Source organism: Citrobacter sp. S55_ASV_140, from assembly GCF_018919505.1.
GTDB classification, from domain to species: domain Bacteria; phylum Pseudomonadota; class Gammaproteobacteria; order Enterobacterales; family Enterobacteriaceae; genus Citrobacter; species Citrobacter werkmanii.
This window is the reverse complement of sequence record NZ_JAHLQZ010000002.1, coordinates 1-88205: the sequence shown is the minus strand read 5'-3', so window position 1 is coordinate 88205 and position 88205 is coordinate 1. Positions and strand designations below refer to the sequence as shown.

Below are 88205 nucleotides of genomic sequence, written 5' to 3'. Positions count from 1 at the left end.
ATTTCCTGTCTGAGGAAGCGCAAAGCGTAATTGGTCAGGTACATCCGCAAACCGCTCCGGCGCGGGCGGTGCTGGAGAAAGAAGGATTTCGCTACCGTAACTATGTCGACATTTTCGATGGCGGGCCGACGCTGGAATGCGATATCGACCGCGTTCGCGCTATCCGTAAAAGCAGGCTGGTGGAAGTGGCGGAAGGTCAGCCAGCGATCGGCGATTACCCGGCCTGTCTGGTCGCTAATGAAAACTATCAAAACTTCCGCGTCATGTTGGTTCGCGCTGACCCGGATACCCAACGTCTGGTACTGACGGCGGCGCAACTGGACGCCCTGAAATGCCACGCGGGCGACCATGTACGTTTTGTGCGTCTTTGTGCAGAGGAGAAAACAGCATGACATTATGGATAAACGGCGACTGGGTGACGGGGCTTGGCGAGCGTCGGGTGAAAACGAATCCGGTAAGCGGTGATGTGCTGTGGCAAGGTAATGATGCCGACGCGACTCAGGTGATGCAGGCGTGCCGTGCTGCGCGCACCGCCTTTGCCGGTTGGGCTAAACACCCCTTTAGCACGCGTCAGGCTATTGTCGAAAAATTTGCTTCATTGCTGGAAAGCAATAAAGCCGAGCTAACGCAGATTATCGCCCGGGAAACCGGCAAGCCGCGCTGGGAAGCCGCCACTGAACTGACGGCGATGATCAATAAAATTGCTATTTCCGTGAAAGCTTACCATGCCCGTACCGGGGAGCAGCACAGTGAACTACCGGATGGCGCGGCGACGTTGCGCCATCGGCCGCACGGCGTGCTGGCGGTATTTGGCCCGTATAACTTCCCTGGCCATTTGCCCAATGGCCATATTGTTCCGGCTCTGCTGGCGGGCAACACGTTGATTTTCAAGCCCAGCGAGCTGACGCCGTGGACCGGTGAAGCCGTGACAAAGCTGTGGGAACAGGCGGGATTGCCGCCGGGCGTGCTGAATCTGGTGCAGGGCGGACGCGAAACGGGGCAGGCGCTGAGCGCGCTGGAAGACCTCGACGGTCTGCTGTTTACCGGCAGTGCCAATACCGGTTATCAGCTGCATCGACAGTTATCCGGCCAGCCGGAAAAAATCCTTGCGCTGGAGATGGGCGGCAACAACCCTCTGATCATTGAGAACCCGGAAGATATTGATGCGGCAGTACATCTGACCATTCAATCCGCATTTGTTACCGCCGGGCAGCGTTGTACCTGCGCCCGTCGCCTGTTGGTTAAAAACGGCGCGCAGGGGGATGCGTTCCTCGCGCGTCTGGTGGAAGTCAGCCAACGACTAATGCCAGGTCACTGGGATGCGGAACCGCAGCCGTTTTTAGGCGGGCTGATTTCTGAACAGGCCGCACAGCACGTTTGTGATGCCTGGCAACGTCTGGCGTCGTTGGGGGGGCGCACGCTGCTGGCGCCACGCATGGTGAAAGCCGGAACGTCGCTGCTGACCCCCGGTATTATTGAACTGACCGACGTGGCAAACGTACCCGATGAAGAGGTTTTTGGTCCACTGCTCGGCATCTGGCGCTATGACAGCTTTGATGACGCGATTCGTATGGCGAACAACACCCGCTTTGGGTTGTCATGCGGGCTGGTTTCACCCGATCGCAGCCAGTTTGATCAACTCCTGCTGGAGGCGCGGGCCGGGATTGTTAACTGGAATAAACCGTTAACCGGCGCGGCAAGCACCGCACCGTTTGGTGGTGTGGGCGCGTCCGGTAACCATCGCGCCAGCGCGTGGTATGCCGCAGATTATTGCGCCTGGCCGATGGCGAGCCTGGAATCTCCGGCCTTAACCCTGCCGTCGGCGCTCAGCCCCGGTCTGGATTTCTCTTGCGGGGATAAACGATGAAAGCGCGTGAGGTCAATTTCGATGGTCTGGTGGGACTCACCCACCACTATGCGGGACTGTCATTTGGTAATGAGGCTTCGACCAGCCACCGTTTTCAGGTGTCGAACCCTCGTCTGGCGGCAAAGCAGGGTTTGTTAAAAATGAAAGCGCTGGCTGATGCGGGATTCCCTCAGGCGGTGATCCCGCCTCATGAACGTCCCTATATCCCGGCGCTGCGTCAGTTGGGCTTTTGCGGCAGTGATGAGCAGATTCTGGACAAGGTGGCGCGTCAGGCGCCGCACTGGCTCTCCAGCGCCAGCTCCGCATCACCTATGTGGGTGGCGAATGCGGCAACGGTCTGTCCTTCGGCAGATTCACTGGACGGGAAAGTGCATTTAACGGTGGCGAATCTGAATAATAAGTTCCACCGTTCGCTGGAAGCGCCGACGACCGAAGCGTTGTTACGCTCGATTTTTCGTGATGAAAATACCTTTGCGATTCACGGCGCATTGCCTCAGGTTGCGTTATTCGGTGATGAAGGGGCGGCAAACCATAACCGCCTTGGTGGGGATTATGGCGATCCCGGCGTACAACTGTTTATTTACGGTCGTGAAGAGGGGAATGCGTCACAGCCGAGGCGCTATCCGGCGAGACAATCTCGTGAAGCCAGCGAGGCTGTAGCCCGGCTGAATCAGGTCAATCCACATCAGCTTGTTTTTGCTCAGCAAAACCCGGACGTTATCGATCTTGGCGTGTTTCATAACGATGTGATTGCGGTGTCGAATCGTCAGGTGCTGTTTTGTCATCAGCAGGCGTTTGTCAGACAGCAAACGTTGTTAGAGCAACTACGCCGTCAGGTGGACGGTTTTACCGCGCTGGAAGTCCCGGCCGCGGAGGTGTCGGTGCAGGATGCGGTAACGACCTATCTGTTTAACAGCCAATTACTGAGTCGTGACGACGGTTCGATGATGCTGGTTTTACCGCAGGAATGTCGGGAGCATGCTGGCGTGTGGCGATATCTGAGCCGCTTGCTTGCAGATGACAATCCGATCGATGACCTGCGGGTCTTTGATTTGCGCGAAAGCATGTCCAACGGCGGCGGCCCGGCCTGTTTACGCCTGCGAGTGGTGCTTACCCCACAGGAGCTGCAGGCCGTGAATCCGGCGGTTATCATGAACGACACGCTGTTCAATATGCTGAATAACTGGGTTGACCGCTACTATCGCGATCGCCTTGTCGCAACGGACCTCGCGGATCCGCAGTTGTTGCGCGAAGGGCGTGAAGCGTTGGATACGCTGACGCAATTGCTCAATCTCGGCTCTGTTTATCCCTTCCAGCAGGAGAGAACGAGCCATGGATAATTTTCTGGCCCTGACGCTCGCAGGTAGCGCACCTGCGAAAACGCAGGGCACAATTCACGGTTTTGTCTGGCAATGGCTTGGTCACGGGGTACTGGAACTGACACCAACTGCGCCGGTTGAACAGTCGCTGGTGCTTTCTGCGGGAATTCATGGCAATGAAACCGCGCCGGTAGAAATACTTGATTCATTGCTGACCAGGCTATTTAACGGTGAGCTGGCGCTAACATGGCGGCTGCTGGTCATTCTCGGTAACCCGCAGGCGCTGGCCGCGGGAAAACGTTATTGTCATAGCGATCTGAACCGGATGTTTGGTGGCCGGTGGCAGAGTTTTGCCGAGAGTGAAGAAACGCACAGAGCCCATGAGCTTGAACTGTGTCTGGCAGATTTTTACTCGCGCGCGAAAGAGCCTGTGCGCTGGCATCTGGATCTTCACACCGCCATTCGCGGCTCACAGCATTTGCGCTTTGGCGTGTTGCCACAACGCAATGTTGCCTGGGACGAAAATTTTCTGGGTTGGCTGGGGGATGCGGGGCTGGAGGCATTGGTTTTCCATCAGACCCCAGGTGGTACGTTCACCCATTTTAGCGCTGAACATTTTGGCGCGCTGGCCTGTACGCTGGAACTGGGTAAAGCGCTGCCGTTCGGGCAAAACGATCTGACCCAGTTTGCGCGCACAGCAGATGCGATGGCGCAGCTGCTGCGGGGCGAGCGAGTGTCTACGGCAGAAACATCTCCGTTGCGCTACCGCGTGGTCTCGCAGATTACGCGGCGTAGCGACGATTTTATTCTCCACATGGATAACCAGACGCTCAATTTTACCCCCTTTACCGAGGGAACGTTACTGGCGCAGGACGGAAATGAACGTTTTATCGTCACCCATGACGTTGAATACGTTCTTTTTCCGAACCCAAATGTGGCCTGTGGTTTACGTGCCGGATTGATGCTAGAAAGACTTTGATAAATATAATCGCCCTCAGATTTATTTCTGAGGGCTTATTTTTACGTGCGCTTTAGATTTATTACAGATTATTCCTGGTAAGTTGCTTTCTTAATAATCACAGTTCAGGTATAGTTCTTCATAATCCATTCAAAATCATCTGGTTGTAATTTTTCATTTCAACTCTGCGCAATTTATTCTTTTTTTCTCCATAATTGATGAATGTTTGTTTTTTACACTTTCATTGTTTTACCGTTGCTCTGATTAATTGACGCTTAAGCCGGTAAAGTTAATCTCGTCAACACGACATCACATTGCATAAGAATCGCATGAATGTCGTAAAAATAACTGAAAGAAAGGATAGAAATTATGCGTAAACTGACTGCTCTGTTTGTTGCCTCTACCCTGGCGCTGGGCGCTGCAAACCTGGCCCATGCTGCTGACACCACAACAACTGCGCCAGCGGATGCCAAACCAATGATGCATCACAACGGGAAGTTCGCCCCGCATCACGACATGATGTTCAAAGACCTGAACCTGACCGACGCGCAGAAACAGCAGATTCGCGAAATTATGAAAGGCCAGCGCGATCAGATGAAACGTCCGCCGCTGGAAGAACGCCGCGCCATGCACGATATCATCGCCAGCGATAGCTTCGATAAAGCGAAAGCCGAAGCGCAAATTGCGAAGATGGAAGAACAGCGTAAAGCCAACATGCTGGCGCACATGGAAACGCAGAACAAGATTTACAACATTCTGACGCCGGAACAGAAAAAGCAGTTTAATGCCAATTTTGAGAAGCGTCTGACAGAACGTCCGGCGCAGAAAGGTAAAATGCCAGAAGCTGCCGAGTAATCGCCAGTCGTCTACACTAAATCAGTCATGCTGTGTCGGCGTTCAGCGCCGCACAGTGTGCAACAAACTCAAGACCGCCGCTCTTGTCCACAACACGTTTAACGATGTGGGCAGGATCGGCGGTTTTTTCTTTCCCGCCAGGAGAAGCGTTAATTTTTTTGCAAAATACCCTATTCAGCACTAAGGCAAATCAACCCTGTTGCCGATAACGATACTCTGCAGGGTAAATATCACAATGATGATTTATGGCTGGCTGTTCACGGCAGGTTGCCGTGCTACGCCTTTCTGGAGGGGTGATGGAATATTTCGATATCCGCAAAATGCCGGTCAGTCTGTGGCGCAATGGGGCGGGAGAAACGCGAGAGATTTGCTGTTTTCCGCCAGCAACACGCGATTTTCACTGGCGGGCGAGTATCGCCTCTCTTGCTGCGAACGGAGAGTTTTCTCTTTTCCCGGGCGTAGAACGCGTGATTACCTTGCTGGAAGGAGGTGAAGTGACCCTGGAAGAGGCGAACATCTTCACTCACACCCTGAAGCAGCATCAACCTTTTACTTTTGCTGGTGACAAGGTTGTAAAAGCAAAGCTGACGGAAGGGCGGATGTCGATGGATTTTAATATCATGACCCGACGAGATGTTTGCCAGGCGAAAGTCAGAGTTGCCGATCGCACTTTTACGACCTTTGGTTCTCGTGGCGGCGTCGTGTTTGTTATCAGTGGCGCCTGGCAATTGGGTGAGAAGCTGCTGACGGCCGATCAGGGCGCGAGCTGGCACGACGGTAAACACACCCTGCGCCTGTTGGAGCGCGAGGGAAAACTGCTGTTCAGCGAGATTAACTGGATGCCGGGATACTCTCCGGATTCAGTTCAATAATGTCATATTTGCCAGACAGAACAGGCCTACAGAGAATTTTGTAGCCATCATGGTCAAAGCCAGCCGGCATTCTCGCCAGGGTTGTCGCCTCATCCAGCGTTGCAACGGCGCCCAGCCAAAACCAGTTATTGATGATATGGTACTGAGTCATTTCAGCGCGGGTTTCTTGCAGCGCAATGGCATTGTTCCACGGCCAGCAGATGACGCGCACTCTTTCCAGCGCTTCCAGCAGGCGCGAATGATGCGCCTGCGGGCTCTCTTTCCCACAGCACGCTCCGGCGCAGCGCTTTAGCGCTGAGCGAAAGCAGGCGCGCCCGCGACTCAAGGGTTCCAGCCCCAACAGGCCGTAGCACAGTTGCTGTTCATCGGCAATGCTTTGCAATGTTTGTAGCGCGGCACGGCGATTGGCAAACAAACCAAACAGATTGGGGGCATGGGAGAAATCAATATCTCGTGCGTAAACAACCTGAACAGTTTGGTCGGTAAGCTGCAGGGCGCAAAGCTGACGATTGCGTCGCAACCGTTTATTAAACAGAGGCTGCTGCTCTTTGATAAGCCGCGCTTCTAACAGTAGGGCGCCAATTTCTCCAGCCGTACAAATCCAGCTAATGCGTTTGGACTGGCGCAGCATTGCCGCTTCGTCCGTGGTACGCAGGTGTGACAACACGCGGCTGCGAATATTGACGCTTTTGCCTATATAAAGCGGCAGGGTGTCGCTTTCGCTATGAAACAGATAGACGCCGGGCACCGCGGGAAGCGCACTCAAAAATGGGCGCAGATGCTCGGGGTATTCATAAATTGCTGCTGCCTCTAATGTCAGGCGAGGGGCTGATTGACGCCGTACCACTTTTCACTCCGCTGCTGGTTATCCATCCAGTATAACAGCTGAGGAGCGATTAAAAAAGCGGCATGATCAGGCTGCTAAGGCCGGAGAGCAGCAATAGGGGCGCTACCCGGCCTTAGGCAGAAAAAATTATGCTTTTTTCCAGAAATCATCAAACACGGTGATGGGTGGGCGACGTTTGTGCTCAGTCTTCAGATACCAACCTTCGATTTTTTTAGCTATTTCAGCATCCAGCGTTTTTCCTTCCAGATAATCGTCGATGTTGTCATAGCTCACGCCCAATGCGGCTTCATCCGGCAGAGAAGGGCGATCGTCTTCAAGGTCGGCGGTGGGAGCTTTCTTATATAAATGCTCCGGGCAACCCAGCGCAGCAAGCAGCTGTTTACCCTGGCGCTTGTTCAGACGGAATATTGGGTTGATGTCAGTACCGCCATCGCCATATTTAGTGAAGAAACCGGTGATCGCTTCTGCTGCATGATCGGTACCCACGACAACGCCGCTGGTCATGCCCGCGATACTGTATTGCGCCTTCATACGTTCACGGGCTTTTTCGTTGCCGCGCACAAAATCACTCAGCTCAATTCCCGCCTCACGCAAAGCCTGCTCGCTGGCCAGCACTGCGCCTTTAATATTGACGGTGAGTACGCGGTCCGGTTGTATAAAGGCGATGGCATCCTGGCAGTCCTGCTCGTCAGCCTGAACGCCATACGGTAAACGCACCGCAATAAATTGTAGGGCGTCATTCCCCGTTTCCTGGCGGAGCTCGGAAACGGCCATTTGGCAGAGTTTTCCGGCGAGGGTGGAGTCTTGTCCGCCGCTAATGCCCAACACCAGTGATTTCAGAAAGGGGTAGGTTTGCAGGTATGATTTCAGGAAATCTACGCTGCGACGAATTTCCTCTTCTGCATTAATGTGCGGTTTTGCGCCAAGCGCTTTGATTATCTCTTGCTGCAGAGTCATGCAACCCCCTGTGAAAAATAAAATGATATGTTAAAGCTAACGCGTTGAGGCCCAAACGACAAGGGATGCAGGCCTGATATAACATCATTTTGTTTTAATAGAATTTTCCGAAACGGCCTAAGTATCATCTGATTGCTTGAAAAATGCGTTGTTGTGCTCCAGGCTTACATAACACGCTGAAAAAAAAGAGGACGAAAAAATGAACAAGAATCTAACAGGAATTCTGGGTGCAGCGGCTGTTTTGACTATGCTGGCGGGGTGTACGGCCTATGATCGTACCAAAGACCAATTTGTTCAGCCCGTAGTGAAAGATGTGAAGAAAGGGATGAGCAGGGCGCAGGTCGCGCAGATTGCCGGTAAGCCTTCTTCAGAAGTGAGCATGATCCATGCGCGCGGGACCTGTCAGACCTATATCCTGGGTCAACGAGATGGTAAAGCTGAAACCTATTTCGTTGCTTTAGACGATACCGGTCATGTGATTAACTCTGGCTACCAGACCTGCGCAGAGTACGACACCGACCCGCAGGCAGCGAAGTAGTAACAACTGTTTATTGCCTGAGCACTCTGAACAACCGGCCATCGCGCCGGTTTTTTTGTGCCGCACGATCTTATTTATTGCCGCGAATTATTTGCATAAAATGTGAGGGGGGTCATAACGACAGGTCAAGGAGAGACAATTTAGTTGGTCAAGGAAATACCATCCATCGGTACAATCCCGTATACTCGTTTCAGCCACCTAAAAAAGTAATTTAGCTGACGCAGGTTACCCAGAGCATGGATGCAGGTTATGGCTTGCGGAGTGTCTGGTTGACAGATAATCGCACATGAGGATCGTTTTAATGGAAAAGAAACACATTTATCTGTTTTGTTCTGCGGGCATGTCGACTTCATTGTTGGTATCGAAGATGCGTGCTCAGGCCGAAAAATACGAAGTGCCGGTTATTATTGAAGCGTTTCCTGAAACGCTGGCCGGAGAAAAAGGTCCAGCGGCCGATGTTGTGTTATTAGGTCCGCAAATTGCTTATATGTTGCCCGAAATTCAGCGTTTGTTACCCAACAAGCCTGTGGAAGTGATTGACTCGCTGCTGTATGGCAAAGTCGATGGTTTAGGCGTGCTTAAGGCTGCTGTTGCAGCAATTAAAAAAGCCGCAGCAAATTAATTATTTTATTTTAATTTTTCCCGTCAAAGAGTTATTTCATTAACATTCACCGCAATTATTAATTGCGGTATTTAAGGGTATTTTTCTATGAGTAACGCTATTGCTTCACTTGAAAAGGTACTCCTTCCTTTTGCTGTAAAAATTGGAAAGCAGCCGCACGTTAATGCAATCAAAAACGGTTTTATTCGTTTAATGCCGTTAACCCTCGCAGGGGCAATGTTTGTATTAATTAATAACGTTTTCCTGAGCTTTGGGGAGGGGTCGTTTTTTTATTCGATGGGCATTCGACTTGATGCTTCAACTATTGAAACGCTGAATAGCTTGAAAGGCATTGGTGGAAACGTCTATAACGGTACGCTGGGTATCATGTCATTGATGGCGCCGTTCTTTATCGGCATGGCGCTGGCAGAAGAACGCAAGGTCGACTCACTGGCTGCCGGGTTGTTATCTGTCGCCGCATTTATGACCGTCACACCGTACAGCGTGGGTGAAGCCTATGCGGTTGGCGCTAACTGGCTGGGCGGCGCGAATATTATTTCCGGTATTATTATCGGCCTGGTGGTCGCGGAAATGTTCACTTTTGTGGTCCATCGTAATTGGGTGATCAAATTACCTGATAGCGTACCGACATCCGTATCGCGTTCCTTCTCTGCGCTGATTCCTGGCTTTCTTATTCTCTCCATTATGGGGATCATCGCCTGGGCGCTGAACACCTGGGGTACCAACTTCCATCAGATCATTATGGATTCCATTTCAACGCCACTGGCATCGCTGGGTAGCGTAGTGGGTTGGGCCTATGTGATTTTTGTTCCGCTGCTGTGGTTCTTTGGTATTCACGGTTCTTTGGCGCTGACCGCGCTGGACAGCGGAATCATGACGCCATGGGCGCTGGAAAACATCTCTATCTACCAACAGTTTGGTTCCGTAGACGCTGCGCTGGAAGCCGGTAAGACGTTCCACGTCTGGGCGAAACCGATGCTCGACTCCTATATTTTCCTTGGGGGTAGCGGGGCAACGCTGGGTCTGATTATCGCTATCTTCCTGGCATCGCGTCGTCCTGACTATCGTCAGGTTGCTAAGCTGGCACTGCCGTCAGGTCTCTTCCAGATTAACGAACCTATCCTGTTCGGTCTGCCGATCATCATGAACCCGGTTATGTTTATTCCGTTCATTCTGGTTCAGCCGATTCTGGCGGCGATTACGCTGGCAGCTTACTACTCAGGCATTATTCCACCGATTACCAACATCGCGCCGTGGACTATGCCAACCGGTTTGGGCGCGTTCTTTAACACCAACGGTAGCGTCGCCGCTCTGCTGGTCGCGCTGTTCAACCTCGGTATTGCAACGCTGGTTTACCTGCCGTTCGTGGTAGTAGCCAACAAAGCTCAGAACGTTATTGATCAAGAAGAAAGCGAAGAAGATATCGCTAACGCATTGAAATTCTAAATTTAATCCGGCGTGGCTTCGCGGTCATGCCGGACTTAACCAGAGGAAAAAAGTATGTTGGATATCGAGAATATCGTCGACACGCAGTCAGAAGCAGAAGAACTTGAAGAAGTGGTGATGGGGCTCATCATTAATTCTGGTCAGGCGCGTAGCCTGGCATACGGCGCACTCAAAATGGCCAAGCAGGGGGATTTTGAAGCAGCGAAGACCATGATGGACCAGTCTCGCCTGGCGCTGAACGAAGCGCACCTCGTGCAAACAAAACTGATTGAAGGCGATCAGGGCGAAGGTAAAATGAAAGTCAGCCTGGTGCTGGTCCACGCACAGGATCATCTGATGACCTCGATGCTGGCGCGCGAGCTGGTCACTGAACTGATTGAACTTCACGAGAAGCTGAAATAGCGAGGAGTGCAAAATGCAGCTACAGATTAACGCACCGGAAATCAAAACCGTCTATGAACAGCAGCTGTTTAATGGCAAAAATTTCCATGTGTTCATCTATAACAAAACTGAGAGCATCAGTGGGCTGCATCAACATGACTACTATGAATTTACGCTGGTTTTAACCGGACGCTATTATCAGGAAATCAACGGTAAACGCGTATTGCTTGAGCGCGGGGACTTTGTTTTTATCCCGTTGGGATCGCATCACCAGAGTTTCTATGATTTCGGTGCGACAAGGATCCTCAACGTCGGTATCAGTAAACGTTTTTTTGAACAGCACTACCACCCGCTGCTGCCGTTTTGTTTCGTTGCATCGCAGGTCTATCGGGCGAATAACTCGTTTCTTACCTACATTGAAACGGTTATTGCATCACTGAACTTTCGTGAGAGCGGACTCGATGAATTTGTAGAAGTGGTCACCTTCTATATTATTAATCGGCTGCGCCATCATCGCGAAGAGCAGGTGCTGGATGATATTCCTCAGTGGCTCAAAACCACCGTCGAGACCATGCATGATAAACGGCAGTTTAGCGAGAATGCGCTGGAAAATATGGTACACCTGTCCGCGAAATCCCAGGAGTATCTGACCCGCGCAACCCAGCGTTATTACAGCAAAACGCCGATGCAGATCATTAATGAAATTCGCATTAATTTTGCTAAAAAACAGCTGGAAATGACTAACTATTCTGTAACGGATATTGCTTATGAGTCTGGTTACAGTAGTCCAAGCCTGTTTATTAAAACATTTAAAAAGCTGACGTCGTTTACGCCAAATAGCTATCGTAAGAAATTAACTGAATTTAATCAGTAGATATTATTTTCCAATAACTCATTTTTTATAGCTTGCCCTAAATAGCGTCGGGACAGCCACGCTATACCTGACAAACGGGTTGAGCATAATACATGTCAGTGTTTTGACACTGAAGGGAGAACGTATGAGCCAGAAATTAAAAATCGTCACTATCGGTGGCGGGAGCAGCTACACCCCTGAGTTACTTGAAGGCTTTATTAAGCGCTATCACGAATTACCGGTTTCTGAATTGTGGCTGGTTGATGTAGAGGGTGGTAAAGAGAAGCTGGACATTATTTTTGACCTTTGCCAGCGGATGATCGACAAAGCTGGCGTTCCGATGAAGTTGTATAAAACGCTGGATCGCCGCGAAGCGTTGAAAGATGCTGATTTCGTTACCACCCAACTGCGTGTAGGACAACTTAAAGCCCGTGAGAAGGATGAGCGTATCCCGCTGAGCCACGGTTATCTGGGACAGGAAACGAACGGTGCGGGCGGTCTGTTCAAAGGTTTGCGTACCATTCCGGTTATTTTTGACATTGTAAAAGATGTGGAAGAACTGTGCCCGAATGCGTGGGTGATTAACTTTACTAACCCGGCCGGGATGGTGACTGAAGCGGTCTATCGCCATACGAATTTTAAGAAATTCATCGGCGTGTGTAATATTCCCGTCGGCATGAAAATGTTCATTAGCGATGTGCTGGCGCTGAAAGAGAGCGATGATTTATCTATCGATCTGTTCGGTCTGAACCATATGGTCTTTATCAAAGATGTGCTGGTGAACGGCGTGTCACGTTTTGATGAACTGCTGGACGGCGTCGCATCGGGCGAGTTGAAAGCGTCTACCGTGAAGAACATCTTTGACCTGCCGTTTAGTGAAGGACTGATTCGTTCGCTGAAACTACTGCCGTGCTCTTACTTGCTCTACTACTTCAAGCCAAAAGAGATGCTGGCGATTGAGATGGGTGAATACTATAAGGGCGGGGCACGCGCTCAGGTGGTACAGAAAGTTGAGAAACAACTTTTTGATCTCTATAAAAATCCTGAGCTGAACGTTAAGCCGAAGGAGCTGGAGCAGCGCGGTGGCGCTTATTACTCCGACGCGGCCTGTGAAGTGATCAACGCTATCTACAACGATAAGCAGACCGAACATTATGTCAACATTCCGCACCATGGGCATGTCGATAACATTCCTGCGGACTGGGCGGTAGAAATGACCTGCACGTTGGGACGCAACGGCGCCACGCCACACCCACGTATTACTCATTTTGATGAGAAAGTCCTCGGTCTTATCTATACCATTAAAGGCTTTGAAGTGGCGGCGAGCAATGCGGCATTGAGCGGAGAGCTAAATGATGTGCTGCTGGCGCTGAACCTTAGCCCGCTGGTGCATTCTGACCGCGACGCTGAAGTCCTGGCGCGTGAATTGATTCTGGCGCATGAACAATGGCTGCCAAATTTCGCCGGGTGCATCGAGAAACTGAAAAGCGAACAACACTAACTGAGGTCGGCTATGGAACGCGTACTGATTGTGAATGCGGATGATTTTGGCCTGAGTAAAGGCCAAAACTACGGCATTGTTGAAGCCTGCCGCAATGGCGTGGTCACCTCGACGACGGCGTTGGTAAATGGCGCGGCGATTGACCATGCGGTACAACTGAGTCGTGACATACCTGCACTTGCCGTCGGGATGCACTTTGTTCTGACGCTGGGCAGACCGTTGACGCCAATGCCAGGCCTTACGCGTGACGGATTGCTGGGGAAATGGATCTGGCAAATGGCAGAAGAAGATGCTTTGCCGCTGGATGAAATTTCGCAAGAGCTGGCCGCGCAGTATCAGCGTTTTATAGACCTGTTTGGGCGGAAACCGACGCATCTGGATAGCCATCACCATGTGCATATGTTCCCGCAGATTTTCCCCATTGTCGCGAGCTTTGCAGCCGAACGAGGGATTGCGTTACGTATCGATCGTCAGGCGGTGTGCCAGTCGTCTGATTTACCCGACACGTTGCGTTCTTCCCAGGGATTCAGCAGCGAGTTTTATGGCGAAGCGATTTCTGAGGCGCTGTTTTTACAAACGCTGGATGCCTCAGCAGACCGGGGAGAGTCCTCACTGGAAGTCATGTGCCATCCAGCCTTTATCGATGACACTATTCGTCAAAGTGCCTACTGTTACCCCCGCTTAACTGAGCTTGACGTTCTGACGTCTTCGTCACTGAAATATGCTATTGCGGAGCGCGGTTATCGTCTTGGCAGTTTTCTGAACGTGTAATTCCTGAGTTTGCGGCGCAATTATGCGCCGCATTTTTTTAGGCAGGGATCGCGTCGATTTTTCCGGCTCGCGACCAGACACGATGCGCAGTCATCAGTGTCAGTAAGGTATCCATAAACTGTGCGTCTGCACTGTCCGCTTCTACCACGCCTTCCTCACTCTGATTTGTGATATTCAATGCAGCTTTAAGCTGGCGAGCATCTCCAGCCAGGGCGATAGGTTTCAGGTGCTTATACGCTTCCAGTAAGTAATATTTCGCATCGCCATTCATGGCGATATCCGCGATATTCCCACCCGGAACGATAACCGCATCGACCGTCAGCGACGGCGAGCCGGCAAAGGTACCCGCGATCGTCAGGACGGAGCCATCGTCGGCAACCACATTACCCATTCTGGAATAGAGCAACCTGGCATGAACGCCTTTCGACTGCAGGGCCTGCATAATGGTGAGCAGATCGTCTGCCTTTACCTGATCATTGAGCAGAATGGCGACCACGCGGCCTTTGATATCACCTTTTGATCCCGCATATAAACTAAGCGAAGGCGCATTGGTTAACCCGTTGACGTCCGGTGGAGGGGAGATCTGGGTTTGCTCTTCGGTCAGTTCAAAACCGAGGTTGCTGGCCACGGACTGCGCCAGAGTGGTATCAATATGCGCCAGATGATCGACCACTCTTTCGCGAATATAAGGCCGGGTCACTTTGCTGAGTTCGAAACTGAATCCGCCAATAATATGCTGTTGCTCTATTGGCGTCTGGCTTAGCCAGAACAGGCGAGGGTGGGCATAGTATTCGCCGAAAGAGGGGCTACGCTCACGAATTTTATTCCCGTCAATGCGCTCCTGATACGACTCAAATCCACCACGTTTTGGCCCGGGCGGCGTTTCTCGTGGCCAGTTGTCATTGATGGAGTTAGGTTCATAGTTGGCGGGATTGGTATCAATATCCATGCGATGCATACCGTCGCGTTGGAAGTTATGGTACGGGCAGGTAGGGCGATTGATCGGGATTTCATGGAAGTTGGGCCCACCCAGGCGACTGATCTGTGTGTCCGTATAGGAGAACAGTCTGCCCTGTAACAGAGGGTCATTGGTAAAATCGATGCCCGGAACGATGTGACCGGGATGAAATGCCGCCTGTTCGTTTTCCGCGAAGAAATTGTCCGGGTTGCGGTTTAGTACCATTTTACCGACGCGCTGAACCGGAACCAGCTCTTCCGGGATGAGTTTTGTCGGGTCGAGCAGGTCAAAATCGAATTTAAACTCATCTTCCTCCGGAATTAACTGCAGGCCAAGTTCGTATTCTGGGTAATCGCCGGCTTCAATTGCCTCCCACAGATCGCGGCGATGGAAATCAGGATCGCGACCCGTCAGTTTCTGTGCTTCATCCCATACCAAAGAAGCTTTGCCAGCCAGCGGTTTCCAGTGGAAGCGGACGAAAGTGGCTTTCCCCTGCGCATTAATCAGCCGAAAAGTATGGATGCCAAAACCTTCCATCGTGCGATAACTGCGCGGGATCCCCCGGTCAGACATCGCCCACATCACGTTGTGCAGGGTTTCAGGTTGCAATGAGACATAATCCCAGAAGGTATCATGCGCGCTTTGGCCCTGTGGGATGGCCCAATGTGGCTCCGGTTTTACGGCGTGGACGAAATCCGGGAATTTATGTGCATCCTGAATAAAAAAGATCGGCGTGTTATTTCCTACCAGATCAAAGATGCCCTCTTCAGTATAAAATTTTGTCGCAAATCCCCGAATATCCCTGACCGTATCCGCTGAGCCTGCGCCGCCCTGTACTGTTGAGAAACGGACAAAAACGGGTGTTATCTTGTTTTCTTCGGACAAGAAATCGGCTTTTGTCGTTGCGCTTAAATCGGTATAGGACTGAAAGTAACCGTGCGCGGCTGACCCTCGAGCGTGAACGATACGTTCTGGTATACGTTCGTGATCAAAATGGGTGATTTTTTCTCGCAGGATAAAATCTTCCAGTAATGTTGGCCCGCGATTTCCGGCGCGCAGCGAGTTTTGATCGTCTGCAATGCGTACGCCCTGATTGGTGGTCAGGGCAAATTCTTCGCTTCCTTTGCGAAAACTGTCCAGCGCGTTGAGTTTGTCACTTCTGATGTCAGGCGCTTTTAAGCTGCCGGACGTGGTGGGTTGCATGCCCGGAGGCGTGGGTTCAGGCGTTGGACGATGTGAACCGTCTGCTGGCGCCAGGGAATCAAGACCGGGTTTGGACTCGCTGGCATCATGAACCGGCGCAGTGTGATGGAGCGGATGCTTATCTTTCTGTGACATTAAACTCGTCTCCTGTATTCATCGCTGAAAGGGTCGTTGTTGCTGTCAAAAGCTTTAACTATAGACCACTCACTCAGCCCTGCAGGAATATACCGGGGAAGTAAAGCGCGATGAGACAGGCAAACCGCGCACGCAAGGCAGGACGCGGGAGGGGAAAATCGGCTAAGATAGCGGTTTTCTGATTTTTAGAATTTGTCTTTAGTGAAACAACTGATTATGAAACCTCTTCGCCAACAAAATCGTCCGGTTATTAGCTACGTGCCCCGTGTGGAGCCTGCTCCGCCAGAGCATGCGGTTAAAATGGATGCGTTTCGTGACGTATGGATACTGCGCGGTAAATATGTCGCTTTTGTCTTAATGGGGGAGTCGTTTCAGCGTTCGCCTGCATTTACGGTTCCGGAATCAGCGCAACGCTGGGCTAATCAGATTCGCCAGGAAAATGAACTGAGCGATTAACTGGATATAAAAAAACCGCCGGAGCATGACACGCCGGCGGTTTTTTGTTTATCAGCAAACAGGCTTAGCGATGCGCCAGTTCGGCGTTATCGTCGCTGTCCAGAATCGTTTTGTCGGTCTGCTTCAGCCACTGGCTGGTCAGCGTACCGGCAGTCATGGAGCCGCTGACATTCAGCGCCGTACGACCCATATCAATCAGCGGTTCAACGGAGATCAGCAGCGCGACCAGCGTTACCGGCAGACCCATGGCAGGCAGAACGATCAGCGCGGCAAAGGTCGCGCCGCCGCCCACACCCGCAACGCCTGCGGAACTCACGGTCACGATACCTACCAGCGTGGCAATCCACATGGGATCCAGCGGGTTAATACCGACAGTTGGGGCGACCATCACCGCCAGCATGGCCGGGTACAGGCCGGCACAGCCGTTCTGACCAATCGTGGCGCCAAAAGAGGCGGCAAAACTGGCAATGGATTCAGGTACGCCCAGACGACGGGTTTGTGCTTCAACATTTAGCGGGATGGACGCGGCGCTGGAACGGCTGGTGAAAGCGAAAGTCAGGACAGGCCAGACTTTGCGGAAGTATTTCAGCGGGCTAACGCCGTTAACTCCCAGCAGGATCCCGTGTACCACAAACATAATGCCCAGACCGAGATACGAAGCGACGACGAAGCTGCCAAGCTTGATGATGTCCTGCAGGTTGGAGCCTGCAACCACTTTAGTCATCAGCGCCAGAACACCGTACGGCGTTAACTGCATAACCAGACGAACCAGCTTCATCACCCAGCTTTGCAGGGTATCGATAGCGACCAGAACACGCTCGCCTTTTGGGGCGTCATCTTTCAGCAGTTTCAGTGCGGCTACACCGAGGAATGCTGCGAAGATAACCACGCTGATAATTGACGTCGGGTTCGCTCCGGTAAGATCGGCAAACGGGTTTTTCGGGATGAACGACAGCACCAGTTGCGGAACGCTGAGGTCGGCTACTTTGCCAACATAATTGGTTTCAATGGCATTCAGGCGCGCGGTTTCAGCCCCGCCTTGTACCAGACCTTCGGCGGTCAGGCCGAACAGGTTGGTCACCAGAACACCTACCAGCGCGGCAATCAGCGTGGTAAACAGCAGCGTGCCGATGGTCAGGAAGCTAATTTTACCTAACTGAGAGGCGTTGTGCAGACGCGCAACGGCACTGAGAATAGAGGCAAAGACCAGCGGCATAACAATCATTTGCAGCAACTGGACGTAACCGTTGCCGACAATGTTGAACCACTGTACGGAATCTTTAAGAACCTGGCTGTCGGAGCCATAAATGGTGTGCAGCGCGAGGCCGAACACCACACCCATGACCAGACCGACCAGTACTTTTTTTGCCAGACTCCACTGTTTGTGACGGGCTTGCGCCAGCACGAACAGCAGCACTACGAACACGATAATGTTCGCGATTAATGGAAAGTTCATCCCCGTTCTCCTGATCTTATTATGCGGATCACCGTACGATGGTGATTCAGTTGGCGCAAGATTAGCAGAACTGTGACATGCCTCTTATATTCAAATGGAATTGTTTATGCCAAAAATGACATTTCGGCTGATTTATTAGTCAACCTGGTGCGTTATGAAACGATTAAACTGCATTTGTAGCGTATTTATCATTTGCGATGACCAGCGTACTGCACTGTTTTCTTGTACGGTCTGTGGCATCCAGATGGCCCAGGCAAACAGCGCCATACACAGGAATCGCTCCAGTTGATTCCCTTTTTGCGGCACAAGGATCGGCAGGCGAAAGCGCCAGCGACAGGGCCAAAGCAGGGGGACGCCTGCCGGGGTCAGCATGTCGGCCAGAATGTGGCTGAGATAACCGAGAACCATGCCCTGTAAGGCATCAGCTGGAATTATCCAGGTATCAGGGACTTTCAGGTAAAACGTGGCCAGCAGGGCAAAGACTGCCAGCAGGCTATGCGTAAACCCGCGATGGCCAAATGCGCGGGCAATGGGTTTCGATATCCACTTCAGACGCTGTCCGAGCAGAGATTTTGGATGATCGATATCCGGTAGCAGACATGTCAAAATGGCTGAAGGAACAATATGCCACCAGTCACCCTGCGCAAGAACGGGCGTTAGCTCGGCATTTTTGGCAAATACCGCACAGGCAATAGAAAAAAGAAGGTGGCCTTCCGCCGTCATGATAAAACCCAATAAACTGTCGATTCATACAGTATAGGGGTTTTATACAGTAGGCGGAAGAGGTGACGTTGTAACCCTTTGTCACAAGTGCGACATTACCGCGCCAGCCAACCACCATCCACGGCCAGCGTATAACCATGAATATAGTCAGAGGCTGAACTTGCGAGGAAAACGACCGGGCCTTTCAGATCGTCTGGCTTTCCCCAGCGTCCGGCTGGAATACGATCGATAATCTCCTGATTGCGCTCGCTGTCTTCACGTAGTTGCTGCGTGTTATTGGTCGCCATATAGCCTGGCGCAATAGCGTTGACATTAATACCTTGTGCAGCCCATTCATTAGCCAGCAGGCGGGTGATACCCAGTACACCGCTTTTCGATGCGGTATAGGAAGGAACGCGGATCCCGCCCTGAAATGAGAGCATTGAGGCAATATTAATTATTTTCCCACCGTTACCCTGCGCCACAAACTGGCGCGCCACGGCCTGCGACAGAAAGAACACGGATTTGAGATTCAGGTTCATCACGTCATCCCAGTCTTTTTCGCTGAAGTCCAGCGCATCCTGGCGACGTATGGTGCCCGCATTATTGACCAGAATATCGATCCGACCAAATGCCTCCACCGTTTGTGTCACAATGCTGGCGAGTACGTCCTGTTGGCTGAGATCGGCCTGAATCGCCATAAAACGTCGACCGAGCGCGTTAATTTTCTCTGCGGTTTCATGCGGGGTTTTACGATTCACTCCGACCACATCACAGCCAGCTTCAGCCAGCGCCAGTGCCATACCTTGTCCAAGGCCGGTATCACATCCGGTGACGATGGCAACTTTACCTGCGAGACGAAAAGCGTCCTGAATCATATTCACCTCAATTATTCATTCCATTCACACTTTACCATGCGGAAAGAATAGGAGAGGCTGAGCAGAAATACAATGAAAATGAAACGCCGTTTTAAAAAACAATCTCACGGGCAATGATTCGCATTGCCCGTGAGAGGATTAGCCGCGCAGATGAACGGCTGTAAGTTCGGTGAGCGAGGACAGTTTTACGTCGGCCAGTACATAGCGAGGATCGTCCTGATTTTCATGTGCAGGCACCACGATAGAGCGCATGCGAGCCGCTTTCGAGGCGATCATGCCGTTGACTGAATCTTCCAGGGCAACGCAACTCAAAGGATCAATGCCCAGTTTCGCTGCGCAATCGAGATACACCTGCGGGTGCGGTTTGCTGTAGGGAAGTTTCTCTGCGGAGGCCAGTGCATCGAAGCTGTCGCGTAAACCAAACATGGTCAGCACTTTTTCCAGCATATGCAACGGTGATGCGGATGCCAGCCCGACCAAAAGTCCCTGCGATTTGCACAACGCCACGGCTTCACGTACGCCAGGCAGCAGCGGTCTTGTTTCTTCAACTAACGCAATAGCCCGCGTGATGATACGTTCAGTCACTTCCTGACGTGTGGGGCCATTCCACGGTTGCTGCGCAAACCACAAATCAACCACCATGTCGATGCGTAAGCCAAGGGTATCGGGAAGCTCATGGCGGCGAGTGATATCAACGCCTAAACTTGCCATCACATCCAGTTCGGCCTGATCCCAGAGCGGTTCTGAATCGACCAGTAATCCATCCATATCGAAAATTGCAGCAAGAATTTGACGCGGGGTTGACATCACAACCTCTCCTTTAGGGTGATAAAAGGGATTTCGAGCCAGTCATAACAGGCTCTGAGCGTTCATTATGGCTAATTCTCTATTATACCGCCTTTAAAGATCAGGCGAAAACGGTTATCAACGGGTAAACTTAGGCCAAAATGACACGTCTTTATCAAGGGGAACTCATGACGTATCAACAAGCTGGACGCATTGCCGTCTTGAAAAGGCTGGTGGGATGGGTGATTTTCATTCCCGCGCTGATTTCAACACTGGTTTCTGTACTGAAGTTTATGTATGCGCACAGCGAAAAGCAGGAGGGGATTAATGCGGTGATGCTCGATTTTGCCCATGTAATGATCGACATGATGCGGGTGAACACCCCCTTTCTTAACGTATTTTGGTATAACTCGCCGACACCCGATTTTCAAAGTGGACTCAATCTCGTTTTTTGGCTGATTTTCATCCTGATTTTTGTCGGCTTAGCGTTGCAGGATTCAGGTGCAAGAATGAGCCGTCAGGCGCGTTTTTTACGCGAAGGTGTTGAGGATCAACTGATTCTGGAACAGGCCAAAGGCAGTGAAGGGTTATCACGCGCACAAATTGAATCACGTATCGTGGTACCGCACCATACGATCTTTTTACAAATTTTTCCGCTGTATATATTGCCGGTGATCGTTATCGTCATCGGCTACTTCTTCTTCTCATTACTGGGCTTTTTGTAAGCGTTGAAACATCAGGCCTGCCGCATTGTGTAACGTCAGGTCTGATAAGCGCGTTGTTAAGCCGCCAGTAACCTATCCATCGCTTTCTGCGCCACAACCAGATGCTGCCCTCCGAACAGAATAGCCCGATTCAGCAGCGTATAGAGCTGGTAGACAGGCTGTCTGTCAAGAAAATCCAGGGGGAGCGGCGAGACGGACTGATAACCATCATAAATTTGCGGCGGCTGCTCGGTATGTAACGGCAGCATTGCCAGATCGCACTCTCTGTCTCCCCAGTAGCAGGCAGGGTCGAAGATGTAAGGACCGTTCGGGCCGAGCGCGCAGTTTCCCGACCACAAATCCCCATGCAGGAGAGACGGCTGCGGCTGATGGGACGAGAGGCGTTGCTGAACATGCTCGACAATGGCGTCAATATTGCCAAACGCAATACCTTTTTCAGCGGCGAGTTCCAGTTGCCAGCCAATGCGCTGCTCGGCAAAAAAAGTTGACCAGCGACGTTGCCAGGCATTGGGTTGTGGCGTGGTCGAGAGCGCATTGTCGAAGTCGAGTCCGAACTGCGGCTGATCGCTCCATTCATGCAAATGCGCAAGCTGTTGGCCGAGGATAAATGCATTGTGCGCGTCAAGCGGACGGGGAGGGAGGAAGTCCATCACCAGGAAACTGTAATCTCTGTCTGCGCCTACCGCCCAAACTTTCGGTACAGATACGGTTTGACTGCGGGAAAGTAGCTCCAGTTGATCGGCTTCCGCCGTAAAGCCGGTCAACAGCTCTCTTTCATCGCATTTGACGAAAAAATCGCGCCCCGCATAGCGTAAATGCCATGCGGCGTGGATCTCTCCGCCGGGCAGTTCATTACGCAGTTCGATTTCGCCTTCACCTAATTGCTCGCTTAAAAGACGACTGATAGCCTGCCACATGATGTCTCTCCCCATGTTGTCTGCCAGATCATAAGGTTAGCGCAAGAATGCGGTTAAAAAACACGAACTGACGCACACCACGGACGCGTCATCGCTGGAAAGGCACTTAATGTTTGTCGTTCTTCTTCATCTCGCACAGTTGTGGAGACGTCTGTTTGCACATGATTCACTTCTTTGTAATCACGTGATTTTTTATCATAGACGTATAACAACCATGCCGACAGTTTTACCGGAAAATCCCCCTTCATATTAAGAAGGGGGACGGTGGTATTACTGCGCAAGGTATGCATATATTTTTTGCGTATCGTCCAAAGCGCACAGACGCGTCCCCTGATTCAGGGTTGCTGCGCTACCGGCGGCAACCCCGAAACGAACAATATCGTCAAAAGGTGCGTTCTCAGCCAGTTTAAGCGTCATGGCGCCGACCATGCTGTCGCCTGCGCCTACGGTACTTTGACTTTTCACCGGTGGTGGAACCACCTGGACGCAGGTGTCGCGATCAACGCCCAGCGCCCCTTGTGGCCCAAGAGAGACCACGACGCGGTGTGCTTTACCCGATTGCACAATCTCCTGCGCGGCTTTACGCACGTCATCAGGTTGGGTGAGTTCGCGGTTCACCAGCGCGCTCAGTTCTTTGAGGTTGGGTTTGACCAGTTCGATATTGCCGATGGCTAACGCCGCCGTTAGCGCCTCGCCTGAGCTATCGACGATGCAGCGAATACCCTGTTTTTGTGCTGAGGTAACGAGTCGGGTCAGCTTCTCAAGTTGTACGCCAGGCGGCAAACTGCCGCTAATCACCAGCAGCGCGCCGGACTCAATTTCCAGCACCTGATCCTGAAGTTGATAGAACTCATCATCGGTCAGCGCAGCCCCGGGCATAACGAAGCGATACTGCTCACCGCTGGACTCAACGTGGACGTGCAGATTTTGGCGGGTCCAGTCTTTGGCTTCGACTGTAGAGACGGGAACATTTTCGTCGGCGAGCAATGCAACAAGATGCTCACCCGTGGCCCCGCCCGCGGGGAAGATAGCCGTCGCAGTACCGCCAAGATGCGCTATTGCACGAGCGACGTTAATGCCGCCGCCACCGGGTTCAAAAACCGGCGAGGTACAGCGAAGTTTACCCTCAGGGTAGATTTGCGGAGTAATTGTTGCGCTATCGAGAGAGGGCGCAAGTGTTAACGTATAGATACGTACCATCTTTACCTCCTGTTAGGCTGCCTTCAGTCTGGCACTTAACATCCCGAAAGTGAAGTAATTAACAACATGATTTTTCATATCTTTATTTAAAATTATCGGGTCAAAGTTATATAAATAAAATATCGATTTAAGAACGCTCTTATTCAAAAAATGAAATAAGAATTTATTGCTATGTTATTCGAGTCTTTTTATAATTTGTTACCTTTCAAGGGTCTTTTGTCATTGATCCATATGAAAGTTTCCGAGACCGTTATGGTCTCTTTTTTTGTTGTACGGACTCTTAATAAATGAAGCTTTTGAAGACAGTGCCCACAGCATTCATGCTGATGGGAGGCCTGCTTGCGTCAATGCATGCTGCCGCCGATGATTCCGTTTTTACTGTCATGGATGATCCTTCCAGCGCGAAAAAACCCTTTGAAGGTAACCTGAACGCGGGATATCTCGCCCAGTCAGGCAACACAAAAAGTTCTTCTTTAACTGCAGACACCAACATGACCTGGTATGGTCAAACTACGGCGTGGTCTCTGTGGGGAAATGCCAGCAACACCTCCTCAAATGATGAGCGTTCATCAGAGAAATATGCCGTAGGGGGCCGTAGTCGTTACAACATGACCGACTATGACTATCTCTTTGGGCAGGCAAGCTGGTTGACCGACCGCTACAACGGTTACCGCGAGCGTGACGTACTGACCGCAGGTTACGGCCGTCAGTTCCTTAATGGGCCGGTGCACAGCTTCCGTTTTGAATTCGGTCCTGGTGTTCGTTATGACGAGCACACTGATGGCACCACCGAAACGCAGCCGTTGGGCTATGCGTCCGGGGCGTATGCGTGGCAGATGACGGATAACACCAAATTTACTCAGGGTGTATCGGTATTCGGTGCTGACGATACGACACTCAACTCTGAAACGGCTTTGAACGTTGCCATCAATGAACACTTCGGGTTAAAGGTGGCTTACAACGTGACCTGGAACTCTGAACCGCCGGCAACGGCGCCGGAGCATACCGATCGTCGAACGACTGTTTCGCTCGGTTATCGTATGTAATGACAAGCCGGGTCAAATAATTGGCCCGGTTTTCCCAATTAAAGTTAAGTTTATTTAATATTTACTCTACGTTTTATTTTTACCACGTACCAATAACGCGCTATTTTTCAGGTAAATTCTATTTAATAGATAAATAAACGGAACCGTACTGCCGGTGCCAATAATTTAACCCCAGATCATTGCGGCCCAACGCAGCATCAGCATGGCCGCACAAATAACAAGCAGAATCACAACTATTTTCCAGTGTTTCTTCGCAAAGCGATTTGTTGGCATAGTTCTTTCCCGCTCATATTCGATGACTTTCGGCAAGTGTAACAAAGACGTCAGGGTGTCAGTGAATTGATTTACATCATACAGTGCGCGTTGATTGCTGCTTTGATCGGCTCGTAACACCGTGTACACTGTCAACGGTGTTATCAAAAAAAGGGCGTAGGTCCAGCGTCGCCACCAAGGCGACCCGTGACATATTTCGCAGAGTGAAGCGGGAATCAGCCCATACCTTTTTGATAATTTTAAATATTGAATCTTTGTATGTGCTCTTACGTGTGGGGCACCACTGCAAATAAGGATATAACATGCCTGTTATTACTCTTCCTGATGGCAGCCAACGCCATTACGACCACGCTGTAAGCCCCATGGATGTTGCGCTGGACATCGGTCCAGGTCTGGCGAAAGCCACGATTGCTGGCCGTGTTAACGGTGAGCTGGTAGATGCTTCCGATCTGATTGAACATGATGCGAAGCTCTCCATCATCACCGCGAAGGATGAAGAAGGTCTGGAGATCATTCGTCACTCCTGTGCGCACCTGTTAGGGCACGCGATCAAACAACTCTGGCCGCACACCAAAATGGCGATCGGACCGGTTGTTGACAACGGTTTTTACTACGATATCGATCTTGACCGTACGTTAACCCAGGAAGACGTCGACGCGCTCGAGAAGCGGATGCACGAGCTCGCTGAGAAAAACTACGATGTCATTAAGAAGAAAGTCAGCTGGTACGAAGCGCGTGAAACCTTCGTGAAGCGTGGCGAGACCTATAAAGTCTCTATTCTTGATGAAAACATTGCCCATGATGACAAGCCTGGCTTGTACCATCATGAAGAATATGTCGATATGTGCCGTGGCCCGCACGTGCCGAACATGCGTTTCTGCCATCACTTCAAACTGATGAAGACCGCTGGGGCATACTGGCGTGGCGACAGCAATAATAAGATGCTGCAGCGTATTTATGGTACTGCATGGGCAGATAAAAAAGCCCTCAACGCCTACCTGCAACGTCTGGAAGAAGCCGCCAAACGCGATCACCGTAAAATCGGTAAACAGCTTGACCTGTATCATATGCAGGAAGAAGCGCCGGGTATGGTGTTCTGGCACAATGATGGCTGGACTATCTTCCGTGAACTGGAAGTCTTCGTTCGTTCGAAACTGAAAGAATATCAGTATCAGGAAGTTAAAGGTCCGTTCATGATGGACCGCGTGCTGTGGGAAAAAACAGGTCACTGGGATAACTACAAAGATGCGATGTTCACGACGTCTTCAGAGAACCGTGAATACTGCATTAAGCCCATGAACTGCCCGGGCCACGTACAGATCTTTAATCAGGGTCTGAAATCTTATCGCGATCTGCCGCTGCGTATGGCTGAGTTTGGTAGCTGCCACCGTAACGAGCCGTCAGGCGCGCTGCACGGTCTGATGCGTGTTCGTGGCTTCACTCAGGATGATGCGCATATCTTCTGTACTGAAGAACAGATCCGTGATGAAGTTAACGCTTGTATTCGTATGGTCTACGATATGTACAGCACCTTTGGCTTCGAGAAGATCGTCGTCAAACTGTCCACTCGCCCCGAAAAACGTATCGGTAGCGATGAAATGTGGGACCGTGCTGAAGCTGACCTGGCCGTTGCGTTGGAAGAAAACAACATCCCGTTTGAGTTCCAACTGGGTGAGGGCGCATTCTACGGTCCGAAAATTGAATTTACCCTGTATGACTGCCTCGATCGTGCATGGCAGTGCGGTACTGTACAGCTGGACTTCTCTCTGCCGTCCCGTTTAAGCGCCTCTTATGTTGGCGAAAACAACGAGCGTCAGGTGCCGGTTATGATTCACCGCGCAATTCTTGGGTCGATGGAACGTTTCATCGGTATTCTGACCGAAGAGTTTGCTGGCTTCTTCCCGACCTGGCTTGCGCCGGTTCAGGTTGTGGTCATGAACATTACCGATTCTCAGTCTGAATACGTTAACGAATTAACGCAGAAACTACAAAATGCGGGCATTCGTGTAAAAGCAGACTTGAGAAATGAGAAGATTGGCTTTAAAATCCGCGAGCACACTTTACGTCGTGTCCCTTACATGTTGGTCTGTGGCGACAAAGAGGTTGAAGCAGGCAAAGTTGCCGTGCGCACCCGTCGTGGCAAAGACTTGGGCAGCCTGGACGTAAATGAAGTGATTGAGAAGCTGCAACAAGAGATTCGCAGCCGCAGTCTTCAACAACTGGAGGAATAAGGTATTAAAGGCGGAAAACGAGTTCAAACGGCACGTCCGAATCGTATTAATGGCGAGATTCGCGCCCTGGAAGTTCGCTTAACAGGTCTGGAAGGCGAAGCTTTGGGTATTGTGAGTCTGAGAGAAGCAATCGAAAAAGCTGAAGAAGCTGGAGTAGATTTAGTTGAAATCAGCCCTAACGCCGAACCGCCAGTTTGTCGTATTATGGACTACGGCAAGTTCCTTTATGAAAAGAGTAAGTCTTCTAAGGAACAGAAGAAAAAGCAAAAAGTTATCCAGGTTAAGGAAATTAAATTCCGTCCTGGCACCGACGATGGCGATTACCAGGTAAAACTCCGCAGCCTGGTACGCTTTCTGGAAGATGGCGATAAGGCTAAGATCACGCTGCGTTTTCGCGGCCGCGAGATGGCCCACCAACAGATCGGTATGGAAGTGCTCAACCGCGTCCGTGACGATCTGAGTGAACTGGCAGTAGTCGAATCCTTCCCTACGAAGATCGAAGGCCGTCAGATGATCATGGTGCTCGCTCCTAAGAAGAAACAGTAAGGCCTTCAAGTAGCAATGTCTGTGGAGCCTGCGGGTTCCACAGCCGTTGTTCGCCTACGTTTCGTTTATTAACAATGCGAAGTGGAAGTTATTAAAATGCCAAAAATTAAGACCGTACGCGGTGCTGCTAAGCGCTTCAAAAAAACCGGTGGTGGTGGATTTAAGCGTAAGCACGCAAACCTGCGTCATATTCTGACCAAAAAATCTACTAAGCGTAAACGTCACCTGCGTCCAAAAGGCCTGGTTTCTAAAGGCGATCTGGGTCTGGTTATCGCGTGCCTGCCGTACGCATAAGCCGTTAACGTTTAATTAATTTTTTACTAAGAATATAGATACAGGAGAGCACATATGGCTCGCGTAAAACGTGGTGTAGTTGCCCGTGCACGTCACAAGAAAATTTTGAAACAAGCTAAAGGCTACTACGGTGCGCGTTCTCGCGTATACCGCGTTGCCTTCCAGGCTGTTATCAAAGCTGGTCAGTACGCTTATCGTGACCGTCGTCAGAAAAAGCGTCAGTTCCGTCAACTGTGGATTGCGCGTATCAACGCAGCAGCACGTCAGAACGGTATTTCTTACAGCAAATTCATCAACGGCCTGAAAAAAGCCTCTGTTGAAATCGACCGTAAGATCCTGGCTGACATCGCAGTATTCGACAAAGTAGCGTTCACCGCTCTGGTCGAAAAAGCGAAAGCAGCTCTGGCATAAGCCGGTGAAAAGAGGGAGCCTGGCTCCCTCTCTTTTATTGTAGCGCAATCAATTAGTTGACATTTTACCCGTAAGCCTTTTCAATAAAGGTTGTCCGGTTTTTACCACATAAGGTAATGCAAGCATGAATGCTGCTATTTTCCGCTTCTTCTTTTACTTTAGCACCTGAATCCAGGAGGCTTGCGCGTGAAAGAAGAAACGGAAAACAGCGCCTAAAAGCCTCCCTGGTGGAGGCTTTTTTTATACGCGTCATCCTTCAAGTTGTCTCTGTGTTGGCTGCATTCGCTCACCCCAGTCACGTACTGATGTACGCTCCTGAGGATTTGCTCTTTTGCCGCCTTGATACAACTTGAATGATTTTGCGTATAGACGAGCGACTAGTGAATATCGCCACATAACGAGGAAAACCATGTCACATCTCGCAGAGCTGGTTGCCAGTGCAACGGCCGCCATTAACCAGGCTTCAGATGTTGCCGCGTTAGACAATGTCCGCGTCGAATATTTGGGCAAGAAAGGGCACTTGACCCTTCAAATGACAACCCTGCGCGAGCTGCCGCCAGAAGAGCGTCCGGCAGCAGGTGCGGTGATAAACGAAGCCAAAGAGCAAGTACAGCAAGCGCTGAACGCACGTAAAGCCGAATTAGAAAGTGCTGCGCTGAATGCCCGTCTGGCTGAAGAAACGATCGATATCTCTCTGCCGGGACGTCGTATCGAAAATGGCGGTCTGCATCCGGTAACACGTACTATCGATCGTATTGAAAGCTTCTTCGGTGAGTTGGGCTTTACCGTGGCGACCGGTCCGGAAATCGAAGATGACTATCATAACTTCGACGCACTGAATATTCCTGGCCATCACCCGGCGCGTGCTGATCACGACACTTTCTGGTTTGACGCGACCCGTCTGCTGCGTACGCAGACTTCCGGCGTGCAGATCCGCACCATGAAAGAAAAACAGCCGCCGATCCGTATCATCGCCCCTGGGCGCGTATACCGTAACGATTACGATCAGACGCACACCCCAATGTTCCATCAGATGGAAGGGCTGATTGTTGATACCAACATCAACTTCACCAACCTGAAAGGTACGCTGCACGATTTCCTGCGCAACTTCTTTGAAGAAGACCTGCAGGTTCGCTTCCGTCCTTCTTACTTCCCGTTCACCGAACCTTCTGCGGAAGTTGATGTGATGGGCAAAAATGGCAAATGGCTGGAAGTGCTGGGCTGCGGGATGGTTCACCCGAACGTGCTGCGCAACGTGGGTATCGATCCGGAAATCTACTCCGGCTTTGCATTCGGTATGGGTATGGAGCGTCTGACCATGCTGCGTTATGGCGTGACCGATCTGCGTTCTTTCTTCGAAAACGATCTGCGTTTCCTCAAACAGTTTAAATAAAGGCAGGATAAAACAATGAAATTCAGTGAACTGTGGTTACGCGAATGGGTAAACCCGGCGATTGATAGCGATGCGCTGTCAAACCAAATCACGATGGCGGGTCTGGAAGTTGACGGTGTGGAACCTGTTTCGGGCGCGTTCAACGGCGTTGTGGTGGGTGAAGTGGTTGAGTGCGCTCAGCACCCGAACGCTGACAAACTGCGCGTTACCAAAGTGAATGTAGGCGGTGACCGCCTGTTGGATATCGTCTGTGGCGCGCCGAACTGCCGTCAGGGCCTGAAAGTGGCGGTGGCAACCGTGGGCGCCGTACTGCCAGGCGACTTTAAAATTAAAGCAGCGAAACTGCGCGGTGAACCGTCTGAAGGCATGCTGTGCTCGTTCTCCGAGCTGGGTATTTCCGACGACCATAGCGGCATTATCGAACTGCCCGCCGATGCGCCAATTGGCACCGATATCCGCGAATACCTGAAGCTTGACGACAACACTATCGAAATCAGCGTTACGCCGAACCGCGCCGACTGCCTGGGTATCATCGGCGTGGCACGTGATGTTGCCGTACTGAACCAGGCTCCGCTGGTTGAACCGGAAATGGCGCCAGTAGCCGCAACCATTAGCGATGTCCTGCCGATTCAGGTCGACGCGGTGGAAGCCTGCCCACGCTATCTGGGGCGCGTGGTGAAAGGCATCAACGTTAAAGCGCCAACCCCGCTGTGGATGAAAGAAAAACTGCGTCGCTGCGGCATCCGCTCTATCGATGCCGTGGTTGACGTAACGAACTATGTGCTGCTCGAACTGGGTCAGCCGATGCACGCGTTCGACAAAGACCGCATTGAAGGCGGGATTGTTGTCCGGATGGCAAAAGAGGGGGAAACCCTGGTTCTGCTGGACGGCAGCGAAGCTAAACTAAATGCGGATACGCTGGTGATTGCCGACCATAACAAAGCGCTGGCCATGGGCGGCATCTTTGGTGGCGAACATTCCGGCGTGAATGATGAAACGCAAAACGTCCTGCTGGAATGCGCGTTCTTCAGTCCGCTGTCTATTACCGGTCGCGCGCGTCGTCATGGCCTGCACACCGATGCCTCTCACCGCTATGAGCGTGGTGTCGATCCTGCGCTGCAGTACAAAGCGATGGAGCGTGCTACCCGTTTGCTGATTGATATCTGCGGCGGTGAAGCCGGTCCAATTATTGATGTAACCAACGAAGCGACGCTGCCAAAACGCGCGACCATTACGCTGCGCCGCAGCAAACTGGATCGTCTGATCGGACACCATATTGCTGATGACCAGGTGAGTGATATTCTGCGTCGTCTGGGTTGTGACGTCACGGAAGGTCAGGATGAGTGGAAAGCGGTAGCGCCGAGCTGGCGTTTCGATATGGAAATCGAAGAAGACCTGGTCGAAGAAGTTGCCCGCGTTTACGGTTATGACAATATCCCGAATACGCCAATTCAGGCAGGTCTGATCATGGGTACGCATCGTGAAGCGGATTTATCGCTGAAACGTGTAAAAACCATGCTGAATGACAAAGGCTACCAGGAAGTTATCACCTACAGCTTTGTCGACCCGAAAATTCAGGCATTGCTGCATCCGGGTGAAGAATCGCTGCTGCTGCCAAGCCCAATTTCTGTTGATATGTCGGCAATGCGCTTGTCGCTGTGGACCGGTTTGCTGTCAACGGTGGTGTATAACCAGAACCGTCAGCAGAACCGTGTGCGTATTTTTGAAACGGGTTTACGTTTCGTACCGGATACGCAGGCCAACCTCGGGATCCGTCAGGATCTGATGCTGGCAGGCGTGATCTGCGGTAATCGTCATGATGAACACTGGAATCTGGCAAAAGAGACCGTTGATTTCTATGATTTGAAAGGCGATCTGGAAGCGGTTCTCGACTTGACCGGCAAACTGGCGGACATTCAGTTCAAAGCTGAAGCGAATCCAGCACTGCATCCGGGTCAGTCTGCGGCGATTTATCTGAAAGGTGAACGTATTGGTTTCATTGGGGTTGTTCATCCTGAGCTGGAACGTAAACTGGATCTGAACGGTCGCACTCTGGTGTTTGAACTGGAGTGGAACAAGCTCGCAGACCGCGTGGTGCCTCAGGCGCGTGAAGTTTCTCGCTTCCCAGCGAACCGTCGCGACATCGCAGTCGTTGTGGCAGAAAACGTTCCCGCTGCGGATATTTTATCCGAGTGTAAGAAAGTTGGCGTAAATCAGGTAGTTGGCGTAAACTTATTTGACGTGTACCGCGGTAAGGGTGTTGCGGAGGGCTATAAGAGCCTCGCTATCAGCCTGATCCTTCAGGATACCAGCCGTACACTTGAAGAAGAGGAGATTGCCGCTACCGTCGCCAAATGTGTAGAGGCATTAAAAGAGCGATTCCAGGCATCATTGAGGGATTGAACCTATGGCGCTTACAAAAGCTGAAATGTCAGAATATCTGTTTGATAAGCTTGGGCTTAGCAAGCGGGATGCCAAAGAACTGGTCGAGCTGTTTTTCGAAGAGATTCGTCGTGCTCTGGAAAATGGTGAGCAGGTAAAACTCTCTGGTTTTGGTAACTTCGATCTGCGTGATAAGAATCAACGTCCGGGACGTAACCCGAAAACGGGCGAAGATATTCCCATTACAGCACGGCGCGTGGTGACCTTCAGACCCGGACAGAAGTTAAAAAGTCGGGTTGAAAACGCAACGCCCAAAGAAGAGTGATTTAACGATTCGTTAAACCACTTGCGTTGCCATCAAAGCGGCAGCGTAAAGCATGACGTATATAACTAAAAAGGCCGCTCTGCGGCCTTTTTCCTTTTCACTACCGAAACAGCACCGTAGAATCACCCCCATCTCTTTTCAGCAGAATGGAAAACATGCTGACTTTCGCCCATCAACAGCAGCGACGAAACGTGCGCTGGATACTGTCACTGTCAGTGCTGATGTTACTGGCAACGATTTTAAGCCTGTGCGCAGGAGAACAGTGGATCGCTCCTGGCGACTGGTTCAGCGCCCGCGGCGATCTGTTCGTCTGGCAAATCCGCTTTCCTCGTACCCTCGCCGTTTTGCTGGTAGGCGCTGCGTTGGCTTTATCCGGTGCGGTAATGCAGGCCCTCTTTGAAAATCCACTCGCGGAACCGGGTCTACTGGGCGTGTCTAACGGCGCAGGTGTAGGACTTATTGCTGCTGTGCTGCTCGGCCAGGGGCAGCTTCCCGGCTGGGCGTTGGGCTTATGTGCCATCGCCGGGGCGCTGATTATTACTCTCATTCTGTTACGCTTTGCCCGTCGTCATTTGTCTACCAGTCGCTTGCTGCTGGCGGGAGTGGCGCTGGGCATTATCTGTAGCGCGTTGATGACGTGGGCCATCTATTTTTCCACCTCTTTTGACTTACGACAACTGATGTACTGGATGATGGGGGGCTTTGGCGGCGTCGACTGGCATCAGGCCTGGCTGATGGTGGCGTTGATCCCCGTACTGATATGGATCTGCTGTCAGTCTCAGCCGATGAATATGCTGGCGCTGGGGGAAACTTCTGCGCGCCAACTGGGGTTACCATTATGGTTCTGGCGCAATCTGCTGGTGGTCGCCACAGGATGGATGGTCGGCGTAAGCGTGGCTCTGGCGGGTGCGATTGGTTTTATTGGATTGGTTATCCCCCACATTTTGCGGTTGTGTGGTTTAACCGATCACCGTGTTCTCCTGCCTGGCTGCGCGTTGGCTGGCGCAATCGCATTATTGTTTGCTGATGTTGTCGCGCGTTTGGTGTTGGCTTCGGCTGAACTACCCATCGGCGTGGTGACGGCTACCATGGGAGCACCGGTATTTATCTGGCTATTGTTGAAAGCCGCGCGCTAGAAAGCGTTGGTTCGGTCTATGATTAAAAACTGAAAATCAACCTGTTGTTCTGGAGATGCTATGCAAGACACTATCCTCAATACCGAAGTGACGACCATTGACGGCGAGGCGACTACGCTGCAACCGTATTCCGGCAATGTACTGTTAATCGTCAACGTTGCTTCAAAATGTGGACTGACGCCGCAATACGAACAACTGGAGAACCTGCAGAAAGCCTGGCATCAGCAGGGCTTCAATGTGCTTGGTTTTCCCTGCAATCAGTTTCTGGGCCAGGAACCGGACAGCGAAGATGAAATCAAAACGTACTGCAGTATGACCTGGGGCGTTACCTTCCCGATGTTCAGCAAGATTGACGTCAACGGCGAGGGGCGTCATCCGCTGTATCAGAAGCTGATTGATGCCGCGCCAACGGCTGTGGCGCCAGCAGACAGTGGATTCTATGAACGTATGGCCAGTAAAGGCCGGGCGCCGCTCTACCCGGACGATATCCTGTGGAACTTTGAGAAGTTTTTAGTGGGACGGGATGGGCAAGTACTGCAACGATTCTCTCCGGATATGACGCCTGAGGATCCGATGCTGGTGCAAAGCATCAAGAAGGCGCTGGCAAACTAATGTCACGATTGATGCAGCTACAGGATGTAGCGGAATCGACCCGGCTCGGCCCGCTTTCTGGTGAAATAAAAGCAGGGGAAATCCTGCATTTGGTGGGGCCTAACGGTGCTGGGAAAAGTACGCTGTTGGCGCGTATGGCGGGTTTGACGACCGGGGAGGGCAGCATCACCTTCGGCGACATGCCGCTTGAAGAGTGGCCGGCAGCAAAGCTGGCGCAATATCGTGCTTATCTTGCGCAACAGCAAAACCCGCCTTTTGCCATGCCGGTCTGGCATTTTCTGACGCTGCATCAACCCGACAAAGCGCGTGCCGATCTGTTACAGGAGGTCGCCGATGCGCTTGGTCTGGGGGATAAGCTGGGGCGTGGCGTCAATCAACTCTCCGGCGGTGAGTGGCAGCGTGTGCGCCTGGCGGCCGTTATTTTGCAAATTTGCCCGCAAGCTAATCCATTCGGTCAGCTTTTACTGTTGGATGAGCCGATGAACAGCCTGGACGTCGCGCAACAAAACGCCCTGGACAGGTTGTTGGGCCAGCTGTGTTTGCAGGGAATAGCGATTGTGATGAGCAGCCATGACCTCAATCATACCTTGCGCCATGCGCATAAGGCCTGGTTGCTCAAACGTGGGAAGCTGCTTGCCAGTGGCTCACGTGATACGGTCCTGACACCAGCTAATCTGTCTGCGGCTTACGGCGTGAACTTCCGTCGTTTGGATATCGAAGGCCACAGAATGCTCATATCAACCACTTAAGTTAAATGGGTTCTTGAAAATCCTGTAATTTCCACGCTAAATTGGCATAAAAATAAAATCCAGAGGATTCGTCCTGAATGCGCTTTTGGCTCCTTTTCATCACAGCATTGTTTTTGGCGGGCTGCAGCAGCCATCGTGCTCCTGCGCCAAATGCCCATTTGTCGGATTCTATCGCCGTTATCGCCGGTCTTAATGACCAGCTACAAACCTGGCATGGTACACCTTATCGTTATGGTGGTATGAGCCGTAGCGGGGTGGATTGCTCAGGGTTTGTTTTGATGACGATGCGGGATAAATTCGATCTACAGCTCCCGCGCGACACGCGCATGCAATCAAAGATTGGTACCGAAATCGATAAAGATGATTTGTTGCCAGGCGATCTGGTTTTCTTTAAAACCGGATCCGGAGAAAGTGGTCTGCATGTCGGCATTTACGACACCAATAATCAATTTATTCATGCCTCAACCAGCCGCGGAGTGATGCGCTCGTCACTGGATAATGTCTACTGGCGTAAAAACTTCTGGCAGGCTCGACGTATTTAATCCTCACAACTGACGAGGCTGCCAACGACTGTGCAGCCTCGACATTTTCATTTGAATGCTAACTGTTATTACTGCTTCCAGCCGATCAATAACCCTGTGTGTTAAGAGTGTATCTTGCTAAAAATATGATTTATGCCGGGATATTAAAAAGTGCAAAGCTGGATATTCGCTTATAATCACGATAAGCTAAAAAAAAGGATTCGATTTACTGGCTATAAAGGGACAAATGAAAGAGCCTCTACTTGCATCAGCAGTAACGTATTTCTCCATCCTTTGCTACAGGATGCCGGATAACACCTATGCAGAGGGGCTGGTACGATGATTGTTTCACTGGATAATCTTTATCAATCGGAGTTGTCTTTTCTTCCTGCGAGAAGTGAAAAAGGCGATCTTGAATTCGTAGATATCATCACCAGTTTTGCCAGCCTGCAGGGGGATGTGCGCATACCAACCGAGCTGGTCTTACCTCGGATGTCGGACGATGAACAATGTCGTTTATTTACAGAGAAACTAGAATTAATCGAAACGTGCCAACATTTTTTTATTCAGCGAAAAGTCTCAGTCTGGATTAATTTAACCCCGGCAGTTGCTCATACTTTATTATCAGACGCTGAATATGCTTCACAAATTGAACGATTTTCATTTCTGGAACTGGTTATTAATGAAAGCTATCCAGAGTTAAACAAGGGTAAAGACAATCCAACGCTGGCTGCACTTGCGGCAAGATTTCCATTAATTCTGCAAAATTATGGCGCTGGCGGCATATCAACGCGGGCAATTTTTGATGGCCTGTTCAAACGTGTGGTGTTGGATAAAAACTTTGTTCAACAAAGGATTGCACATATTTCATTTGAACCATTTATGCGCGCTATCCAGGCGCAAATATCACCCTGCTGTGAGTCAATCATCATTAGCGGTATTGATACGCAAGAAATGTTGGCACGAGTACTTCCCCTCGGTTTCAGCGCCATGCAGGGAGGACTGTGGCCTGCGGTACCGCCCTCGCAGATAATTTCGTTATCGAGGATATAACCCTTTTATTTGCTGGTGTTTAACAGGCTATTAACAGTCTACACTAGAGACAGGAGGCCCTATGACCCTGTCTTTTACCACCCGCTGGCGTGATGAATTACCAGCAACCTATACCGCACTCTCGCCTACGCCCCTGAAAAACGCGCATCTTATCTGGCATAACGATGCTCTGGCTGAGCAATTGGCTATTCCTGCGGCGCTGTTTACTATTCCAGAGGGTTCAGGCGTTTGGGGAGGTGAATCCTTGCTTCCCGGGATGTCGCCTTTAGCGCAAGTTTATAGCGGACATCAGTTCGGCGTTTGGGCCGGGCAGCTTGGTGACGGACGCGGGATCCTGCTGGGCGAACAACAGCTTGCTGATGGCTCGACGCTTGACTGGCACCTGAAGGGTGCCGGACTGACGCCTTATTCCCGCATGGGGGATGGGCGCGCCGTGCTGCGTTCAACCATTCGCGAAAGCCTGGCCAGCGAGGCGATGCACTATCTGGGAATACCCACCACGCGGGCATTGTCGATTGTCACCAGCGACACGCCGGTATATCGCGAAACGGTAGAGCATGGGGCGATGCTCATTCGCGTGGCGCAAAGCCATATGCGCTTTGGCCATTTTGAACACTTTTACTATCGTCGCGAGCCGGAGAAAGTCCGTCAACTTGCAGACTTCGCGATTCGTCATTACTGGCCGCATTGGCAGGAAGAAGCCGATAAATATCAGCTGTGGTTTAGCGATATTGTCACGCGTACCGCAAGCTTAATCGCCGACTGGCAGGCGGTAGGGTTTGCGCATGGCGTTATGAATACGGACAACATGTCTATTCTGGGGCTGACGATGGATTACGGTCCGTATGGTTTTCTTGATGACTACGTGCCGGATTTTATCTGTAACCACTCCGATCATCAGGGACGATACAGTTTCGATAATCAACCTGCAGCCGCGCTGTGGAACCTGCAACGTCTGGCACAAACCCTGTCGCCATTTATCCCGGTCGAGGCGCTCAATGATGCGCTGGACAATTACCAACTGGCGCTGTTAACGCGTTACGGTCAACGGATGCGGCAAAAGCTCGGCTTCTTTAGCGAGCAGAAAAACGATAACGAGCTGCTGAGTGAACTGTTTAGCCTGATGGCGCGAGAAAGAAGCGACTATACGCGAACGTTTCGCATGCTCAGTCTGACGGAACAACACAGTGCGCTATCTCCGCTACGCGATGAGTTTGTGGATCGTGCGGCGTTTGACGACTGGTTCACACGGTATCGCTCGCGCCTGGAACAGGACAGCGTTGCTGACGATGTCAGACAAACGCAGATGAAAGCGGCAAACCCGGCGATGGTTTTACGCAACTGGCTGGCGCAACGGGCGATTAGTCAGGCGGAGCAGGGAGATTACGCCGAGCTACATCGGCTGCACCAGGCGTTGCGTACTCCGTTTGTCGATCGCGATGATGACTATGTCAGTCGGCCGCCTGACTGGGGCAAACGGCTGGAAGTGAGCTGTTCAAGCTAAGGCGCCAGAAACACCTGGGGGGACACGTTGGCCGGATGATGGCCAACGTGAACCTCAGCACCGTACCAGCGCATCAGATCATCGGCCCGTAACACGGTCTCCGGCGTCCCTTGCGACGCCAGCCTGCCATTATGCAGTAACACTATTCTGTCAGCCCATAAAGCTGCCAGATTCAAATCGTGAAGCACAATACACACATGCAGCTCTCCTGAAGCGACAAGCGTTTTCAGTAACCGCAGCAGATGTTGCTGGTGGTAAAGATCCAGCGCCGAGGTGGGTTCATCAAGAAATAACCAGCCGCGAGGCGCTCCGTCGCACCAGAGTTGCGCCAGGGCGCGGGCTAACTGCACGCGCTGTTGCTCGCCGCCGGAAAGCGTGGCGTATTGCCGACCTGCCAACGGCGCGCATCCGGTCATCTCCATCACCTGCGCGATAAGGCGAGGTTCCGAACGCTGGGTCCAGGGCGCACGGCCCATCGCGATAACGGCCTCTACCGGCCAGTCAAATCCCAGTTGCGTTTGCTGACGCATCACCGCCCGATGGCGCGACAGCGTCTGCATATGCCACTCATCCAGCGCTTTGCCCGCCAGCATGCAGCGCCCGGCAACCGGTTTGAGAAAACCGGTCAACAGGCGCAGCAGGGTAGATTTCCCCGCACCATTTGGACCGATGAGCGCCACCAGTTCACCTTTTGCGAGGGCAAGCGATACATCAGCAATCACCGACCTGCCCGCCACGCGATAGTGAAGTCCTTCAGCAACGAAATGTTCAGCCATGCGATCCTCGCTGACGAAAAATAAGCCATAAAAACCACGGGGCGCCGAGCAGACTGGTTAACAGACCGACCGGCATTTCCGCTGGCGCAACTGAAGTGCGGGCCAGCGTGTCGGCAATCAGTAATAAAAACGCGCCCGCCAGCACAGAACCGGGGATAACGGCCCGATGGTCTGCGCCGAGCCACATACGCATTAAATGCGGGATAACCAGCCCGATAAAGCCAATTACGCCGCTTACTGCCACCGCTGCGGCTACCAGCAAGGCGCTGCAAAGCAGCAAAATACGCTGGATTGTACGCACATTCACGCCAAGATAATGCGCCTCTTCCTCGCCCAGTTGCAGCAGGTTCAGGGCCGAAGCCAGACGCCAGACGATCAGCACCGTCGGGATAGCCAGCGAGGTAACTGCCAGTAGTGTGGACCATTGCGCAGCGCCCAGACTTCCCATCCCCCACAGCGACAGCTGGCGCAGTTGCGCATCATTACTGACCCACGACAGAACGCCAACAGCCGCCCCGCAGAGCGCGTTGATCGCAATACCGACCAGCAGTAGCCGCGAGAGTGAACCGTCGCGCTGTTGGCTGAGGATAAAAATCACCACGGTTGCCGCCAGTGCACCGACAAATGCAGCCAACATTGGCGCATACAGCATCAGTAGCGCGGGCAAAGAGACAGGCAGTACCACCCACAGGGCGACGGCGCAGGCCGCACCGCTGCTAATTCCGAGTAATCCCGGGTCGGCAAGTGGGTTGCGAAACAGTCCCTGCATCACACAACCGGATAGCGCCAGAGAACCGCCAATCACCAGCGCCAGCAGAACACGGGGCAGGCGAATAGTGAGCCAGATTTGACGCAGAGTTTCATTGTCATCACGCCAGAGCAGACTTACCGGCAGGCGCAACGCGCCAAAACCGGTAGCCAAAATTGTCATTACGACCAGCATTAGCGCCATGACCCACAAAGAACAAGTGATTCGTCGGGACATCAGGGCAATTGCTCTGCTTTCGCGCGTAGTTGCAAAATGGCCTGCGGCGTGCGGATACTGAAGCCAAGCAGTGCCATATCATCAACCTGCAATACCTGTTTATTCCGTCCCGCAGGTGTTTGCGCCAGCCCCGGCAGCGCCCACAGGCTCGCCTCGCCACCCATTGCCTTAACACCTTCCCGTGAAATCACCACCAGGTCCGGCTGGCTGGCAATCACACCTTCTTGTGAAAGAGGTTGATAACGGTTAACCCCCTGCATCGCGTTGCGCAAACCGGCGGCGCGAATAGCGGCATCGGCTCCGGTTTGCTGGCCTGCGGCCATGGCGGTCATCCCACCATGATTAAGAATAAACAGGACGCGTTTGTTAAGTTCAGATGACGGGAGCGCCGCCAGCTCCTGACGTAAGGTTGCACGCAACGTTTCGCCGTCGGCCTCCCGGTGAGTCGCCTCGGCAATGACGCGAATTTTTCCATCAATCGCGTTAAGGTCGTTGTTTGCCGGGATCGTAACAACCCTGACGTTGCTCTGCTCGACCTGTTTTAGCGCCAGAGAAGGCTGCGCCTGCGCACTGGCAAGGACCAGCGTCGGACGGGTGGCAAGGATCCCTTCGGCGTTAAGCTGGCGTAAATAGCCGACGTCAGCCAGGGCGTTTGCGGCTTCAGGCCACTGGCTGGTACTGTCTCGCGCCACAAGCGTTGACTGGGCCCCCAGCGCGTACACAATTTCGGTGACGTCGCCCCCCAGAGTAACGACTCTTTCCTCGGGGACCGCCAGCGCAGTAACGGGCAGCAACGCAATCAGGAGCAGCAATTTGTTCATGCGGCCAGCCCTTTCGGCGTCAGTGCGTCAATTTGCGCGCGCCATTGCGTTTGCTCCGGTTCGCCTTCCGTACGTTGACCATACAGTTGGGCAATCTGTGTGCCATCGGCCGCAAACAGTTCCAGACTGGTAACGTGCCCATCGGCGGTTGGTTTGCGCGTTACCCACGTTTCAGCCACGCTTTCTTCCAGCAGATGTAATGTAAATGCTGGATTGAATATATTCAGCCAGCCTTTCATCGGTACCAGTTTTTCTATCACGCCGGTAAAAATTTGTACGCAGCCGCGATTACCCACAAACACCATAATTTCATTACCATCCTGACGCGCGGTATTGAGTAACTGCGCCAGTGCGCCATTGGTCACTTTACAGGCCAGATCATCGCCCACCAGATTAAACGCCTGTTGGCGAGTGAGATCGTGGCGTTTCAGCAGACCGAAGAACTGGTGGACATCGGTCATGGCTCGCCACTCTTGATCTACGGTCTGTGCATCAACGGTGACGGTAGCAGGAGCAGGGTTTTTAGCGGATTGCAGCGCCAGTGGCGGGTTTTCAGTGAAGATGAAACGGCTCAGTAACGCTGCCCATTCTTCAACGAGGGTATTTTGTGTGGCATAGACCTTCAGTAATGCATCACCCTGATGGTCGAAAAACTGAATGCTCTGACGCTCGCCGTGAGCGGTTGTTTCTCTGATATGAAAGGCGCTTGCCCACTGATTCAGGAACAGACGCAGATCGAGGGCGCGTGGATTGAGTACCAGCCCGGCATGCCCGCTCAGGTGCTGGTTGGTAAAGGTGCCGACCTGCTCATGCACCGCATATTCGTTGCGGCAAATACATTTGGTTTCGCCTACGGCTTCCAGCGCGCCGAGGATTTCGCGGACTTCGCCACGTAAACGCCAGGCGTCATGACCGACGCGCGCGAAGGTCAGTTCTGCCTCGCTGATGTGCATCATAGCCGCGATGTCACGTGCGTATTTGCCAGGGTTTTCTTTTTTCAGTTCCAGCCAGCGTGTGTGGTGATTCATTGTCTCTTCCTTCCAGATTGCTGCCCCGGCGAACCGGGGAAAAGTGATTACCACTGATAACTCACGAAAATTTTGCCATTGCGGCCATCCTGCGGAATGCCCTGCGGCGACCAGTACTCTTTGTCGAAGGCGTTGCCCAGGACCAGTGTGGTGGTCATGCCTTTTAGCGCCTGTTGCCCCTGATAGCTCACGTAGAAGTCGTTTACCGCATAGCCGGGTTGTTTGGCGTAGCTGCTGCTGATGTGCGTTGAGCGGTCAGCAAATGTACCTATCCAGCCAACGGAGAAACCGCTGTGTGCAACCGGCACGTTCAGTTTGCTGGTGACGGTGTCCGGGTTAATGCTGGAAATGTACTCGCCCGTGTCAGTATCTTTACCCCGCGTGCGGTTATAGGCCATATCGAGGCTGAACAGATCGGCGGTGTATTTCGCCATCACGTCCCAGCCCCAGATTTTGGCGTTGGGTACGTTATAGGACATGGTCGTCGCAGCGGCAAAATCGACGCTGGTGGAGATGTAATCTTTGGCTTTGGTGTCGAAATAGCTGGCTTTAAATTCGAGCGCATCGCTCGCCATCAACAGATCGTCAAAGCGCAGGCCAAATCCGTATTCCTGTGTTTCGTTGGTTTCCGGACGCAGGTTCGGGTTTGGCACCCAGTAATTGGTGTAAAAACGGCCAATCGAGAAGTGTTTCGCGTCGTTATACATCTCGCCCATGGTTGGAGCACGGAAGGCCTGAGCGTATGAACCGAAAAGCATCAGCCAGTCGGCAGGCGCAACGGTGAGTCCAGCGCGGGACGACCATTTATCGGCATCGACATCTTCATAACCGTCGCTGCTACCGCGATAAGAGTCATACCGTGTCCCCCCCAGCAGCGTAACCGGCAGGTCGCGCAGGGTGATTTCATCCTGTAGCCAGCCGGAGCTAAAATCGATTTTTGCCTCCGGGAAACCGGTGGTTGCGCCGCCCGGTTGTTGTTCCTGACGATAGTATTCACCGCCGTAGGTCAGTAAGTGAGAAGCAAATGAATCGGTAAACAGGCGGCTACGGTTGTCGACTTTCCCGCCTTTGGTGGTCTGCTTGCGAAATTCGCCGGTGCTGTCCGTGTTTTGTGCATTAATGCGCGCTTCGGACCAGTAGATGTGGGCATCCGCGTTCAGCCAGTCATTATCCGCCGGGGCGAGGGAGTAGGTCAGTTGCGCATCGCGCTGGATGGTTGAGCGATCGGTCATCGGGTTGCTGGTGGTATCCGCCGCGCTGGTTTGTGGGTTTTTAGGTTCCCGGGCATCATTGTTGTAATAACGCAGCGAGCCGGCCAGCGTCTGGGCGCTGTCAATTTTCCAACTGCCTTTCGCCAGCATATTGTTAATTGCTTCATCGTTCGGGGCGGTAGTGCCGTCGCTCTGGCGCAAATTACCGCGATCGCGACTGGACCAGGCCAGCAGCCCGTCGAGGGTATCGGTGCGGCCAAATGCGCTGGCGCCCATACCGAGGCTGTGATCGCCGGTAGCCGCGGTACCGAACACGCGATAACCGCTATTCTGACCCGCCTCCAGTAAGTCTTTAGCATCCGCAGTGTCATAGGCGATTACGCCGCCCAGCGCGCCGCTGCCATACAACAGTGCGGAAGGGCCGCGCACCACTTCAATCCGCTTGATTAGCGCCGGATCGAGGAAGGTACTGTTCAGGTGCCCGGTATCGGTTCCCTGGCGAACGCCATCCACCAGCACCAGAACACCGCGACGGTCATAGCCGCGCAGATTGACGTCCTGACCATTTGTCCGCCCCGTACCGTCAAGGCTCAGGCCCGGAACCTTCCGTAACAGGTCGGCTGTCGAGCTGGCTGTCTGGTTTTCAGGTGCAGTAGCGTCGATAACGCTGACCATCATCGGCGCTTCAAAGGCGCTACGGGGATTACCGGTGGCGGTGACGGTCATATCCTCTACTGCCGCCCAGGCAACGACGGGAAGATTACTGACAATCGCCAACGCCAGGAGCGACGGGCGCAAGGATGCGGTGTGCAGGTGGGGCATAGCAACTCTCCATTAGAAAATCGAAAAGCGCTGGCTGCCTGGGTATCACCTGGGTGGCTGGCGAAAAGTGTCGTTTATTTAGTCAGAATGAGTTTTCCAGCATGGGTCTGGCGCAGCAGGTAGTGCTGGCCATCGTGCTCTATAATCACGCGTCCTTCTTTGCCCAGCAAACTTTTACTGTCAATGCGACGCTCGGTTGCGGCGACGGCAGGCGGTGTTTTTTCTTTTGCAGGCGTTGCTGTTGTGTTATCCATACGTGACATAGAGTTTAAAAATAGCAATCAATGTAACAATGATAATCATTATCATCAAACTGCAAATGTGCGGCAAGCGTTTTTGTGAAATAATTGTGACGGGAACAGTTTTTGCACAACAATGAAGGGAAAAACAAAGAATTACCACCGGGCAACGTGGTGTTACCCGGTATACAGCGTTAAAAACGGCTATCAACCGCCGAGGCGAGTTTGTCCACCAGTAGTTCAGTATCTTCCCAGTTCAGGCACGGGTCGGTAATCGACTGACCGTAAACCAGCGGCTGACCGCTGACGATTTTTTGCGTGCCTTCACGCAGGAAACTTTCCGCCATGATCCCGGCAATCGCCGTCGAACCGTTGCGAATTTGCTGGCATACGTCATCACACACTTCCAACTGACGGCGATGCTGCTTCTGGCAATTACCATGGCTGAAATCGACGACCAGATGCTCAGGCAGGGAAAATTCGTGCAAGGTATCGCAGGCGGCGGCAATATCTTCAGCAAAATAATTCGGCTTTTTACCGCCGCGCATAATGATATGCCCATATGGATTACCGCTGGTCTGATAAATGGTCATCTGGCCGGTTTTATCCGGGGAGAGGAACATATGGCTGGCGCGGGAGGCGCGAATCGCATCGACGGCGATACGGGTATTACCATCCGTCCCGTTCTTAAACCCAACCGGGCAGGAAAGAGCAGACGCCATTTCGCGGTGGATCTGGCTTTCGGTGGTGCGCGCGCCAATGGCGCCCCAACTGATTAAATCAGCAATAAACTGGCCGGTCACCATATCGAGAAATTCAGTGGCCGTGGGGACGCCCAGTTCGTTGACCTGCAGCAGCAGTTTACGCGCCAGCTCAATGCCGTGGTTCACACGGTAGCTGCCGTTCAGGTCCGGGTCGGAAATTAAGCCTTTCCAGCCCACGACGGTGCGTGGCTTTTCAAAATAGGTACGCATCACGATTTCCAGACGCGTCTGGTGCTTTTCGCGCAGCGCCTGCAGGCGCGTCGCGTATTCCACGGCGGCATCGAGATCGTGAATTGAGCAAGGGCCTACGATCACCAGCAAACGGGGATCTTCGCCATTCAATATTTTTTCTATCCGGCGTCGGGAGTCCGTAACATGACGGGCGACGGAGGACGAAACAGGATGCCGCTGCGCAAGCTCTGCTGGAGTGACCAGGTTGTCAATACGCGCAGTACGGAGTTCATCGGTTCTGTTCATTACTTGTCTCAGAAATTTGTTGCTTCAACGGCAGGACTACCGGGAAGTGATGTGCATCACAATATCACACTCATCCGGCCTGGTGGCGAGCATAATAACAAAAAATCGAACCAATGCACTAGCATTCTAGTACATGCGGCGATTCAGCCCCATAATGTCGAGGATCTTGGTAGCAATCTCTTCTACCGAATAATTGGTACTGTTTAACCATGGGATCTGATTTTTCCGGTACAGCGCTTCCACTTCGGCAACTTCCATCCGACACTGGCGTAGCGAGGCGTAACGGCTGTTCTCTCGTCGCTCTTCGCGGATCGCCGCCAGGCGTTCGGGGTCGATGGTCAGACCGAACAGTTTATGCTGCAGCGGCTTCAGGGATGTGGGCAGCACCAGATTATCCATATCATCGGCAATAAAGGGGTAGTTGGCCGCGCGGATACCAAACTGCATGGCCAGATACAAACTGGTCGGGGTTTTGCCGCAACGGGAAACACCGAGCAGGATCACCTGCGCCTGATCGAGGTTGCGCAACGAAATACCATCGTCATGGGCAAGGGTGTAATCAATAGCGGCAATACGCGCATCGTACTTGTTGAGGTTGCCGGGATTCAGGCCGTGGGTACGATGGGCAATCGGCGTTGGGTCGAGCTTCATCTCTTGCTGCAATGGAGCGACCAGCGCCTGTACGATATCCTGACAAAACCCCTCGCTTTGCAGAATGATTGAGCGGATTTCCGGCAAGACGATGGAGTAAAACACCAGAGGACGCACGCCGGTTTGTTGGTAAATGGCGTCAATCTGGTCTTTAACCGCGCGCGCGCGGCTCTCGTTTTCAACAAACGGCAGCGTAATGCTGTTGATAGTGACCGGAAATTGCGACATTACCGCGTGGCCCAATACCTCGGCGGTGATGGCCGTACCATCAGAAATATAAAAAACGTGACGATCAACAGCATTATCCATTTTGCGCATCCTGGGGCAGACATAATTCTCTGAAAGCATAAATTAAAATTCGCCAGAAGCGAATATTGCGCCATCACTTTTATAAAGTGAAACGCTATTTTTATATTTAATGAAAAGTGCATTTCATTTTTCGGAACAAATGTTTATACCGGTAGTTTTTGTGGTGATCCCGTGTCGCTCGCGGGTTTGCGCAAATGCGGAAACAATCTTAAAAAATAAAAAATAAAGTTGCTTGAACGATTCACCGTTTTTTTCGCCGCGGTAAATATGCAAAGATAAATACGCAAAATTGAGTTTCCTAACCTCGTTCATATATAAGGATTGTTCGATGTCCAACAATGGCTCGTCACCGCTGGTGCTTTGGTATAACCAACTCGGCATGAATGATGTAGACAGAGTTGGGGGCAAAAATGCCTCCCTGGGTGAAATGATTACTAACCTTTCCGGTATGGGAGTTTCCGTACCGAATGGTTTTGCAACAACCGCCGATGCGTTTAACCAGTTTCTGGACCAAAGCGGTGTAAACCAGCGCATTTATGAGCTGCTGGATAAAACGGATATTGATGATGTTACCGAGCTTGCGAAAGCCGGGGCACAAATCCGCCAGTGGATTATCGACACTCCTTTCCAGCCGGAGCTGGAAAATGCCGTCCGCGATGCCTACGCGCAGCTGTCAGCAGACGATGCCCATGCTTCTTTTGCCGTGCGTTCTTCCGCCACCGCAGAAGATATGCCAGATGCGTCATTTGCTGGTCAGCAGGAAACCTTCCTTAACGTCCAGGGCTTCGATGCTGTCCTGGTCGCTATCAAACACGTATTTGCTTCGCTGTTTAACGACCGCGCGATTTCTTATCGTGTTCACCAGGGCTATGACCACCGCGGCGTGGCGCTTTCTGCTGGTGTCCAGCGAATGGTGCGCTCTGACCTTGCGTCCTCAGGCGTTATGTTCTCCATCGACACCGAATCCGGTTTCGACCAGGTGGTGTTTATCACTTCCGCATGGGGTCTGGGCGAGATGGTGGTGCAGGGTGCCGTTAACCCGGATGAGTTCTACGTGCACAAACCGACTCTGGCGGCTAACCGTCCGGCGATCGTTCGCCGCACCATGGGATCGAAAAAAATCCGTATGGTCTACGCGCCAACCCAGGAACACGGTAAGCAGGTGACCATTGAGGATGTGCCGCAGGAACAACGCGATATTTTCTCTCTGACCAATGATGAAGTGCAGGAACTGGCGAAGCAGGCGGTACAGATCGAGAAGCACTACGGTCGTCCGATGGACATCGAATGGGCGAAAGACGGTCATACCGGCAAGCTGTTCATTGTTCAGGCTCGCCCGGAAACCGTGCGTTCTCGCGGGCAGGTGATGGAGCGGTATACGCTGCACGCCCAGGGTAAAATTATTGCTGAAGGTCGCGCCATCGGTCACCGCATTGGCGCCGGCCCGGTCAAAGTTATTCACGACATCAGCGAAATGAACCGTATTGAACCCGGCGACGTACTGGTGACTGATATGACCGACCCGGACTGGGAACCGATCATGAAGAAAGCGGCGGCGATTGTGACCAACCGTGGCGGCCGTACCTGTCACGCGGCGATCATTGCCCGTGAACTGGGGATCCCTGCCGTGGTTGGCTGCGGCGATGCCACCGAGCGCATGAAGGATGGTGAGAAGGTCACTGTCTCCTGTGCCGAAGGCGACACCGGTTATGTTTACGCTGAAATGCTTGATTTCAGCGTGAAGAGCTCCAGCGTGGAGACCATGCCGGATCTGCCGTTGAAGGTGATGATGAACGTCGGCAACCCGGACCGGGCTTTTGACTTTGCCTGCCTGCCAAACGAAGGTGTCGGCCTTGCGCGTCTGGAATTCATTATCAACCGCATGATCGGCGTGCACCCTCGTGCGCTGCTGGAGTTTGATGACCAGACGCCTGAGCTACAAAATGAAATCCGCGGCATGATGAAAGGTTTCGACTCTCCGCGTGAATTCTACGTTGGTCGTCTGACGGAAGGGATCGCGACGCTGGGTGCGGCGTTTTATCCGAAACGCGTCATCGTGCGTATGTCGGACTTTAAGTCCAACGAATATGCTAACCTGGTCGGCGGTGAGCGTTATGAGCCGCACGAAGAGAACCCGATGCTGGGCTTCCGCGGGGCGGGCCGTTACGTTTCAGACAGCTTCCGCGACTGTTTCGCACTGGAATGTGACGCGGTGAAACGTGTCCGTAACGACATGGGTCTGACTAACGTTGAAGTGATGGTACCGTTTGTACGTACCGTTGCCCAGGCGAAAGCGGTGGTTGAAGAGCTGGCGCGCCAGGGGCTGAAACGCGGCGAGAATGGCCTGAAGATCATCATGATGTGCGAGATCCCGTCTAACGCCCTGTTGGCAGAACAGTTCCTTGAGTACTTCGATGGCTTCTCCATCGGCTCAAACGACATGACGCAGCTGGCGCTGGGCCTGGACCGTGACTCGGGTGTGGTTTCTGAACTGTTTGATGAGCGTAACGACGCGGTGAAAGCGCTGCTGTCGATGGCGATTCGCGCTGCTAAGAAACAGGGCAAATACGTGGGTATTTGCGGTCAGGGACCTTCTGACCACGAAGACTTCGCGGCCTGGCTGATGGAAGAGGGGATCGACAGTCTGTCGCTGAACCCGGACACCGTCGTACAGACCTGGCTGAGCCTGGCTGAACTGAACAAGTAACATTATGCCTTATCCGGTCTATTCAACGTAGGCCGGATAAGATGCGTTAGCATCGCCATCCGGCACTTTATCCTGCAATACTCTCCATGCTCAAACGTTTAATAATATCCTGACGCAACTGGTATTTTTGTACCTTACCGGACGCTGTGCGAGGTAACTTCTCGACAACCACGATATGCTCCGGGTATTTATACTTTGCCACCCGTTTGCGGCTAAAAAAGGCGACGACAGATTCCAGCGACAGCGAATGATGCGGGGCTTTTAGTACCACATAAGCGCACGACCGTTCACCTAACCGTTCGTCCGGCATCGCGACAACGCAGGCATCATGAATGCGTGGATGTTGCAATAAAATATCCTCTACCTCGCGGCTGCTGATATTTTCCCCTCCCCGCACAATAATATCTTTTTTACGCCCGGTTATTTTGATGTATCCCGCGTCGTCCATCCGGCATAAGTCGCCACTGTAATACCACCCCTCTTTATCCAGCGCGCGGGCGGTCAGTTCGGGTTCATCGAGGTAGCCCATAAAAACATTGGGGCCACGCGAGGCTTCTTCACCTTCTACTCCTGCGGGCAGGGCATTGCGCGCTTCATCGACGACTTTAATTTCGACGCCTGCGGCAGCATAGCCGTCGGTGGTCATCATGCGGGAAGGTGAATCATCGAGATTGACCAGCGCATGCGGCGAGCTCTCCGTTGAACCATAAATGCTTAACAATTTAATGCCGAGCCGTTGGCAGTCACGGGCAATCTTTTGCGGAATGGTGGTGCCTCCGCATAAAAAAAAGCGTAGCGATGAGAGATCGCAGGCGCGTTTTTCCATGCGACACAACATGTCATAGACAAACGGCGTTGCGCCGAGTACGCAGGTGCAGTGCTGTTGCTCCAGCAGATCGAGACAGGCGTCTGGGGTAAAAATATCCAACAACACGCTGCGGGCGCCGATTAAAAACGGTGCGGTAACGCCATGCAGAAAACCGGTAGCATGTCCAAGCGGCGCGGGCATTAAAAACACATCTTGCCAGGTGAGATTGAGACGGGCGCAGTAGGCGCGTTCGCTGGCAAGGATATTGTTGTGGGTTAACATTACGCCTTTCGGCATTCCCTCGGTTCCGGAGGTAAACAGTACCGCTGCCAGTTCATCCGCGTGAACGTTAATCGTTTGATTTAACGGCGGTGCTAAAAGCAGTTGGCTGAGTGCCTGCGAGGTGGTTGCCGGCGCCAGTTTATCCACGGCGACAATCTGTTGCAGATGCGGTAACTGGTTTTGTAAGGGGAGGATCAAATCAACCGGCCGGGTTTGTTTAAACAGGGTAGGTGCGAAAAAAATCTTCGCTTTACATTTATTTAATACCCATACTAACTCCGCTTCGCGCCAGGCGGGTAGTAACGGGACGGAAACGGCTCCGGTTTTCAGGCAGGCCAGATAAATAATGGTAAATTCGCACCAGCCCGGCAACTGGAAAGCGACGCGATCGCCGGGTTGAATACCGCAGGCTAAAAACCAGCTCGCCAGACTGCTGGCGGCACCGTCGAGTGCGGCGTAGGTATATGAAGCGCCATGATTATCAACCACGGCGATTTTATCCGGCATGGCTCTGGCTGTTTGGTTCCAGTAATCGCCAAGCGAAGCATCTCCCCATAAACCTTGTTGTCGCCAGGCATCGCGACGTTCGGCGTTAAACGTTAGTGTGATACTCATTCGTTATTCCCTGGATAATATCGGCATACGTCTGACCGGATTGGCCGTGGAAGCCGATCCGGGGTACAACGGCTCAATCCGTTAGCCGTAGCGAAAATCAATGCCAAATGTTCCTGCCGGATACTCCCATTGTTCGAGGATCGTATCGCCGCACAGCACCCGACAGGTGCCACACTCCAGGCAGCCAGCAGAATCAAAATGAATATTCCCACTCTCGTCCTGCTTATACAGTCCGGCGGGACAGGCCTTCAGCAGTTTGCGAAATTCATTCAGATCGGGATGTTCGGCCAGAATAATGTGCGGGTGACCTTCATCGACATTGAATTTATTGACGCCCAGCTTGACGTCGACGTTAACGGTATTGTCCTGACTCATAGCGCAGTTGCCCCCTTGATGCCGTCTTTCAGTAAGTTCATCAACCCAATTTTCTTCGCATGGGACATCATCATCTTACGAATCGGTTGGTTCGGGCGTCCGTCAACGGTGAACATATCGTTCATGATATCTGCGACCATGCGAGGGTATTGGGTGAACAGGCGCGGGTTTTCCATCAGCGCCGGGATCTTGCGAAAATGCTGTAAATCACGCATCACACAGCCCTGTTCGAGGGCGCGTTTGTAGTCCATCAGGCTGCTGGCGGAGAAGTCCTGGCGTTCTTTGGCTGCAATGGCGGTTTGGGCAGCGGCTTCTGCGGAGGCTATTGCTAAATCCATACCACGCACCGTGTAACCCAGATTCAGACAGAAACCCGCGGCATCGCCGACGATCATTACGCCGTCATCAACCAGTTTGGGTACCATTGCCAGCCCGCCTTCCGGCACCATATGTGCGGAATACTCCAGCAGTTCTCCTCCCGCAATCAGTGGACGAATAGTCGGGTGTTGCTTAAAGTCTTCCAGCATTTGTGGAATACTTTTCGTTGCGTGAGCAATATCCCCCAGCCCGCATACCAGCCCCAGAGAGACCGAGTCCTGGTTGGTATACAGAAAGCCTCCCCCCATCAGTCCATCCGACGGTGAACCGGCAAACAGCCAGGCTGCGCCTTCATCGCCTGAGAGGTTGAATCGATCCGCAATCACAGCCGGAGGTAAGCCGATCAACTCCTTTACGCCAACGGCATAGTGGTGAGCAGAAGAGGGAGGGACCATCCCCAGCGACCGCCCTAATATTGAGTTGACGCCATCGGCCAGGATGACAATATTGGCTTCCAGGATATCGTCACCAGCTTGCACGCCGGTGACCTTATTACCTTCGCGGATCAGCGCATCAACGCGGACGCCGGGGATGAACTGCGCGCCGGCCTGTTCTGCTTTTTCCATCAGCCAGGGATCAAGTCGGTTGCGCAACACGGTGTAAGAATCCTGCGCTGGCGCGTTGTCTTTATCCCGATGAAAGTCGAGCGTTACGGCGCTCTCTTCGGTCAGGAAGGATATTTTTTCGCGGGTCACTTTACGTTCGAGTGGTGCTTCCTGCGCGAATCCCGGCATGATGCGTTCCAGACTATGCGCATAGAGTCGCCCACCGGTCATATTTTTACTGCCCGCACTGTTTCCGCGTTCGATGACCAGCACGTCCAGTCCGGCCTGCGCCATAACGTAGCCTGCAACTGTACCCGCCACGCCAGCACCGACCACAATGGCATCGAATTTTTCATCTGACATGCTTTATGCTCCTTTCCCGCCGCGAAGCAGCGGGAGATGTGCGTTAAATGGGGGGTTAGCGGCTGAGATGTTCGATAAGGGCCGGAACAACTTTGTAGATATCGCCTACCAGGCCGTAATCGGCGTAATTGAAAATAGGGGCTTTTTTGTCTTTATTGATAGCGACAATGACTTTCGCGCCGTTACCGCCGACCATGTGTTGAATTTGTCCTGAGATGCCTAACGTGAGGTAAAGGTCTGATTTCAGTAACACACCAGAAACGCCAATGTAGCGTTCGCGCTCCATCCAGTTTTCGCCTTCGGCAATCGGGCGTGAACAGCCCACTTCTGCACCCAGTACCGATGCCAACTGGTGCACCATCTCCAGATCGTGTTGCGCAACCAGGCCGCGCCCCACGCCAACCACACGTTTGGCTTTACTGAGGTCCACGCTGCTCACGGATTTGGCGCGACGTTCCTGGCACATAATTTCATGAAGCGGTGCGATGTAAGCTGCCGAGACAACAGGACAGGTGTGCGATGCGTTTTCCGCTACAGGTTCAAGCACCCCTGGGGCTAGCGTGATAATTGCCAGCGCGCTTTTGATTTTTTCTTTGCCGAATGCCAGACCACCATACATGCGGTGCTCTGCGAACACGGTGTCATCCTCAAGCGTCACCGATATTGCGTCGTTCACCATCGCGGCATTGAGTTGGATGCTTAACCGTGCCCCAAGTGATTTCGCGCGCTTTGTAGCGGGCATCAACAGCATTCCGGCGTGTTCTTGCATCTGCGCTGCAATGGTTTCGGCGTAATTTTCAACACGCTGTAAACCGGAGGGGGCTTCGAGCACGATTATCTCATCGGCACCCAGAGGTTTAACCTGATTAGCTTGTTCGCTGCCTTGTACAATAAGATGGACGTGTTCACCCCACTGACGCGCGCCGGCCATTAATTCTGCGTAGCGTTCTACGTTATCGCTGAACACCCATACGTTAGCTAATTTACTCATGATAATTTCTCTCCGTTGAGCTTAGTTCAGGGCTTTTTTCAGGTGTTCCGCCAGTTCGGCAATGGCTTCAGCCGAGTCATTTTCCAGAATGATGTGCTTACGTTCTGTTTGTGGCGGTACCGTAAGGCTTACCAGTTCCGCTAACGGTGACGCCGGCGTCCAGCCAATATCGCTGGCTTGCCATGTTGTGACGGGCTTTTTACCCGCGCCGAGAATGGCTTTCATTGAGGGAATACGCGGCGTGTTGATATCCGAGGTTACGCAGAGTACAGCGGGGAGCGGCAGGTCAATCACTTCGACTTCATCTTCCAGCGTACGCTCAACCACAATGCGGTCGCCATTACGTTGGATGTTGCTGACGGCGCTAATCACCGGGAGTTGCAACAGTTCGCCAACCAGTAAGCCAACCTGTTGGGCGTAGATATCCCCCGATCCTTCTCCGAACAGCATCAGGTCGAAATTCATATTTTTGGCCGCGCAGACCAGCGCCTGAGCGGTGTCGCGGGGCAATGAATGCTCCAGCTGTGGATCCTGCACCATGAACAAACTGTCCGGTCCACGAGACAGCACGTCTTTACGCACTTTGGAATTTTGCAGTAGCGAGCCGCCCACGGTTAAAGCGACGATTTCATCACCCTCCGTACTCAGTTGCGCCGCGGCCTCAATCGCATTCAGATCAAACTGGCTGATTTTGGCGTCGGCCCGGTCAAAGTTAAGCGAACGCTGTGGGGTAACAACAATGTCCTGTTCTTCAGGCACCAACTTAAAGCAGGTTATTATTTTCATGGCATCTCCAGTCATCCACAGTAGGGAAAATTAACTGAAAATAGTGTGCGGCAGAGAGGGGACTGTTTTCGACGGGGCAATCTGTTTTCATTCCCAACAATCTTGCAAAAAAAAGTGCGGCGGGAATGCTTGTTTCATAAACGAGAGCCCGGGGTTGTGTACTGAAGAAAAAAAATAGCAAACACACCAGGGAAGGATAATTGCGAAATGCATCCTGTTTTTTATCGTTTCTACGCTTAATTTGTTTCTGATATGTAAATTGTTAATGTTGAATTAATAACATTTACTCTTATCAGTTTTTATAAAACGGGAATAATCGTAGAGAGCAGCGAGATAGCGCCGGAGGTATCATCTTGCAGTCGACGCAAATAATTTTGTTTCGCCAGCAAGGAATAACGTTGTATAACATCATTATTGTTTTCGCTTTCTGATATTAATTATTCGCAAAATTACTGCCTTTAGGTGGAGGTTGTCATGTATCAACGCTGCTTTGATAATGCCATGGAGACCCTTTTTGAGCAGGGGAAAACGCCGAGACTTTCCCGATTCGTCATTAGCGATGATCCTAACTGGGAATCCGGTCATCATGTTCATGATAATGAAACGGAGCTTATCTATGTTAAAAAGGGGGTTGCAAGATTAATCATCGACTCTTCGCTGTATGTCGCGCATGCCGGGGACATTGTGGTGATTGAACAAGGGCGATTGCATGCGGTTGCATCTGATACCAGCGCACCGGCTACCACTTACACCTGCGCGCTCTACGGTTTCCGGTTTAACGGCTGGCAGGATAATCAGCTATTGCAGACGCACTCGTGTCCGGTCATTAGCGTCAGTCAGGGTAAAGAGGTTATTAAGAGTATTTTTAATGAACTGGGGGTGATGCTCCCGCAGAGCAAGAACAACCTGACTTCTTCCGCTTATGACGCATTCGCGTATGCATTAACCGTGTTATATTACGAAAACTTTAAAAATGCTTACCGCTCTGAACAAGGATATATTAAAAAGGATGTCTTAATTAAAGATGTACTGGTCTATTTAAATAACAATTTCCGCGAAAAAATCACTCTCGAACAGTTATCTAAAAAATTCCGCGCCAGCGTGAGCTATATCTGCCATGAATTTACCAAGGAGTATCGTATTTCACCCATCAATTATGTTATTCAGCGACGAATGACGGAGGCGAAATTTTCCCTGACTAATACCGAGGCCTCGTTGGCGGAAATTTCGTGGCGGGTAGGGTATGAAAACGTCGATCATTTTGCCAAACTTTTTCAGCGGCATGTGGGATGTACTCCCAGCGATTATCGTAGGCAGTTTAAAAATAACCTTGCTGAGCAAGAATGCCTGATGCCTGAAGTCTGATTCCCCCGCACCGTCCCGGATAGCGCATCCGCGCTATCCGGTCAGTTATACCGCTTACTTATTTTGATAATCTTTCAGGATTTGGCGACCCGCGACGTAAATCATGATTTCATCGGTACCACCGCCAATGCGCTCACAGCGGACATCGCGCCAGAATCGGGATACGCGTGCTTCATCGGTGTAACCCAGCCCGCCCATAATCTGAATCGCGTCGTCAATCACTTCCATTGCCGTACGGGCGCAATACAGTTTTGCCAGCGCCGCACTGGTGCGCAGCGACTGTTCCTGATCGGCCTGCCAGGCGACCTTCAGCACCATATTACGCATGTTTTCGATTTTTATTGCCATCAGAGCCAGTTTTTCCTGGATCATCTGGTTATGACCAATTGGCTTACCAAATGCGATGCGTTGGTTAGCGTAACGAGCGGCATCTTCGAAGGCGCATTCGGCAAAACCCGTGCTGCGCGCGGCGTTGATCAAGCGTTCCATTTCAAAGTTGTACATTACATTAAGGAAGCCCATGCCTTCTTCGCCGACCATATCGCTTTCGTCCACTTCAACGTTATCAAGATAGACTTCGCAGGTGCTTAACATGTGCCAGCCGATTTTATGCAATGGGTTAACCTTAATGCCAGGTTTCTTTGAATCCACCCACCATAGCGTAAAGGCTTTCTTCGGATCTTTCGGCTCCGGGTCGCGAGCCAGTACCAGCATGTACGGATACTCTTTAGCGCCGGTGATAAATGTTTTTTGCCCGTTGAGATACACCTTGCCGTTTTTGCGGGTATAGCTGGTGGTGGCGCTGTTATTATCGGAGCCTGCTCCCGGTTCGGTTAATGCCAGTGCATACGCTGGATCGCCCGTTTCCATGGTGCTTTCTGCCGTTTTACGCAGTTGCTCGGCGGAGCCAAAACGTCGCATGCTGTGGATGCACTGACCATTGGTGATCAAAAATGCGGGCGCGCCACATTTTGACACTTCCATCAGCGCCAGCATCTGGGTGACGTAATCAGCCGGGATGCCGCCAAACTCTTCCGGAACACCCAGCATCGAAATACCGTTGTCCGCAAGAGCTCGCATAAATTCCTTCGGGTAAGTCGCCGTCTGATCGCAGGTGCGGAAATACTCTTCCGGGAAATTGCTGGTAATCAGTTCGCGAATGCTGGAAAGCAACAGTTCTTGTTCTTCAGTTAATGAAAAGTCCATCAGGGTACTCCTTTTAATTGGCTGCGTCGGGTAATACAAAGCCCATCGAGGCATCGATAAATAATCTTTCGTCCATCAGTTTCAGGTCTGGGGAAATAATCGGAGTGAAGTCCATTTTGTCGAGAATGTCTTCCTGCAAAGAGACCCCTGGCGCAATTTCAACTAAATGGAGGCCATCTTCTTTTAACGTAAATACAGCGCGTTCGGTGATGTAACGCACATCGAGACCACGCTCAAGGGCAATTTTTCCACTGAACGTGACTTCAGGTAATTCGTTAACGAATTTTTTCACCCGACCTTCCTGCACGATATTTAACTTGCCGTCGGCAACTTCCGTTTTCAAACTTCCGGCAGTTAACGTGCCGCAAAAAATAATTTTCTTGGAGGTGGCGCTAATATCGATAAAACCGCCGGTGCCCATGATTTTGCCATTGAATTTATGTACGCCGACATTGCCGTGCCGATCCACTTCAGCAAAACTTAAATAACACACATCCAGCCCGCCGCCGTGGTAGAAGTCAAACTGGGAGGTCATATCCAGAATGGCGCGGGTGTTGACGTTGGCGCCAAACGCGATGCCCTGAGACGTAATGCCGCCAATCGGGCCGGTTTCGACCGTCAGAATAAAATCGTCGGCACAACCTTCTTCGCGTGCGACAAGGCCAATCCCGTCGGCGATGCCCACGCCAACGTTGCCGACCGCGCCTTTACGCATTTCGAACAGCGCGCGTCTGGCCACCAGTTTACGCTGGTTAAGCGGCAGGGCTGTTTGCTGGCTGTCATCGAGGACAAAATCGCCGGAAATAAAACGGTTAACCGGCGCGCCACCGTACAGTTGGGTTTGGTCGGGGTCGATGACCACAATATCGACCAGATAGCCCGGAATACGCACCGCTTTCGGATGCAACGTGGCTTTCTTCACCATTTTTTGCACCTGCATCATGACGATGCCGCCGTTGTTGTGTACGGCCTGAGCAATCACCAGCGCATCGAGATACATCACTTCATCTTCAAAGGTGGCGTAGCCTTCGCTATCGCAGGTCGTGGCGCGAATAAAAGCGATGTTTGGCGCAATGGCTTTGTAATAGAGATACTCTTTGTTATCGATTTCCACCAGTTTGATCAGATCTTCGGTCGTCACCTCATTCAGTTTGCCGCCCTGTTGGCGAGGATCGACAAACGTACCGATGCCGATATCACTCAGAATGCCAGGCTGGTGGGCTGCTGATGCTCGCAGGGCTTGGGTTAATACGCCCTGGGGATAGTTATAGGCAGCGATTTTATTCTGCTCAGCCAGGTCGGAGATTCGTGGCGATTGTCCCCAGTGGCCGCAGAGCGCCCATTTGACTAAACCTTCCTGCGCCAGCGGGCTGATTCCGCGGTCGGCGCGGTCACCTAAACCCGTTGGGCTAATTAATGATAAATTACGTGGTGACTGCGTGTTTTTGTATTTTTCTGCCAATGCATTAATTAATGTGGTTGCTTCAAGAATACCGCCGCCTGCGCCTAATACGCAGAGGGTTGCTTCATCAGGAATATAATTAATGGCTTCTGCTGCGGATAATACAGGTACCCGACCATCGATACGGTTTGGTCTTGGATATTTCATATAAACTCCAGATTATATGCGTGCGACTACCTGTCGCTATAGTCGACAATAATATTGTGAGTTAATTTAATCAGGCTTAGCTGCCAGCCAGATATTCGTGGTTAAGCGAATATCTGGGGCAGGGCATTGCTAATAGTGATGTGGATATATTCTGCTATTAAGCCTGATGCAATATTGTTAATACAGTACGCAGATCGGCGACCGAAATTTGTCCCGGGGCCGACGCTTTTTTCACGGCGCCAAAGGTGGCTGCTGAACCGAAAACCTCGCCGGAGAGACGTGAAATCACCCCAGTTTTAGCCATCGACATGGTAATTATCGGCCGGTCCGCATAGCGCTCTTGCATTTCCAGCGTAGCGCCCAACAGTGTCAGCACATCCGTTTTGTTTTGCGGCATCAGGGCGATTTTAGGAATATCCGCGCCAAGTTCCTGCATTTTACGCAGACGCTGGATGATCTCCTCTGCGGCTGGCGTCTTATGGAAATCATGATTCGACATAATCACGCTGACATTTTTCGCGTGGGCATGTTCGACGGTCGCTTTAACCAGCTCATCACCGGTGAAAAGCTCCAGGTCGATCATATCCACCAGACCGCTGTCTACTGCTGCACGGTTAAGTGCAATATAGTTTTCGACAGACAGTGCCTGTTCACCGCCTTCTTTGGCGCTGCGGAAGGTGAAAAGTAGCGGTTTGTCCGCTATCACATCGCGGATGGCGCGAGCCGCTTCCAGCACGGCATCTGTGGAAGAGACATCGCTGAAATGGTCAACGCGCCATTCCAGAATGTCGAAATCCGCTTCGCGATAGGCCAGCGCTTCGCTTTTTACCGTGGCGATGTCTTTACCCATCAGCGAGACAATGATCTTCGGCGCGCCCTCGCCAATCACGAGGTTTCTTACGGTTACGGTTTTCATTGATTACCCTTTAAATATATTACAAATGCGTGCCCGTCAGGCTGCAAAACCCATAACCTGTTTCACATACTCCAGTGGGAAATCTTTCCCGGTCCAGAGTTTGAACTGTTCAGCCCCTTGCCATAACAACATGCCGTAACCATCAATTGTTTTGCAACCCGCAAGTTGCGCCTGTTGCAATAATTTGGTCATATGCGGGTTATAAACGCATTCAGTCACCAGCAGCTCCGGGCGCAGCAGGGAAACGTCGGTCACGAGAGATTCGTTGTCCAGCGGCTTCATGCCGACTTTTGTGCCGTTGGTCAGAATATCCGCGCTGGCGAGGGCATCGGCAAATGCTTGCCGATCGGCGAGATCGATAACGGTCACGACGCAATCGGTGTTTTCATTGACGCGTTTGGCGAATGCCTGCGCCTTTTCAAAGAATTCATCTTTACGGTTAAACAGCTTAATTTCTTTGATGCCTTCAATGGCCGCCTGCGCGCCAATGGCTGTCGATGCGCCGCCTGCGCCCAACAGTACCATGGTTTTACCTTTAATATCGAAGCCGCTTTCTTTAATGGCGCGAATATGACCGGTGCCATCGGTATTGTAACCGCGCAGGTAACCATCATCGTTCACGATGGTATTGATTGCGCCGACCAGTTTGGCCGCAGGGGTCAATTCATCAACATATTCACATGCCAACTGCTTATTGGGCATAGAGACCCCGGTGCCGCGCATCTTCAACGCTTTCAGTCCGGCAATGGCATTGGCAAACGTTGAGTTATCGACTTCAAATGCCATGTAGGTAAAAGGTAGTCCCGCTTTTTCTAATGCCTTGTTTTGCATTTCTGGTGACAGACTATGTCTGATAGGGTAGGCCATTAAGCCAATCAGTTCATATTTAGCAGTTACGTCCATTTGATACTCCTTCTAAACAATTTATTGAAAATAACGTTCGCCCAACCGCACATCATTTTTGGGAATATCAAATACGCGGTAGTAACGAATAAAGACGATGATGGCGGTGATGAAGGCCAGCAGAGCAAATGCAAAGTCCAGCAAAATGATGTATTGCAGGCCAATGTTAGAAAGGTATCCGGTGATTAATGGGATAATAAAATTGGCTACGCCACCCATCATCATATAAACACTGGTGACTTTGGCTTTGCTCCTGGGGAAAAACTCTGACATCACCGAGACGCCAAGCTGTAAAATACCGCCAGCGGCAGAGAAACCAATCAGAAATGAACCGGCGTTACACACCAGCGGAGAGGGATATAAATAGATGACCGCTGCGGTGATGGTTGCCAGCGCGGCGTTAAACACATTTGCCCATATCGGTCGAACCATTTTCTTCAGCAGGACGGCAAAAATAAATACGCAGACCAACGATCCCATACTGTAGTAAGAGATCGTTTTCAGGGCGTCGGCTTCCGCCATGCCGGCAAACGCCATGGCGTATTTCGGCATCCAGACCACGATGACGTAAAAGGTTGAAAACGCCGCGACACCGAACATCACTGAAGCGACGCCCTCCAGCCAGACCAACGGTTTGCTGTTCATCTGTGGCAGCTCTTTGGCTATACCGGCATCCACCATCTGGCTGGGAAAGCGGCTTTTTAACAGCATCAGGGTGATAACGACGAACAGTACGCCAGGGATAATGACCGCATAGCCGTACCAGATATGGTTGAGCAGCATGGTGCTGACGACAATGGGGTAGAGCATCTGCCCGAACGAGACCATCGCTTTAACCAGGATAACAGCCGATCCTGATGCTTTGGGGAAGCATTCCATTAATGCCGGATAGCCACCGGTATCCAGCGCCGAGTTAGCCACGCCAACGCAAACAGCCAGAATAAAGGCAATCAGCAGATTAGGGCTGGCGGGAATACCGAAGAAAAACAGCATATACAGAATAGCGCCTAACAGAATGATCGCCCGGCGGCCAAACTTATCTGAGAGCACACCAAAGAATAAAATACTCACCAGTCGCCCCAAACCAATGCCTGAAATTAAATAGGCAATCCCGGCATTGTCGGTGGAGAACTTTTCTGCGAGAGACGTCATATTTTGCGCCAGCGTAATGACGCTAATGCCGTGGAGAAAATAACTTAAATAAATACAGATTATCGCCAGAAGAAATGGCGTGTTAAAGGTCTTGTTTTGAGACATTTTCACAACTCCTTGCGGATTTTAAAATTATTTCGTGCTTGACGATATTTTTAAATTTCGGCGACCTTGTGCTTAATATACCGTTCAGTAGACACATTACCTACATAGCATGGCGTTTAACTTACCAGGTATTTTGCATCTTAAACTGTGAATTTAATTCTTCCTGATGACTTTTTGCTGATAATTTAAAAGGGCAGCCAATTATGTTGCAGAAGGGATGAACAATATTGCATCCTCGTTATTCTGCGACCGTCGCCATTTTTAGTTGATGTTTTAATGCGGCGCGGCTGCGATACCCAATAAACAGCGCCAACAGGAAACCGACAGCGGCGATACCGGCATCAAACCACATGATATGAGCAATGCTGGTCTCAGAGATTCTTGCTGTGATCAGCGGAATGGTGAAAGTCGCAATGCTGCCCGCGCTGTAGTAAATGCCGGTCGCTTTACCCTTTGCATGTGGAAAGCGTGCCGCCATTAGCGTTAAACCGATTTGCACCACGCCTCCGGCTGAAGAAAATCCAATGACAAACGCAAAGGTGATAACCACGTAGGGTGTCGGGTGCAGGCAAACCACCAGCAGCGCAATAAATGAAATAAAGGTGTACAGCATCAACAACAATGTCGCGCGTTCCGCTTTGCGCGCCAGTGGAGCAGTAATCAATACGCACAGCAAAGAGCCGCAGGTGTAAATGCTTAACAATTTGATAGATAACGTATAAGGCATGCCAGCAACAAACTGTCCGTACTGCGCCAGCCACTGGCTTACCAGATAAAATGTCGCCATGGCGATATAGCCATACAGAGTGTAACAGGCAAGATCGAGAATCGAACAACGATGTTCAGATTGTTGGGTTTCCCGTTTAGCAGGTAATGCCTTGATGGAAGTTCGATTTCCTGGATGCGCCGGGAAGCGACAGCGAAACAAAAACACGCCGTTGATTATCATAATGGCGGCCGCCAGCAGGAAGGACCAGCCAAACCAAAGCTCGGCCCACACCAACAAACTGATAATCATAGGTAGCAGAAACTGGCCGCTGGAGACGAAGGCTTTTATTAATATATTGGCTGTACTGGGCGATCGGGGAAACGCCTCCATCAGGCTGGGATAGGTTCCGGCATCGAGAAAACTGTTGGCCATTCCCGCCAGAAAGCCAAAGGCATAGGCGATAAAAATACTATGCGTATTGATGATGCCAACAAAGAAAATCAGGTAGCAGATCATGCCGAAAATAATAAACGGTCGGCGGCCATAGCGGTCGGAGAGCATGCCAGCCATTAATAAGACACTTAAACGACCGATACCCAGCGAGGAAATAACGATCGAGACGCCCGCGGCGTTGGTTTGCCACTGGTGTTCAAGCGAAGACATATTGAGGCTCATCAGAATGACCCCCATGCCGTGGACCAGGTAATTAAAGTACAGCCCTATCGCAGTGGAGAAATAGGTGTTTTTCATAATGTGTTACTCAGCGAAGAGGCTAAATTGGTATGGCGTTGTAAATGCTTAACACAAACGCTCAAGGTCGTGAGCGTAGAGCTCAACAGCAGCCGATTGATAGATTTTCCAGTCGAGGAAATCGTTGTGGTGATAAACCGTCTGAAATGAGTTCAGATCGGGGAAAAAACGCATAGTGTTATTACCAATGCGGTTATTAATTTTGTCGATAACTGCATTAATTCTTACTTTCCGTCTGGCTTTCATTTCTTTACAAATGTGCGCGATGTACTCCGGGATTTCCCTTTCGCCATTTTCCCATTGTTGCCATGCGGCAACATTATTATCACGCGAGATATACATCGCGCTTTCTTCCACCGTCATAGCAAAAATATGGCGGATAGCCTGCAGTTCCAATGCGTTCATTATTTGATCACCTCATAAAAGACGGTGGAATAGTAATAGCATTGCTGTGGATATTTCGGCTTGAAGAGAGTCACAGTATCTTGTGCAATATTATTTGTTGTATAGCAGGGAAGAGGTACTGAGTTTTGCAGTCAGTCGAGTGCAGAGGTGAGTGAAGGACAAAAAAAAAGCCCATCGTGGGAGATGGGCAAAGACTACACACAGCAATTCGTTGTTTCACTCAGGGGAATTCCATGCTTATAAATCAATGTGTTGATCTACAGCCTTGAGCTAATAGTAGGCATACTGATTTTTCGCGTCGATCAGATTCATCTCAATAGTTTAAAAACTGTAAAGAATTTGCGACATAAATGAGTGCTGCGAGAAGAGTACCGTTCGGTTTAACTCAGTACCGGGACGGGATAGATTAACATTGCTAAACAATCAGGCGGCAATGCCGCCTGACGTTGGATTACTTATTGCTTTCTATTTCTGCGAGGAGTTCGTCCGGATCGCTCCCCGGCGCAGGCGCTTCATTCACCCAGGCAGAGAACAGACGCCAGGATACGGCCAGGACTACCGGGCCGATAAACAGACCAATCATGCCGAATGCAATTAATCCACCGATGACGCCAGAAAGGATAAGGATCAGCGGCAAATCGGCGCCCATACGAATCAACATTGGGCGAATGACGTTATCCAGCGTTCCGACCACACCGCTCCACACCAGCAGCACGGTGCCCCAGGTTGAATCCCCGGTCCAGTACAACCAGATAATGGCCGGGACCAGCACCGGCAGCGGCCCCAGTTGTACCAGGCAGGAGAGGATCATTAATACTGCCAGCAGCGTCGCATACGGCACGCCGGTTACCGCCAGACCAATGCCGCCGAGGACCGCCTGCACCAGAGCCGTAACCACAACACCTAACGCAACAGCGCGAATGGCCTGCGCCGCCAGCAGAATGGCGGCATCACCGCGTTTGGATGCCAGTCGACACGCGAAATGACGGATCCCTAACGCCACCTGCTCACCACGCCAGTACAGCAGGGCGCTGAATAGCAGCATCAGGCCACAATGCATCATAAAGCGACCAATATGCGCAGCCTGACCGACAAACCAGGTCGTTGTGGCGCCGACATAAGGCCGAACTTTGGCCATAATGGCTGCGCCGCCCATATCCAGCAGGCTGTGCCATGCGCCATACATTTTGGCTCCCACCAACGGAATGCTGTTCAACCACGCCAGATCCGGCAGCGTCATATCGCCAGCGGTGACGGCATGGATCAACGGTCCGCTGCCATCAACAATGCTATTAACCAGCAGCGCAATAGGAATGATAAACAACATTACCAACAGCAGGGTCATTACCAGCACCGCCAGTGAACGGCGTCCCCACAGCAGTTTTTGCAAGCGTAACAGGATAGGCCAGGTTGCGATGACCACCGTACCCGCCCATGCAAAACCGAGGATAAAGGGCTGCACAATCCAGAGACAGGCCACAATCATGATGGCTAAAAACAGCACCGTTAGCAGCACTTGCGCAATATCCCTGGGCTGACGAAAATTTACCATAAATACTTTTCACCTTTGTCTTTGCGTCAGAACGTTGACGCGACGTGAACACTTAAATCACACCCTGTAATGATGAGCAATTTCAGCGGTTTTGAACAGGCGGATTCTGCCTGTAAATCTGCTGAGCGTATTAGAAAAAAATGTGATACAACAAACAAAGCAACACGCAAACGATTAAATTCACAACACAGACCGCAGGAAAGGGTCACTATAATGATTCCACAAATTTCTCAGGCGCCAGGTGTCGTTCAACTGGTGCTCAATTTTTTGCAGGCGCTGGAGCAGCAAGGATTCACGGGCGATACGGCAACGAGCTACGCCGATCGGCTGACAATGTCGACGGATAACAGTATCTATCAGCTGCTTCCTGATGCTGTGGTTTTCCCGCGTTCAACGGCAGATGTGGCGCTGATCGCCCGTCTGGCGGCTGAACCTCTTTTTTCGTCGTTGATTTTTACCCCGCGCGGCGGCGGTACCGGGACGAACGGTCAGGCGCTGAATCAGGGCATTATTGTTGATATGTCCCGTTATATGAGTCGCATTATTGAAATCAACCCGCAGGAAGGTTGGGTGCGGGTCGAAGCCGGGGTAATCAAAGATCAGCTCAACCAGTTTCTGAAGCCTTACGGCTATTTCTTTGCCCCGGAATTATCCACCAGTAACCGGGCAACGTTGGGCGGGATGATCAATACCGACGCATCCGGACAAGGTTCGTTGGTTTACGGTAAAACCTCCGATCACGTGCTGGGTATCCGCGCGGTGCTGATGGGCGGCGATATTCTTGATACCCAGCCAATGCCGATCGAACTCGCCCAAACGCTGGGCAACAGCAATACCACTATTGGCCGCATCTATAAGACGGTGTATGAGCGGTGTCGTGATAATCGGCAGCTTATTCTTGATAAATTCCCCAAACTCAATCGCTTCCTTACCGGTTACGATCTCCGACACGTCTTCAACGACGAGATGACCGAATTTGATTTAACCCGCATTCTTACCGGCTCAGAAGGTACGCTGGCGTTTATTACCGAAGCGCGCCTGGATATCACGCCGTTGCCCAAAGTCAGGCAGTTGGTCAACGTCAAGTATGACTCGTTTGATTCAGCATTGCGTAACGCCCCGGTTATGGTGGAAGCGCGCGCACTGTCGGTAGAAACCGTTGACTCCAAAGTGCTTAATCTGGCGCGGGAAGATATCGTCTGGCATTCGGTAAGTGAGTTGATTACCGACGTACCGGATAAAGAAATGCTGGGCCTGAATATCGTCGAATTTGCGGGTGACGATGAAGCTTTGATTGATGCTCAGGTCAGGGCGCTGTGCGAACGCCTGGACGGCTTAATTTCCCGTCAGGAAGCCGGTGTCATTGGTTGGCAACTGTGTACTGAACTCGCGGGCGTGGAGCGCATTTACGCCATGCGTAAAAAAGCCGTCGGTTTGCTGGGAAATGCGAAAGGTTCCGCGAAGCCTATTCCGTTCGCTGAAGATACCTGCGTTCCACCGGAGCATCTGGCTGACTACATTGCCGAGTTCCGTGCGCTGCTCGACAGCCACGGTCTGAGTTATGGCATGTTTGGTCACGTGGATGCCGGCGTGCTGCACGTCAGACCGGCGCTGGATATGTGTGACCCGCAGCAAGAAGTGCTGATGAAACGCATTTCTGACGATGTGGTCGCGCTGACGGCAAAATATGGTGGTCTGCTGTGGGGCGAACACGGGAAAGGTTTTCGTGCAGAATACAGTCCGGCGTTTTTCGGTGACGAACTGTATCGCGAATTGCGCAAAGTGAAGTCGGTATTTGATCCGCAAAACCGGCTGAACCCGGGGAAAATCTGTCCACCGGAAGACGTTGACGCGCCAATGATGAAAGTGGATGCCGTCAAGCGCGGGACTTATGACCGACAGATCCCACTGGCGGTGCGGCAAGAGTGGCGCGGAGCAATGGAGTGTAACGGCAACGGGTTATGCTTTAACTTTGATGCGAAAAGCCCCATGTGCCCGTCGATGAAAATCAGCCTCAACCGAATCCACTCGCCGAAAGGCCGTGCCACGCTGGTACGTGAATGGCTGCGTCTGTTGGCGGATCGCGGAATTGACCCGATACAGCTGGAAAAAGAGCTGCCGGAAAAACGCGCCAGTTTACGCACGCTGATTGCCCGCACCCGCAACAGCTGGCATGCGCGTAAGGGCGAATACGATTTCTCGCATGAAGTCAAAGAGGCGATGTCCGGTTGTCTGGCGTGTAAAGCCTGTTCCACGCAATGTCCGATTAAAATTGATGTACCGGAGTTCCGCTCGCGCTTCCTGCAACTGTACCACACGCGTTATCTGCGACCGTTGCGCGATCATATGGTGGCGACCGTTGAGAGTTATGCGCCGCTCATGGCGCGTGCGCCCAAAACGTTTAATTTCTTCATCAATCAGCCGCTGGTGCGTAATCTGGCTAAAAAGCACATCGGTATGGTGGATTTACCGTTGTTGTCTGCGCCGTCGCTGCAACGTCAGTTGGTTGGTCATCGTTCTGCGAACATGACACTGGAGCAGCTCGAATTACTCAGCCCGGAACAAAAAGCCCGTATGGTGCTGGTGGTACAGGATCCGTTCACCAGCTATTACGATGCGCAGGTGGTGGCTGATTTTATCCGTCTGGTAGAAAAACTGGGCTTACAGCCGGTACTGCTGCCGTTCTCGCCAAACGGCAAAGCGCAGCACATTAAAGGCTTTTTAAACCGTTTTGCCAAAACAGCGAAAAAGACATCTGAGTTTCTCAACCGGGTGGCGAAGCTGAATATTCCAATGGTGGGCGTTGATCCGGCGCTGGTGCTCTGTTATCGCGATGAATACAAGCTGGCGCTTGGAGAACAGCGGGGGGATTTCCATGTATTGCTGGTCAACGAATGGTTATCTACCGTTGTGGCGTCACAGCAGCCAGCTGCTATTGCCGGTGAGCCGTGGTATTTCTTTGGTCATTGTACCGAAGTGACGGCCCTGCCAGGCGCGCCTGCGCAGTGGGCAGCTATATTTGCCCGTTTTGGCGCCAGGCTGGAGAACGTCAGCGTGGGGTGCTGCGGCATGGCTGGCACTTATGGGCACGAAGTGAAAAATCACCAGAACTCACTGGGGATCTATGAGCTATCATGGCACCAGGCAATGCAACGACTGCCGCGAAATCGTTGTCTGGCTACCGGATATTCCTGTCGTAGCCAGGTTAAACGCGTTGAAGGCACGGGCGTTCGCCATCCATTACAGGCACTGCTGGAGATTATAGGATGATCTGGAAACGTGAAGTCACTCTTGAGGCGCTCAATGCCATGGGTGAAGGAAATATGGTGGGGTTGCTCGACATTCGCTTTGAACATATTGGCGACGATACCCTGGAGGCCACAATGCCGGTGGACCATCGCACCAAACAACCTTTTGGTTTACTACATGGCGGTGCATCGGTGGTGTTGGCGGAAAGCATTGGTTCGGTGGCCGGTTACCTGTGCACTCAGGGGGAGCAAAAAGTGGTGGGCCTTGAGGTTAATGCCAACCATGTTCGCTCTGCGCGGGAAGGGCGTGTCAGAGGCGTGTGTAGCGCCATTCATACCGGCTCTCGCCATCAGGTATGGCAAATCGAAATCTTCGATGAGCAAGGGCGATTGTGTTGCACATCGCGTCTGACGACCGCTATTTTGTGATGCATATTGCTTTTGGTCATTATCTGCGCAGTGAATGGTGTTATACTGTGCAGGTTTTGAACACAAGCGAGGATGATATGTCTACCCAATTAGACCCGGCCCAACTGGCAATAGAGTTTTTACGTCGTGATAAAACCGATCTTTCACCGGCTCAGTACCTGAAAAGACTGAAACAGCTTGAGCTGGAGTTTGCGGATTTATTGACGCTCTCTTCAACTGAACTGAAAGAAGAGATCTATTTTGCCTGGCGCATGGGCGTTCATTGATTCCGGTATGCTTATTGTAATGTAACCCCGACATGCGTTCGGGGTTATTTTTGGCGTTAAATCTTGTTTACCACTTCATCTCACCGGTATTGACCTTCGCGCTTAGCTCCAGAGAGCTGGCGTCCGCCAGACCTGGCCATGCCGCCGTCATGGTTTTAATCACGTAAGCTGAACCTTTATTCGCGCTTAACGCCTGCTCAAATGACTGCAAATAGTCCCGGGTGAAGCGAATCGCTTTATCGCCTGTCGGGCGTTCGCCAATGTAATGCCCCGGAACCACCTGAGCGGGCTGTAAGTTCTGCATCTCGCTTAACACATTGCGCCACGCGGAACGCTGTTCAGCAGACTGCGTATCCGCCGTCCAGACATGAATACCCGAAGTCACGCCAGTACCGCCAATGATTGCGCGGTTCGCCGGGATCCAGACATACGCCGCATAATCGTTGGGATGGCGAAGTTCCAGCGTTTCGCCATCAACCGTGAAACGCGTTTGTGTGGTGGCTTGCGGCACGGTGAGTGATGTTGGCGCGCCGTCCTTCATTTGCGGGCCCCAGAACTGCAGTTTGGCCTCTTTCGTGGCGCGGATATGCTCAACCACATGCGGTGTTGCCAGCACTTTTACCTGTGGGAAGGCGTTGACGAGGGGCTGCAGACCGAAATAGAAATCCGGATCGCCGGAGGTGATTACGATGGCTTTCAGCGTTTTACCGCTGGCGTGAATCATCTGTACCAGTTGTTCGCCATCTTTGGTGCTGAACTGCGCATCAAACAAAATCGCTTCTTTCGGTCCTGAAACCAGCGTCGAGGAGACCGGGAAAATAGCCTTATCCTGCGGGTTGTAGACGTCCAGCTGGAGCGGGGCGGCAAAGAGTGAAGAGGAGAACAGGGGTAACAGCAGAGCCAGAGTTTTAACATTCATACCAGGTAACCTTGTGCAGGAAATTGTCTTTTGATAGTTCGCGTATTTTAAGGATATTTGCATCTGTTAGAATTCCTGTATCAGGGTATGCTGAGTTTCTTAAAACGATCGGATGGGATGCAATGGACAGAGTAATGGCGGCAACGGTATTCAACCATATCTGTGATTTGGGCAGCTTAAGCGCCGCCGCGCGAGCGCTGGGGCTTTCCAGACCGATGGTTAGTCGTTACCTCGACGAAATGGAAAAATGGGCGGGGGCAAGGCTTATCCATCGGTCGTCGCGTCGCCTGACGATCACGCCAGCCGGAGAAGAAGCGTTAGTGAAAACGCGTTCTCTGGCGCAACTTTCGCTGGATATTGCTGCCGCCAGTGCCGCGCAAATACCTTCCGGTACGCTACGTGTCGCTTGCGCGCACTATACCGCGATGCATATTCTTGCCCCGGTGCTGCCCACTTTTCTGGCGCGGTATCCGCAACTGCGCATTGAGGTTGAGATTAATAATCAACCGGTAAGTCTGGTCGGGGAACGCATCGATGTGGCGATCCGCATTACGGATACCCCCGAGCCTGGGACCATCGCCCGTCGATTGGGGGACTGTGAATCCGTGCTGTGTGCGTCTGTCGATTATCTGCATCAACATGGCACTCCTGAAACGCTCGACGATCTTACGCAGCATAACTGCCTCTATTACAGCGGCTTTGCCGGAAAATCCTGGCACTTTCTCGATGTACAAGGGCAGACGGTTTCTGTTGCGATCAAAGGGAATTTGAGCGCCGGGATCTCTTCGCTGCTCTGTGAGTCGGCGCTGGCGGGTATGGGCATTGCGCTGGTACCGGAGCCGGAAGCGCGAGAAGGGTTGGCGCAGGGAAAGTTAGTTCGGTTACTGCCAGAGCTACAGCCTAAACGCCTGCCAATATACGGGTTGTATCTTTCTCGTGAGCATCAGCCTGCGGGGTTACGCTTGTTGTTAGACGAAATTAGTGAAACAACGCGCGAATTATGTCATTGACTGCGCTCAAAAAACAATCAAACCGCAATTTGTGTTAAACAAAACTTATCCGGAAGTGAGATTATTCTTATGCCCCTTCAAGAGCTAAGCCATTACGAGTGCCGGAGATAAGCGCCGGATGGGGCCGGAACCCTTAAGCCTGCCAGCAAGCAGACTTAAGGGTTTTTTGTTATTTGCACTGTTCCGCATAATAATGCATTGCTGCTGAGACTGTAAGCGCTTAATTTCTATGTGCCTTTAAAGATGATAATTGGACTGTCTGCCACAATGAAAATAGTTTGTTCTTGACTCTAAAATAAAAGTGTAAGCGAGATGGATGTTATTCCTTTCTAAGTTAAATTCACATTTAATTTTACTGAGTCTGGCATAAACTATCTTTGCATTCAAACCACTTAGTTCAGATATTTCAGAAAATGAATAACCCTGACACAAATGCTCAAGAATAAAAAAATCCTTATTTGTCAGAGGCTTTGAAGCGTAATGATGCTCCAGTTCTGGAATGCTGGCTACAGACCACTTAGTATACGCCTTTGCTTTTTTTAGAATATCCACCCAGTTTAATATTGATTCTGTCGGTGTAATGCATAGTATGCTGAATTTACGCAGAAAATCTGCTGTCTGTTTATTGCATATAGCTATTATTTTCTGCGGTTCATCTAATGTAATCCGCATGTAATTTTTTATTTTATTTAATAGTAAGATTGGATGTGGGTTTTCGATGAGATCGAAAATATGAATGACCTCATCGGGTTGTGAAGTTTCAAATATTTCATCAATGAGGCCCAAAACCCCCTGCCGGGTATAGGCACAGTAAGTATGTATATGAAATCCCATAGTGTTTATCCTTTTTCTTTAGGAATCCATTCAATAAGTATTCCATTTTTAATATCTAGTTGGCCATTATCTCTGTAATGGTTTACGACACGCATTATTGTACTTTTTGAATACTTTGTTCTTTCCTGAAGAAATTTATAAACAGAGATTGATTTTCTAAACTCTGGTGGGAGCATACTAAGAACGGTAATCAGCTCTCCGATTGCCACTTTAACTGATGCGCCATTGAGGTTGGCATCTCTGCGCCATATGGCTTGAGATTTATACTTTTCAACTATCCACAATTCTTTGAATAAATTGAACTTTTCCACTAAATTCAATGCAGTTTCTTTTTTAATCCGATATGCTACTGAATGAGCCCGTATCTCACCATAAAAGTACGCTTCACTTTCAGGATGGTCGGTCCCGCTCATAATATAGGGCGCAAGCGCAGTACAGAATACCAGGTCGTCCATTGTTCTCCTGATATCCATCGCTCCTTCAGTCAGAAAGACGAAGTCAGTATTATTCGGCTTAACGCCTAAAGTACGCTCAATTCCAATTTCGCTTTTTATTATGATACGCGCGGCACCGGATGATAACCATTTGGAGATAATTAACTTCATTTCATCATTTGGCTTCATCATACGCAGGATTCTCATCATAAAAGTGGAATTTTAGTATCAATGTTCAATGAGCACTCACGATGTAAGTATATTCACATGGGGAATACTTTCCTTGCAATATGGGAAAATAATTAATTCCACATTGAAATGGTAACTTAATGAAATTAAATGAAATTATTATGTAATATAAGGTCGTTTTGTGGTTCAAGCATTTGTACTGGCTCGTTTTTTTAATATTTTAATCTTGGTTTTGCGTTTATGTCTGGTTTAATGTTCTGTACTCTCTCTATTTTGTGAATTATATATCCACAAGGTTCTTATGTGTTCTATTCCTGAGTGTGTCATTTGAATCTTCTCTTTACATAAGTTTACATAACGAGAGGGGCGAGAGGCAATTCGTTAAGCGAGAAATAATTTATTCCGTTATTAAATCGGGAGTTACGTTGCAATGCGCCGTAATGCCTGCAGAATTTCAAACGTATTACTTATTGACGACGATCCTGTTCGCGACTGCATAGTTATAAACAGGAATGTGCGGTTAGCGGTGGGCTGGGGAATTTCATATATATCAAATGGTTAATATATGCCTGGTCTGCCGGTCAAAGAAATGTTAGTTACGGTGTCTGTTATGTATGTCAGGACAAGATAAAAACGAAAACAGGACGACAAGGATAAGGATGTAAAGGAAAGTAATAGATATAAAACAACAGGATATTAAATCTGAACCTATTTGCTGCATTAAAAAGTTTAGGATTTTTCATGCTGGTTGGAAATTGATAGCTTTAATAACCAGGGTATACTCGTGGCGTAAAACTGTGTAACTTGATGTTTCTAAATCATGGGGCTATACATAACTTAGTTATGCCATGAGCTATTACTATTCTCCAGGATCGTTCAAGTAATTACACCTCTTAAGAAAATGAACTTCACTGCAAACGTAGTGGGGTTTTAGAGATATGGGAATTAAGGAGCGTCGATGTCTTGCTTAAACACCAGGTTATCAAAAGTATCAATAATGATTGGTCTTCTATTCTCAACATCAACTGAGATCGCTAAGGCGCAAACGATAGCCGATAACACATCAACTAATGTGCCTGCAGGCTATTCATCGTCAAGCAGTACTTCTGATACTCCAGAGTTATTTGCTTTGAATGCAGGAACAATTACTTCGCCTGGGGCATTAAATATTGTCACGACCGGAGGTAACTCTGAGGGCGTTCTTGCTCAATCTGGCGGGACGGTTAATCTCAACGGCGTTTCAACTATTACGACTTCTGGCGGCGATTCATCCGGAATTAAAGTGGATGGTACAGGTTCTTCGGTAACAAGCCAGGGGGACCTTAACATCACAGCAAATGGAAGTTCGTATGGAATATATGCCTTAAACGGCGGCAAAGTTGATGTTTCCGCCGGGACGTTAAACGTAACGGCTAACAACGATGCATCTGCCAATGGCCCATATAGCGCAATAGAAGCTAGCGGAAACGGAACCAGTGTAATTGTTAATGCCGGAGGCTTGATTCAGACATCCTCTCTTTTACCTTCTGGTGGAGGAGTCAATTCGTCTGCAGTGAATGCATCAAATGGGGCCAGTATCGAGCTTAATGGCACCTCATCCTCTAAATTAAATATTAAAACCGTTGGCGATACTGCGCATGGTATCTCAATGGATGCTAACGGAGTGGGGACTTCCGTCCATGGAAGCAACTTAGCTATCTCCACATCGGGTGCAAATGCAAATGGGGTATTTGTTGGGGATGATTTTTTACTTAGTGACTCGACCGTAACGACCTCCGGGACAGATGCCGATGGTATTAAGTTCCTCGGCAGCAATAGTGCAGGTGTGATACAAAATTCATCCATTACGACCAGTGGGGCGACTGCAAACGGTATTTCAGTTATCGCTGGCGGTGATTCACAGCTCAATGGAGTTTCAATCAACACGACAGGCGACGAATCTTTTGGCATCTATGCCACGAGTTCAGGCAACGTTAGCTCACAGGGGCTGTTAAGTGTTAATTCCACCGGAAGTGGTTCTTCAGCGATAGTTGCTCAAGATAATAGTAACGTTGACGTTCGCGATCGGTTCAATATTGTGAGTACTGGCGATGATGCTTCTGCTATATCTGCTACAGACAGCAGTACAATCACATTGTCAGGTACTGGCACCATCGAAAAGAATTCATCATCATCCATCTTCACAACATCTGCGATTTATGCTGCATCAGCAAGCAGTGTCTCAATCCAGGGTACAGATGCCATAAATATCAACACGACAGGTGCGAACATTCATGGCGCCTATGTAGATGGCAGCGGTGATTTGAATAATCCGACAAGCATCTCGCTCACCAATACTAACATTTCAACTGCTGGAGTGGGGGCGCTTGGTGCATACGCGATAAAAGAAGGGGCTACCCTGAACGTTGTTGATAGCAATATAAACACAAAAAATTCATCCGCTGCAGGCGTTATGACGAGGGATGGCGCCATCGCCAATATTAGTAACTCAAATATACTTACCGAGAATCATATTTCAGCGGCGGTACGGGCGGTATCTGGTGGCAAGATTAACGTCACGGATAGTGCGTTAGAGACGAAAGGTAACTATTCGCCAGGTGTTTCTCTTGAGGGTGGGGATGTCGTTCTTACTAATACAACAGTAAATACGACTAATAGCATCCAAAGCCCGGCAATTTTGCAGAATCGCGGCGTGTCGACGCTTTCAATGACTGGCGGTGAATTATCATCTCTTGCCGGTGAGTCTATCTACGCTATAGAAGGCAATGGGACCATCCAGTTAAATGAGGTTAATTCCACCGTTAATAACGGCGTGTTTATTCAAAACACGGGGGCAGCGGCGTTAGAAGTCAATGCCGATGCTAACTCAGTTGTGTCGGGGGATGCAATTAATACCTCATCATCGACGGCTTCGCTTTCGCTTAACAATGGCTCTGTCTGGACAGGTAAAGCTGTTGATATGACAAATCTAAACATTGCCAATGGAAGCCAGTGGAATGTGACGGGCGATTCAAATTCTGCGGCTATTACCTTAAATAGTGCTTTGATTAACTTTCAAAGCAGTGGCGTTAATGATGTTAAGACCATCACGACGAATTCATTCTCCGGAAATAATGGAACGATAACTTTTAATACGGTTCTTAATGAAGGCGACGCTAATACAGTTTCTGACAGAATTGTAGTTAATGGTGATGCTGCCGGTAGCCATACGATTAATATCAATCAGATTGGTGGAGCGGGGGCGCTCACGGTAAACGATGGTATTAAACTTGCTTCTATCAGTGGTCAGGATACGAGCTCGGTAACGCTATCAAAACCTGTTGTCGCAGGCGCTTATGAATATCTGGCGTATAACGGCGGCCAATCAGGAAATGGATGGTATTTGCGCTCGACTTTAGAGCCTACCCCAGAACCGCCCGAGGAGCCGACGCCGAATCCAACCCCTGAGCCGACGCCAAATCCGACGCCAAACCCAACCCCGGAGCCGACGCCAAATCCGACTCCGGCCCCAACATCGGAACCATCATATAACCCATCAGTACCTGGTTACGTTATCGCCCCGTACTTAAACCGTATGTATGGCTATCAGACCGTTGGTACTTTGCATGAAAGGGTCGGTGAACAGGAAAATATTAAGAAAGAAAGTAATATGCCTCAGGGGGCCTGGGGACGTATTGGCGGCGGTGAAACAAAATCTAATGCAGATCGTTTTAACTATGACGCCGACACCTGGTTTGCTCAGCTTGGCGGCGATCTTTATAACAACTTTGAAGAAGATGGCACCAGAGTACATAGTGGCGTATTTGCTACTTTCGGACAAGTTAGCACGTCTGCTAAAGATTCTGTTCGTGGAATGTATCAAGGCAGATCGACAACGACAGGTAAGATCAATTCCAAAGGTTACGGTGTAGGGGCTTATTACACCTCATATTTTTCAAATGACGTATATGTAGATACTGTGGCTCAGTATACTCACTATCGTAATGAATATAATAGTATTTACGGTAATGATGCCACTCAGGATGGTGATGGCATAACTCTATCCGTAGAGGCAGGTAAGCCATTCAAATATGCCAATGGGTTATATCTGGAACCTCAAGTTCAACTTATGTATCAATACCTTCACTTAGATGCGACAAACGATGGCGTTGCCTACGTTAAATCAACGTCTGATAACTCGGGCCTTGCTCGTATCGGAGGACGTCTGGGTTATGATAGCGTTAAAACATCTAAAGCACATCCATATTTAACTGCAAATGTCCTGACTAATATTGGTCGTTCGCCAGATGTAACGGTGAGCTCGGTGAAATTTAATCAAGATTATTCAGACCAATGGTATGAAGTGGGCGGTGGTTTTACCGGTGATATTACCAAAAATGCTTCACTATATGCAGATATGAAATATCAGCATGATTTTGAAGGTAATATGCATGGTTTTGCTGGCAACCTGGGAATTCGGGTTAACTGGTAATAGTTAAAGGGCGGTAAGTTTATGCTTACCGCTTTTTTATTAACGTAAGTAATATGCCTGTAAATCAATACGTTTTGTAATATGCAAATATTAAGTCCCTGATTATACAATAATTGCATGATTTTATTCAGATTTTAAAACCAATCCCTTAAATAGGTATTACCTATACATCTTTTGGCGTTTGACCTGCCTGAACGATTGGATTTTCATAATCCATTATTAATCAATGCATTGAACAAAATAATCCATCTCTGATAACCCGCGCTGCAGGGTCTATGCTTATTAAAAGTAGCCAAAAATGGCGATTAACCCGAATGCCCCTGCTGTTGAGGGGTTGAAGTGATAATCATTATCACTAACATGGTGTTATAGCTTGAAAGCTAATGACTCGAGGTAACCCTATGGAATTGCATTCAGGAACATTTAACCCGGACGATTTCGCATGGCGTGGTTTGACGTTAACGCCGGCAGCTGCGGCGCACATCCGCGAACTGGTGGCAAAACAACCCGGTATGTTGGGCGTGCGTTTAGGTGTGAAACAAACCGGATGCGCGGGATTCGGCTACGTGCTGGACACCGTCCGTGAGCCGGAAAAAGACGATCTGCTGTATGAATCTGATGGCGCCAGACTTTATGTGCCGTTACAGGCGATGCCGTTTATCGACGGGACGGAAGTCGATTTCGTTCGCGAAGGATTAAATCAGTTATTTAAATTTCATAACCCGAAAGCCCAGAACGAATGCGGCTGTGGCGAAAGTTTTGGGGTATAGGCGGTACTATGTCTCGTAATACTGAAGCAACTGATGATGTCAACACCTGGGCTGGCGGGCACCTCAATTATAAAGAGGGCTTCTTCACCCAACTGCAAACCGATGAGCTGGCAAAAGGGATCAATGAAGACGTTGTGCGCGCGATTTCGGCAAAACGTAATGAACCCGACTGGATGCTGGAGTTTCGCCTGAATGCCTTTAACGCATGGCTCACCATGGAAGAGCCGCACTGGCTCAAAGCGCACTACGACAAGCTGAATTATCAGGATTACAGCTATTACTCTGCGCCGTCCTGCGGCAATTGTGATGAAACCTGTGCTTCTGAACCGGGGGCTGTTCAGCAAACAGGGGCGAATGCCTTTTTAAGCAAAGAGGTAGAAGACGCCTTTGCACAGCTAGGGGTACCGGTTCGTGAAGGAAAAGAGGTGGCGGTTGATGCTATTTTCGACTCGGTGTCGGTGGCGACAACCTATCGCGACAAGCTGGCAGAGCAGGGCATTATTTTCTGTTCGTTCGGTGAGGCGATTCATGACCATCCCGAGCTGGTGAAACAGTATCTGGGAACCGTCGTTCCGGGTAATGATAATTTCTTCGCCGCGCTGAATGCCGCAGTGGCATCTGATGGCACCTTTATTTATGTGCCGAAAGGCGTGCGTTGTCCCATGGAACTCTCTACCTACTTCCGGATTAATGCCGAAAAGACCGGGCAGTTTGAACGCACTATTCTGATTGCGGATGAGGGCAGCTACGTCAGTTATATCGAAGGTTGTTCAGCTCCGGTACGCGACAGCTACCAGCTACATGCGGCGGTGGTGGAAGTTATCATCCATAAAGATGCTGAAGTGAAATACTCGACGGTGCAAAACTGGTTCCCCGGTGATGGTAATACCGGCGGCATTTTGAACTTCGTCACCAAGCGCGCGCTGTGCGAAGGCGAAAACAGCAAAATGTCGTGGACGCAGTCGGAAACCGGCTCGGCTATTACCTGGAAATACCCAAGCTGCATTCTGCGTGGCGATAACTCTATCGGTGAATTCTACTCCGTCGCGCTGACCAGCGGTCACCAGCAGGCCGATACCGGCACCAAGATGATCCACATTGGCAAGAACACCAAATCGACCATCATCTCGAAAGGGATCTCCGCCGGTCAGAGTCAGAACAGCTATCGCGGCCTGGTAAAAATCATGCCGACCGCCACCAACGCGCGTAACTATACCCAATGCGACTCCATGTTGATCGGGGCGGACTGCGGGGCGCATACCTTCCCGTATGTCGAGTGTCGAAACAACAGCGCCCAGCTTGAGCACGAAGCCACGACGTCACGCATCGGTGAAGACCAGCTGTTTTACTGTCTGCAACGCGGCATCAGCGAAGAGGATGCCATTTCGATGATCGTCAACGGTTTCTGTAAAGACGTGTTCTCTGAACTGCCGCTGGAATTTGCGGTGGAAGCGCAAAAACTTCTCGCCATAAGTCTTGAACACAGCGTCGGTTAAAATTTAAGGAAAGCACATGTTAAGCATTAAAGATTTACAGGTCAGTGTCGAAGATAAGGCGATTCTGCGTGGGCTCAGCCTTGAGATTCGTCCCGGAGAAGTCCATGCCATTATGGGGCCGAACGGTTCCGGGAAAAGTACGCTGTCCGCCACGCTCGCCGGACGTGAAGACTACGAAGTCACTGGCGGGACGGTTGAATTTAACGGTAAGGATTTACTGGAACTGTCGCCGGAAGACCGGGCCGGTGAAGGGATCTTTATGGCATTTCAGTATCCGGTAGAAATTCCCGGCGTCAGTAATCAGTTTTTCCTGCAAACGGCGCTGAATGCGGTGCGCAGTTATCGTGGGGAGGAGTCGCTGGACAGGTTCGACTTCCAGGATCTGATGGAAGAAAAAATCGCGCTGCTGAAGATGCCGGAAGACTTACTGACGCGTTCGGTAAACGTCGGTTTCTCTGGCGGTGAGAAAAAGCGGAATGACATTTTGCAAATGGCGGTGCTGGAGCCTCAGTTGTGCATTCTCGATGAGTCAGACTCCGGGCTGGATATTGATGCGCTGAAAATCGTCGCCGATGGCGTGAACTCGCTGCGCGACGGGAAACGCTCATTTATTATCGTCACTCACTATCAGCGCATCCTGGACTATATCAAACCCGATTATGTTCACGTTCTCTACCAGGGGCGAATTGTGAAGTCCGGCGATTTCACGCTGGTCAAACAACTGGAGGAGCAAGGATATGGCTGGCTTAGCGAACAGCAGTAACGTGCTGCAACAGTGGCACCATCTGTTTGAGACCCAAGGGGAGACCCGTTCGCACTATGCGCAACAGCATCTGCAACAGCTACTGCGTCTGGGGCTGCCAACGCGTAAGCATGAGGACTGGAAATACACGCCGCTGGAGGGATTAACCAACAGCCGGTTCGTCAGCAATATCTCCGCGCTAACGCCAGCCCAGTTTGAGGCGCTGGCACCAGCGATTGATGCGGTACGATTGGTGTTTGTCGACGGGAAATTTTGTCCAACGCTCAGCGACAGCGTGGAAGGTAGCGGATTTGATATTACCGTTAATGATGAGCGTCAGATGCTGCCTGCGGCTATCCAGCCGGAAGTATTTCTGCATCTGACCGAAAGCCTGTCCCGCAGCGTAACGCACATTTTGGTCAAGCGTAACCACCGGCCAGCGAAACCGTTGCTGCTGCTGCACATTACCCAGGGAGCGACGGGCGATGCGGTGAATACGGCGCACTATCGTCACCATCTGGATCTGGCGGAAGGCGCAGAAGCCACCGTTATTGAGCATTATGTCAGTCTCAGCGAGCTTCGCCATTTTACCGGGGCGCGCTTAACGATGAACGTCGCGGCCAATGCACATTTGCACCACATTAAACTGGCGTTTGAGAATTCGCTCAGCCACCACTTTGCCCATAATGATATTCAGTTGAGTGCAGATGCCTCGGCAGTCAGCCAAAGTTTCTTGCTGGGTGATGCTGTGTTACGCCATAACACCAGTACCCAGCTCAACGGCGAAAATACCACGCTGCGCCTTAACAGCCTGGCGATGCCGGTGAAAAACGAAGTTTGTGACACTCGGACCTGGCTTGCGCACAACAAGGGCTATTGCAACAGCCGCCAGTTGCATAAAACGATTGTCAGCGATAAGGGGCGGGCGGTGTTCAATGGCCTGATCAACGTCGCTCAACACGCCATTAAAACCGACGGTCAGATGACCAATAACAATTTACTGCTCGGAAAACTGGCGGAAGTGGACACCAAGCCTCAGCTCGAAATTTATGCCGACGACGTGAAATGCAGTCACGGGGCGACGGTAGGGCGGATTGACGACGAGCAGATGTTCTATCTGCGTTCGCGCGGGATCGGTCAGCAGGATGCTCAACAGATGATTCTCTATGCGTTTGCCGCTGAGCTGACGGAAGCCCTGCGCGATGAAACGCTTAAACAACTGGTACTGGCGCGGATCGCTCACCGCCTGCCGGGAGGCGTAGCATGACATTTCCCATTGAAAAAGTGCGGGCTGATTTTCCGGTCCTGACGCGTGAAGTGAACGGTTTACCGCTGGCGTATCTGGACAGCGCCGCCAGCGCGCAAAAGCCTAATCAGGTGATCGATGCCGAAGCCGAGTTTTACCGTCACGGCTATGCGGCGGTTCACCGTGGTATCCATACGCTGAGCGCGCAGGCCACGGAAAAAATGGAGAATGTGCGCAAGCTCGCCTCGCTGTTTATTAACGCTCGTTCCGCTGAAGAGCTGGTGTTCGTTCGCGGTACCACGGAAGGCATTAACCTGGTGGCGAACAGTTGGGGCACCAGCAATGTCAGGACTGGCGATAACATCATCATCAGCGAAATGGAGCACCATGCCAACATTGTTCCCTGGCAAATGCTATGCGCCCGCGTGGGCGCAGAACTGCGGGTCATTCCGCTCAATGCCGACGGCACATTGCAACTGGAAGCGTTGCCAGCGCTGTTCGATGAGCGTACGCAACTGCTGGCAATTACCCATGTTTCAAACGTACTGGGCACCGAAAACCCGCTAAGTGAGATGATTGCGCTGGCGCATCAATACGGCGCAAAAGTACTGGTGGATGGCGCACAGGCGGTTATGCATCATCAAGTGGATGTGCAGGCGTTAGATTGCGATTTTTATGTTTTCTCCGGACACAAGCTCTACGGGCCAACCGGTATTGGCGTGCTGTATGCCAGAGAGGCGCTGCTGCAGGAAATGCCGCCATGGGAAGGCGGCGGTTCGATGATTGCGACCGTGAGCCTGAGCCAGGGGACGACGTGGGCCAAGGCGCCGTGGCGTTTTGAAGCCGGTACGCCTAACACAGGAGGAATTATCGGGCTTGGCGCGGCTATTGAGTATGTTTCAGCGCTGGGGCTGACTGAAATTAGCGAATATGAACAGTTCATGATGCGCTATGCGTTGGAACAGCTGGCGGACGTGCCGGATTTGACGCTTTACGGACCGGATAACCGCCTGGGGGTGATTGCCTTTAACCTCGGCAAACATCACGCCTATGACGTCGGGAGTTTTCTCGATAACTATGGGATCGCCGTGCGGACGGGGCATCACTGCGCAATGCCGCTGATGGCCTACTATCACGTTCCCGCCATGTGTCGGGCGTCGATTGCCATGTACAACACCCATGAAGAAGTGGATCGCCTGGTGACAGGTCTCAAGCGTATTCATCACTTACTGGGATAACAGGGAGGCGTTATGGCTGCGCTACCGGATAAAGAAAAATTGTTGCGTAATTTTCTGCGTTGCGCTAATTGGGAAGAGAAATACCTGTACATCATTGAACTGGGTCAGCGTTTGCCGGAATTAAACGCCGACGATCGCTGCCCCGAAAATAGCATTCAGGGATGTCAAAGTCAGGTATGGATTGTTATGCGTCAGAATGCTGAAGGGATTATTGAATTTCAGGGCGACAGCGATGCGGCAATTGTGAAAGGGCTTATCGCCGTGGTCTTCATTCTGTACGACCGCATGACGGCCCAGGATATTGTGAATTTTGATGTGCGTCCGTGGTTTGAAAAAATGGCGCTCGCACAGCATCTCACACCGTCTCGTTCACAGGGGCTGGAGGCAATGATTCGGGCTATCCGCGCCAAAGCCGCAACTCTTAGCTAAACTGATAAAACACGTCAACTTTCAGACCAACTTGAAATCGATCGTGTAAGGCAACGCAGTGACTCGTAAGCCGGATCTGGCGCTCGCCGTCGTCCGGCAGGAACGCCAGGGGGGTGAGTGAGTATGAAACGCGCGTCTGTTATTACCTTAATGCTAATCGGCGCTTACAGCGCTATTCAGGCCGCATGGGCGGTCGATTATCCGTTGCCCCAGGCAAACAGTCGTCTTGTTGGGCAAAATCAAACTTATACCGTGCAGGAAGGGGATAAAAACCTACAGGCGATTGCCCGTAAGTTTGATACCGCCGCAATGTTGATCCTCGAAGCCAATAATACTATTGCCCCTGTTCCCAAACCCGGAACCCTGATTACTATTCCCTCGCAATTACTGCTGCCTGATGCGCCACGCGAAGGCATTATTGTGAATCTGGCGGAGCTACGTCTGTATTACTACCCGCCGGGAGAGAATATCGTTCAGGTATTCCCGATTGGTATCGGTTTGCAGGGGCTGGAAACTCCGGTGATGGAAACCCGGGTAGGGCAGAAAATACCGAATCCTACCTGGACCCCTACAGCAGGCATCCGTAAACGCTCACTGGAACGTGGCATAACATTGCCTCCGGTAGTGCCCGCCGGGCCAAATAACCCGTTAGGACGCTTTGCACTGCGTCTGGCGCATGGAAACGGTGAATACCTGATCCATGGCACCAGCGCGCCGGACAGTGTCGGTCTGCGCGTGAGCTCCGGGTGTATTCGCATGAACGCGCCGGACATCAAGGCATTGTTTGCTCAAGTCCGAACAGGAACGCCGGTCAGGGTGATTAATGAGCCGATCAAATATTCGATTGAGCCGAACGGCATGCGGTATGTCGAGGTGCATCGCCCACTGTCGCCGGAAGAGGAACAAAACGTTCAGACCATGCCGTATGTGCTCCCAGCCGGTTTTACTCAGTTCAAAGACAATAAAGCCGTTGATAACAGCCTGGTGGAACGCGCGTTGTATCGCCGTGCGGGTTATCCGGTCACAGTGACGGCCAGCCAGGCCTCGGTCGTTAACAATGGTGCGGAAGTGAAGTCTGCGCGAAATGGGGTGCCGGGAGAGAATGCAGAGGTGCGCGCTACGCAATAACAGGGAACGAGAAATTCAGGGCAAAAAAAATGGCGCACAACGTGCGCCATTTTTATTACACAGATACTATTACTTGCGGTATTTAGTAGCTGCGTTGTCCAGACGCTGGTTAGCGCGAGCTGCGTCGTCTTTAGCAGCCTGAACGTCGGAACGCATTGCGTTCACGTCGTTGCTCAGCTGGTCAACTTTAGCGTTCAGAGTCTGAACGTCAGAAGACAGCTGATCGATTTTAGCGTTGCTGGAGCAACCTGCCAGCAGAGTAGAACCCAGGATTACCGCGCCCAGTACCAGTTTAGTACGATTCATTATTAATACCCTCTAGATTGAGTTAATCTCCATGTAGCGTTACAAGTATTACACAAAGTTTTTTATGTTGAGAATATTTTTTTGATGGGAATGCACTTATTTTTGATCGTTCGCTCAAAGAAGCATCGAATTGTGCAAAAACGGCTAAAAAACCGAGTGAAAACAGAAAGCTTCCATCGGATTCATCTTAGATAATCACGGATTAGATAGTGAAATCCGATTTGATTTTTTATTAATTGTGGCTATCGATAAAATAAAAAAAGCGCCACGAGGGCGCTTTTATAAGCAAATTAATTCGCGGCGGAATTATTACAGTACGTGAACGGATGCGGTGTTGGTCGTGCCGCTTGGAACCAGCGCGCCAGAAACCATAACCACAACGTCACCTTTCTGCGCCAGACCGCTCTCCAGAGCAACTTCTTTGCCCAGACGGTAGAAATCATCGGTGGAGCTGATTTCTTTAACAACCTGTGCCACAACGCCTTTGCTCAGTACCAGCTGACGCGCGGTAGTTTCGTTAGTCGTCAGCGCCAGGATGGTGGCATCCGGGAAGTATTTACGCACTGCGCGAGCAGATTTACCGCCCTGGGTTGCAACGACGATCAGCGGAGCGTCCAGTTTTTCCGCAGTTTCAACCGCGCCACGGCAAACGGCTTCGGTGATGCGCAGTTTGCGGCTGTCGTTGTTGAAGTCCAGACGGCTGGTCATCACGCGGTCGGTACGTTCGCAAATGGTCGCCATGATGGTCACGGCTTCCAGCGGGTATTTACCTTTCGCGGATTCGCCAGACAGCATGACTGCGTCGGTGCCGTCGAGGATGGCGTTCGCGACGTCGCCGGCTTCAGCGCGGGTCGGACGCGGGTTTTTGATCATGGAGTCCAGCATCTGGGTCGCAGTGATAACGACTTTGCGCGCGCGGATACATTTCTCGATGATCATCTTCTGCGCGAAGATAACTTCTTCAACCGGGATCTCAACGCCCATGTCGCCACGAGCAACCATGATACCGTCAGACGCTTCGAGGATTTCGTCGAAGTTGTTCAGGCCTTCCTGGTTTTCGATTTTGGAGATGATCTGGATGTTTTCGCCGCCGTGCGCCTTCAGGTGCTCGCGGATTTCAACCACGTCAGAACGTTTACGGATAAAGGATGCCGCAACGAAGTCAACGCCCTGTTCGCAACCGAAGATCAGGTCCTGTTTGTCTTTCTCAGCCAGTGCTGGCAGCGCGATAGAAACGCCTGGCAGGTTAACGCCTTTGTTTTCGCCCAGGTCGCCGTTGTTCAGCACTTTACAGATAACTTTGTTACCTTCGATCGCGGTAACTTCCATGCCGATCAGGCCATCGTCAACCAGTACGGTGTTGCCGACAGACAGATCTTTAGTGAAGCCTTCGTAAGTCACAGCAACGATTTCGCTGTTGCCGACAACAGATTTGTCGGTGGTGAAGGTGAAGGTCTGGCCTGCTTTCAGAGAAACGTCGTTACCGCCTTCCAGCTTAATGGTACGGATTTCCGGACCTTTGGTATCCAGCAGGATAGCGGCTTTCTTACCGGTTTTGCTCATCACGTTGCGCAAATTTTTGATGCGCTGACCGTGTTCTGCGTAATCGCCATGAGAGAAGTTCAGACGCATGACGTTCATGCCCGCGTCCAGCATTTTGGTTAACATCTCTTCGGATTCGGTTTTCGGACCGATGGTGCAAACAATTTTCGTCTTTTTCATGACAGTCTTAGTCTTTAAGTTGAGAAGGATTGGGAAATCTGGCTCCCATCGCGCACGGATGGGAAGCTAAACCTGAGTTACGAAAGTGGTGATGTCTCGCTCTAAGGATAGGTGACATCGAAAGAGCGTGCAGAGGAATGTGTGCTTGCGTTTCAGCCCAACGGGAAGGTGAGTTTTGTAGTCGTTGAGTTTTACAGGTCAATGTGCTGAAACCATTCAAGAGACAATTGGCGCGCATTATACGCTGAATTTTATCTAAAAGGAAAATGGAAACGCTGTTTCAAAACAGTTCTGTGCGGTTTTACAAAAAATATTCATTAATTTGTTCATCGGTATGGATAAAGGCGTTGGGCTCAGCGACAGTTTGTTGCGCAACAACCCGCCCTGGCTATCCAAATAAACAGATTTACGCGGGGGTTTTCAATGTACAGATCATATTCCTAAAAATTATATCAAATTCGTTTTAATTCATTCTAAAAGCCAATTTCACTCATTACACTCGTTTGGACATCCATACTGCTAAACAGCTAAAAGCGCTAGCAGGATTACAAAAAGCAGCAGCGGATACCCAAACGACATGATTGTCCTGAAAAATATTTCAAAAGTGTTTACGCCAGGCAGGCTATCCATTACCGCTGTCGATAACGTCAACCTGACGGTTGAGCAGGGACAGATTTACGGAATTATTGGTTACAGCGGGGCGGGTAAGAGCACCTTAATTCGCTTGCTTAATGGTCTGGAAAAACCGACCTCCGGCAGCGTGACGATTAACGGCCACGATATCTCTGCCGCCCGCGGAGAATCTCTGCGTCAGGCGCGACTGAAAATCAGCATGGTGTTCCAGCACTTCAACTTACTGTGGTCGCGCACGGTTAGCGAAAATATTGCTTTCTCTATGCAAATCGCGGGTGCGCCAAAGGCGTCCATCAAAGCGCGGGTTGCCGAACTGATTACGCTGGTTGGGTTGAGTGGTCGCGAGAATGCTTATCCGTCTCAGCTCAGCGGCGGGCAAAAACAGCGGGTGGGAATTGCCCGCGCGCTGGCGAACAATCCTGACGTACTGCTATGCGACGAAGCCACCTCGGCGTTAGATCCGCAAACTACCGATCAGATCCTTGATTTACTGCTCGATATTAACCGTCGCTTCAAATTAACCATTGTGTTGATCACCCATGAAATGCACGTGGTGCGCAAAATCTGCGACCGCGTGGCGGTGATGGAAAACGGTAAAGTCGTTGAAGAAGGCGATGTGCTCAGCGTCTTTACCCATCCGCAGCAGCCGATCACCCGACAATTCGTGCGTCAGGTGAGCCAGTACGCCGAAGAAGATGAGTTCAACCCACAGTTGGCACGCGAACTGGGCGGCGTGGTGATCAAGCTAACGTTTACCGGTCAACGCACCCACCGTCCCGTCGTTGGAGAATTGACCCTGCGCTACGGCCTGCCGTTTAACATTTTGCACGGCAAGATGACGCAAACCGCGCACGGAGTGTTTGGTCAGCTATGGGTGCACGTTGTGGCGACCGAGGAGCAACTGAGCAATATTCTGGCCGACCTGCACGATAGCGACATTGAAGGTGAGGTGATTCAACATGGCTGAAGGACTGTTCCCCCATCTGAAATGGGATCAATTATTAGCAGCAACCCAGGAAACGCTCTATATGACCGCCCTTTCTGGCGTGGCGACCTTTGTCCTTGGGATCGCCCTTGGCCTGGCGCTGTTTCTGACGGCGCGTGGCGGACTGTTCCACAATCGCGCCGTGTATAGCGCGATTTCGCTGGTGGTGAATATCTTCCGTTCGATCCCTTTCATCATTTTGATCGTGCTGCTGATCCCATTTACCAAAGCGATGGTTGGCACCATTCTCGGCGCCAATGCCGCGCTGCCTGCGTTAATTGTGGGAGCCGCGCCGTTTTACGCGCGTCTGGTCGAAATTGCCCTGCGTGAAGTGGATAAAGGCGTTATTGAAGCGACGCGTTCGATGGGCGCGCGTCTGAGTACGCTTATTTTTCGGGTTTTACTGCCGGAATCTTCTCCCGCTCTGGTGTCCGGGATTACCGTGACGCTGATTGCGCTGGTCAGCTACAGCGCGATGGCGGGAGTCATTGGTGCCGGGGGTTTAGGGAATCTGGCCTATCTGGAAGGATTCCAGCGCAACCACAGCGACGTCACGCTGGTGGCGACGGTGACGATTCTGCTCATCGTCTTCATCATCCAGCTTTGCGGCGATGTGATCACCTCTCTGTTAGATAAACGCTAATAAAATACGGAAACCATTATCATGAAAAAATCACTGACATTACTCGCCGCAGCAACCTTAAGCGCCCTGAGCTTCGCCTCCTGGGCTGATACGCTGACCGTTGGCGCATCAAACGTACCGCACGCGGAGATCCTTGAGCAGGCCAAACCGATTCTGGCAAAGCAGGGGATCGACCTGGAAATTAAGCCGTTCCAGGATTACATCCTGCCGAATACCGCGCTGGCTGGCCGTGAAATTGACGCTAACTACTTCCAACATATTCCGTATCTGAACAGCGTGATTAAAGATCATGCTGGCGATAAAACCTATGACTTCGTCAGCGCCGGAGCGATTCACATTGAGCCGATCGGCATCTATTCGAAGAAGGTGAAATCGCTTAAAGATCTGCCGGAAGGCGGCAAGGTCATCATGCGCGATGCGGTATCTGAGGAAGGCCGTATCCTGTCGATTTTCGAAAAAGAGGGTGTGATCAAGCTGAAACCGGGGGTGGACAAAGTCACCGCGCGCATTAGCGACATCGTGGAAAACCCGAAAAAACTGAAGTTCCTGCCTAACGTGGAAGCGGCGCTGTTACCGCAGATGTACAACAACGACGAAGGCGATGCGGTGGTGATTAACGCGAACTACGCTATCGACGCGGGGCTGGATCCGGTGAAAGATCCGATTGCCGTCGAAAGCGGTGAAAACAACCCGTATGCCAACATCATTACCGTACATCGCGGCGATGAGAAGAAAAAGGATATTGTGGCGCTGGTAGACGTGCTGCATTCAAAAGAGATTCAG

Annotated in this window: 84 protein-coding genes, 1 other RNA gene and 1 other annotated feature; of the genes, 47 read left to right on the top strand and 38 right to left on the bottom strand. The window is 51.2% G+C overall.

Annotated features, from left to right (window positions below; translation table 11 throughout):
* The 6 genes from KQJ18_RS00925 to ves all read left to right on the top strand — a co-directional run.
* Window positions 1-392: arginine N-succinyltransferase (locus KQJ18_RS00925; RefSeq protein ID WP_216421245.1), on the top strand; the 392-nt coding region annotated here is incomplete at its 5' end.
* The gene (gene astD, locus KQJ18_RS00920; RefSeq protein ID WP_216421240.1) at window positions 389-1867 is read left to right on the top strand and encodes a succinylglutamate-semialdehyde dehydrogenase; all 1479 of its coding nucleotides are present in this window, start codon (window positions 389-391) and stop codon (window positions 1865-1867) included. The genes KQJ18_RS00925 and astD, both read left to right, overlap by 4 nt.
* Window positions 1864-3207 carry an N-succinylarginine dihydrolase gene (gene astB / locus KQJ18_RS00915; protein WP_216421233.1) on the top strand — a complete coding sequence of 448 codons (1344 nt, stop codon included), beginning with the start codon at window positions 1864-1866 and terminating at the stop codon, window positions 3205-3207. Before astD ends, astB begins: the two co-directional genes overlap by 4 nt.
* Window positions 3200-4165, top strand: a complete 966-nt coding sequence (astE, locus tag KQJ18_RS00910) for a succinylglutamate desuccinylase (RefSeq protein WP_216421231.1) — start codon at window positions 3200-3202, stop codon at window positions 4163-4165. The genes astB and astE overlap by 8 nt, the downstream gene beginning before the upstream one ends.
* A 348-nt stretch (window positions 4166-4513) precedes the next feature.
* Complete coding sequence (gene spy, locus KQJ18_RS00905; RefSeq protein ID WP_085049500.1) at window positions 4514-4999, top strand: ATP-independent periplasmic protein-refolding chaperone Spy; 486 nt, start codon at window positions 4514-4516, stop codon at window positions 4997-4999.
* Window positions 5000-5295: 296 nt separating this feature from the next.
* Window positions 5296-5871: an environmental stress-induced protein Ves gene (gene ves / locus KQJ18_RS00900; protein WP_069324272.1), complete on the top strand. Its 576-nt coding sequence runs from the start codon at window positions 5296-5298 to the stop codon at window positions 5869-5871.
* Here ves and cho read toward each other — a convergent pair.
* On the bottom strand, window positions 5831-6718 hold the full coding sequence (gene cho / locus KQJ18_RS00895; RefSeq protein ID WP_069324271.1) for an excinuclease Cho: 888 nt from the start codon (window positions 6716-6718) through the stop codon (window positions 5831-5833). The two genes, ves and cho, sit on opposite strands and share 41 nt — an antisense overlap.
* A 126-nt stretch (window positions 6719-6844) precedes the next feature.
* Entirely contained in the window at window positions 6845-7675 is an 831-nt protein-coding gene (nadE, locus tag KQJ18_RS00890) for an ammonia-dependent NAD(+) synthetase (protein ID WP_038640152.1), read from the bottom strand.
* Between the two features lie 199 nt (window positions 7676-7874).
* Between nadE and osmE the strand changes: the two genes are divergently transcribed.
* The 7 genes from osmE to chbG all read left to right on the top strand — a co-directional run bounded on the left by osmE (window position 7875) and on the right by chbG (window position 13787).
* Window positions 7875-8213 carry an osmotically-inducible lipoprotein OsmE gene (gene osmE, locus KQJ18_RS00885; RefSeq protein WP_006684842.1) on the top strand — a complete coding sequence of 113 codons (339 nt, stop codon included), beginning with the start codon at window positions 7875-7877 and terminating at the stop codon, window positions 8211-8213.
* 301 nt (window positions 8214-8514) lie between these two features.
* Window positions 8515-8835, top strand: coding sequence for a PTS N,N'-diacetylchitobiose transporter subunit IIB (gene chbB, locus KQJ18_RS00880; protein WP_003030620.1), 321 nt, complete (start codon window positions 8515-8517; stop codon window positions 8833-8835).
* A gap of 87 nt (window positions 8836-8922) precedes the next feature.
* On the top strand, window positions 8923-10281 hold the full coding sequence (gene chbC, locus KQJ18_RS00875) for a PTS N,N'-diacetylchitobiose transporter subunit IIC (protein ID WP_006684840.1): 1359 nt from the start codon (window positions 8923-8925) through the stop codon (window positions 10279-10281).
* 54 nt (window positions 10282-10335) lie between these two features.
* On the top strand, window positions 10336-10683 hold the full coding sequence (gene chbA / locus KQJ18_RS00870; protein ID WP_038640158.1) for a PTS N,N'-diacetylchitobiose transporter subunit IIA: 348 nt from the start codon (window positions 10336-10338) through the stop codon (window positions 10681-10683).
* Between the two features lie 13 nt (window positions 10684-10696).
* Window positions 10697-11536, top strand: a complete 840-nt coding sequence (gene chbR / locus KQJ18_RS00865) for a transcriptional regulator ChbR (protein ID WP_003030617.1) — start codon at window positions 10697-10699, stop codon at window positions 11534-11536.
* Window positions 11537-11660: 124 nt separating this feature from the next.
* Entirely contained in the window at window positions 11661-13016 is a 1356-nt protein-coding gene (locus KQJ18_RS00860) for a 6-phospho-beta-glucosidase (RefSeq protein WP_216421229.1), read from the top strand.
* Between the two features lie 12 nt (window positions 13017-13028).
* Complete coding sequence (gene chbG, locus KQJ18_RS00855; protein WP_216421228.1) at window positions 13029-13787, top strand: chitin disaccharide deacetylase; 759 nt, start codon at window positions 13029-13031, stop codon at window positions 13785-13787.
* A 37-nt stretch (window positions 13788-13824) separates the two neighbouring features.
* Here chbG and katE read toward each other — a convergent pair whose 3' ends face one another.
* Complete coding sequence (gene katE, locus KQJ18_RS00850) at window positions 13825-16083, bottom strand: catalase HPII (protein ID WP_085049498.1); 2259 nt, start codon at window positions 16081-16083, stop codon at window positions 13825-13827.
* Window positions 16084-16275: 192 nt separating this feature from the next.
* Here katE and cedA point away from each other — a divergent pair, with 192 nt between their 5' ends.
* Window positions 16276-16539 (top strand): cell division activator CedA, encoded by a 264-nt coding sequence (cedA, locus tag KQJ18_RS00845; RefSeq protein ID WP_071600734.1) that lies wholly within the window; start codon window positions 16276-16278, stop codon window positions 16537-16539.
* A 64-nt stretch (window positions 16540-16603) separates the two neighbouring features.
* On the opposite strand, the gene tcyP is transcribed toward cedA, so the two are convergent.
* From tcyP to hxpB, 4 genes are all read right to left on the bottom strand, one after another.
* On the bottom strand, window positions 16604-17995 hold the full coding sequence (tcyP, locus tag KQJ18_RS00840; protein ID WP_006684833.1) for a cystine/sulfocysteine:cation symporter: 1392 nt from the start codon (window positions 17993-17995) through the stop codon (window positions 16604-16606).
* A 135-nt stretch (window positions 17996-18130) separates the two neighbouring features.
* A complete protein-coding gene (locus KQJ18_RS00835) occupies window positions 18131-18730 on the bottom strand; it encodes a metal-dependent hydrolase (protein ID WP_087050648.1) in 600 nt (199 codons plus the stop codon).
* An 83-nt stretch (window positions 18731-18813) separates the two neighbouring features.
* A complete protein-coding gene (gene kduD, locus KQJ18_RS00830; RefSeq protein WP_137347194.1) occupies window positions 18814-19575 on the bottom strand; it encodes a 2-dehydro-3-deoxy-D-gluconate 5-dehydrogenase KduD in 762 nt (253 codons plus the stop codon).
* 138 nt (window positions 19576-19713) lie between these two features.
* Window positions 19714-20382 (bottom strand): hexitol phosphatase HxpB, encoded by a 669-nt coding sequence (gene hxpB, locus KQJ18_RS00825; protein WP_069324269.1) that lies wholly within the window; start codon window positions 20380-20382, stop codon window positions 19714-19716.
* Window positions 20383-20549: 167 nt separating this feature from the next.
* Between hxpB and KQJ18_RS00820 the strand changes: the two genes are divergently transcribed.
* Window positions 20550-21086 (top strand): YniB family protein, encoded by a 537-nt coding sequence (locus KQJ18_RS00820; protein ID WP_069324268.1) that lies wholly within the window; start codon window positions 20550-20552, stop codon window positions 21084-21086.
* Between the two features lie 56 nt (window positions 21087-21142).
* Here the strand turns inward: KQJ18_RS00820 and KQJ18_RS00815 are convergent, their stop codons facing one another.
* Window positions 21143-22003, bottom strand: a complete 861-nt coding sequence (locus tag KQJ18_RS00815) for a fructosamine kinase family protein (RefSeq protein ID WP_069324267.1) — start codon at window positions 22001-22003, stop codon at window positions 21143-21145.
* A gap of 270 nt (window positions 22004-22273) precedes the next feature.
* Window positions 22274-23203, bottom strand: coding sequence for a 6-phosphofructokinase II (pfkB, locus tag KQJ18_RS00810; RefSeq protein WP_061381454.1), 930 nt, complete (start codon window positions 23201-23203; stop codon window positions 22274-22276).
* 287 nt (window positions 23204-23490) lie between these two features.
* Between pfkB and KQJ18_RS00805 the strand changes: the two genes are divergently transcribed.
* Window positions 23491-24249, top strand: a complete 759-nt coding sequence (locus tag KQJ18_RS00805; RefSeq protein WP_038640176.1) for a YdiY family protein — start codon at window positions 23491-23493, stop codon at window positions 24247-24249.
* 165 nt (window positions 24250-24414) lie between these two features.
* Here the strand turns inward: KQJ18_RS00805 and yniD are convergent, their stop codons facing one another.
* The gene (gene yniD / locus KQJ18_RS00800; protein WP_087856702.1) at window positions 24415-24522 is read right to left on the bottom strand and encodes a small membrane protein YniD; all 108 of its coding nucleotides are present in this window, start codon (window positions 24520-24522) and stop codon (window positions 24415-24417) included.
* 302 nt (window positions 24523-24824) lie between these two features.
* Between yniD and thrS the strand changes: the two genes are divergently transcribed.
* The 14 genes from thrS to selO all read left to right on the top strand — a co-directional run bounded on the left by thrS (window position 24825) and on the right by selO (window position 37679).
* Window positions 24825-26753: a threonine--tRNA ligase gene (gene thrS, locus KQJ18_RS00795; protein ID WP_032939806.1), complete on the top strand. Its 1929-nt coding sequence runs from the start codon at window positions 24825-24827 to the stop codon at window positions 26751-26753.
* Between the two features lie 3 nt (window positions 26754-26756).
* Window positions 26757-27299 carry a translation initiation factor IF-3 gene (infC, locus tag KQJ18_RS00790; RefSeq protein WP_048997935.1) on the top strand — a complete coding sequence of 181 codons (543 nt, stop codon included), beginning with the start codon at window positions 26757-26759 and terminating at the stop codon, window positions 27297-27299.
* Between the two features lie 96 nt (window positions 27300-27395).
* The gene (gene rpmI / locus KQJ18_RS00785) at window positions 27396-27593 is read left to right on the top strand and encodes a 50S ribosomal protein L35 (protein WP_003030583.1); all 198 of its coding nucleotides are present in this window, start codon (window positions 27396-27398) and stop codon (window positions 27591-27593) included.
* Between the two features lie 54 nt (window positions 27594-27647).
* Window positions 27648-28004 carry a 50S ribosomal protein L20 gene (rplT, locus tag KQJ18_RS00780; protein WP_003030578.1) on the top strand — a complete coding sequence of 119 codons (357 nt, stop codon included), beginning with the start codon at window positions 27648-27650 and terminating at the stop codon, window positions 28002-28004.
* A gap of 119 nt (window positions 28005-28123) precedes the next feature.
* Window positions 28124-28248: a sequence feature (Phe leader region), on the top strand.
* Window positions 28129-28173 (top strand): pheST operon leader peptide PheM, encoded by a 45-nt coding sequence (pheM, locus tag KQJ18_RS00775; RefSeq protein ID WP_001386830.1) that lies wholly within the window; start codon window positions 28129-28131, stop codon window positions 28171-28173. (Overlaps the previous feature by 45 nt.)
* Before the next feature lie 165 nt (window positions 28249-28413).
* Window positions 28414-29397: a phenylalanine--tRNA ligase subunit alpha gene (gene pheS, locus KQJ18_RS00770; RefSeq protein ID WP_003832580.1), complete on the top strand. Its 984-nt coding sequence runs from the start codon at window positions 28414-28416 to the stop codon at window positions 29395-29397.
* A 15-nt stretch (window positions 29398-29412) separates the two neighbouring features.
* Window positions 29413-31800 carry a phenylalanine--tRNA ligase subunit beta gene (pheT, locus tag KQJ18_RS00765; RefSeq protein WP_174331157.1) on the top strand — a complete coding sequence of 796 codons (2388 nt, stop codon included), beginning with the start codon at window positions 29413-29415 and terminating at the stop codon, window positions 31798-31800.
* 4 nt (window positions 31801-31804) lie between these two features.
* Window positions 31805-32104 carry an integration host factor subunit alpha gene (gene ihfA / locus KQJ18_RS00760; RefSeq protein ID WP_003030571.1) on the top strand — a complete coding sequence of 100 codons (300 nt, stop codon included), beginning with the start codon at window positions 31805-31807 and terminating at the stop codon, window positions 32102-32104.
* Between the two features lie 155 nt (window positions 32105-32259).
* Entirely contained in the window at window positions 32260-33240 is a 981-nt protein-coding gene (gene btuC, locus KQJ18_RS00755) for a vitamin B12 ABC transporter permease BtuC (protein WP_042308812.1), read from the top strand.
* A gap of 60 nt (window positions 33241-33300) precedes the next feature.
* The gene (locus KQJ18_RS00750; RefSeq protein WP_216421225.1) at window positions 33301-33852 is read left to right on the top strand and encodes a glutathione peroxidase; all 552 of its coding nucleotides are present in this window, start codon (window positions 33301-33303) and stop codon (window positions 33850-33852) included.
* A complete protein-coding gene (gene btuD / locus KQJ18_RS00745) occupies window positions 33852-34601 on the top strand; it encodes a vitamin B12 ABC transporter ATP-binding protein BtuD (RefSeq protein WP_038640187.1) in 750 nt (249 codons plus the stop codon). Before KQJ18_RS00750 ends, btuD begins: the two co-directional genes overlap by 1 nt.
* Before the next feature lie 77 nt (window positions 34602-34678).
* Window positions 34679-35143, top strand: coding sequence for an NlpC/P60 family protein (locus tag KQJ18_RS00740; protein ID WP_038640189.1), 465 nt, complete (start codon window positions 34679-34681; stop codon window positions 35141-35143).
* Between the two features lie 318 nt (window positions 35144-35461).
* Window positions 35462-36175: an EAL domain-containing protein gene (locus KQJ18_RS00735; RefSeq protein ID WP_216421223.1), complete on the top strand. Its 714-nt coding sequence runs from the start codon at window positions 35462-35464 to the stop codon at window positions 36173-36175.
* 61 nt (window positions 36176-36236) lie between these two features.
* Entirely contained in the window at window positions 36237-37679 is a 1443-nt protein-coding gene (gene selO, locus KQJ18_RS00730; RefSeq protein WP_038640194.1) for a protein adenylyltransferase SelO, read from the top strand.
* On the opposite strand, the gene KQJ18_RS00725 is transcribed toward selO, so the two are convergent.
* The 8 genes from KQJ18_RS00725 to ppsR all read right to left on the bottom strand — a co-directional run bounded on the left by KQJ18_RS00725 (window position 37676) and on the right by ppsR (window position 45762).
* On the bottom strand, window positions 37676-38455 hold the full coding sequence (locus tag KQJ18_RS00725; RefSeq protein WP_204525065.1) for a heme ABC transporter ATP-binding protein: 780 nt from the start codon (window positions 38453-38455) through the stop codon (window positions 37676-37678). The two genes, selO and KQJ18_RS00725, sit on opposite strands and share 4 nt — an antisense overlap.
* Window positions 38448-39440, bottom strand: coding sequence for an iron ABC transporter permease (locus KQJ18_RS00720; protein ID WP_085049456.1), 993 nt, complete (start codon window positions 39438-39440; stop codon window positions 38448-38450). The genes KQJ18_RS00725 and KQJ18_RS00720 overlap by 8 nt, the downstream gene beginning before the upstream one ends.
* Window positions 39440-40261, bottom strand: coding sequence for a hemin ABC transporter substrate-binding protein (locus KQJ18_RS00715; protein ID WP_038640201.1), 822 nt, complete (start codon window positions 40259-40261; stop codon window positions 39440-39442). Before KQJ18_RS00715 ends, KQJ18_RS00720 begins: the two co-directional genes overlap by 1 nt.
* Entirely contained in the window at window positions 40258-41289 is a 1032-nt protein-coding gene (locus KQJ18_RS00710; RefSeq protein ID WP_137350528.1) for a ChuX/HutX family heme-like substrate-binding protein, read from the bottom strand. Before KQJ18_RS00710 ends, KQJ18_RS00715 begins: the two co-directional genes overlap by 4 nt.
* 47 nt (window positions 41290-41336) lie before the next feature.
* On the bottom strand, window positions 41337-43322 hold the full coding sequence (locus tag KQJ18_RS00705; protein ID WP_216421221.1) for a TonB-dependent hemoglobin/transferrin/lactoferrin family receptor: 1986 nt from the start codon (window positions 43320-43322) through the stop codon (window positions 41337-41339).
* A 74-nt stretch (window positions 43323-43396) separates the two neighbouring features.
* Window positions 43397-43585, bottom strand: a complete 189-nt coding sequence (gene hemP, locus KQJ18_RS00700; RefSeq protein ID WP_038640207.1) for a hemin uptake protein HemP — start codon at window positions 43583-43585, stop codon at window positions 43397-43399.
* A gap of 170 nt (window positions 43586-43755) precedes the next feature.
* Entirely contained in the window at window positions 43756-44802 is a 1047-nt protein-coding gene (gene aroH / locus KQJ18_RS00695) for a 3-deoxy-7-phosphoheptulonate synthase AroH (protein WP_087856695.1), read from the bottom strand.
* Between the two features lie 126 nt (window positions 44803-44928).
* Window positions 44929-45762, bottom strand: a complete 834-nt coding sequence (gene ppsR / locus KQJ18_RS00690) for a posphoenolpyruvate synthetase regulatory kinase/phosphorylase PpsR (RefSeq protein WP_038640212.1) — start codon at window positions 45760-45762, stop codon at window positions 44929-44931.
* 328 nt (window positions 45763-46090) lie between these two features.
* On the opposite strand from ppsR, the gene ppsA reads away from it, so the two are divergent.
* Window positions 46091-48469, top strand: a complete 2379-nt coding sequence (gene ppsA, locus KQJ18_RS00685; RefSeq protein WP_042308787.1) for a phosphoenolpyruvate synthase — start codon at window positions 46091-46093, stop codon at window positions 48467-48469.
* A 67-nt stretch (window positions 48470-48536) separates the two neighbouring features.
* Here the strand turns inward: ppsA and fadK are convergent, their stop codons facing one another.
* The 5 genes from fadK to KQJ18_RS00660 all read right to left on the bottom strand — a co-directional run bounded on the left by fadK (window position 48537) and on the right by KQJ18_RS00660 (window position 53612).
* Complete coding sequence (gene fadK, locus KQJ18_RS00680; RefSeq protein ID WP_069324257.1) at window positions 48537-50174, bottom strand: medium-chain fatty-acid--CoA ligase; 1638 nt, start codon at window positions 50172-50174, stop codon at window positions 48537-48539.
* An 81-nt stretch (window positions 50175-50255) separates the two neighbouring features.
* Window positions 50256-50549 (bottom strand): ferredoxin, encoded by a 294-nt coding sequence (locus tag KQJ18_RS00675; protein WP_038640220.1) that lies wholly within the window; start codon window positions 50547-50549, stop codon window positions 50256-50258.
* Window positions 50546-51835, bottom strand: coding sequence for an FAD-dependent oxidoreductase (locus KQJ18_RS00670; protein ID WP_085049450.1), 1290 nt, complete (start codon window positions 51833-51835; stop codon window positions 50546-50548). The genes KQJ18_RS00675 and KQJ18_RS00670 overlap by 4 nt, the downstream gene beginning before the upstream one ends.
* 55 nt (window positions 51836-51890) lie before the next feature.
* Window positions 51891-52826, bottom strand: coding sequence for an electron transfer flavoprotein subunit alpha (locus tag KQJ18_RS00665; RefSeq protein WP_085049449.1), 936 nt, complete (start codon window positions 52824-52826; stop codon window positions 51891-51893).
* A 21-nt stretch (window positions 52827-52847) separates the two neighbouring features.
* Complete coding sequence (locus KQJ18_RS00660) at window positions 52848-53612, bottom strand: electron transfer flavoprotein (RefSeq protein ID WP_085049448.1); 765 nt, start codon at window positions 53610-53612, stop codon at window positions 52848-52850.
* 474 nt (window positions 53613-54086) lie between these two features.
* Here KQJ18_RS00660 and KQJ18_RS00655 point away from each other — a divergent pair, with 474 nt between their 5' ends.
* On the top strand, window positions 54087-54977 hold the full coding sequence (locus tag KQJ18_RS00655; RefSeq protein WP_121528971.1) for an AraC family transcriptional regulator: 891 nt from the start codon (window positions 54087-54089) through the stop codon (window positions 54975-54977).
* Window positions 54978-55031: 54 nt separating this feature from the next.
* Here KQJ18_RS00655 and KQJ18_RS00650 read toward each other — a convergent pair whose 3' ends face one another.
* The 9 genes from KQJ18_RS00650 to ydiK all read right to left on the bottom strand — a co-directional run bounded on the left by KQJ18_RS00650 (window position 55032) and on the right by ydiK (window position 64284).
* Complete coding sequence (locus tag KQJ18_RS00650; RefSeq protein ID WP_121528972.1) at window positions 55032-56183, bottom strand: acyl-CoA dehydrogenase; 1152 nt, start codon at window positions 56181-56183, stop codon at window positions 55032-55034.
* A 13-nt stretch (window positions 56184-56196) separates the two neighbouring features.
* Entirely contained in the window at window positions 56197-57792 is a 1596-nt protein-coding gene (locus tag KQJ18_RS00645) for an acyl CoA:acetate/3-ketoacid CoA transferase (RefSeq protein ID WP_121528973.1), read from the bottom strand.
* A gap of 157 nt (window positions 57793-57949) precedes the next feature.
* On the bottom strand, window positions 57950-58708 hold the full coding sequence (aroD, locus tag KQJ18_RS00640) for a type I 3-dehydroquinate dehydratase (RefSeq protein WP_087856690.1): 759 nt from the start codon (window positions 58706-58708) through the stop codon (window positions 57950-57952).
* A 36-nt stretch (window positions 58709-58744) separates the two neighbouring features.
* A complete protein-coding gene (gene ydiB, locus KQJ18_RS00635) occupies window positions 58745-59611 on the bottom strand; it encodes a quinate/shikimate dehydrogenase (protein WP_069324249.1) in 867 nt (288 codons plus the stop codon).
* Window positions 59612-59632: 21 nt separating this feature from the next.
* Window positions 59633-60868 carry an MFS transporter gene (locus tag KQJ18_RS00630; protein ID WP_216421218.1) on the bottom strand — a complete coding sequence of 412 codons (1236 nt, stop codon included), beginning with the start codon at window positions 60866-60868 and terminating at the stop codon, window positions 59633-59635.
* A 238-nt stretch (window positions 60869-61106) separates the two neighbouring features.
* On the bottom strand, window positions 61107-62327 hold the full coding sequence (locus KQJ18_RS00625) for an MFS transporter (protein WP_137347207.1): 1221 nt from the start codon (window positions 62325-62327) through the stop codon (window positions 61107-61109).
* A 48-nt stretch (window positions 62328-62375) separates the two neighbouring features.
* On the bottom strand, window positions 62376-62732 hold the full coding sequence (locus KQJ18_RS00620; protein ID WP_038640241.1) for a YdiL family protein: 357 nt from the start codon (window positions 62730-62732) through the stop codon (window positions 62376-62378).
* Window positions 62733-62891: 159 nt separating this feature from the next.
* Window positions 62892-62999, bottom strand: an RNA gene (gene rprA / locus KQJ18_RS00615) — antisense sRNA RprA.
* Between the two features lie 184 nt (window positions 63000-63183).
* The gene (ydiK, locus tag KQJ18_RS00610) at window positions 63184-64284 is read right to left on the bottom strand and encodes an AI-2E family transporter YdiK (RefSeq protein WP_069324246.1); all 1101 of its coding nucleotides are present in this window, start codon (window positions 64282-64284) and stop codon (window positions 63184-63186) included.
* A gap of 213 nt (window positions 64285-64497) precedes the next feature.
* Between ydiK and KQJ18_RS00605 the strand changes: the two genes are divergently transcribed.
* The 3 genes from KQJ18_RS00605 to KQJ18_RS00595 all read left to right on the top strand — a co-directional run bounded on the left by KQJ18_RS00605 (window position 64498) and on the right by KQJ18_RS00595 (window position 68227).
* A complete protein-coding gene (locus tag KQJ18_RS00605; RefSeq protein WP_204525071.1) occupies window positions 64498-67554 on the top strand; it encodes an FAD-binding and (Fe-S)-binding domain-containing protein in 3057 nt (1018 codons plus the stop codon).
* Window positions 67551-67961 carry a 1,4-dihydroxy-2-naphthoyl-CoA hydrolase gene (gene menI / locus KQJ18_RS00600; protein WP_042308766.1) on the top strand — a complete coding sequence of 137 codons (411 nt, stop codon included), beginning with the start codon at window positions 67551-67553 and terminating at the stop codon, window positions 67959-67961. Before KQJ18_RS00605 ends, menI begins: the two co-directional genes overlap by 4 nt.
* A 77-nt stretch (window positions 67962-68038) precedes the next feature.
* Window positions 68039-68227, top strand: coding sequence for a YdiH family protein (locus KQJ18_RS00595; RefSeq protein WP_029139522.1), 189 nt, complete (start codon window positions 68039-68041; stop codon window positions 68225-68227).
* 67 nt (window positions 68228-68294) lie between these two features.
* Here the strand turns inward: KQJ18_RS00595 and KQJ18_RS00590 are convergent, their stop codons facing one another.
* Window positions 68295-69146, bottom strand: coding sequence for a Vmh family MBL fold metallo-hydrolase (locus KQJ18_RS00590; RefSeq protein ID WP_216421216.1), 852 nt, complete (start codon window positions 69144-69146; stop codon window positions 68295-68297).
* Window positions 69147-69268: 122 nt separating this feature from the next.
* Between KQJ18_RS00590 and KQJ18_RS00585 the strand changes: the two genes are divergently transcribed.
* Window positions 69269-70156 (top strand): LysR family transcriptional regulator, encoded by an 888-nt coding sequence (locus KQJ18_RS00585; protein ID WP_159121261.1) that lies wholly within the window; start codon window positions 69269-69271, stop codon window positions 70154-70156.
* Between the two features lie 237 nt (window positions 70157-70393).
* Here the strand turns inward: KQJ18_RS00585 and KQJ18_RS00580 are convergent, their stop codons facing one another.
* Window positions 70394-70990, bottom strand: a complete 597-nt coding sequence (locus KQJ18_RS00580) for a hypothetical protein (protein WP_137347212.1) — start codon at window positions 70988-70990, stop codon at window positions 70394-70396.
* Window positions 70991-70995: 5 nt separating this feature from the next.
* Window positions 70996-71616, bottom strand: a complete 621-nt coding sequence (locus tag KQJ18_RS00575) for a helix-turn-helix domain-containing protein (RefSeq protein WP_032939795.1) — start codon at window positions 71614-71616, stop codon at window positions 70996-70998.
* A gap of 955 nt (window positions 71617-72571) precedes the next feature.
* Here KQJ18_RS00575 and KQJ18_RS00570 point away from each other — a divergent pair.
* From KQJ18_RS00570 to KQJ18_RS00535, 8 genes are all read left to right on the top strand, one after another.
* Complete coding sequence (locus KQJ18_RS00570; protein WP_216421214.1) at window positions 72572-76084, top strand: autotransporter outer membrane beta-barrel domain-containing protein; 3513 nt, start codon at window positions 72572-72574, stop codon at window positions 76082-76084.
* Window positions 76085-76485: 401 nt separating this feature from the next.
* On the top strand, window positions 76486-76854 hold the full coding sequence (gene sufA / locus KQJ18_RS00565; RefSeq protein ID WP_038640259.1) for a Fe-S cluster assembly scaffold SufA: 369 nt from the start codon (window positions 76486-76488) through the stop codon (window positions 76852-76854).
* Between the two features lie 8 nt (window positions 76855-76862).
* A complete protein-coding gene (gene sufB / locus KQJ18_RS00560) occupies window positions 76863-78350 on the top strand; it encodes a Fe-S cluster assembly protein SufB (protein ID WP_038640262.1) in 1488 nt (495 codons plus the stop codon).
* Between the two features lie 16 nt (window positions 78351-78366).
* Window positions 78367-79113: a Fe-S cluster assembly ATPase SufC gene (gene sufC, locus KQJ18_RS00555; protein ID WP_038640264.1), complete on the top strand. Its 747-nt coding sequence runs from the start codon at window positions 78367-78369 to the stop codon at window positions 79111-79113.
* Window positions 79088-80359 carry a Fe-S cluster assembly protein SufD gene (sufD, locus tag KQJ18_RS00550; RefSeq protein WP_137350503.1) on the top strand — a complete coding sequence of 424 codons (1272 nt, stop codon included), beginning with the start codon at window positions 79088-79090 and terminating at the stop codon, window positions 80357-80359. Before sufC ends, sufD begins: the two co-directional genes overlap by 26 nt.
* Entirely contained in the window at window positions 80356-81576 is a 1221-nt protein-coding gene (gene sufS / locus KQJ18_RS00545) for a cysteine desulfurase SufS (RefSeq protein WP_085049437.1), read from the top strand. The genes sufD and sufS overlap by 4 nt, the downstream gene beginning before the upstream one ends.
* Window positions 81577-81588: 12 nt before the next feature.
* On the top strand, window positions 81589-82005 hold the full coding sequence (sufE, locus tag KQJ18_RS00540; protein ID WP_038640268.1) for a cysteine desulfuration protein SufE: 417 nt from the start codon (window positions 81589-81591) through the stop codon (window positions 82003-82005).
* A 123-nt stretch (window positions 82006-82128) separates the two neighbouring features.
* Window positions 82129-83133, top strand: a complete 1005-nt coding sequence (locus KQJ18_RS00535) for a L,D-transpeptidase family protein (RefSeq protein WP_137347314.1) — start codon at window positions 82129-82131, stop codon at window positions 83131-83133.
* Between the two features lie 69 nt (window positions 83134-83202).
* Here KQJ18_RS00535 and lpp read toward each other — a convergent pair whose 3' ends face one another.
* The 3 genes from lpp to KQJ18_RS24565 all read right to left on the bottom strand — a co-directional run bounded on the left by lpp (window position 83203) and on the right by KQJ18_RS24565 (window position 85363).
* Window positions 83203-83439: a murein lipoprotein Lpp gene (gene lpp / locus KQJ18_RS00530; protein WP_003029373.1), complete on the bottom strand. Its 237-nt coding sequence runs from the start codon at window positions 83437-83439 to the stop codon at window positions 83203-83205.
* 309 nt (window positions 83440-83748) lie between these two features.
* Window positions 83749-85161 (bottom strand): pyruvate kinase PykF, encoded by a 1413-nt coding sequence (pykF, locus tag KQJ18_RS00525; RefSeq protein WP_006684766.1) that lies wholly within the window; start codon window positions 85159-85161, stop codon window positions 83749-83751.
* 7 nt (window positions 85162-85168) lie between these two features.
* On the bottom strand, window positions 85169-85363 hold the full coding sequence (locus tag KQJ18_RS24565; RefSeq protein ID WP_247672768.1) for a hypothetical protein: 195 nt from the start codon (window positions 85361-85363) through the stop codon (window positions 85169-85171).
* A gap of 375 nt (window positions 85364-85738) precedes the next feature.
* Between KQJ18_RS24565 and KQJ18_RS00520 the strand changes: the two genes are divergently transcribed.
* The 3 genes from KQJ18_RS00520 to KQJ18_RS00510 all read left to right on the top strand — a co-directional run.
* The gene (locus KQJ18_RS00520; RefSeq protein ID WP_137350501.1) at window positions 85739-86761 is read left to right on the top strand and encodes an ATP-binding cassette domain-containing protein; all 1023 of its coding nucleotides are present in this window, start codon (window positions 85739-85741) and stop codon (window positions 86759-86761) included.
* A complete protein-coding gene (locus KQJ18_RS00515; protein WP_069324235.1) occupies window positions 86754-87422 on the top strand; it encodes a methionine ABC transporter permease in 669 nt (222 codons plus the stop codon). The genes KQJ18_RS00520 and KQJ18_RS00515 overlap by 8 nt, the downstream gene beginning before the upstream one ends.
* Before the next feature lie 21 nt (window positions 87423-87443).
* Window positions 87444-88205 (top strand): MetQ/NlpA family ABC transporter substrate-binding protein (locus KQJ18_RS00510; RefSeq protein ID WP_216421212.1); only part of this gene is annotated, 762 nt, incomplete at its 3' end.

What these genes read in the sequence shown, in the direction of transcription:
- astD (WP_216421240.1), top strand. Translation starts at nt 389, where the DNA reads ATGACATTATGGATAAACGGCGACTGGGTGACGGGGCTTGGCGAGCGT.
- astB (WP_216421233.1), top strand. Translation starts at nt 1,864, where the DNA reads ATGAAAGCGCGTGAGGTCAATTTCGATGGTCTGGTGGGACTCACCCAC.
- astE (WP_216421231.1), top strand. Translation starts at nt 3,200, where the DNA reads ATGGATAATTTTCTGGCCCTGACGCTCGCAGGTAGCGCACCTGCGAAA.
- spy (WP_085049500.1), top strand. Translation starts at nt 4,514, where the DNA reads ATGCGTAAACTGACTGCTCTGTTTGTTGCCTCTACCCTGGCGCTGGGC.
- ves (WP_069324272.1), top strand. Translation starts at nt 5,296, where the DNA reads ATGGAATATTTCGATATCCGCAAAATGCCGGTCAGTCTGTGGCGCAAT.
- nadE (WP_038640152.1), bottom strand. Translation starts at nt 7,675, where the DNA reads ATGACTCTGCAGCAAGAGATAATCAAAGCGCTTGGCGCAAAACCGCAC.
- osmE (WP_006684842.1), top strand. Translation starts at nt 7,875, where the DNA reads ATGAACAAGAATCTAACAGGAATTCTGGGTGCAGCGGCTGTTTTGACT.
- chbB (WP_003030620.1), top strand. Translation starts at nt 8,515, where the DNA reads ATGGAAAAGAAACACATTTATCTGTTTTGTTCTGCGGGCATGTCGACT.
- chbC (WP_006684840.1), top strand. Translation starts at nt 8,923, where the DNA reads ATGAGTAACGCTATTGCTTCACTTGAAAAGGTACTCCTTCCTTTTGCT.
- chbA (WP_038640158.1), top strand. Translation starts at nt 10,336, where the DNA reads ATGTTGGATATCGAGAATATCGTCGACACGCAGTCAGAAGCAGAAGAA.
- chbR (WP_003030617.1), top strand. Translation starts at nt 10,697, where the DNA reads ATGCAGCTACAGATTAACGCACCGGAAATCAAAACCGTCTATGAACAG.
- KQJ18_RS00860 (WP_216421229.1), top strand. Translation starts at nt 11,661, where the DNA reads ATGAGCCAGAAATTAAAAATCGTCACTATCGGTGGCGGGAGCAGCTAC.
- chbG (WP_216421228.1), top strand. Translation starts at nt 13,029, where the DNA reads ATGGAACGCGTACTGATTGTGAATGCGGATGATTTTGGCCTGAGTAAA.
- katE (WP_085049498.1), bottom strand. Translation starts at nt 16,083, where the DNA reads ATGTCACAGAAAGATAAGCATCCGCTCCATCACACTGCGCCGGTTCAT.
- tcyP (WP_006684833.1), bottom strand. Translation starts at nt 17,995, where the DNA reads ATGAACTTTCCATTAATCGCGAACATTATCGTGTTCGTAGTGCTGCTG.
- kduD (WP_137347194.1), bottom strand. Translation starts at nt 19,575, where the DNA reads ATGATTCAGGACGCTTTTCGTCTCGCAGGTAAAGTTGCCATCGTCACC.
- hxpB (WP_069324269.1), bottom strand. Translation starts at nt 20,382, where the DNA reads ATGTCAACCCCGCGTCAAATTCTTGCTGCAATTTTCGATATGGATGGA.
- KQJ18_RS00820 (WP_069324268.1), top strand. Translation starts at nt 20,550, where the DNA reads ATGACGTATCAACAAGCTGGACGCATTGCCGTCTTGAAAAGGCTGGTG.
- KQJ18_RS00815 (WP_069324267.1), bottom strand. Translation starts at nt 22,003, where the DNA reads ATGTGGCAGGCTATCAGTCGTCTTTTAAGCGAGCAATTAGGTGAAGGC.
- pfkB (WP_061381454.1), bottom strand. Translation starts at nt 23,203, where the DNA reads ATGGTACGTATCTATACGTTAACACTTGCGCCCTCTCTCGATAGCGCA.
- KQJ18_RS00805 (WP_038640176.1), top strand. Translation starts at nt 23,491, where the DNA reads ATGAAGCTTTTGAAGACAGTGCCCACAGCATTCATGCTGATGGGAGGC.
- yniD (WP_087856702.1), bottom strand. Translation starts at nt 24,522, where the DNA reads ATGCCAACAAATCGCTTTGCGAAGAAACACTGGAAAATAGTTGTGATT.
- thrS (WP_032939806.1), top strand. Translation starts at nt 24,825, where the DNA reads ATGCCTGTTATTACTCTTCCTGATGGCAGCCAACGCCATTACGACCAC.
- rpmI (WP_003030583.1), top strand. Translation starts at nt 27,396, where the DNA reads ATGCCAAAAATTAAGACCGTACGCGGTGCTGCTAAGCGCTTCAAAAAA.
- rplT (WP_003030578.1), top strand. Translation starts at nt 27,648, where the DNA reads ATGGCTCGCGTAAAACGTGGTGTAGTTGCCCGTGCACGTCACAAGAAA.
- pheS (WP_003832580.1), top strand. Translation starts at nt 28,414, where the DNA reads ATGTCACATCTCGCAGAGCTGGTTGCCAGTGCAACGGCCGCCATTAAC.
- pheT (WP_174331157.1), top strand. Translation starts at nt 29,413, where the DNA reads ATGAAATTCAGTGAACTGTGGTTACGCGAATGGGTAAACCCGGCGATT.
- ihfA (WP_003030571.1), top strand. Translation starts at nt 31,805, where the DNA reads ATGGCGCTTACAAAAGCTGAAATGTCAGAATATCTGTTTGATAAGCTT.
- btuC (WP_042308812.1), top strand. Translation starts at nt 32,260, where the DNA reads ATGCTGACTTTCGCCCATCAACAGCAGCGACGAAACGTGCGCTGGATA.
- KQJ18_RS00750 (WP_216421225.1), top strand. Translation starts at nt 33,301, where the DNA reads ATGCAAGACACTATCCTCAATACCGAAGTGACGACCATTGACGGCGAG.
- btuD (WP_038640187.1), top strand. Translation starts at nt 33,852, where the DNA reads ATGTCACGATTGATGCAGCTACAGGATGTAGCGGAATCGACCCGGCTC.
- KQJ18_RS00740 (WP_038640189.1), top strand. Translation starts at nt 34,679, where the DNA reads ATGCGCTTTTGGCTCCTTTTCATCACAGCATTGTTTTTGGCGGGCTGC.
- KQJ18_RS00735 (WP_216421223.1), top strand. Translation starts at nt 35,462, where the DNA reads ATGATTGTTTCACTGGATAATCTTTATCAATCGGAGTTGTCTTTTCTT.
- selO (WP_038640194.1), top strand. Translation starts at nt 36,237, where the DNA reads ATGACCCTGTCTTTTACCACCCGCTGGCGTGATGAATTACCAGCAACC.
- KQJ18_RS00725 (WP_204525065.1), bottom strand. Translation starts at nt 38,455, where the DNA reads ATGGCTGAACATTTCGTTGCTGAAGGACTTCACTATCGCGTGGCGGGC.
- KQJ18_RS00720 (WP_085049456.1), bottom strand. Translation starts at nt 39,440, where the DNA reads ATGTCCCGACGAATCACTTGTTCTTTGTGGGTCATGGCGCTAATGCTG.
- KQJ18_RS00715 (WP_038640201.1), bottom strand. Translation starts at nt 40,261, where the DNA reads ATGAACAAATTGCTGCTCCTGATTGCGTTGCTGCCCGTTACTGCGCTG.
- KQJ18_RS00710 (WP_137350528.1), bottom strand. Translation starts at nt 41,289, where the DNA reads ATGAATCACCACACACGCTGGCTGGAACTGAAAAAAGAAAACCCTGGC.
- KQJ18_RS00705 (WP_216421221.1), bottom strand. Translation starts at nt 43,322, where the DNA reads ATGCCCCACCTGCACACCGCATCCTTGCGCCCGTCGCTCCTGGCGTTG.
- hemP (WP_038640207.1), bottom strand. Translation starts at nt 43,585, where the DNA reads ATGTCACGTATGGATAACACAACAGCAACGCCTGCAAAAGAAAAAACA.
- aroH (WP_087856695.1), bottom strand. Translation starts at nt 44,802, where the DNA reads ATGAACAGAACCGATGAACTCCGTACTGCGCGTATTGACAACCTGGTC.
- ppsR (WP_038640212.1), bottom strand. Translation starts at nt 45,762, where the DNA reads ATGGATAATGCTGTTGATCGTCACGTTTTTTATATTTCTGATGGTACG.
- ppsA (WP_042308787.1), top strand. Translation starts at nt 46,091, where the DNA reads ATGTCCAACAATGGCTCGTCACCGCTGGTGCTTTGGTATAACCAACTC.
- fadK (WP_069324257.1), bottom strand. Translation starts at nt 50,174, where the DNA reads ATGAGTATCACACTAACGTTTAACGCCGAACGTCGCGATGCCTGGCGA.
- KQJ18_RS00675 (WP_038640220.1), bottom strand. Translation starts at nt 50,549, where the DNA reads ATGAGTCAGGACAATACCGTTAACGTCGACGTCAAGCTGGGCGTCAAT.
- KQJ18_RS00670 (WP_085049450.1), bottom strand. Translation starts at nt 51,835, where the DNA reads ATGTCAGATGAAAAATTCGATGCCATTGTGGTCGGTGCTGGCGTGGCG.
- KQJ18_RS00665 (WP_085049449.1), bottom strand. Translation starts at nt 52,826, where the DNA reads ATGAGTAAATTAGCTAACGTATGGGTGTTCAGCGATAACGTAGAACGC.
- KQJ18_RS00660 (WP_085049448.1), bottom strand. Translation starts at nt 53,612, where the DNA reads ATGAAAATAATAACCTGCTTTAAGTTGGTGCCTGAAGAACAGGACATT.
- KQJ18_RS00655 (WP_121528971.1), top strand. Translation starts at nt 54,087, where the DNA reads ATGTATCAACGCTGCTTTGATAATGCCATGGAGACCCTTTTTGAGCAG.
- KQJ18_RS00650 (WP_121528972.1), bottom strand. Translation starts at nt 56,183, where the DNA reads ATGGACTTTTCATTAACTGAAGAACAAGAACTGTTGCTTTCCAGCATT.
- KQJ18_RS00645 (WP_121528973.1), bottom strand. Translation starts at nt 57,792, where the DNA reads ATGAAATATCCAAGACCAAACCGTATCGATGGTCGGGTACCTGTATTA.
- aroD (WP_087856690.1), bottom strand. Translation starts at nt 58,708, where the DNA reads ATGAAAACCGTAACCGTAAGAAACCTCGTGATTGGCGAGGGCGCGCCG.
- ydiB (WP_069324249.1), bottom strand. Translation starts at nt 59,611, where the DNA reads ATGGACGTAACTGCTAAATATGAACTGATTGGCTTAATGGCCTACCCT.
- KQJ18_RS00630 (WP_216421218.1), bottom strand. Translation starts at nt 60,868, where the DNA reads ATGTCTCAAAACAAGACCTTTAACACGCCATTTCTTCTGGCGATAATC.
- KQJ18_RS00625 (WP_137347207.1), bottom strand. Translation starts at nt 62,327, where the DNA reads ATGAAAAACACCTATTTCTCCACTGCGATAGGGCTGTACTTTAATTAC.
- KQJ18_RS00620 (WP_038640241.1), bottom strand. Translation starts at nt 62,732, where the DNA reads ATGAACGCATTGGAACTGCAGGCTATCCGCCATATTTTTGCTATGACG.
- ydiK (WP_069324246.1), bottom strand. Translation starts at nt 64,284, where the DNA reads ATGGTAAATTTTCGTCAGCCCAGGGATATTGCGCAAGTGCTGCTAACG.
- KQJ18_RS00605 (WP_204525071.1), top strand. Translation starts at nt 64,498, where the DNA reads ATGATTCCACAAATTTCTCAGGCGCCAGGTGTCGTTCAACTGGTGCTC.
- menI (WP_042308766.1), top strand. Translation starts at nt 67,551, where the DNA reads ATGATCTGGAAACGTGAAGTCACTCTTGAGGCGCTCAATGCCATGGGT.
- KQJ18_RS00595 (WP_029139522.1), top strand. Translation starts at nt 68,039, where the DNA reads ATGTCTACCCAATTAGACCCGGCCCAACTGGCAATAGAGTTTTTACGT.
- KQJ18_RS00590 (WP_216421216.1), bottom strand. Translation starts at nt 69,146, where the DNA reads ATGAATGTTAAAACTCTGGCTCTGCTGTTACCCCTGTTCTCCTCTTCA.
- KQJ18_RS00585 (WP_159121261.1), top strand. Translation starts at nt 69,269, where the DNA reads ATGGACAGAGTAATGGCGGCAACGGTATTCAACCATATCTGTGATTTG.
- KQJ18_RS00580 (WP_137347212.1), bottom strand. Translation starts at nt 70,990, where the DNA reads ATGGGATTTCATATACATACTTACTGTGCCTATACCCGGCAGGGGGTT.
- KQJ18_RS00575 (WP_032939795.1), bottom strand. Translation starts at nt 71,616, where the DNA reads ATGATGAAGCCAAATGATGAAATGAAGTTAATTATCTCCAAATGGTTA.
- KQJ18_RS00570 (WP_216421214.1), top strand. Translation starts at nt 72,572, where the DNA reads ATGTCTTGCTTAAACACCAGGTTATCAAAAGTATCAATAATGATTGGT.
- sufA (WP_038640259.1), top strand. Translation starts at nt 76,486, where the DNA reads ATGGAATTGCATTCAGGAACATTTAACCCGGACGATTTCGCATGGCGT.
- sufB (WP_038640262.1), top strand. Translation starts at nt 76,863, where the DNA reads ATGTCTCGTAATACTGAAGCAACTGATGATGTCAACACCTGGGCTGGC.
- sufC (WP_038640264.1), top strand. Translation starts at nt 78,367, where the DNA reads ATGTTAAGCATTAAAGATTTACAGGTCAGTGTCGAAGATAAGGCGATT.
- sufD (WP_137350503.1), top strand. Translation starts at nt 79,088, where the DNA reads ATGGCTGGCTTAGCGAACAGCAGTAACGTGCTGCAACAGTGGCACCAT.
- sufS (WP_085049437.1), top strand. Translation starts at nt 80,356, where the DNA reads ATGACATTTCCCATTGAAAAAGTGCGGGCTGATTTTCCGGTCCTGACG.
- sufE (WP_038640268.1), top strand. Translation starts at nt 81,589, where the DNA reads ATGGCTGCGCTACCGGATAAAGAAAAATTGTTGCGTAATTTTCTGCGT.
- KQJ18_RS00535 (WP_137347314.1), top strand. Translation starts at nt 82,129, where the DNA reads ATGAAACGCGCGTCTGTTATTACCTTAATGCTAATCGGCGCTTACAGC.
- lpp (WP_003029373.1), bottom strand. Translation starts at nt 83,439, where the DNA reads ATGAATCGTACTAAACTGGTACTGGGCGCGGTAATCCTGGGTTCTACT.
- pykF (WP_006684766.1), bottom strand. Translation starts at nt 85,161, where the DNA reads ATGAAAAAGACGAAAATTGTTTGCACCATCGGTCCGAAAACCGAATCC.
- KQJ18_RS00520 (WP_137350501.1), top strand. Translation starts at nt 85,739, where the DNA reads ATGATTGTCCTGAAAAATATTTCAAAAGTGTTTACGCCAGGCAGGCTA.
- KQJ18_RS00515 (WP_069324235.1), top strand. Translation starts at nt 86,754, where the DNA reads ATGGCTGAAGGACTGTTCCCCCATCTGAAATGGGATCAATTATTAGCA.